The 113,473-nt window shown below is 72.4% G+C and carries 106 protein-coding genes and 1 pseudogene (2 of these 107 cut by a window edge); 43 read left to right on the top strand and 64 right to left on the bottom strand.

Features of this window, described 5'->3' with window-relative positions:
• The 4 genes and pseudogenes from EMA17_RS14570 to EMA17_RS14585 all read right to left on the bottom strand — a co-directional run.
• On the bottom strand, positions 1–306 hold the 5' end (the start) of the coding sequence (locus tag EMA17_RS14570; protein ID WP_246126658.1) for an AIM24 family protein. It extends 450 nt beyond the left edge of the window; only the first 306 of its 756 coding nucleotides appear in the window; the start codon lies at positions 304–306; its stop codon lies off the left edge, out of view.
• Positions 307–328: 22 nt separating this feature from the next.
• A complete protein-coding gene (locus EMA17_RS14575; RefSeq protein WP_126637407.1) occupies positions 329–1,015 on the bottom strand; it encodes an AIM24 family protein in 687 nt (228 codons plus the stop codon).
• A gap of 7 nt (positions 1,016–1,022) precedes the next feature.
• Positions 1,023–2,879, bottom strand: a complete 1,857-nt coding sequence (locus EMA17_RS14580; protein WP_126637408.1) for a TerD family protein — start codon at positions 2,877–2,879, stop codon at positions 1,023–1,025.
• A gap of 431 nt (positions 2,880–3,310) precedes the next feature.
• Positions 3,311–3,823: pseudogene (locus EMA17_RS14585) on the bottom strand (M48 metallopeptidase family protein); the annotation flags it as partial.
• Positions 3,824–4,146: 323 nt separating this feature from the next.
• On the opposite strand from EMA17_RS14585, the gene EMA17_RS14590 reads away from it, so the two are divergent.
• Positions 4,147–5,253, top strand: a complete 1,107-nt coding sequence (locus EMA17_RS14590; RefSeq protein WP_126637409.1) for a hypothetical protein — start codon at positions 4,147–4,149, stop codon at positions 5,251–5,253.
• A complete protein-coding gene (locus EMA17_RS14595; RefSeq protein ID WP_126637410.1) occupies positions 5,250–6,695 on the top strand; it encodes an ABC1 kinase family protein in 1,446 nt (481 codons plus the stop codon). The genes EMA17_RS14590 and EMA17_RS14595 overlap by 4 nt, the downstream gene beginning before the upstream one ends.
• A 93-nt stretch (positions 6,696–6,788) precedes the next feature.
• Here EMA17_RS14595 and EMA17_RS14600 read toward each other — a convergent pair whose 3' ends face one another.
• The 4 genes from EMA17_RS14600 to EMA17_RS14615 form a co-directional block, all read right to left on the bottom strand.
• Positions 6,789–7,010, bottom strand: a complete 222-nt coding sequence (locus EMA17_RS14600; RefSeq protein ID WP_126637411.1) for a putative WhiB-interacting protein — start codon at positions 7,008–7,010, stop codon at positions 6,789–6,791.
• Between the two features lie 59 nt (positions 7,011–7,069).
• Positions 7,070–7,345, bottom strand: coding sequence for a WhiB family transcriptional regulator (locus EMA17_RS14605; RefSeq protein ID WP_101897040.1), 276 nt, complete (start codon positions 7,343–7,345; stop codon positions 7,070–7,072).
• A 202-nt stretch (positions 7,346–7,547) separates the two neighbouring features.
• A complete protein-coding gene (locus EMA17_RS14610) occupies positions 7,548–7,970 on the bottom strand; it encodes a hypothetical protein (RefSeq protein WP_126637412.1) in 423 nt (140 codons plus the stop codon).
• A 175-nt stretch (positions 7,971–8,145) separates the two neighbouring features.
• The gene (locus EMA17_RS14615; RefSeq protein WP_126637413.1) at positions 8,146–10,362 is read right to left on the bottom strand and encodes an ATP-dependent DNA helicase UvrD2; all 2,217 of its coding nucleotides are present in this window, start codon (positions 10,360–10,362) and stop codon (positions 8,146–8,148) included.
• 161 nt (positions 10,363–10,523) lie between these two features.
• On the opposite strand from EMA17_RS14615, the gene EMA17_RS14620 reads away from it, so the two are divergent.
• Complete coding sequence (locus EMA17_RS14620; protein ID WP_078979247.1) at positions 10,524–10,793, top strand: mycoredoxin; 270 nt, start codon at positions 10,524–10,526, stop codon at positions 10,791–10,793.
• A gap of 82 nt (positions 10,794–10,875) precedes the next feature.
• On the opposite strand, the gene nudC is transcribed toward EMA17_RS14620, so the two are convergent.
• Both nudC and EMA17_RS14630 read right to left on the bottom strand, forming a co-directional pair.
• Positions 10,876–11,796 carry an NAD(+) diphosphatase gene (nudC, locus tag EMA17_RS14625; protein ID WP_126637414.1) on the bottom strand — a complete coding sequence of 307 codons (921 nt, stop codon included), beginning with the start codon at positions 11,794–11,796 and terminating at the stop codon, positions 10,876–10,878.
• Positions 11,793–13,211, bottom strand: coding sequence for a dipeptidase (locus tag EMA17_RS14630; protein ID WP_170222166.1), 1,419 nt, complete (start codon positions 13,209–13,211; stop codon positions 11,793–11,795). The genes nudC and EMA17_RS14630 overlap by 4 nt, the downstream gene beginning before the upstream one ends.
• 96 nt (positions 13,212–13,307) lie before the next feature.
• Between EMA17_RS14630 and EMA17_RS14635 the strand changes: the two genes are divergently transcribed.
• Positions 13,308–14,156 (top strand): endonuclease/exonuclease/phosphatase family protein, encoded by an 849-nt coding sequence (locus EMA17_RS14635; protein WP_126637416.1) that lies wholly within the window; start codon positions 13,308–13,310, stop codon positions 14,154–14,156.
• Positions 14,157–14,164: 8 nt separating this feature from the next.
• Here the strand turns inward: EMA17_RS14635 and EMA17_RS14640 are convergent, their stop codons facing one another.
• The 5 genes from EMA17_RS14640 to EMA17_RS14660 all read right to left on the bottom strand — a co-directional run bounded on the left by EMA17_RS14640 (position 14,165) and on the right by EMA17_RS14660 (position 23,701).
• Entirely contained in the window at positions 14,165–15,325 is a 1,161-nt protein-coding gene (locus EMA17_RS14640; protein ID WP_160161406.1) for a PP2C family protein-serine/threonine phosphatase, read from the bottom strand.
• 116 nt (positions 15,326–15,441) lie between these two features.
• Entirely contained in the window at positions 15,442–18,936 is a 3,495-nt protein-coding gene (locus tag EMA17_RS14645; RefSeq protein WP_126637418.1) for an ATP-dependent helicase, read from the bottom strand.
• Positions 18,937–19,009: 73 nt separating this feature from the next.
• Positions 19,010–19,723: a hypothetical protein gene (locus EMA17_RS14650; protein ID WP_126637419.1), complete on the bottom strand. Its 714-nt coding sequence runs from the start codon at positions 19,721–19,723 to the stop codon at positions 19,010–19,012.
• Positions 19,724–19,842: 119 nt separating this feature from the next.
• Positions 19,843–23,088: an ATP-dependent helicase gene (locus EMA17_RS14655; protein ID WP_126637420.1), complete on the bottom strand. Its 3,246-nt coding sequence runs from the start codon at positions 23,086–23,088 to the stop codon at positions 19,843–19,845.
• A gap of 268 nt (positions 23,089–23,356) precedes the next feature.
• Positions 23,357–23,701 carry an MGMT family protein gene (locus tag EMA17_RS14660; RefSeq protein ID WP_126637421.1) on the bottom strand — a complete coding sequence of 115 codons (345 nt, stop codon included), beginning with the start codon at positions 23,699–23,701 and terminating at the stop codon, positions 23,357–23,359.
• A gap of 232 nt (positions 23,702–23,933) precedes the next feature.
• Between EMA17_RS14660 and EMA17_RS14665 the strand changes: the two genes are divergently transcribed.
• Complete coding sequence (locus tag EMA17_RS14665) at positions 23,934–26,258, top strand: lysylphosphatidylglycerol synthase transmembrane domain-containing protein (protein WP_246126659.1); 2,325 nt, start codon at positions 23,934–23,936, stop codon at positions 26,256–26,258.
• Between the two features lie 218 nt (positions 26,259–26,476).
• Here the strand turns inward: EMA17_RS14665 and moeZ are convergent, their stop codons facing one another.
• The 3 genes from moeZ to EMA17_RS14680 form a co-directional block, all read right to left on the bottom strand.
• The gene (gene moeZ, locus EMA17_RS14670) at positions 26,477–27,658 is read right to left on the bottom strand and encodes an adenylyltransferase/sulfurtransferase MoeZ (RefSeq protein ID WP_126637422.1); all 1,182 of its coding nucleotides are present in this window, start codon (positions 27,656–27,658) and stop codon (positions 26,477–26,479) included.
• Positions 27,659–27,815: 157 nt separating this feature from the next.
• Complete coding sequence (locus EMA17_RS54045) at positions 27,816–29,690, bottom strand: DUF3152 domain-containing protein (protein ID WP_246126660.1); 1,875 nt, start codon at positions 29,688–29,690, stop codon at positions 27,816–27,818.
• A gap of 10 nt (positions 29,691–29,700) precedes the next feature.
• Complete coding sequence (locus EMA17_RS14680) at positions 29,701–30,558, bottom strand: alpha/beta fold hydrolase (RefSeq protein ID WP_126637603.1); 858 nt, start codon at positions 30,556–30,558, stop codon at positions 29,701–29,703.
• Positions 30,559–30,899: 341 nt separating this feature from the next.
• Between EMA17_RS14680 and EMA17_RS14685 the strand changes: the two genes are divergently transcribed.
• From EMA17_RS14685 to EMA17_RS14695, 3 genes are all read left to right on the top strand, one after another.
• On the top strand, positions 30,900–31,145 hold the full coding sequence (locus EMA17_RS14685) for a hypothetical protein (protein WP_126637423.1): 246 nt from the start codon (positions 30,900–30,902) through the stop codon (positions 31,143–31,145).
• Between the two features lie 218 nt (positions 31,146–31,363).
• The gene (locus tag EMA17_RS14690; RefSeq protein ID WP_126637424.1) at positions 31,364–32,002 is read left to right on the top strand and encodes a TetR/AcrR family transcriptional regulator; all 639 of its coding nucleotides are present in this window, start codon (positions 31,364–31,366) and stop codon (positions 32,000–32,002) included.
• Between the two features lie 175 nt (positions 32,003–32,177).
• Positions 32,178–32,408: a DUF3107 domain-containing protein gene (locus EMA17_RS14695; RefSeq protein WP_126637425.1), complete on the top strand. Its 231-nt coding sequence runs from the start codon at positions 32,178–32,180 to the stop codon at positions 32,406–32,408.
• Positions 32,409–32,504: 96 nt separating this feature from the next.
• Here EMA17_RS14695 and EMA17_RS14700 read toward each other — a convergent pair whose 3' ends face one another.
• Entirely contained in the window at positions 32,505–33,185 is a 681-nt protein-coding gene (locus EMA17_RS14700) for a ferritin-like fold-containing protein (RefSeq protein ID WP_246126662.1), read from the bottom strand.
• A gap of 429 nt (positions 33,186–33,614) precedes the next feature.
• On the opposite strand from EMA17_RS14700, the gene EMA17_RS14710 reads away from it, so the two are divergent.
• The 3 genes from EMA17_RS14710 (at position 33,615) to EMA17_RS14720 (ending at position 37,487) form a co-directional block, all read left to right on the top strand.
• Positions 33,615–35,228, top strand: coding sequence for a DEAD/DEAH box helicase (locus tag EMA17_RS14710; protein WP_126637428.1), 1,614 nt, complete (start codon positions 33,615–33,617; stop codon positions 35,226–35,228).
• A 125-nt stretch (positions 35,229–35,353) separates the two neighbouring features.
• Positions 35,354–36,247: an alpha/beta fold hydrolase gene (locus EMA17_RS14715; protein ID WP_126637429.1), complete on the top strand. Its 894-nt coding sequence runs from the start codon at positions 35,354–35,356 to the stop codon at positions 36,245–36,247.
• 172 nt (positions 36,248–36,419) lie between these two features.
• The gene (locus tag EMA17_RS14720) at positions 36,420–37,487 is read left to right on the top strand and encodes a class I SAM-dependent methyltransferase (RefSeq protein WP_126637430.1); all 1,068 of its coding nucleotides are present in this window, start codon (positions 36,420–36,422) and stop codon (positions 37,485–37,487) included.
• Between the two features lie 45 nt (positions 37,488–37,532).
• On the opposite strand, the gene EMA17_RS14725 is transcribed toward EMA17_RS14720, so the two are convergent.
• From EMA17_RS14725 to EMA17_RS14735, 3 genes are all read right to left on the bottom strand, one after another.
• On the bottom strand, positions 37,533–37,961 hold the full coding sequence (locus EMA17_RS14725) for a universal stress protein (RefSeq protein ID WP_126637431.1): 429 nt from the start codon (positions 37,959–37,961) through the stop codon (positions 37,533–37,535).
• A 23-nt stretch (positions 37,962–37,984) separates the two neighbouring features.
• Complete coding sequence (locus EMA17_RS14730; RefSeq protein ID WP_246126663.1) at positions 37,985–39,178, bottom strand: MFS transporter; 1,194 nt, start codon at positions 39,176–39,178, stop codon at positions 37,985–37,987.
• Positions 39,179–39,368: 190 nt separating this feature from the next.
• Positions 39,369–40,439: an NYN domain-containing protein gene (locus EMA17_RS14735; protein ID WP_246126664.1), complete on the bottom strand. Its 1,071-nt coding sequence runs from the start codon at positions 40,437–40,439 to the stop codon at positions 39,369–39,371.
• A gap of 340 nt (positions 40,440–40,779) precedes the next feature.
• Between EMA17_RS14735 and EMA17_RS51735 the strand changes: the two genes are divergently transcribed.
• Positions 40,780–40,950 (top strand): DUF8834 family protein, encoded by a 171-nt coding sequence (locus tag EMA17_RS51735; protein ID WP_160161407.1) that lies wholly within the window; start codon positions 40,780–40,782, stop codon positions 40,948–40,950.
• Positions 40,951–41,029: 79 nt separating this feature from the next.
• On the opposite strand, the gene EMA17_RS14740 is transcribed toward EMA17_RS51735, so the two are convergent.
• The 5 genes from EMA17_RS14740 to EMA17_RS14760 form a co-directional block, all read right to left on the bottom strand.
• Positions 41,030–41,662, bottom strand: a complete 633-nt coding sequence (locus EMA17_RS14740; protein ID WP_126637434.1) for an MBL fold metallo-hydrolase — start codon at positions 41,660–41,662, stop codon at positions 41,030–41,032.
• Entirely contained in the window at positions 41,659–42,744 is a 1,086-nt protein-coding gene (locus tag EMA17_RS14745) for an S-(hydroxymethyl)mycothiol dehydrogenase (RefSeq protein WP_126637435.1), read from the bottom strand. The genes EMA17_RS14740 and EMA17_RS14745 overlap by 4 nt, the downstream gene beginning before the upstream one ends.
• A gap of 43 nt (positions 42,745–42,787) precedes the next feature.
• Entirely contained in the window at positions 42,788–43,402 is a 615-nt protein-coding gene (locus tag EMA17_RS14750; RefSeq protein ID WP_126637436.1) for a MarC family protein, read from the bottom strand.
• Positions 43,399–44,247, bottom strand: coding sequence for a PHP domain-containing protein (locus tag EMA17_RS14755; protein ID WP_126637437.1), 849 nt, complete (start codon positions 44,245–44,247; stop codon positions 43,399–43,401). Before EMA17_RS14755 ends, EMA17_RS14750 begins: the two co-directional genes overlap by 4 nt.
• Before the next feature lie 88 nt (positions 44,248–44,335).
• Positions 44,336–44,971, bottom strand: a complete 636-nt coding sequence (locus tag EMA17_RS14760; RefSeq protein WP_126637438.1) for a DUF6758 family protein — start codon at positions 44,969–44,971, stop codon at positions 44,336–44,338.
• A 188-nt stretch (positions 44,972–45,159) separates the two neighbouring features.
• Here EMA17_RS14760 and EMA17_RS14765 point away from each other — a divergent pair, with 188 nt between their 5' ends.
• Together EMA17_RS14765 and EMA17_RS14770 are read left to right on the top strand one after the other, a co-directional pair.
• On the top strand, positions 45,160–45,561 hold the full coding sequence (locus tag EMA17_RS14765) for an NUDIX hydrolase (RefSeq protein WP_126637439.1): 402 nt from the start codon (positions 45,160–45,162) through the stop codon (positions 45,559–45,561).
• The gene (locus EMA17_RS14770) at positions 45,558–46,469 is read left to right on the top strand and encodes a ribokinase (protein WP_126637440.1); all 912 of its coding nucleotides are present in this window, start codon (positions 45,558–45,560) and stop codon (positions 46,467–46,469) included. The genes EMA17_RS14765 and EMA17_RS14770 overlap by 4 nt, the downstream gene beginning before the upstream one ends.
• A 109-nt stretch (positions 46,470–46,578) precedes the next feature.
• Here the strand turns inward: EMA17_RS14770 and EMA17_RS14775 are convergent, their stop codons facing one another.
• Together EMA17_RS14775 and EMA17_RS14780 are read right to left on the bottom strand one after the other, a co-directional pair.
• Complete coding sequence (locus EMA17_RS14775) at positions 46,579–47,085, bottom strand: MaoC family dehydratase (protein WP_126637441.1); 507 nt, start codon at positions 47,083–47,085, stop codon at positions 46,579–46,581.
• Between the two features lie 211 nt (positions 47,086–47,296).
• Positions 47,297–47,905 (bottom strand): suppressor of fused domain protein, encoded by a 609-nt coding sequence (locus tag EMA17_RS14780; protein WP_126637442.1) that lies wholly within the window; start codon positions 47,903–47,905, stop codon positions 47,297–47,299.
• 489 nt (positions 47,906–48,394) lie between these two features.
• Between EMA17_RS14780 and corA the strand changes: the two genes are divergently transcribed.
• The gene (gene corA, locus EMA17_RS14785) at positions 48,395–49,471 is read left to right on the top strand and encodes a magnesium/cobalt transporter CorA (protein ID WP_126637443.1); all 1,077 of its coding nucleotides are present in this window, start codon (positions 48,395–48,397) and stop codon (positions 49,469–49,471) included.
• A 32-nt stretch (positions 49,472–49,503) separates the two neighbouring features.
• Here corA and EMA17_RS14790 read toward each other — a convergent pair whose 3' ends face one another.
• The 7 genes from EMA17_RS14790 to hutU all read right to left on the bottom strand — a co-directional run bounded on the left by EMA17_RS14790 (position 49,504) and on the right by hutU (position 58,098).
• The gene (locus EMA17_RS14790) at positions 49,504–50,001 is read right to left on the bottom strand and encodes a YflT domain-containing protein (RefSeq protein WP_126637444.1); all 498 of its coding nucleotides are present in this window, start codon (positions 49,999–50,001) and stop codon (positions 49,504–49,506) included.
• A 183-nt stretch (positions 50,002–50,184) separates the two neighbouring features.
• A complete protein-coding gene (locus EMA17_RS14795; RefSeq protein ID WP_126637445.1) occupies positions 50,185–51,066 on the bottom strand; it encodes an alpha/beta fold hydrolase in 882 nt (293 codons plus the stop codon).
• Between the two features lie 201 nt (positions 51,067–51,267).
• Positions 51,268–52,464: an acyl-CoA dehydrogenase family protein gene (locus EMA17_RS14800; protein ID WP_126637446.1), complete on the bottom strand. Its 1,197-nt coding sequence runs from the start codon at positions 52,462–52,464 to the stop codon at positions 51,268–51,270.
• 174 nt (positions 52,465–52,638) lie between these two features.
• Positions 52,639–53,805, bottom strand: a complete 1,167-nt coding sequence (hutI, locus tag EMA17_RS14805) for an imidazolonepropionase (protein ID WP_126637447.1) — start codon at positions 53,803–53,805, stop codon at positions 52,639–52,641.
• An 80-nt stretch (positions 53,806–53,885) separates the two neighbouring features.
• Positions 53,886–55,223, bottom strand: a complete 1,338-nt coding sequence (locus EMA17_RS14810; RefSeq protein WP_126637448.1) for a formimidoylglutamate deiminase — start codon at positions 55,221–55,223, stop codon at positions 53,886–53,888.
• Positions 55,220–56,407: an allantoate amidohydrolase gene (locus tag EMA17_RS14815; protein ID WP_126637604.1), complete on the bottom strand. Its 1,188-nt coding sequence runs from the start codon at positions 56,405–56,407 to the stop codon at positions 55,220–55,222. The genes EMA17_RS14810 and EMA17_RS14815 overlap by 4 nt, the downstream gene beginning before the upstream one ends.
• A gap of 17 nt (positions 56,408–56,424) precedes the next feature.
• Positions 56,425–58,098: a urocanate hydratase gene (hutU, locus tag EMA17_RS14820; RefSeq protein WP_126637449.1), complete on the bottom strand. Its 1,674-nt coding sequence runs from the start codon at positions 58,096–58,098 to the stop codon at positions 56,425–56,427.
• Between the two features lie 232 nt (positions 58,099–58,330).
• Here hutU and EMA17_RS14825 point away from each other — a divergent pair, with 232 nt between their 5' ends.
• Positions 58,331–58,651, top strand: a complete 321-nt coding sequence (locus tag EMA17_RS14825) for a hypothetical protein (RefSeq protein ID WP_126637450.1) — start codon at positions 58,331–58,333, stop codon at positions 58,649–58,651.
• A gap of 90 nt (positions 58,652–58,741) precedes the next feature.
• On the opposite strand, the gene EMA17_RS14830 is transcribed toward EMA17_RS14825, so the two are convergent.
• Both EMA17_RS14830 and hutH read right to left on the bottom strand, forming a co-directional pair.
• The gene (locus tag EMA17_RS14830) at positions 58,742–59,602 is read right to left on the bottom strand and encodes a MurR/RpiR family transcriptional regulator (protein ID WP_126637451.1); all 861 of its coding nucleotides are present in this window, start codon (positions 59,600–59,602) and stop codon (positions 58,742–58,744) included.
• Between the two features lie 146 nt (positions 59,603–59,748).
• Entirely contained in the window at positions 59,749–61,284 is a 1,536-nt protein-coding gene (hutH, locus tag EMA17_RS14835) for a histidine ammonia-lyase (RefSeq protein ID WP_371863004.1), read from the bottom strand.
• Between the two features lie 197 nt (positions 61,285–61,481).
• On the opposite strand from hutH, the gene fdhD reads away from it, so the two are divergent.
• The gene (fdhD, locus tag EMA17_RS14840; RefSeq protein ID WP_126637452.1) at positions 61,482–62,330 is read left to right on the top strand and encodes a formate dehydrogenase accessory sulfurtransferase FdhD; all 849 of its coding nucleotides are present in this window, start codon (positions 61,482–61,484) and stop codon (positions 62,328–62,330) included.
• Between the two features lie 20 nt (positions 62,331–62,350).
• Here the strand turns inward: fdhD and EMA17_RS55755 are convergent, their stop codons facing one another.
• On the bottom strand, positions 62,351–64,066 hold the full coding sequence (locus EMA17_RS55755; protein WP_126637453.1) for a sensor domain-containing diguanylate cyclase: 1,716 nt from the start codon (positions 64,064–64,066) through the stop codon (positions 62,351–62,353).
• Positions 64,067–64,514: 448 nt separating this feature from the next.
• On the opposite strand from EMA17_RS55755, the gene EMA17_RS14850 reads away from it, so the two are divergent.
• Positions 64,515–64,910, top strand: coding sequence for an SRPBCC family protein (locus EMA17_RS14850; protein WP_126637454.1), 396 nt, complete (start codon positions 64,515–64,517; stop codon positions 64,908–64,910).
• A gap of 49 nt (positions 64,911–64,959) precedes the next feature.
• Here the strand turns inward: EMA17_RS14850 and EMA17_RS14855 are convergent, their stop codons facing one another.
• The gene (locus EMA17_RS14855; RefSeq protein ID WP_126637455.1) at positions 64,960–66,030 is read right to left on the bottom strand and encodes an adenylate/guanylate cyclase domain-containing protein; all 1,071 of its coding nucleotides are present in this window, start codon (positions 66,028–66,030) and stop codon (positions 64,960–64,962) included.
• 58 nt (positions 66,031–66,088) lie between these two features.
• Complete coding sequence (locus EMA17_RS14860) at positions 66,089–66,619, bottom strand: PH domain-containing protein (protein ID WP_126637456.1); 531 nt, start codon at positions 66,617–66,619, stop codon at positions 66,089–66,091.
• 120 nt (positions 66,620–66,739) lie between these two features.
• Between EMA17_RS14860 and EMA17_RS14865 the strand changes: the two genes are divergently transcribed.
• Entirely contained in the window at positions 66,740–67,480 is a 741-nt protein-coding gene (locus EMA17_RS14865) for a class I SAM-dependent DNA methyltransferase (protein ID WP_170222167.1), read from the top strand.
• 96 nt (positions 67,481–67,576) lie between these two features.
• Here EMA17_RS14865 and EMA17_RS14870 read toward each other — a convergent pair whose 3' ends face one another.
• On the bottom strand, positions 67,577–68,392 hold the full coding sequence (locus EMA17_RS14870; RefSeq protein ID WP_126637458.1) for a biotin--[acetyl-CoA-carboxylase] ligase: 816 nt from the start codon (positions 68,390–68,392) through the stop codon (positions 67,577–67,579).
• A 103-nt stretch (positions 68,393–68,495) separates the two neighbouring features.
• Here EMA17_RS14870 and EMA17_RS14875 point away from each other — a divergent pair, with 103 nt between their 5' ends.
• The 4 genes from EMA17_RS14875 (at position 68,496) to EMA17_RS14885 (ending at position 71,227) form a co-directional block, all read left to right on the top strand.
• Positions 68,496–70,082, top strand: coding sequence for an acyl-CoA carboxylase subunit beta (locus EMA17_RS14875; RefSeq protein ID WP_126637459.1), 1,587 nt, complete (start codon positions 68,496–68,498; stop codon positions 70,080–70,082).
• Between the two features lie 24 nt (positions 70,083–70,106).
• Entirely contained in the window at positions 70,107–70,307 is a 201-nt protein-coding gene (locus EMA17_RS14880; protein WP_126637460.1) for an acyl-CoA carboxylase subunit epsilon, read from the top strand.
• A gap of 125 nt (positions 70,308–70,432) precedes the next feature.
• Positions 70,433–70,549, top strand: a complete 117-nt coding sequence (gene mmpB, locus EMA17_RS55945) for a morphogenic membrane protein MmpB (RefSeq protein WP_371862999.1) — start codon at positions 70,433–70,435, stop codon at positions 70,547–70,549.
• Between the two features lie 69 nt (positions 70,550–70,618).
• Entirely contained in the window at positions 70,619–71,227 is a 609-nt protein-coding gene (locus EMA17_RS14885) for a nucleoside triphosphate pyrophosphatase (RefSeq protein ID WP_126637461.1), read from the top strand.
• Between the two features lie 142 nt (positions 71,228–71,369).
• Here the strand turns inward: EMA17_RS14885 and EMA17_RS14890 are convergent, their stop codons facing one another.
• Positions 71,370–73,148 (bottom strand): hypothetical protein, encoded by a 1,779-nt coding sequence (locus EMA17_RS14890; protein WP_126637462.1) that lies wholly within the window; start codon positions 73,146–73,148, stop codon positions 71,370–71,372.
• 233 nt (positions 73,149–73,381) lie between these two features.
• Here EMA17_RS14890 and EMA17_RS14895 point away from each other — a divergent pair, with 233 nt between their 5' ends.
• Both EMA17_RS14895 and EMA17_RS14900 read left to right on the top strand, forming a co-directional pair.
• Positions 73,382–73,831, top strand: a complete 450-nt coding sequence (locus EMA17_RS14895; protein WP_126637463.1) for a hypothetical protein — start codon at positions 73,382–73,384, stop codon at positions 73,829–73,831.
• Positions 73,832–73,908: 77 nt separating this feature from the next.
• Positions 73,909–74,745 (top strand): helix-turn-helix domain-containing protein, encoded by an 837-nt coding sequence (locus EMA17_RS14900; protein ID WP_126637464.1) that lies wholly within the window; start codon positions 73,909–73,911, stop codon positions 74,743–74,745.
• A 40-nt stretch (positions 74,746–74,785) separates the two neighbouring features.
• Here the strand turns inward: EMA17_RS14900 and EMA17_RS14905 are convergent, their stop codons facing one another.
• Entirely contained in the window at positions 74,786–75,319 is a 534-nt protein-coding gene (locus EMA17_RS14905) for a GNAT family N-acetyltransferase (protein ID WP_160161408.1), read from the bottom strand.
• A gap of 214 nt (positions 75,320–75,533) precedes the next feature.
• Here EMA17_RS14905 and EMA17_RS51740 point away from each other — a divergent pair, with 214 nt between their 5' ends.
• Both EMA17_RS51740 and EMA17_RS14910 read left to right on the top strand, forming a co-directional pair.
• Positions 75,534–75,746, top strand: coding sequence for a hypothetical protein (locus EMA17_RS51740; RefSeq protein WP_160161409.1), 213 nt, complete (start codon positions 75,534–75,536; stop codon positions 75,744–75,746).
• Between the two features lie 214 nt (positions 75,747–75,960).
• Complete coding sequence (locus EMA17_RS14910) at positions 75,961–77,727, top strand: acetyl/propionyl/methylcrotonyl-CoA carboxylase subunit alpha (RefSeq protein WP_126637466.1); 1,767 nt, start codon at positions 75,961–75,963, stop codon at positions 77,725–77,727.
• Positions 77,728–78,013: 286 nt separating this feature from the next.
• Here EMA17_RS14910 and EMA17_RS14915 read toward each other — a convergent pair whose 3' ends face one another.
• Both EMA17_RS14915 and EMA17_RS14920 read right to left on the bottom strand, forming a co-directional pair.
• Entirely contained in the window at positions 78,014–78,832 is an 819-nt protein-coding gene (locus EMA17_RS14915) for a DeoR/GlpR family DNA-binding transcription regulator (protein WP_020552647.1), read from the bottom strand.
• Between the two features lie 544 nt (positions 78,833–79,376).
• Positions 79,377–80,795, bottom strand: a complete 1,419-nt coding sequence (locus tag EMA17_RS14920) for an NAD(P)H-quinone dehydrogenase (protein WP_126637467.1) — start codon at positions 80,793–80,795, stop codon at positions 79,377–79,379.
• 36 nt (positions 80,796–80,831) lie between these two features.
• On the opposite strand from EMA17_RS14920, the gene EMA17_RS14925 reads away from it, so the two are divergent.
• From EMA17_RS14925 to EMA17_RS14940, 4 genes are all read left to right on the top strand, one after another.
• Positions 80,832–81,272: a gamma-glutamylcyclotransferase family protein gene (locus tag EMA17_RS14925; protein ID WP_126637468.1), complete on the top strand. Its 441-nt coding sequence runs from the start codon at positions 80,832–80,834 to the stop codon at positions 81,270–81,272.
• A gap of 257 nt (positions 81,273–81,529) precedes the next feature.
• A complete protein-coding gene (locus tag EMA17_RS14930) occupies positions 81,530–82,339 on the top strand; it encodes a purine-nucleoside phosphorylase (protein WP_126637469.1) in 810 nt (269 codons plus the stop codon).
• 70 nt (positions 82,340–82,409) lie between these two features.
• Entirely contained in the window at positions 82,410–84,104 is a 1,695-nt protein-coding gene (locus EMA17_RS14935) for a phospho-sugar mutase (protein WP_126637470.1), read from the top strand.
• Positions 84,105–84,326: 222 nt separating this feature from the next.
• On the top strand, positions 84,327–84,662 hold the full coding sequence (locus EMA17_RS14940; protein ID WP_126637471.1) for a hypothetical protein: 336 nt from the start codon (positions 84,327–84,329) through the stop codon (positions 84,660–84,662).
• Between the two features lie 11 nt (positions 84,663–84,673).
• Here the strand turns inward: EMA17_RS14940 and EMA17_RS14945 are convergent, their stop codons facing one another.
• Complete coding sequence (locus EMA17_RS14945) at positions 84,674–85,387, bottom strand: nitroreductase family protein (RefSeq protein WP_126637472.1); 714 nt, start codon at positions 85,385–85,387, stop codon at positions 84,674–84,676.
• A gap of 68 nt (positions 85,388–85,455) precedes the next feature.
• On the opposite strand from EMA17_RS14945, the gene EMA17_RS14950 reads away from it, so the two are divergent.
• Complete coding sequence (locus EMA17_RS14950; RefSeq protein WP_078975599.1) at positions 85,456–85,854, top strand: winged helix-turn-helix transcriptional regulator; 399 nt, start codon at positions 85,456–85,458, stop codon at positions 85,852–85,854.
• A 33-nt stretch (positions 85,855–85,887) separates the two neighbouring features.
• Here EMA17_RS14950 and EMA17_RS14955 read toward each other — a convergent pair whose 3' ends face one another.
• Positions 85,888–87,171, bottom strand: a complete 1,284-nt coding sequence (locus EMA17_RS14955; RefSeq protein WP_126637473.1) for an MFS transporter — start codon at positions 87,169–87,171, stop codon at positions 85,888–85,890.
• Between the two features lie 63 nt (positions 87,172–87,234).
• On the opposite strand from EMA17_RS14955, the gene EMA17_RS14960 reads away from it, so the two are divergent.
• From EMA17_RS14960 to EMA17_RS14970, 3 genes are all read left to right on the top strand, one after another.
• Entirely contained in the window at positions 87,235–88,182 is a 948-nt protein-coding gene (locus EMA17_RS14960; RefSeq protein WP_126637474.1) for a LysR family transcriptional regulator, read from the top strand.
• A 160-nt stretch (positions 88,183–88,342) separates the two neighbouring features.
• On the top strand, positions 88,343–89,476 hold the full coding sequence (locus EMA17_RS14965) for an adenosine deaminase (RefSeq protein WP_126637475.1): 1,134 nt from the start codon (positions 88,343–88,345) through the stop codon (positions 89,474–89,476).
• Between the two features lie 186 nt (positions 89,477–89,662).
• Positions 89,663–90,076 (top strand): hypothetical protein, encoded by a 414-nt coding sequence (locus EMA17_RS14970; RefSeq protein WP_126637476.1) that lies wholly within the window; start codon positions 89,663–89,665, stop codon positions 90,074–90,076.
• A gap of 188 nt (positions 90,077–90,264) precedes the next feature.
• Here the strand turns inward: EMA17_RS14970 and EMA17_RS14975 are convergent, their stop codons facing one another.
• The 5 genes from EMA17_RS14975 to EMA17_RS14995 form a co-directional block, all read right to left on the bottom strand.
• Positions 90,265–91,257, bottom strand: coding sequence for a trypsin-like serine peptidase (locus EMA17_RS14975; protein ID WP_126637477.1), 993 nt, complete (start codon positions 91,255–91,257; stop codon positions 90,265–90,267).
• Between the two features lie 174 nt (positions 91,258–91,431).
• A complete protein-coding gene (locus tag EMA17_RS14980) occupies positions 91,432–91,626 on the bottom strand; it encodes a PspC domain-containing protein (RefSeq protein ID WP_126637478.1) in 195 nt (64 codons plus the stop codon).
• Positions 91,627–91,722: 96 nt separating this feature from the next.
• A complete protein-coding gene (locus tag EMA17_RS14985) occupies positions 91,723–92,403 on the bottom strand; it encodes a hypothetical protein (protein WP_126637479.1) in 681 nt (226 codons plus the stop codon).
• The gene (locus EMA17_RS14990) at positions 92,400–94,013 is read right to left on the bottom strand and encodes an ATP-binding protein (RefSeq protein WP_307721540.1); all 1,614 of its coding nucleotides are present in this window, start codon (positions 94,011–94,013) and stop codon (positions 92,400–92,402) included. Before EMA17_RS14990 ends, EMA17_RS14985 begins: the two co-directional genes overlap by 4 nt.
• Positions 94,014–94,069: 56 nt before the next feature.
• Positions 94,070–94,747, bottom strand: coding sequence for a response regulator (locus EMA17_RS14995; protein ID WP_174861367.1), 678 nt, complete (start codon positions 94,745–94,747; stop codon positions 94,070–94,072).
• Between the two features lie 166 nt (positions 94,748–94,913).
• On the opposite strand from EMA17_RS14995, the gene EMA17_RS15000 reads away from it, so the two are divergent.
• The 7 genes from EMA17_RS15000 to EMA17_RS15020 all read left to right on the top strand — a co-directional run bounded on the left by EMA17_RS15000 (position 94,914) and on the right by EMA17_RS15020 (position 99,269).
• Positions 94,914–95,537 carry a SigE family RNA polymerase sigma factor gene (locus tag EMA17_RS15000; RefSeq protein WP_126637481.1) on the top strand — a complete coding sequence of 208 codons (624 nt, stop codon included), beginning with the start codon at positions 94,914–94,916 and terminating at the stop codon, positions 95,535–95,537.
• 335 nt (positions 95,538–95,872) lie between these two features.
• Complete coding sequence (locus EMA17_RS15005; RefSeq protein WP_126637482.1) at positions 95,873–96,205, top strand: hypothetical protein; 333 nt, start codon at positions 95,873–95,875, stop codon at positions 96,203–96,205.
• A 106-nt stretch (positions 96,206–96,311) separates the two neighbouring features.
• Complete coding sequence (locus EMA17_RS15010; RefSeq protein ID WP_126637483.1) at positions 96,312–97,004, top strand: hypothetical protein; 693 nt, start codon at positions 96,312–96,314, stop codon at positions 97,002–97,004.
• A complete protein-coding gene (locus EMA17_RS15015; RefSeq protein ID WP_126637484.1) occupies positions 97,001–98,023 on the top strand; it encodes an endonuclease/exonuclease/phosphatase family protein in 1,023 nt (340 codons plus the stop codon). Before EMA17_RS15010 ends, EMA17_RS15015 begins: the two co-directional genes overlap by 4 nt.
• 154 nt (positions 98,024–98,177) lie before the next feature.
• On the top strand, positions 98,178–98,342 hold the full coding sequence (locus EMA17_RS51745) for a hypothetical protein (RefSeq protein WP_160161410.1): 165 nt from the start codon (positions 98,178–98,180) through the stop codon (positions 98,340–98,342).
• Positions 98,343–98,546: 204 nt separating this feature from the next.
• Complete coding sequence (locus tag EMA17_RS55345; RefSeq protein ID WP_281290495.1) at positions 98,547–98,672, top strand: hypothetical protein; 126 nt, start codon at positions 98,547–98,549, stop codon at positions 98,670–98,672.
• Positions 98,673–98,879: 207 nt separating this feature from the next.
• Positions 98,880–99,269: a hypothetical protein gene (locus EMA17_RS15020; protein WP_126637485.1), complete on the top strand. Its 390-nt coding sequence runs from the start codon at positions 98,880–98,882 to the stop codon at positions 99,267–99,269.
• A gap of 120 nt (positions 99,270–99,389) precedes the next feature.
• Here EMA17_RS15020 and EMA17_RS15025 read toward each other — a convergent pair whose 3' ends face one another.
• From EMA17_RS15025 to deoC, 3 genes are read right to left on the bottom strand one after another with little or no spacing between them, the layout of a single operon-like run.
• Positions 99,390–100,268, bottom strand: a complete 879-nt coding sequence (locus tag EMA17_RS15025; protein WP_126637486.1) for an aldehyde dehydrogenase family protein — start codon at positions 100,266–100,268, stop codon at positions 99,390–99,392.
• A complete protein-coding gene (locus tag EMA17_RS15030) occupies positions 100,261–101,724 on the bottom strand; it encodes an aldehyde dehydrogenase family protein (protein ID WP_126637487.1) in 1,464 nt (487 codons plus the stop codon). Before EMA17_RS15030 ends, EMA17_RS15025 begins: the two co-directional genes overlap by 8 nt.
• A 5-nt stretch (positions 101,725–101,729) precedes the next feature.
• Positions 101,730–102,704 carry a deoxyribose-phosphate aldolase gene (gene deoC, locus EMA17_RS15035; protein ID WP_126637488.1) on the bottom strand — a complete coding sequence of 325 codons (975 nt, stop codon included), beginning with the start codon at positions 102,702–102,704 and terminating at the stop codon, positions 101,730–101,732.
• Positions 102,705–102,830: 126 nt separating this feature from the next.
• Here deoC and EMA17_RS15040 point away from each other — a divergent pair, with 126 nt between their 5' ends.
• Positions 102,831–103,418 (top strand): PH domain-containing protein, encoded by a 588-nt coding sequence (locus tag EMA17_RS15040; RefSeq protein ID WP_246126665.1) that lies wholly within the window; start codon positions 102,831–102,833, stop codon positions 103,416–103,418.
• A gap of 185 nt (positions 103,419–103,603) precedes the next feature.
• Here EMA17_RS15040 and EMA17_RS15045 read toward each other — a convergent pair whose 3' ends face one another.
• From EMA17_RS15045 to meaB, 8 genes are all read right to left on the bottom strand, one after another.
• Complete coding sequence (locus tag EMA17_RS15045) at positions 103,604–104,890, bottom strand: thymidine phosphorylase (RefSeq protein WP_126637489.1); 1,287 nt, start codon at positions 104,888–104,890, stop codon at positions 103,604–103,606.
• A 57-nt stretch (positions 104,891–104,947) separates the two neighbouring features.
• Positions 104,948–105,337 carry a cytidine deaminase gene (locus EMA17_RS15050; protein ID WP_126637490.1) on the bottom strand — a complete coding sequence of 130 codons (390 nt, stop codon included), beginning with the start codon at positions 105,335–105,337 and terminating at the stop codon, positions 104,948–104,950.
• Between the two features lie 5 nt (positions 105,338–105,342).
• The gene (locus EMA17_RS15055) at positions 105,343–106,659 is read right to left on the bottom strand and encodes an ABC transporter permease (protein ID WP_126637491.1); all 1,317 of its coding nucleotides are present in this window, start codon (positions 106,657–106,659) and stop codon (positions 105,343–105,345) included.
• 29 nt (positions 106,660–106,688) lie between these two features.
• Positions 106,689–108,011 (bottom strand): ABC transporter permease, encoded by a 1,323-nt coding sequence (locus tag EMA17_RS15060; protein ID WP_126637492.1) that lies wholly within the window; start codon positions 108,009–108,011, stop codon positions 106,689–106,691.
• Positions 108,008–109,621: an ABC transporter ATP-binding protein gene (locus EMA17_RS15065; protein WP_126637493.1), complete on the bottom strand. Its 1,614-nt coding sequence runs from the start codon at positions 109,619–109,621 to the stop codon at positions 108,008–108,010. The genes EMA17_RS15060 and EMA17_RS15065 overlap by 4 nt, the downstream gene beginning before the upstream one ends.
• Positions 109,622–109,747: 126 nt before the next feature.
• Positions 109,748–110,857, bottom strand: a complete 1,110-nt coding sequence (locus tag EMA17_RS15070; protein ID WP_126637494.1) for a BMP family lipoprotein — start codon at positions 110,855–110,857, stop codon at positions 109,748–109,750.
• 410 nt (positions 110,858–111,267) lie between these two features.
• Positions 111,268–112,473, bottom strand: coding sequence for an amidohydrolase (locus tag EMA17_RS15075; RefSeq protein ID WP_246126666.1), 1,206 nt, complete (start codon positions 112,471–112,473; stop codon positions 111,268–111,270).
• Between the two features lie 184 nt (positions 112,474–112,657).
• A protein-coding gene (gene meaB / locus EMA17_RS15080; protein ID WP_126637496.1) for a methylmalonyl Co-A mutase-associated GTPase MeaB crosses the window boundary here: on the bottom strand, positions 112,658–113,473 show its 3' portion. 183 nt of this gene lie beyond the right edge of the window; 816 of the gene's 999 nt are visible here — the last part of the coding sequence; the start codon falls outside the window, past its right edge; it ends in the stop codon at positions 112,658–112,660.

Raw genomic sequence — 113,473 nt, forward strand, 5'->3', positions numbered from 1 at the left:
TCCCTCGAAGTCGAGGTCGAGCACGTGGATCGACTGGGACATGTTGGCCAGCCACATGGTGCCGGTGCCCTGCGCGCGCATCAGCTGGAGCTGTTCGCCGGTGGCCGCGGCGGCCTGCTGTTCGGCGCCGCTGCGCAGGTTTCCGTCGAAGTCGATCGCGCCCTGGTAGGCCACCATCGAGCCGACCCGGGCCAGGCAGTGGTCCGGGTGCCCGTTGCCGAGCTGGACCTTGAGCATGTGCTCGTTCTGCAAGCTGTACCGCTCGGGGTTGTGTACCGGCGCGTGGCCGAAAAGCGAGCTCTGCACGGTGTTCCTCCTTGGCTCGCGGTCAGCCGCGCACGTGGAAACGGTCGGTGGCGTCCTCGGCCGGTTGCACGACGACGAAGCCGTTGCCCTTGAAGGACACCTGCATCGCCTCGCCGGAACCGCGCCCGACGATGCCGCCGAGCCGCATCGAGCGTTTGGTGCCGACCTTGAGGCTGGTGCTCCAGGCGACCAGCGCGTCGGGGTCGACGTAGGTCTCGCGCTCGGCCGGGTTGAGCACCACCGGGGTGCCGCGCGTGGTGATCGCCACCCAGCCCTGACCGGACAACTCCATGTTGAACAGGCCGTTGCCGCTGAACTTCGCGGTGACCCCGCTCACCATCTTGATCCGGTGTTCCAGGTTCTCGTCGAACGCGAGGATGTTGCTCGCGTTGACCGACAGGCCCTCACCCGGGTTGAGCTGCATGATGGCCACGTCGGCGCCGTAGTCGGCGAAGTAGATGTCGCCCTGGCCGCTGCACCGCATCAACTGCATACGTTCGCCGGTGATACCGCCGGTCACCCGGCGCTGCATGCCCTGGCCGTGGCCCTCGAAGGTGATGTAGCCCTCGTAGGCGATCATCGAGCCCTGCTTGGCCAGCACGCCGGGTGCGCCGGGCTGGATGTTGGCCCGGCAGATCTTGTGGCCGTGCGCGCTCATCCGCGCCTGGGGCGCGGTCTGCCCGTACGCGGCGATCAGTTGCTGATCCATGTTCCCCTCACACCTCGTAGGGCTGGACGACGATGAAGTTGTTGGCCTGCGGCGGGCAGCGGAACTGCAGGTTGACCGTCTCGCCGCTGTGTCCGGGGAACGCGGTGCGGCGCAGCCGCATCTGGGTCGTGGTGGAGACCTGCATGTCGGTACCGGTCCAGGCCACGATGGCGTTGCTGTCCGCGAAGGTCGGCCCCTGGACCGGCAACACCAGCGGGATGCCCCTGGTCTTGATCACCACGGTGCCCTGGCCGGTGAAGGTCTGCGCGAACAGCGCGCCGCCGGGGATGCCCACACCCTCGACGCGGGCCGGCTCCAGGGTCAGCCCCTCGTCGAACGCGAGCACGTTGGCCACGTTGACGAACAGTTTGTTGCCCTGGAGTTCGACCAGGTGCAGGTGCGCGGCGTCCTCGGCGAGGAACACCTCGCCGCTGCCCTCGCAGCGCATCAGTTCGAGCGACTGGCCGGTCTGCCGGTTGTCGAACCGGTTGCGCAGGCTCTGCCCCTGGAACTTGAACTTCACGTCGCCCTGGTAGGCCACCATGACGCCCTGGCGGGCGATCACCTTGCCGCCGGAGACGTCGACGCGGACCATCTTGGGATTCTGCTGGCTCCAGCGACCGCCGGCGGGCACCTCGCGGTACTGGTCGATGCCGTACTGGAAGGCGGGCTCGGGCGTCGCGACGCCGACGCCCTGCTGCATGCCGGGACCGGGGGGCATGCCCTGGCCGGGCGGCGGTCCGCCCGGGCCGCCGGGGACCGGCATCTGGAGCGTGGGCTGCATCTGGCCGGGCTGACCCTGGCCGGGGTAGCCGCCGGGTCCGGGCGGGCCGGGCGGCGGGTAGCCCCCGGGGCCGGACGGGGGCGGGTAGCCACCGGGCTGACCCGTGCCGGGCGGCGCGGGCGGCGCCATGTGCCCCTGGTGCGGCGTCTGGTTCGGGTTCGGGTAGCCGCCGGGGCCGGGCGGGGGCGGGTAGCCTCCCGGCGCGCCGTGCGGCGGAGTGCCCGGGCCCTGCTGGTACTGCTGCGGGCCGGGCGGCGGGTAGCCGCCGGGGGCGCCGTGCGGCGGGGTGCCGCCGTACTGGGGCGGACTGTCGTACTGGGGCGGGCCGGGCGGCGGACCGCCGTGCGGCATCGCGCCGACCGGCTGGGGCGCGCCGGGCGGCGGCCCGAAGTTCGGCGTGGGCGCGGGCGGGGGCGGCGGCGGACCGCCACCGGGCGGGCCGAAGGACGGCGGCGACTGGTGCTGCTGCGGCGGCACGCCGGCGCCGGGCGGGGCGAATCCGGGTGCCCCGCCGGGCGGCACCTGCGCGGGCGCGGACGCCTGCTCCGGCTCGTCCTCGGCGACCTCGCCGCCGAAGTTCTCCAGGAGCGCGCGCAGTCCGCCGTCGAAGCCCTGGCCGACGGCGGAGAACCGCCAGACGTCCTTCTTGTAGATGTCGGCGATCATCACCGCGCGCTCGGTGCTGAACTCGCGCCCGGTGAACGAGTAGCGCGCGACCTCCTGGCCGCCCGCCACGATCCGCAGATAGCCGGACCCGACCTGGGACATCACCCCGTCGCCGTCGATCGTCGCGGTGAACGCGAGCTTGTTGACGTGCGGCGGGACCCGGTCGAGGGTCACCCGGAAGGACTCGGTGTCACCGGCCTGCGCGCCGAGGAGTTGGATCGACTCCTCGGGCGACTTGGGCTGGTTGAAGAAGACGAAGTACCGATCGTCGGACAGCCGCTCGCCCGCGTCCAACCCGAAGCACGCGATGTCGAACGTCAGCCCGGGGCCGTCCAACTGCACCCCGACATACAGATCGGTCCCCGCGGTCAGGTCGGACAGCTTCGACTTCTGTCCCTTCCTGAACTCGACCACTGTGTGGCTCCCTTCCCCGCTTTTCCGCCGCCGGCGGTGCGGGCGCCCACCACCTGGGTCCCCGCCGCGCTCGGCACGCTACAACATCGGCTGCGCCCCGGTCGGGGTACGGCTGCGCGCCGGGCGGGCCGCTCGTGCCCCCCGGCGGGCGTGTTTCCGCGGCCGCTCCGTCCGCGTACGCGCCTCACGCTATACGCCCGAATCCGGCGCCGCGACGACTGTGCCGAGCCGGATTCCGGTCAGCCGCGAGGCTTGCGGGCCGCCCGATCGCGCGTTGTCCCCGCCCGGGTACCGTCCGCAGCGGCGGTGCCCTTGCGGGCGCCGCGCGCACCGGCCGCGGCGGAGCGCCCCCGGGGCGGCGCCGGCGGCTCGGCCCCGGCGCGCGCCGGCTCCGCGTCGGCCGGATCGGTGTCGGCCTCGTCGCTCATCGCGAGCCCGCTCGCGGTCGCCACACCCTCCAGATATCCCCGCGCGCGTTCGGTGCGCGGATATGCGGCGAGCAGGGTCCAAAAACGCGGTCCGTGTCCGGGCACCAGCAAATGCGCCAACTCGTGCAGCAATACATAGTCGACGACATAGGTCGGCATGCCGCGCAGGCGGGTGGAGAGCCGGATGGTGCCGTCGACCGGCGTGCACGAACCCCAGCGGGTGTTCTGGTTGCCCACCCAGCGCACGCTCGCGGGCTCGGCCCGGCCGTCGAGATAGCGGGCGGACAACTCCCGGGCGCGGACGGCCAGGTCCTCGTCGCTGGGGCGTCGGCGGCGCTCCTGGGCGGCCAGGCGCTCCAGCATCACGCCGACCCAGCGTTTCTCCTCGGTCTGCGTCATTCGGCCGGGGAGCAGGACCACGGTTCGGTCCCCGTCCCGGTACGCCGATACGGTTCGTTTCCGCCGGGCGCTGCGACGCACCTCGACGGCACCCTGGTACGGGGCTCCGGACAGCATGTCGTGTCCGGCCCCGGGATCCGCGACCACAACCAGGACGTTAACCGACGGCACCGACAGGGCGCGCCCGCTTCGGGCCGGCGGGGGATATTCCACATCGCTTTTCACGGGCATAATCGCGGGCATAAGCACTATTCGCGCAATAACTCCCATTCCATTGTTCTGTGCCTGATATTTCCAAATAGCATATTCATACGCGGGCTGTGGACAACGAAATACCCGGCCCGGTCGCCGCCGGGCACGCTGGGGGCCGGTCGAGCCCGGTGCGTCGGGCCTCGATCGTCGCCGTCCGTCCACGCGTACCGTCCCCTCGGAGGCCGCCCATGCGTCCGCTGCTCAAGCCCGCCCTGCGCCGGCTGTGGCGCGATCGACAGACCCTGCAACTGGGTCTGGACCCGGCTCGGGCGGTGCTGCTCGGCGGGCTCGATCCGGTGACCACCCGCTTCGTGGAGCACCTGGACGGCACCCGGGACCTGGCGCGGACCTACGAACTCGCCGACCGCGTCGGACTCCCCCGCGCCCGGGCCGCGGCGGTGCTCGACCTGCTTGCCCGGGAGGACGTGCTGGAGGACGCGTCCGGGCGGCCCACCCCGGTGCCGGCGCTGCCGCACGAGCGGGCCCGGCTCGGCCCGGACCTGACCTCGCTGGCCCTGGTGCACGGCAGCGGCGGCGCGGGCCTGGCCGCGCTGGACCGGCGCTCGCGGGCGGTGGTGGCGGTGCACGGCGCCGGTCGGGTGGGCGCGGCGGTGGCCGGGCTGCTCGCCGCCGCCGGTGTCGGCCACGTGGTGCCGGCGGATCGCCGACCGGTGCGGGCGGGCGACGCGGGGCCGGTGGCCTACGGCTGGGACGCGGAGCGACCGCGGCGGGAGACCACCGTGCGGGCCGCGCTGCGCCGGTTGGCCCCGGGGGTGCGCTGCGCGCTGCCCGCCGGGCGGGGCACCCCCGACGTCGCGGTGCTGGTCCCGGAGGGCCGTCCGGATCCGGCCCCCGGCGCCCGGCTGATCCGACAGCGGGTGCCGCACCTGTACGCCGACATCCGCGAGACCACGGGGGTGGTCGGGCCGTTCGTCCTGGTCGGCCGCTCCGCCTGCGGCCGGTGTCTGGACCTGGCCCGCAGCGACCGGGATCCGGGCTGGCCGCGCCTGCTCGCCCAACTCGCGGCGGCGCCCGGTCCGGGCGAGCCGCCGTGCGACGTGGTGCTGGCCACCGAGGTCGCCGCCCGGGCCGCGCTCCAGGTGCTCACCTTCCTCGACGGCGGGCTGCCCACCACCGTGGACGGGACGGTGGAGATCGAGCTGCCCGACGGGCTGACCCGACGCCGGAGCTGGGCGCCGCACGCGCGGTGCGACTGCGGCGCCACCCGCCCGGCGCAAGAGGTGGGCCCCATCACACATGCCGCGCCGCCGAGTCGGACACAATGGGTCGCGTGAGCGATCTTCCGCGCAGGGCCGTCACCCGCACCGCCAAGCTCGCGTCCCTCCCGCTGGGGGTGGCCGGCCGGGCGACACTGGGCCTGGGCAGGCGCATCGGCGGCAGACCGGCCGAGATCGTCGCGGCGGAGCTGCAGGCGCGCACCGCGCAACAACTCTTCAAGGTGCTCGGGGAGTTGAAGGGCGGCGCGATGAAACTCGGGCAGGCCCTGTCGGTGTTCGAGGCGGCGCTGCCCGAGGAGGTGGCCGGGCCCTACCGCTCGGCCCTGACCAAACTTCAGGACGCGGCGCCGCCGATGCCCGCGCGCACCGTGCACAAGGCGCTCGCGGACAACCTCGGCGACGACTGGCGCACGTTGTTCGAGGAGTTCACCGAGAAGCCCGCGGCCGCCGCCTCGATCGGCCAGGTGCACCGGGCGGTCTGGCACGACGGCCGCACGGTCGCGGTCAAGATCCAATACCCCGGGGCCGGCGACGCGCTGATCTCCGATCTCAACCAGCTCGGCCACGTGGCCCGCTTCGCCGGCGCGCTGATCCCGGGCATCGACGTCAAACCGCTGATCGCCGAACTCAAGGCCCGGGTGGCCGAGGAGCTCGACTACCAGCTGGAGGCGGAGGCGCAGACCGCGCACGCCGTGGAGTTCGACGGCGACCCCGACATCTTCGTGCCGCACGTGGTGCACCAGACCGAACGGGTGCTGATCACCGAGTGGATGGACGGCACACCGCTGTCCAAGGTGATCGACAAGGGCACCCGGGAGGAGCGCGACCGGGCCGGGCACATGCTCAGCCGCTTCCTGTTCTCCGGTCCGGCCCGCACCGGCATGCTGCACGCCGACTCGCACCCGGGCAACTTCCGGCTGCTGGCCGACGGGCGTCTGGGTGTCCTGGACTTCGGCACGGTCAATCGGCTGCCCGAGGGGCTGCCCGAGCCGATCGGCCGGGCGTTCCGCCTCGCGCTCGACGGCGACGCGGACAGCGTCATGCAGGTGTTGCGCACCGAGGGCTTCGTCAAGCCGTCGATCAAGCTGGACGCCGGCGAGGTGCTCGACTACCTGCTGCCGTTCCTGGAACCGGCCGAGGTGGAGGAGTTCACCTTCACCCGGGCGTGGATGCGCGAACAGGGCGCGCGGATCGGCGACCCGCGCAATCCCGCCTCCGCGCTGGCCCGCCAGCTCAATCTGCCGCCGAGCTATCTGCTGATCCACCGGGTCACGCTGAGCACCATCGGCGTGCTGTGTCAGCTGGGCGCCACCGCCCCCTTCCGCGAGGAGCTGGCCACCTGGCTGCCCGGCTTCGAAGACGACTACGAGGCCGAGGAGTTCGACTTCTCCCTCGAGGCGATCGAGGAGTTCGAGGACGTCGAGGAGATCGACGACGACCCGGCCGACGCACCCGCCCCGAAGAACGCGACGGGCGACGCGGACGCCGCCGGCCGCTAGCCGGGGCGTGTCCCGGCGCCGATCCCGCGAACGCCGAAGGGCGGACACCCCGGCAAGGGGTGCCCGCCCTTCGGCGTTCGCGAACCGGCTCGGCTACATCACCGCGATGGCCAGCGCCCGGCGCGCCCGCATGGAGGCGACCTCGGCCCGACGGCGCATCCTGCGCGCCACCCGAACGTGGTACGCCCTGCGTTGGAGCTCCGCCTCGCGGAGCTCCTGATCCATCCGAGCCCTCGCCAGGGCTTCGTTGATCAGATGCAACTCCCGGCTCCTGTCAATGGGAAGAACTGCGTTCGTGTCGTGAATGTGCTTCATGGGTTCCTGCGCGTACGCGCGATCTCTGGTCCTGGTGCGTCGGGGTCCCGCCGGCGGGGTCACGCGGCGACCTCCGTCTTGCGCGGACGGCCACGGGGACGCTTGCGGGCGACGACGACGCCCTGCACGAAGAGCTCGCCGCCCCACACGCCCCAGGGCTCGCGGCGCTCGAGCGCGCCCTGCAGGCACATCTCGCGCACCGGGCACTCGCGGCACAGGGCCTTCGCGTACTCGACGTCCTCCGGGGACTCGGCGAAGAAGACCTCGGGGTCGTAGGAACGGCAGGGGATCGTGGACTCGAGCTGCTCGACGTCCTCGAAACCGGTGAGGGTCATCAGGTCTACCTCCGATGTCGCTGTGGCTGTACTGCCGGGTGCGGGGGGTTTGCCGTGGGGCACGTGGTGCTCCTGTGATTCGTGGGACTCGCGTCCCCGGTGGTCGCTACTCGGTCTTTGCTGACAGCCGACAAAAGACAAGGGCCGCGGATCCCGGTGTTCGGGATTCCGCGGCCCTGGAGGGTGCCGACCTGACGTCTCGTCAGGTCCTGTTCCTCCAGGACGGATACCCGTTGTTCCCGGCAAAGCCGGCCATGGTCATGCCATTGGCCCGCTGCGATTCCTGCTTCTGCGCCTGCTCGCAAGCCGCCGCGCTCGACGGTCGCTCGTCGCGACGCGCCTTCGCCGCCTGCTCGCCTTGCCACGGACCCTCGGCGCTGTCCGCCAGACCGACGAGTCCTGAGGCGCCCGCTGCTGCGGACACACCACTGCCGTTGCCGCGCAGTCGCGCGGAGGCGGTGATCAGGGCATCGGTCCCGGCATAGGACGTCACCACGGGGAGCCCGGCCAGGCCGGACGTGGACACGGAGAGATCGGCATGCGACAGCTTGGCGGAGCCCACCGACACCACGACCGGAGTGACGGCGAACGCCTGACGCTGGGCTTTCAAGTTCCTGGTAATCACGACGTTCACCTCCTTCCGAGAGGGTTTCGGGGCAACACCACAGGGGTGCTTCCAGGTTTCATGGACGAGCACGGTCGAACGTTCCGACCGTGCTCGTGAGCGTAGATGCGGTTCGGAGCAAGGCGCAAACGATTTATTGCATGGCCCTCGTCACTCGAGGGAAACCCCTCGCGTCTCACACCCCGTCGGCGGCATCCTCGACGGCCGACCCGAGGTCGTGCTCGACCTCCGGAATGTGCCCGTAATCGTCCGAATCGGGCTCGATCGCCAGGTCGTGGCCGGCGCACAGCGCGAGCACGTCGTCACCGAATCGTTCCAGCTTGGTCCGGCTCACCCCGGGAATCGCGGCGAGTTGGCGCTCGTTGAGCGGGCGGGTCTCGGCGATCGCGGTGAGCGTCGCGTCGGTGAAGACCACGAAGGCGGGCTGGCTGTGCTCGTCGGCCCGGCGCAGTCGCCACTCGCGCAGTTGCCCCAGCAGGAACTCGTCCACGTCCGACGGGCAGTCCAGGCAGCGCCCGATCTTGCGCTCGGCGGCGTCCTGGAGCGCTCGCGCGCACACCCGGCAGCGCACCGGACCGACCTTGCGCCGGGGCCGGGGCACGCCGCCCGGACTCGCCCCGGTACCGGGCGAGCGGTACGCGTCGGGCCGCGCCGAGCCGACGCCGCGCCCGCCGTCGGAGCCGCGCAGCCCGTCCAGGAACCGCGACGCCGTGCGCCCGCGCCCGCCCGGCGTGCGGGCCAGCGACCAGGACAGGGTCAACCGCTCGCGCGCCCGGGTCACCCCGACGTAGAGCAGCCGGCGCTCCTCCTCGATCTTGTCCGGGGTGTCGGCGTAGGAGATCGGCATCATGCCCTCGTTGAGGCCGACCAGGAACACCGCGTCCCACTCCAGCCCCTTGGCCGCGTGCAGCGACGCGAGGGTGACGCCCTCCACCGTCGGCGCGTGCTGGGCGTTGGCCCGCTCGGCCAGCTCGACGGTGAAGTCGCGCAACGTCGCCTCCGGCCGCTCGACCGCGAACTCCTCGGCCAGCCGCACCAGTGCGGCCACCGACTCCCACGTCTCCCGGGCCTGGCCGGATCCCGCGGGTGGCTCCGCGCTCCAGCCGGAGCCGCCGAGCACCGCGCGCACCTCGGCGGCCAACGGCCCGGCCTCCGCGTCGGTGCCGCCGGAGATCGCGTGCGCGCGCAGGAAGCCCATCGCCTGGCGGATCTCGGGCCGCTCGAAGAACCGCTCGGCGCCCTTGAGCAGGTAGGCCACGGACCGGTCGGCGAGCGCCTGCTCGTAGGACTCGGACTGCGCGTTGGTGCGGAACAACACGGCGATCTCGGCGGGCCGCACCCCGTCGTCGATCAGTGCGCGAACGCGCTTCGCGGTGCTCTCCGCCTCGGCCTGCTCGTCGGCGTGCTCGACGAAGGCGGGCTCCGGGCCGGTGCCGCGCTGCGAGATCAGCCGGAGCCGGTGCTTGGCCGCCTCGCCGCCGGCGCGGGCGAGCAGCCGGTTGGCCAGGCCCACCACCTGCGGGGTCGAGCGGTAGTCGCGGACCAGCTCGACCAGCTTCGCGTCGGGATGGCGGCGGCGGAAGCCGAGCAGGTAGGCGGGTGTGGCGCCGGTGAACGAGTAGATGGTCTGGCTCGCGTCGCCGACCACGCACAGGCTGCGGGCCCCGGTCGACCACAGGTCGAGCAGCCGCTGCTGGAGCGGGTTGACGTCCTGGTACTCGTCCACGGTGAAGTGCCGGTATTGCGCCTGCACCGCCTCGCGCACCTCGGGCCGCTCGTCGAGCAGTCCGATGGTGAGCAGCAGCACGTCCTCGAAGTCCATCCGGCCCTTGCCGGACTTGATCTTCTCGTAGGCCGCGTAGACGTGCGCGATCTCGGCCGCCGCGCGCGGCGGCTTGCGGCCCGCCGCGAGCACCGCGCCCGGGTAGTCGTCGGGCGCGGTCTGGGTGGCCTTGGCCCACTCGATCTCGCCGGTGATGTCGCGCAGTTCGGCCCGATCGGCGCGCAGGCGGCAGTGCGCGACCGCGTCGCGGACCAGCATGATCTTGGTCTCGACCAGCTGCGGCGGCGGCCCGGCGAACACTTTCGGCCAGAAGTAGGACAGCTGGCGCAGCGCCGCCGAGTGGAACGTACGCGCCTGTACGCCCGGGACGCCCAGGTCGCGCAGCCGGCCGCGCAGCTCTCCCGCGGCCCGCGCGGTGAAGGTGACCGCCAGGGTCTGTCCGGGCTGCATCGCGCCGGAGAGCACGCCGTAGGCGATCCGGTGGGTGATCGCCCGCGTCTTGCCGGTGCCCGCGCCCGCGAGCACGCACACCGCGCCGTCGACGGCCTCGGCCACCCGCCGCTGCTCGGGATCGAGCGCGTCGAGGACGTCGTCGGGGGAAGCGATCATCGGCACATCCTCTCAGGCATCGCGCCCCACCGAGGCCGGTTGTGCACAGCGCCCCCGATGTCCACAGGTCGGGGAACCCGGTGGAATCAAACCGAGGGGGCGCACGTTTGGCTTGGGGACAGCCGTTCCCGGACCGGGCGAACACAAAGGAGCGCATGACGATGTCGGCCCCCGTGACGATGTACAGCACGACCTGGTGCGGCTACTGCCGCCGGCTGAAGAGCCAGATGGAGCGCGAGGGCATCGCCTACACCGAGGTGAACATCGAGCAGGACCCCGCGGCCGCCGACTTCGTGATGAGCGTCAACGGCGGCAACCAGACCGTGCCGACGCTGGTCATCCTGCCCGCCGACGGCGGCGCGCCGCTGTGGACCGCGACCAACCCGAGCCTGGCCCAGGTCAAGGCCGCCGTGTCGGAACTGGCCGCCTGAGCGCACCCCCGAGAACGATCTTCGGCCCGGTCCGCGACGAAGCCTCGTCGCGGACCGGGCGATCAGCGTGTCCGGTCCGCGCTCACCAGTGGTTGCCCTCGTCCAGCGGCCCGCCGTACCACGTCTCGATCAGGTACCGGGCGATGGACAACGACCCGGGCATCAGCACCTCGCCCGTGTCGATCGCCTCCTTGAACTCGGCGCGGGTGAACCAGCGGGCCTCGGCGATCTCCTCGCCGTCCACGCGCACCCGGTCGTCCACCGCGTAGGCCAGGAAGCCCAGCATCAGACTGGAGGGGAACGGCCACGGCTGGCTCGCCACGTAGGTGGTGGCCGACGTCACCACGCCGACCTCCTCGTGCAGTTCGCGCGCCACCGCCTGCTCCAGCGACTCGCCGGGTTCGACGAAGCCCGCGAAGGTGGACCAGCGCCGCTCGGGCCACTGCGGTTGGCGACCGAGCAGGCAGCGGTCGTCCCGGTCGAGCACGAGCATGATCACCGCCGGGTCGGTGCGCGGATAGTGCTCGGTGCCGCAGGCCGGACAGCGCCGCACGTGCCCGGCCGCGGCCGACTCGGTCGGCTGCCCGCAGCGGGCGCAGAACCGGTGCGTGCGATGCCAGTGGTGCAGCCCGGTGGCGTGCACGAGCAGCCCCGCGTCCCGGTCGTCGAGCAGCGTGCCCAATTCGCGCAGGCCACCCTCGTGTCCGTCCGCGGCGGGGTCCGGCAGCTTCTCCACGTCGACCGCGAAGTACGCCACGCCGGCCACGTCGAGGCCGAGCAACCGGCGCTCGCCCACCGGCGCGCTCGCCGAGTCGACCAGGGCCAGGCGGGGTTCGCCCGCCTCGCCCGACCAGCGCGCCCGACCCTGCGCCAGGACCAGTACGCGCGTGTCGGGCCGCGCCCACGCCGCGTCCAGCCACGCCTGGTCCAGGCGGTGTTCGGACGCCCGGTCGAGCGCGGATCGGGCCAGTGCCTGCCCGGCGACGGGCTTGGGGCGGATCAACGGTCGTCCCTCCCCGCCGTGGCGTCGAGCCGGCTCGCGGCGAGCTCTTCCCAGAGGTAGGCGGCCGCCTCCGCGCCCTTGAGCAGCAGCGGCTTCTCCACCTTCTCGTCGATCGAGTGCCAGCCGTCGTCGGGCAACGAGACGCCCAGGAAGACCACCGGCGCGCGCAGCACGTCCTGCAGGTCCGCCTCCGGCCCGGAGCCGCCCTCGCGGGTGTACAGGATCTCCGTGTCGAACGCGCGGCCCATCGCCCGCACCACCGCCCGCAGCGCGGGATGGTCGAGCGGGGTCAGGCAGGGCCGGACACCGGTGCCGAAGTCCAGCTCGCAGCGGATCCCGGCGGGCACCCGCTCGCCCACCCACGCGCGCACCACACGCTCGATCTCGTCGGGGTCCTGCCGGTCCACCAGCCGGAACGACACCTTCGCGTGCGCCGAGGCGGGCACGATGGTCTTGCGACCGGGGCCGGTGTAGCCGCCCCAGATGCCGTTGACCTCCGCCGTCGGGCGCGCCCACACCCGCTCCAGGGTGGTGTAGCCGGCCTCGCCGCCCGTCGCGCCGGACTTGGCGTTGCCCAGCCACACGCTCTCGTCGAACGGCAGCTTGGCGAACGACTCCCGCTCGTGATCGGTGAGTTCGCCGACACCGGAGTGGAAACCGGGGATGGCGACGTGCCCGTCCTCGTCGTGCAGCGCGGCGATCAGCCGGGCCAGCGCGGTCGCCGGGTTGGGCACCGCGCCGCCGAAGGAGCCGGAGTGGATGTCCGCGCTCGGGCCGTGGAAGTCGATCTGCACCTCGGCGAGACCGCGCATCCCGGTGCAGGTGCTGGGGGTGTCCGCCCCCCACATCCCGGTGTCGGAGACCACCACGACGTCGCAGGCGAGCCGGTCGCGACGCTCGCGCAGCAGCGCCGCCAGGTGCGGCGAGCCGGACTCCTCCTCGCCCTCGACGATCAGCTTGAGGTTCACCGCGGGGGTGGTACGCCCGGTCGCCGCCAGGTGCGCCCGCACCCCGAGCAGGTGGAACAGGACCTGCCCCTTGTCGTCCGCGGCACCGCGCGCGTACAGCCGGTCGCCGACGTCGGTCGGCTCGAACGGCGGCGTGCTCCATCCGTCGGCGAGCGCCGCGGGCTGCACGTCGTGGTGCCCGTACACGAGCACCGTCGGCGCGTCCGGGTCGGCCGAGGGCCACTCGGCGAACACGGCCGGCAACCCGGGCGTCTCCCACACCTCGACGGTGGGGAAGCCGGCGTCGCGCAGCGCGCCGCCCAGCCACCACGCGCTGCGGGCGACGTCGGCCGCGGCCGCGGGGTCGCCGGAGATCGAGGGGATGGCCAGCCAGGCGCGCAGATCGGCGAGGAAGTCGTCGGCGTGGGCGCCTATGTATTCGACGACGCCGCGGTCGGTGATGCTCATGGATTCGACCATATGCCCGACCCGCGCGCGCACGGCACCGGGTCGACGCCGAGCGGAAACCCCGCGGCGGGGCGGCGGGCGGGTTACCGTCGGCCGATGACCACGTTGCGTGTCGCGACCTTCAATCTCCTGCACGGCATGGACCTCGCCGACGGCGAGTCGCACCCGGAGCGGCTGCGCGCCGCGCTGGCCGATCTGGATGCCGACATCGTGGCCCTGCAGGAGGTGGACCGACATCAGGAGCGCTCCGGCGGTGCCGATCAGGCGGCGATCGCGGCCGAGGCGCTCGGCATGTCCCAGTGGCGCTTCCTGGCCTCGGTGCACGGCGTCCCGGCGCCGGTGTCCGGATGGACGGAGGAGCCGCCGGTACCGGGCGAGCGCCGGGTCTACGCGGCGGACGAGCGGGGCGAGGGCGGGCCCGGATACGGCATCGCGCTGCTGTCCCGGCTACCGGTCTCGCGCTGGCGGGTCCGCCGCTTCCCGGCCGCACCGCTGAGCCTGCCGCTGCGGGTACAGGGCCGGCCCGGCCTGACCCGGGTGCCGGACGAGCCCCGGGGCGTGCTCGCGGCGGTGGTCGAGGGCCCGCACGGGCCGTTCACGGTGCTCGCGGCGCACCTGTCCTTCGTGCCCGGCTGGAACATCTCCCAGCTCGCCCGGATCCGCCGCTCCACCGCCGACCTGCCCGGTCCGCAACTGCTGCTGGGCGACTTCAACCTGCCCGGCCGGATCCCGCAGGCGGTGGTCGGCCGCCGCGGACGCGGCGCGGGCGCGGTGCGCTGGCGCTCGCTGGCCCGGGTGCCCACCTACCCCTCGTACCGCCCGCGGGTCCAGTTCGACCACGTGCTCGGACACGGCATCGGCCCCGAGGCGGTGCGCCGCACCGAGGCGGTGCGCCTCGGCGTCTCCGACCACTGTGCCCTGGTGGTCGAGTTGAAGGTGGGCTGAGCGCGGCGTCAGGCGCTCAGCCGGGCCCCGCGCAGCTCGTCGTGGCGGGCCACCATCGGGGTGTACTCCAGGAGCACCATCGCCGCGTCGTCCTGGAGCGGGCGGCCCACGTGGCGCTGCACGTCGGCCTCCAGCCGGTCGAGGGTGTCCTCCACCCCGGGCAGCGAGTCCGGCGCCCGATCGGGCAGCGGATAGAACTCGCCGGCCGGGTTGCGCGCCTCGATGATGCCGTCGGTGTACAGCAGCAGCCGATCCCGGGGCAGCAGCGGCACCCGCAACACCGGAAGGTCGAGCCGGCGCAGGTCCACGATGCCCAGCGGCGGGGTCGGGGTCGGCGGATCCAGCGCCTGCGCGTGCGCCGCGCGCAGCAGCAGCGGCGCGGGGTGGCCGCAGTTGAGGATGTCCACGCACGCGGGCTCCGGCGGGAAGCCGAGCAGGATCAGCGTGACGAACTCCTCGTCGTTCTCGCCGAGTCGCCGCTCCAGGCTGGCCGAGAGCCGGCGGGCCACGCCGGGCAGGTCCGGTTCCTCGTAGGCCGCCTCGCGGAACGCGCTGAGCACGGCGGCGGCGGTGCGCACCGCGCCGAGTCCCTTGCCCCGCACGTCGCCGATCGCCACCCGGATGCCGAACGGCGTGGGCACCACCTCGTACAGGTCGCCGCCGATCCGCGCCTCGGCCGCCGCCGCGCGGTAGCGCACGCCGACGGTGAGCGGACCCACCGTGCCGGGCACCTGGGGCAGCAGCACCTCCTGGGCCGCCTCGGCCACGCTGCGCACCTCCTCGATGGTGCGCTCCTGGCGCATGCGCACGTGCACGCCCAGCCACGCGGTGGTGGTCACCAGCGCGACCGAGACCAGCGTGACGTACGGTTCGCCGCCGCCCCGGCCCTGGCCGAGCGCGGCCAGCGCCACCGAGACCACGGCCGCGACGCCACCGGTGATCAGCGGGCCGCGCGGCGCCGTCTGGGTGAGCCCGGACAGCGCCGGCGCGACCGCGAGCAGCGGACCCACGTGCACGTTCTCCGGGGTCGCGGCGGCCAACACGACCACCGCGAGGATCACCAGGAAGGGCAGCAGGCGCAGGATCAGGTCGATCACCGGCAGCAGCGGACGATCACCCGCGACCCCGACGAGCCGCAGTGCCCGCCTCGTCTGTGCTTTTCCGCGCACCGGTGCCGTTTCCCGTCCCGTTCGAAGTTCGCCGTCGTGTCGATCCTCATAAACCATACGAGTGTCGGAATCCGGCCGCATCGGCCCATCCTCGTCGTTGCCGGGTTTCCTCCGGATCAACGAGCCGGATCGTCGCCCGGTTCATCGGCTTCCAGGAACAACTGTTCCAATTCGTCCCGGCCGGGCAGACCCTTGGGCCGGACGAGTTCCCCGGAGCGTACGTAGAGGAAGGCCGCCGATACCCGCTCCAGCGGCACGTCGGCGTATTCGGCCCAGGCCAGCCGGTAGACGGCGAGCTGGAGCGGGTCCGCGTCGTGGACCCGGTTGGTCTTCCAGTCGACCACCTCGAACCCGTCGTCCTCGCGGTAGACGGCGTCGATCCGGCCGCGCACGATCCGGCCGCCGAGGAACAGCTGGAAGGGCGCCTCGACCCGGTGCGGGGCACGCCGACCGTACGGCGTGCGCAGGAACGCCTCCTGGAGCGCGAGCAGATCGGCCTCGTCGGTGATCTCCTCGTCGGCCGCGCCCGGCAGGTCGTCGGGTTCGAGCAGCGGGCGCTCGCCGAACAGCGACTCGACCCAGGCGTGGAAGCGGGTGCCGCGCCGGGCCGCCGGGGCGGGCGGGCGCGGCATCGGCCGGGCCAGCTCGCGCGCGAGCCCGTCGGGGTCGTTGGACAGGCGCAACATCTGGGACGCGGTCAACGTCGCGGGCAGCGGCACCTCGCGCACCCCGGACCGGCCGCGGCGCAGTTCCTCGGCCAACCGGATCAGGTCCCGGTCCCACGACTCGATCAGGGCCAGCTCGTCCGGGGTCGGCCCGGCGTGGAGTCCCGGCGCCGGGCCCTCCACCGCGGGATGCCCGGCACGCACCTCGTCCACGTGCTCGGCGGCGTCGTCGTGGTCGGGCGAGGGCACCGAGGGCCCGGGGTCGGGCTCGGGTTCGGCTTCGGGCTCGGGCTCGGGGCCCGGTTCGACCGGCGGCGGGGGCTCCTCCTCCGGCGGCGGCGCGTCCTGCTCCGGGTCGACCGGGACATACGCCTCGTAGGCCTCGACGGGCACCTGCTCGTCGTACCCCCGGACCGGCCCGAATTCCGGCTCCACCGACGGATGCTCGGCCGCGTGGTCGACCCGGCGGGACGCCTCGCGCCGGGCCAGCTCGGCGAGTACGGCGTCGGCCGCCCGGCGGCGCTCGATCAGCGCGGTCGTGTCCAGCGGCAGCGGCCAGGCGTGCTCGACGACGTCGGCCAGGTGCGGGTTGGTCGACTCGGCGGGCTCGGGCGTCCACACCTCGACCGTGCCGTTGCCCGCCACGCAGTGGTCGCGCAGTCGGGTCAGGAAGTCGGACGGGCCGCGCGGCTTCTTCTGGGTGGGCCCCCACCAGTGCCCGGAGCCGATCAGGAGTTGCTTGGGCCGGGTGAAGGTGACGTAGCCCAGACGCAGTTCCTCGGTCTCCTGGTGCTCGCGCATCGCCGCGTCGAACGCCTTGAAGCCCTTGGGGGTCAGGTCGGGCAACACCGCGAGCGCGGCGGCGTCGCCGCGCAGCGGGTGCGGCAGGGCCCGGCCGTTGGTGATCCACTTGGTCTGCGTGCGCACGCTCGGGAAGACGCCGTCGATCAGTCCGGGGACGGCGACCACCTCCCACTCCAGGCCCTTGGACTTGTGCGCGGTCAGCACCTTCACCGAGTCGCCGGCCGTGGGCAGGCTGCCGTCCAGGCCCTTGTCGTGCTCGGCGGCGGTGCGCAGGAAGGCCAGGAACGCGGTGAGCGAGGGGTCGCCGTCCAGGTCGGCGAAACCCGCCGCGACGTCCAGGAACGTGTGCAGCGTCTCCCGGCGGCGTGCGGCCAGCGCACCCGGGGAGGCGGACAGCTCGACCTCCAGGCCGGTGCCCGCGAGCACCCGGTGCAGCAGGTCCATCAGCGGCTCGCCCAGGTGCCGGCGCAGATCGCGGATCTCGGTGGCCACCCGGGCGAACCGGCGCCGGGCCTCGGCGGAGAACGGGTACTGCTCGCCCGGGTCGGCGAGCGCGTCGGAGAGCGAGACCACCTCGGTCGGGTCGATCCCGGCCACCGCCTCCTCCAGGCGGGCGTCGGCGTCGTCGGCGCCCGCCCGCTCGACCCGGACCAGTTCGGCGGCCCGGCGGCCGAGCAGGGCCAGGTCGCGCGGCCCGATCCGCCAGCGCGGCCCGGCCAGCAGGCGCACCAGCGCGGAGTTGGCCGTCGGGTCGTCCAGCACCTCGCAGGTCGCCACCAGATCGGCCACCTCGGGCAGGTGCAGCAGCCCGGACAGCCCGACCACCTCGACCGGGATGTCGCGCCGCACCAGCGCGGCGTGGATGTCCGCGAAGTCGGCCGCGGTGCGGGCGAGCACCGCGACGTCCCCGGCGGTGATCGGGGCGCCGTTCTTGTCCGGGACGGTGCCGATCGCGGTGCCGATCCGGTCCGCGAGCCAGTCGATCTCCTCGGCGTGGGTGGGCAGCAGCGCGGCGACCGTCCAGCCCTCGTGCTCGGCGCCGGGCCCCGCGCGCAGCGCCTCCACGCCGCTCTCGGGGGTGCGCAGCGGCGCGGACAGGTCGTTGGCGAAGCTCAGTATCCGGCCGCCGCTGCGCCGGTTCTCGGAGAGCGAGTAGCGGGCGGCGGGGCTGCCGTCGCGGTGCGGGAAGTGCACCGGGAACTCGTGGATGTTGGCCACCGACGCGCCGCGCCAGCCGTAGATGGCCTGGCACGGGTCGCCGACCGCGGTGACCGGGTGGCCGAGCCCGAACAGGCCCTGGAGCAGCACGCGTTGGGCGACCGAGGTGTCCTGGTACTCGTCCAGGAGCACCACCCGGTAGGTGTCGCGCAGGATCTCGCCGACCTCGGGCCGCTCGCCGGCGATCCGGGCGGCATAGGCGATCTGGTCGCCGAAGTCGAGCAGGTCGCGGCCGCTCTTGGCGCGCGCGTACGCGTCGACCAGTCGGGCCAGGTCGAGCCGGTTGCGCGCCGCGTCGGCGGCCTTGCGGGCGGCGGCGGAGGGCTTGGCGGCGGCCTCCACCTCGGCCACGAAGGCCCGGTCCCACTCCCGGAGCGCCTCGATCGACACCAGGTGCTCGGCCAGCTCGCCGCCCAGGTGCAGCACGGCGGCGACCACGTCGGGCAGTCGGCCGGTGAGCGTGGGGAAGGGGCCGCGTGCGGTGCGCGCGGCCCGGGCGGCGAGCTGGAAGCGGGTCGCGTCGGCGAGCAGCCGGGCCGAGGGCTCCAGGCCGATCCGCAGACCGTGCTCCTGGAGGAGGCGGCCGGCGAACGCGTGATAGGTGGACACGGTCGGCTCGCCGGCGTCCTCGTCGGCCGGGATCTCGCCGCCGCGCAGTTGCCCGATCGCCTTGCGCACCCGCTGGGCCAGCTCGCCGGCGGCCTTGTTGGTGAAGGTGAGCCCGAGCACCTGGTCGGGCCGGACCTGTCCGGTGCCCACCAGCCACACCACGCGGGCGGTCATCACCGTGGTCTTGCCCGACCCGGCCCCGGCCACGATCACGCCCGGCGCGAGCGGCGCGAGCACCGCGTCCAGCTGCTCCGGGGTGAAGGGGATCCCGAGCAGCCGACAGAGGTCGTCCGGGTCGGTCAGTACGGCGTGCACCGAGGAAGACTAGCCCCGCACGGCGACAGGGACGGTCGCCGTGCGGGGCCGGTGCCCCGGTGGGGCGCGCCGATCAGGCGTCCTTGAACTGACCCTTCAGGTCTTCCTTGGTGAACGACTCGGCGGGAGCGGTGGGCTCGCACTTCTGCTTGCCCTTGGTGAACTTCGCCGTGGCGTTGTTCTTGCCCTCCGACTTGACCATGAACGGGTAGGGCTTGCCCTTCTCCTGCACGTAGAGGGTGGTGGTGTCGCCCTCCTCGTCCTTCTTGCTGAGCGGGATCACCTTAACGCCGTCGATCTTGACCGGCTCGCCCTTGGTCACCCCGTCGGTGGAGCCGTCGAAGAAGTCGGTCATCGACGAGACGCCGTCGTCCTCCTCGTCGACGGGGGACTTCAGGTACTTGCCGGCCATCTTCGCCACGACCTCGTCGAGCACGCCCTCGGGCACGAACTCGCCCATCATCATCTTCCAGAAGGGCGCCTCGGCCTTCATGTACTGGTCCTTGCCGATGAAGATCACCTCGACGCGGTTTCCGTCGATCGTCATCGTGCCCTGCATGTCCGCACCGCTGCGGATGCACAGGTCCATCTCCATCTTCGTTTCCTCGTCCTGCCCGCTGCCGACCATCTTGAAGTCGGGGACCGACTTCAGCAGTCGCTGCGCCTCGTCGGCCAACGCCTTGGCGTCGGTGCCCGCGTTCGACTTCTGCTCCGAACCGCCGCAGGCGGTCAGGCCGAGGGCGAGGGCGACGACGGGGACGATCGCGGCCATGCGTGAAGTGCGCACGAAACTCCTTGGTGCGGGGACCGGAACCCGGGAGCGGGGTTCCTGCGCACGAGTATGGCGATGGCAAAATCCGCACGTCCCACCACCCCCGCCCGGTATCGCCGGCACCGGCGATCCGGCTACTCGACCGTCATCCGACCTTCCGGACGGGCACTGCAACAGCGGCGGAAATCGCACCGGTCGCAGTGTGATCCCGCGGTCGGGGTGAACCGTTCGCCGATGATCCGACCGGCCACGTCGGCGAGCAGGCCGCCCACCCACGTGCCCCCGTCCGGGTCGGGCAGCGGCGGGTCCTGGCCGAGCACCACGGGCTGCCCGGTGTCGCCCTTGTCCGCCGAGCGCAACTGGATCAACTCGGCGCCGCCGGAGGCGGGTCGGCCGTCCGCGAAGCCGGGCAGGTCGTCGAGCGCCCCGTTGGCGACCGCCACCTGGTACACCGCGAGTTGCGGATGCCCCTCGACCTCGGTCCGGGTCGGCGGCCTGCGGCCGGTCTTGAAGTCCACCACGTACGCGAGCCCGTCCTCGCCGCGCTCGACCCGGTCCATCGAGCCCCGGACGACCACCCGGTACTCCCCCGCGGTCAGCTCGACCTCGAAGCCGTGCTCGGTGGCCGCGACGGTGCGGTGCCGCTCGTTGGTGTGCCAGGACAGGAACCGCTCCAGGGCGGTGCGGGCCTCGTCCTTCTGCTGCTCGGACTGCCACGGCGCGTCGAACGCCAACGCGTCCCACACCCGGTCGAGCCGGTCCATCAGCACCGGAAGTTCCGCCGGGGTGGCCCCCGTGCCCACCTCGTCGGCGAGCGCGTGCACCACGTTGCCGAAGCCCAGCGCCGCCGAGCGCGGCGAGTCGGCGTGTACCTCGCTGCCCAGGAACCAGCTCAGCGCACAGTCGCGCACCTTGGCCACCGAACTGCCGGACAGCCGCACCGCGTCCGCCGGGTCCCGGATCGGCACCCCGGGGTCGGTCGGCGCCACCAGGCCCCACCACCGGTCCGGGTGCGCGGCCGGCACCAGCGCGTGCCCCTCGTCGTCCCGCAGGTCCGCGAGCGCGGCCAACCGGCGCGCGGCGGCCCGGCGCAGCACGGCCGGCGCCAGCGGATCCACCGCCGCCGAGCGCAACTCGGCCACCAGCGCGGAGGTGGACAACGGCCGCCGGGGCCGCTCCTTGACCTCCACCGGCGGCACGCCCAGCTCCTCCAGGAACCGCGAGGGCTGGTCGCCGTCGTCGTAGCTGGAGTCGACCGCGGTCACCACGAGCCGCTCCTGCGCCCGGGTGACCGCGACGTAGAACAACCGCCGCTCCTCGGCGAGCAGCGCGCCCGGCGAGAGCGGCTCGGCCAGCCCGTCCGAGCCGATCCGGTCGGCTTCGAGCAGCGAGCCGCGCCGGCGCAGGTCCGGCCACAGGCCCTCCTGCACCCCGTGCACCACCACCAGGCGCCACTGCAGGCCCTTGGCCCGGTGCGCGGTCAGCAGCCGCACCGCCTCGCCGCGCAGCGCGCTGTCGTCGAGGCGGTCGCCGGCGATCTCCTGGGCCTTCAACTCGGCCAGGAAGTTGAGCGCGCCGCGGTGGCCGGCCCGCTCCTCGGCCTTGGCCGCCACCTCGAACAGGGCCACCACCGCGTCCAGATCGCGGTCCGCGTTGCGCCCGGCGGTACCGCCCCGCAACACCGCGCGCTCCAGCCGGCCCGGCCACGGGGTGCCCTGCCACAGCTCCCACAGCGCGTCCTCGGTGGTCCCACCGCCCGCCAGCACCTCGCGCGCCTTGCGGATCAACAGGCCGAGTCGCAGGGCGCCGCCACCGACCCGCTGCTCTATCCCGACCAGCTGCTCGGGTGCGGCCAGCGCGTCCCGGATCAGCTCGGCCGACGGCCGGGTACCGGTCACCGCGGCGGTCGACGCGGCCCGCTCCTCGGCCCGCAACGCCCGCCCGAGCAGGCGCAGATCGCCCGCGTCGAGCCCGCCCAGCGGCGACTGCAACAACCCGCGCGCGGTCTCCGCGTCCAGCACGGCCGGGTCCGCCGCCACGTGCAACGCGGTCAGCAGCGGCGCCACCGCCTGCTCGGCCGCGATCGGCAACTCGTCGCCGGCGATCTCCAGCGGCACCCCGGCGGCCGACAACGCCCGGCGCAGGCCCGGTATCGAGCGGGCGCCGGAGCGCACGAGCACGGCCATCCGGCCCCACGGCACGCCGTCCTCCAGGTGCGCGCGGCGCAGGATGTCGGCGGTGTTGTCCAACTCGGCGCCGGGCGTGGGATACGTGTACACCTCGACCCGGCTCGGGTCCTCGGCCCCCGACACCGACGGGATCAACTCGCGGTGCGCGCGTACCCGATCGCCCGGCAGCCGGCTCAGCGCCATGCGCTGGGTCACCACGCGCGAGGCGGCGAGCAGGCCGGCCGGTGCCCGCCGTGAGGTGCGCAGCACCACGATGTCGGCGGGCTCGCCGTCGGCGCGCGGGAAGCGGTGCGGGAAGTCGAGGATGCCGTTCACGTCGGCGCCGCGGAACGCGTAGATGGACTGGTCCGGGTCGCCCACCGCGATCAGGTCCCGCCCGTCCCCGGCCAGCGCGGCCAGCAGGCGCACCTGCGCGGGGTCGGTGTCCTGGTATTCGTCGACGAACACCGCCTTGTAGCGCCCGCGCAGGATCGCGGCGGTCTCCGGCCGCTCGGCCAGCAGCACCGCCCGGTGCACGAGTTCGGCGTAGTCCACCACGCCCTGCGCGTCGATCACGTCCAGGTATTCGGCCAGGAAGTCGGCCGCGGCCCGCCAGTCGCGCCGCCCGGTGTCCTCGGCGAACCGGGCCAGCGCGTCGGGGTCGAGCCCGATCTCGCGGCTGCGCGCGATCACCGCGCGCACCTCGTCGGCGAAGCCGCGGGTGCCCACCGCCGCGCGCAGTTCGGTGGGCCAGGTCAGGCTGCCCTCCTCGACCCCGCCGGCGAGCAGTTCGCGCACGAACACGTCCTGCTCGGGGCCGGTGAGCAGGCGCAGCGGATAGCTGAACAACTCGGCCGGTTGGTGCTCGCGCACCAGGGCGTAGCAGAACGAGTGGAAGGTGGTCGCGGTCGGCACCGTCGCGGTGCGCGCCCCGCTCGCGCGCAGCCGGGCGGTCAACCGGTCGCGCAGCTCTCCCGCCGCCTTGCGGCCGAAGGTCAGGACCAGGATCTCCTCGGGCCGGATCCCGCGCGCGACCCGCTCGGCGACCGCCTCCACGAGCACGGTGGTCTTGCCGGTGCCGGGACCGGCGAGCACGAGCAGCGGGCCGCCCCGGTGCTCGATCACCGCCCGCTGGTAGGCGTCGGGGATCACGGGCGCGGGCGGGGCCACGGGAGTACGCCGCAGGCGGTACGCCGGGGTCGGGGTGGTCATCTGGCCGGGGGTGCCTTCGGGTCGCCGTCGAATCCTGCTGCTGCTCGGGCCGGGCCGGCCACGACGCGCGGGCCGTGCCGGGCGTCGCGCCGGGGCGGACGTCGCCGGGCGCGGCACCGGGTCGCGACCTCGGAGAGGGTGGCCGCGCCCCGGTCGGCAGGGCGCGGCCGTTGCCCATCAGATCACATCCGGCTCTCCCGCCCGGGAAACACACCCGCATCGCGGGTGCCCCGAGCACCGGCACGGCGCCCCGGTTCGTCACCGATCGTCAGGGAATCGGCGGAAGTTCCGGCTCCTGCGGCACGTCCTCGGGGTCCGGTGTCCACCGCGCCCGGGTCATGTCCACCCGCTCGCCGCCGGAGCGCAGCGGGGTGCCCTCGGCCCGGTAGTGCTTCGGCGCGCGCACCGCGTGACTCCGCGGCAGCGAGCCGTCCGCCCGCACCACCCGCCACCAGGGCACCCCGCCGCCGTACAGCGCCATCACCCGGCCGACCTGCCGGGGACCGCCGTCCTGAAGGGCCTCGGCGATGTCCCCGTACGCCATCACCCGCCCGGCGGGAATGCGCTCGACCAGGTCGAGCACCCGCTCGGCGAAGGGGTTAGGGTCACTCATCCGCACATGGTGACAGAGTCGTCGGACACCTCGTCCGGCAGCCGCCGATCCCCTTTCGGCCGCACTTCGGCGCGGCCGGGGGCGAACCGGGGCGCGGGTCGTGGCACCATCGACGCGGCGGTGACGGGTGATACGAGACCATGACGAGACATTCGCGAGGGGTGCCCCCGGGAACGGGCGCGCCCTCGTAGTCGAGCCCTCGCAACCCCTGCGGGTACACCGTTCGTCCGATTTGATCCGAGTCCTGCTCGGCGTACTCGCCCTCGGCGTGGTCTTCTTCCTGGCCAGTATCGCCCGGCAGACCACCTCCGGCCTGGAATCGGACATCGTGCGCGGCGCGCAGAACAGCACGCCGCACCTGCTGCTCAACCTGTCCGGCGGGGTGTTCGCCGTCGCGGTGCTCGTGGTGCCGGTGGCCTACGGCATCGAACGCCTGGTCAGCCGGGACGGGTTGCGGGTCGCCGACGGGGTGATCGCCGCCGCGGCCACCTACCTGGCCTCGCTCGGCCTGGACTGGTGGATCACCGGCCCGGGCCCCGAGGCGCTGCGCGACGCGCTCACCCGCCCGCTGCCGCTGCCGCAGACCGGCTGGACCGATCCGGTGCACGGCTATCTCGCGCCGATCGTCGCCTACGTCACCGCGGTCGGCCTGGTGCGCCGACCGCGCTGGCAACTCGTGGTGTGGACGCTGCTCCTGCTGAACGCGGCGACGGTGCTGGTCGGCGGCTACACCACCCCCGTCGCGCTGCTCACCAGCGTGCTGTTCGGGCGCACCATCGCCTACGCCACGCTGTACGCGGTCGGCCTGCCCAACACCCGCCCGCCGGCCGAGTCGGTGGTCGCCGCGCTGCGCCGGTTCGGCCTGGTCGCGCTGTCGTGCGTACGCACCGACGACGGCCCCGAGGAGACCCGCCGCTACGCGGTCCGGCTGGCCGACGACCGCCTACTCGACGTGACCGTGCTCGATCGGGACCAGCAGGCGTCCGGCGCGATCTACCGGTTCTACCGGCGGCTGGTGTTGCGCGGGGTCACCCAGCGCCGCACCGTGCTGTCCACCCGGCGGGCGCTCGAACAGGAGTCGCTGATGGCGTACGCGTGCGCCGACGCCGGCGTCCGCGCGCCACGCCTGGTGGCCACCACCGAGGTGGGCCCGGACGCCGCGCTGTTGGCCTACGCGCACGTGCCCGGCCGCACCCTGGACACGCTCGACGACGAGGAGATCACCGACGAACTCCTGGCCCGGGTGTGGCAATTGCTCGGCCTGCTGCAGGCGCACCGGCTCACCCATCGCCGACTGGTCGCGGAGAGCGTCCTGGTGGACGGCTCCGGCGAGCCGTGGCTGGTGGACCTGCGGGCCGGCGAGATCGCGTCGAGCGACCTGGCGCTGCGCATCGACACCGCGCAACTGCTCACCACGGTGGCGCTGCGGGTGGGCGAGGCGCGCGCCGTGCACACCGCCGCCGAGGTGCTGGGCGCGGACACCGTCGCCGCGTGCCTGCCGCTGCTGCAGAAGGTCGCGCTCAGCCGCAGCACCCGCTCGGTGCTGCGCAAGGACAAGAACCTGCTCTCCCGGATCCGCGAGCAGATCCTGGAACTGCGCCCCCAGGCCGAGGTCGAGCCGGTGCGTCTGGAGCGGGTTCGCGCGCGCACCCTGGTCACCGTGGTGGCGAGCGCGTTCGCGGGCTACTTCCTGCTCTCCCAGCTCAGCCACGTCGACCTGGGCGAGATCTTCAAGAGCGCCAACTGGGGCTGGGCGGCGATCGGCCTGCTGGCCGCCTCGCTCAGCTATGTGTGCGCCGCGCTGATGTTGCTGGGCTACGTACCGGAACGGTTGTCGCTGTATCGCACCACGATGGTGCAGCTCGCCGGCTCGTTCGTGAAGCTGGTCGCGCCGCCGGCGGTCAGCGGCGTCGCGCTGAACACCCGATATCTGCAGAAGGCCGGAATCCCGCCCACCCTGGCCGCGGCCAGCGTCGGTGTCTCCCAACTCGGCGGACTGGTCTTCCACGTCGGCCTGTTGGCCTTCTTCGGGTACATCGCCGGCACCGCCGAGACGCCGTCCTTCGCACCCTCGGGCGCGGTGATCGCGGGCCTGCTGATCCTGGCCCTGGTGACCCTGCTGGTGATGGCCGTACCGCCGCTGCGGCGCTGGATCGTCAAGCAGTTGCGCCAGTTGTTCTCCGGCATCGTGCCGAGGCTGCTCGACGTGCTGCAGACGCCGACCAAGCTGGCGGCGGGGCTCGGCGGCACGGTGTTGCTGACGCTGACCTTCATCCTGTGTCTGGACGCCAGCGTGCGGGCCTTCGGCGGCTCGGCCAACTTCGCCGCGATCGCGGTGGTCTTCCTGGCCGGCAACGCGATCGGCTCGGCCGCGCCCACCCCGGGCGGCATCGGCGCGGTGGAGGCGGCCCTGATCGCGGGCCTGACCAGCACCGCACGCCTGCCGTTCGAAACCGCGACGGCCGCGGTCCTGCTCTACCGGTTCCTGACCTTCTGGCTCCCGGTACTCCCCGGCTGGCTCGCCTTCACCCACCTACAACGCAAACAGGCGATCTGAACCCGCTCCGCGCGGGCTCGGACCGCCGTTTCCGCAACCAAAAGCGCCGGACGGGCTGCACTCCAGCCCGTCCGGCGCTTGAGGACAGCCCGCCGCAGGCGCCCGCGAACAGCAACCTCGACCATCGAACGCGACCGAACTTCAGCCCGTCCGGCGTTTGAGGACACCCCCCGGCCGGGAGGGCCGGGCAGACGCCACGGCCGTCCGGCCCCGAGGACCTAGTAGACCGGCTTCTCCGGCTCGATCTGGTTGACCCAACCGATCACACCGCCACCGAGGTGCACGGAGTCCTTGAAGCCCGCGGCGTGCAGCACCGCCAACACCTCGGCCGAACGCACACCCGTCTTGCAGTTGAGCACGATCCGCTTGTCCTGCGGCATGTCCTCCAGGGCCCGGCCCATCAGGAACTCGTTCTTCGGGATCAGCCGCGACCCCGGGATCTGCACGATCTCGTACTCGCCCGGCTCGCGCACGTCGATCAGGTCGATGTTCTCGCCGGCGTCGAGCCATTCCTTGAGCTGACGGGGCGTGATCGTGGAGCCGAGCGCGGCCTCCTGGGCCTCCTCGGAGACCACGCCGCAGAACGCCTCGTAGTCGATCAGCTCGGTGACGGTCGGGTTCTTGCCGCAGACCGCGCACTCGGGGTCCTTGCGGACCTTGACCGTGCGGTAGGTCATCTCCAGCGCGTCGTAGATCATCAGCCGGCCGACCAGCGGCTCGCCGATGCCCTGGAGCAGCTTGATCGCCTCGTTGACCTGGATCGACCCGATCGACGCGCACAACACGCCGAGCACGCCGCCCTCGGCGCAGGAGGGGACCATCCCGGGCGGCGGCGGCTCCGGGTACAGGCAGCGGTAGCACGGCCCGTGCTCGGACCAGAACACGCTCGCCTGACCGTCGAAGCGGTAGATCGAGCCCCACACGTACGGCTTGTTCAGCAGCACGCAGGCGTCGTTGACCAGGTAGCGGGTGGCGAAGTTGTCCGTGCCGTCGACGATCAGGTCGTACTGCCCGAAGATCTCCATCACGTTGTCGGCCTCGAGCCGCTCCTCGTGCAGGACGACCTCGGTGTACGGGTTGATCTCCTTGACCGAGTCACGCGCGGACTCGGCCTTCGAGCGGCCGATGTCGCTCTGCCCGTGGATGATCTGGCGCTGGAGGTTGGACTCGTCGACGGTGTCGAACTCGACGATCCCGAGCGTGCCGACACCCGCCGCGGCGAGGTACATCAACGCCGGCGACCCCAGGCCACCGGCGCCCACACAGAGCACCTTGGCGTTCTTCAGCCGCTTCTGCCCGGCCATCCCGACGTCGGGGATGATCAGGTGGCGCGAGTAACGACGGACCTCGTCGACGGTCAGCTCGGGGGCCGGCTCGACCAGAGGTGGTAGCTGCGACACGGAAACTCCGATGGTCGGACTGTCTAATCTCGGCTCTTTTCCTACCGCAACAGTGTCACGCTCGTCCCGATTCCCGGGCACCGGGTCCGGTCCGTGAGATGCGCGCGCGGCGGGGCCGCCGGACACCCGCGAGGGCGCCCGGCGGACCGGGATTCCACTACTTGGTGAGCTTCCCCGACGGGTACGGCCACGGGTTGGCCTCGCAGGTCTGACCCTTCATCGAGCCCTCGCTCGCGACCCGGGTCTTGGTCTGCTGCATCATCACCGGGGCCAGGCCGGCCCCGATGCCGCCCGCGCCGCACGACTTCTCGTGGTTGTGTCCGAGCCGGTGGCCGACCTCGTGGTTGATCAGCATCTGCCGGTAGCCGACGATGTCGTCGCCGTAGGCGGTCGAACCCTGGGCCCAGCGCCAGGCGTTGATCATCACCCACCGGGTGCCGAACGCGTCGCAGGAGACGTTGTCCTCGCTGGTGTCGCCGACCAGGGGGCTGCACGTCTTGTGCACCGTCTCCGGGCTGGCCAGCCGCACCACGAAGTCCGCCTTCGGCGAGCTGTCGGTGCGCTCGAAGGTCAGCCCGCCGCTCGCCCAACTGCGCTTGTCGTTCAGCGTCTTCTGCACCGTGGTGGCGAACAGTTCGCCGTCGAGTTGCAGACCCTGCTCGATCTCCACCGCGTAGGTGTACTTGCGACCCGCGCCGGGGGCGGCCTCCTTGCCGGGCACGGTGTCGAACTTGCCGCTCAGCCCCAGCTTCGGATCCAGCGGGAAGCGCAGGGTGAGCTGGTCGGTGGTGGTCGGCGACTGGGGCGTGGGCAGCGGCAGCGCGGAGGCGCTGCCGGGGGCCACCGGGTCCCGCTCCGAGCCCCGCGAGGCGGCCTGGTCGGTGGGCCGGTGGCCCGCGCCCGGCGCGGCCTGGTCGTCGCCGGACGCCTGGGTCGACGTGCCCTCGTCGGGCATCTGCAGCACGACCGCGCCGGCGAGCACCGCGCCGGTCACCACCACGCCGCCCGCCGCGACCAGCGTGCGCCGCCCCTTGCGCGGCGCGGGCCGGTTCGCCTTGCGGGTCTGCGCGCGGCCTCGCGGAGGGGCGTTGCCGGTGTCCGGCTCGAAGCCGTGCTCCGGCTCGGGTTCGAGGCGCCGGGGCTTCGGGTCGGCGAAGTCGTCGCCCGGCTCGGTCGCGAACGAAAGCTGTTCCAGGTCGAGTTCGGGTCCCGAGTCGATCCACGACTCGGCCTCCATCGCGTACTGCCCCACCCCGGGCAGGTCGATCCGCGCGGACTCCGCGGGCGGGTCGTGGAGCACGTCGACCGACGGATCCTCGACCGGCGCCACGATCGGGTACGCGCCCGACGAGTCGTAGCCGTAGCCGACGAAGCTCTGCGGCTCGAACGTGGTGGTGTCGTAGGTCGGCACGGCGGGCGCCTCGACCGCGGCGTGCGTCCCGCTCCGGTAGGCGTCCGCGGCGTACAGGTCGTTGGCGTAGCCCACACCCGCGTAGCCGCCGGTGGCGTAGCCGTCGCCGCCGAAGGACCCGGTGTCGAACGTGCCCGTGTCGAACGCGGGGGCGCCGAACGTGTCGGCGCCGTACGTGCCGGCGGCGAAGTTCTGCGCGGGGTGTCCGCCGGTCTGCGGCTGCGCGTCGTAGGGCTCCAGCGGGTCGTCCCAGTGCGCGGGCGCGCCGGGCATCGTCCCGACCGCCGCCCAGGTGCCGGAGTCGACGGCCGGCGCGGGGTGCTCCCAGCCGTGCTGCACGGCCTCGTAGCCGTAGGACCCGGTGTGCTGCCCGTCGGTGGGGTATCCGCCGTAGCCCTGGTCCACGGGGTACCCGTGGTAGCCGGTGTCCTGCTCGACGTACCCGGAGGCATACGACGTGTCGGTCGGGCCGGCGGCCCAACCGCCGGCGTATCCGCCCTCGTGGACCTGTCCGTAGTCGGCCTGCTGCGGCACCGCCGCGTAGCCGCCGGAGAGTCCGTCGTCCGGCAACTCCTCGCCGCCGTACTGCACGCTCGTCCGCACGCCCGAATGACGTCCCATGAGTCTGCGTTCACCCCACCACGTTCGACGGCGAGAGGGCCCCGTCGAGTAGTTCGCGGAAACCCCGGGCCACCACGCGGGGGTGTTCGAGCATGGCCACGTGCCCGGAATCGGGCACCACGAGCAGTCGGGCGTCGGGGAAGGTCTCGGTCGCCCGCTTGGCCATCCGCGGGTCGACCAGTCGGTCCCGACGACCGTAGACGAGCAGTGTGGACGCCCGCACCTCGGCCGCCTGGCGCCACAGCGCCCGGCTGCCGCGCTCCAGGTAGGCCCCGATCACCGACCGGGTCGAGTGCGAGAACGCGTCCATCATGTACGGCAGTTCGAGCCGGCGCCGATACTCGGCCGCGGCGTCGGCGAAGGCCTTCTCACCGACCGCGCCCGGGTTGCCGTACATCATCGCGATCGACATCCGGGTGCGCTCCTCGGGTGTCATGTTCCGGCTCATCCGCAGCAGCGCGCGGCCGACGCCCGGCACCCCGAGCAGCGCCGTGGGCACCACCGACGGGCGCACCCGCAGATCCGGCAGCGCGGGCGAGATCAGGGTCAGCGTGCGAACCAGGTCGGGCCGCCGGGCGGCGAGCCGGGTGGCCACCGCCCCGCCCATCGAATTGCCGAACAGATGGACCGGACCCTTGCGCAGCGACAGGATCGCGCCCTCGACCGCACGACAGTGCGCGGAGATCGAGTAGTCGCCGTTGCGCGGCGGCGCGGAGTATCCGAATCCCGGGAGGTCGATCAGCTCCACGGAAAGATCCGACCGCAGTTCGGCGGCGAGTTCCGTCCAGTTCAGCGACGAACCGCCCAACCCGTGGATCATCATCGCGGGCGGCAGGTCGGCGTCGACGAGCGCGTCGCGGCGCACCACGACCTCGCTACCGCTCCCGACCTCGACCGTTCGCGCAGGCCAGGGCGTCGGGTCGGCGTCGCTTGCGGGGCTCAGGGTCGTCACGGTGGGCAATATTACGAGATGATCACTGGGACGGAAGGGCGGATGCCCCGACCGTCTTCGCTCGACAGGGTGGTCTCGGCGCGTTTGCCCGGTTTCATGACGTCACTCTAAACGCTTCCCACATCACGTTTCGACATCGATCCCGAAAGTGCGGCAGCGTTTTCGAGGCGGATCATGGACATGCGGGGCCTTGCGCAGACTCACGCAGACATGCGGGAACACCGAATACCGGCGGACCGCACGGGCAGGGAGGTCGTATGTACGGAATCGACGATACCCCCGAGTTCCAGGACGTCACGCACAGTGACGCCATTGTGTCCGACGAAACGGCCGACGACCCCGAGATCCCGGTACCCGACGCGGTGGAGCAGCAGACCTCCGTGGCGGCGGACGACGGGGACGAGGATTCCGTGTGGGAGTCGGTGCCCGACGGCGTGAATCCCGCGGACGCCACCGAACAGCGCCGCGGGGTCGGGCGCGCGGAGGACGAGGACTACCGCTGACCACCCCGATCACCCCGCCGGGAGGGGCTCGCGCGGGCGGTCCGCGCACCTCACGCGCCCCCTTGCGAGGGGTGTCGAAGGCGCGGGATCCTGTTTCGTTGCGCCACGAAACTTACGCCCTGGGTTACCCGAAAGTAGGATGACGTGGTGGAAAGACCCGCCGGATCACCGAACCATCCGGTGTCCGCGACACGTTGAGCGACACCTTGAGGAGCCCCGTGACAGCCATCCAGGATGCGGACCCCCGTCCTCGCGGCACCCGGCTGCCCCGGCTCGCGCGCAGAACGCAACTCCTCGGCGCCGCCCAGGAAGTCTTCGTCAAGCAGGGCTACCACGCCGCCGCGATGGACGACATCGCCGAATGCGCCGGCGTCAGCAAGCCCGTGTTGTACCAACACTTCCCCGGCAAGCTGGAGCTGTATCTGGCGCTGCTCGACCAGCACTGCGAGGCGCTGTTCGCGGCGGTGCGGCGAGCGCTGGAGTCGACGCACGACAACAAGCTCCGAGTGGCCGCCACGGTCGACGCCTACTTCGCCTTCGTCGACGACGACGGCGGCGCGTTCCGGTTGGTCTTCGAGTCGGACCTGACCAACGAGAGCGCCGTGCGCGAGCGTGTGGAGCGGGTCAGCGAGATGTGCGCCGACGCGGTGAGCAAGATCATCGCCGAGGACACCGGCCTCGGTCAGGAGGAGTCGATGCTCCTGGCGATCGGGCTGACCGGCATGGCGCAGGTCACCGCGCGCTACTGGATCGCGCGCGGCGCGACCATCCCGCGCGACGCCGCGTCGCAGCTGGTGTCGTCGCTGTCCTGGCGCGGCATCTCCCGCTTCCCGCGCAAGGACGACCCGCCGCACTGAGCGGGCGGACCTGCGGATACGGGCGCCGGGCGATCTTGTTCCCGTGCGGCGTTCGCGTTGGGCGTACCCGTCATGGCGTTCGGTGACCCCGGCTCTCGACTAGCCTGCTGGGGAGGGTACGGCCCGCGAGTCTCGCGGCGCCGATCTCCAGAATTTCAAGGCCGGAGGGACAGCCGTGGAGATCAAGATCGGCGTACAGCACGCCGCGCGGGAACTGGTGCTGGAGAGCACGGACAACCCGGAGGACGTCGAGCGGGCCATCGCCGACGCGTTGTCGGGCGAGTCCGCACTGCTGTCCCTGACGGACGAGAAGGGCCGCCGCGTGATCGTGCCCGCCAAGCACCTGGCCTACGTCGAGATCGGCGAGTCCTCGGCCCGCAAGGTCGGCTTCGGCGCCGGCGCCTGAGCAAAGGGTGCCGCACGCGGCGCCGCGCGAGCCCGAGGGCGGGCGATCCGAGTTCGGATCGCCCGCCCTCGGGCTTCGTCGTGACCGGCGCCCGGGTCAGGAGGCCAGCCCGAGGGCGGCCATGCGCCGCTGGTGCGCCTCGGTGATCCGGTTGAACATCCGGCCGATCTCGGCCAGGTCGAAGCCGGGGCCGGCCCCGCCGCCGATCAGCATCGTGGACAACACGTCCCGCTCCGCGGCGACCCGCTGGGCCTGGCTGAGCGCCTCGCCCATCAGCCGCCGCCCCCACAGCGCGAGCCGGCCCGCCACCTTGGGGTCGCGCTCGATCGCCGAACGCACCGCGTCCACCACGAACGCCGAGTGCCCGGTGTCCCGCTGCACCTCGACGATCAGGTCCCGGCTGACCTCGTCCAGATGCGCGGCCACCTCACGATAGAAGTCGGCCGCGATCCCGTCCCCCACGTATGCCTTGACCAGGCCCTCCAGCCAGTCGGCGGGGGCGGTGTGCACGTGGAACTCGTCCAGCGGCGCGATGAAGGGGTCCATCGCCCGGGCCGGGTCCGCGCCGAGCGCGGCGATGCGATCACGCAGCAGGGTGAAGTGCTGGAACTCGGCGACCGCCATCGCGGCCAGTGCGGCCTTGTCCTCGACGGTGGGGGCCATCTTGGCGTCCTCGGCCAGCCGCTCGAAGGCGGTGATCTCGCCGTACGCGAGCACGCCGAGCAGTTCGATCACGGCCGCCCGCGTCTCCCCCGTCGGCTCCGTACCCTCGCTCATGCCCACCCCTTCGCTCGTGTTCCCCCGGGCCGTGCGGCCCGATGTTCACAAGTACGCAGCGTAGTGAGCGGACCGCGGTCACGTGGGCACCACGTCCGGGCGGAGTCGCCCATCTCCGGACAAGCAGTAATGAGCATCACCCCACCGGCCGCACGCCGCCGGGTACAGTGGTAGTGAACGCGGATGCCCGGTCGGAGGACGACTGGCTCCGACCGACCCGCTCGGGTGGCCGCCCGAAGGCGAGAGGTCCCGTGCCGCGCCCCGCTTTTTCGATGGGCGCCTCGGTCTCGACCCGCTTTCGGTACTGACGGCCCCCACCACACAGAAGAGGCTGGACCCCTGACAACTTTTCGCGAACTCGGAGTACTTTCGGAGACGGCCGAGGCGCTGGAAGCGCTCGGCATCGTCGAGGCTTTCCCCGTCCAGGAGATGACCCTTCCCGTCGCGCTCTCCGGCAGCGACGTGATCGGCCAGGCCAAGACCGGGACCGGCAAGACCCTCGGTTTCGGCATCCCGCTGCTGCAGCGCATCGTGGTGGCGGCCGACATCGAGGCGGGCCGCGCGCCCGCCGGCACGGTTGCCGGCCGCACCCCCCAGGCCCTGGTCGTGGTCCCCACGCGCGAGCTGTGCGTGCAGGTGACCAACGACCTCCAGGCCGCGGGCAAGCTGCGCAACGTGCGGGTGCTCGCCGTCTACGGCGGCCGGGCGTACGAGCCGCAGATCGACACCCTCAAGAAGGGCGTCGACGTGGTCGTCGGCACCCCCGGTCGACTGCTCGACCTGGTCGGACAGGGGCACGTGAACCTGTCCGAGGTCAAGATGCTGGTCCTGGACGAGGCCGACGAGATGCTCGACCTGGGCTTCCTGCCCGACGTCGAGAAGATCGTCGAGCGGTTGCCCGCCCGCCGTCAGACGATGTTGTTCTCGGCCACCATGCCGGGCCAGATCATCACCCTGGCGCGCCGCTACATGAGCCGCCCCACGCACATCCGCGCCTCGGAGCCGGACGACGCGGGCGCCACCGTCAAGTCGGTACAGCAGCACGTCTACCGCGCGCACGGCCTGGACAAGCCCGAGCTGATGGCCCGGGTCCTGCAGGCCAACGGGCGCGGCCTGGTCATGGTGTTCTGCCGGACCAAGCGCACCGCGGCCGACCTGGCCCAGGGCCTGGCCGAGCGGGGCTTCGCCTCCGCCGCCGTGCACGGCGACCTCGGCCAGGGCGCGCGCGAGCAGGCGCTGCGCGCGTTCCGCAACGGCAAGGTGGACGTGCTCGTGGCCACCGACGTCGCGGCGCGCGGGATCGACGTCGAGGGTGTCACCCACGTGGTGAACTACCAGTGCCCCGACGACGAGAAGACCTACCTGCACCGCATCGGTCGCACCGGCCGCGCGGGTGCCTCCGGCACCGCGGTGACGCTGGTCGACTGGGAGGACATCCCGCGCTGGAGCCTGATCAACAAGGCGCTGGACCTGGGCTTCGCCGACCCGGTGGAGACCTACTCCACCTCTCCGCACCTGTTCACCGACCTGGACATCCCCACCACCGTGGGCAGCGTGCTGCCGCGCGCCGACCGCACCCGTGCGGGGCTGGGCGCGGAGGACGTCGAGGACCTGGGCGAGACCGGCAAGAACAGCCGGGGCGCGTCGGGCCGCAAGGGCGGCGCGGGCGGGCGGAGCCGGAGCGGTCCGGCCGCGTCCGGGCCCTCCACCGCCGGGCCGGCCGCGGCCGACGCCGAGTCGAGCGAGCCCAGCCGCCGTCGGGCGCCCGGGTCGCGGCGGCGGCGTCGGGTCAACGGCGCCGAAGCCGGGGAGGCCGTGGCCACGGCCGTGGCGACCGGCGCGGTGCCGAGCGTGGCCGAGAAGTCGGTCGGCGCGCCGGTCGCCGCCTTCGTCGAGCCGACCGCGGTGATCGTCGCGGCCCCCGCCGACGGTGGGGCGGACGCGGACGGTGACGGCGAGCGGGCGCCTCGGCGTCGCCGCCGGCGCACCCGGCGTCGTCCCGAGGGCGCCGAGGCGGGCGCGGTCGCGACCGACGAGAGCTGAGTTCGACGAGCGATGGGCGGCTCCGGCCGCTCGCCCGCCGGCCTCCGGTGTGGAGTGTGGACGATCACGTCCGCGCTTCGCGGCGGGGGCCGTCGTCGTACCTGCGGGTAAGTAGGCTCGACGGCGTGAGTACGCCACGCTTTCTGACCTTGCCCGGGACCGTCCGCTCCCGTCGCCTGGCGACCGGGCGCGGACGATTCGCCGTCCTGGAGTCCACCCCGCCGGCCGCCGGACCGAGGCCGGGCACCGCCGTGCTCGTGCCCGGGTTCACCGGCAGCAAGGAGGACTTCATCGCGCTCGGCGAGCCGCTGGCCCGGCGCGGCTTCCACACGGTGGCCGTGGACCAGCGCGGACAGTACGAGACCGAGGGCCCGGACGACCCGGCGGCGTACACCCGCGACGCGCTGGTCGACGACGTGCTCGCGATCGCGGACGCGGTGGCCCCGGGCGAGCCGATCCACCTCGTGGGGCACTCCTACGGCGGCCTGGTGTGCCGGTCGGTGGCGCTGCGCGCGCCGGAGCGGCTGGCCTCGCTGACCCTGATGAGCACCGGTCCGGCGGCGATCTGCCCGCCCGAGATCGAGCGGCTGCTGCTGCTCGAGGACGTGCTGCCGGTGCTCACTCGCCAGGAGGTGTGGGAGGCGATGCAGGCGGTCGAACTGGAGGCCGGTCTGCTGCCACCCGCCGATCCGGCGATCGCCGCGTTCCTGCACGCCCGCTGGCTGGGCACCGTCCCGATGGGCCTGCTGGGCATGGCCGAACAACTGCGCTCCGAGCCCGATCTGGTCGCCGACCTCGCCGCGGTCGTCGCGGCCGGCCTGCCCGCGCTGGTGATCTCCGGCGTCGAGGACTACGCCTGGCCGGTCCCCTGGCAGGCCGAGATGGCCGAGCGCCTGGGTGTGGCGCACGTGGCGATCCCGGGCACCCACCACTCCCCGAACGTGGAGGCCCCGGGCGCCACCGCGGCGGCGCTGGCGGACTTCTGGACGGACGTGGCGGTCTACGCGGATCGGGCCTGACCCCTGGGCGACGTCCGTCGGCTCGCCCGCCGAGGACCCCGGCCGAAGACTCGATCGCCCGGTACCCGGCCCGATCGAATCGGGCGTAGCGTGGCAAAGGAGATCTTTCTCCCATACGGGCGTCGCCCGTGTCCGGGGCGGCTCCCGTCGAGCCGACCGATCGGGAGTTGCCATGACCGTCCTCGACGTCGATCCCGCGCGACAGGAAGCCTTCGCGGGACGCCTGATCACCATCCTCGACGACGGTTGTCTGGCCTTTTTGACCAGCGTCGGCCATCGCACCGGGCTGTTCGACACGATGGCCGCGATGCCGCCCGCGACGAGCGAGGAGATCGCCGGGGCCGCCGGGCTGACCGAGCGCTACGTACGCGAGTGGCTGGGCGGCATGGTCACCGGCGGGTTCGTCGAGTACACCCCGGAATCCGCCACGTATCGGCTGCCGCCGGAGCACGCGGCCTCGCTGACCCGGGCCGCCGGGCCGGAGAACTTCGCCGGCTTCACCCAGTACCTGGCGCTGATGGGTGAGGTCGAGGAGCGGGTGGTGACGGCGTTTCGGCAAGGTGGCGGGGTGCCGTACTCGGCCTACCCGCGCTTCCAGGCGCTCCAGGCCGAGGAGTCGGGCCGGGTCTGGGACGCGGCCCTGGTGGCGGGTGTGGTGCCGCTGGTGGACGGTCTCGGCGAGCGGCTGGCGGCGGGTATCGACGTGCTGGACGTGGGAACCGGCCAGGGGCACGCGGTCAACGTGCTGGCCGGGGCGTTCCCGCGCAGCCGGTTCCGCGGCGTGGACATCTCCGTCGAGGGCATCGCCGCGGCCCGCCGCGAGGCGGAGCGACTGGGGCTGTCCAACGCGGAGTTCGCGGTGGTCGACGCGGCCGATCCGCTCGGCTCGTACGACCTGATCACCGCGTTCGACGTGATCCACGACCTGGCCCGGCCGACCCGCGCGCTGGCCGCGATCGCCGACGCGCTGCGTGCGGACGGGGTGTTCCTGATGGGCGAGATCGCCGCGTCCAGCAGGCTGGAGGAAAACCTCGAACACCCGCTGGGACCGGCGTTGTACACCTTCTCCGTCTTCTACTGCATGACCGTCTCGCTGGCCGAGGGCGGCGAGGGCCTGGGCACGGTCTGGGGCGAGCAGGCGGCCCGGGCCAAGCTGGCCGAGGCGGGCTTCACGGACGTGCGGGCCCGGTCCCTGGAGGGCGACTTCCTGAACGTGTACTTCGTGGCCCGAAAGGGTTGAGCCCGGACGCCGACCTTCGGCATCCGGGCCCTGTGGGGTGTGCGATCAGGGAATCAGCAGCACCGGGCAGACCGAGCGGTGGGCGACCGTGTCGCTGACGCTGCCGAGGAAGAGACTGGCCACGCCGCCGTGTCGGCGGGCGCCCAGGATCAGCAGGTCGGCGCCGAAGGCGCGGGCCTGGTCGAGGACCGCGTTCGGCACGTCGCCGCGCACGGTTTCCTCGGTCCAGCCCTCGACGTTGGTGACGCCGGCCGCCCTGAGCGTGTCCACGGCGCCGGTGACCACCTTGACCGCGGCGTCGGCGGTCTCGTCCTCGACCACGCCGCCGACACCGCCGCCGTCCACCACGTCCAGGGTCTGCACGTGCAGGACGCGGACGGCCGCGCCGATCGCGCCGGCCAGTCGGGCGGTGTGCGCCAGGACGTCGTCGGCCTCGGGGGTGGAGTCGACGGCGACCAGAATGCGCTCGTACATGTCGTGCACTTCCTTCTATCGGTTCAGGCGGTGGCCGCGACGGGCCGGGGGGCGTTCGGCGATGCGGCGTCGGTGGGGGTGTCGGTGTCGCGGTGGTCGACGCCGGCGAGCATCCCGCGGGCGCCGAACAACACGGCGGCGGCGACCACGCAGGCCGCGCCGGCGACCAGGAACGGCACGTGCACGTCGAAGTGCTCCTCCAACTTCGGCGCCAGGAACGGCGCCGCCGCGGCGGCGAACCAGCGGACGAAGTTGTATCCCGCGCTCGCCACGGGTCGCGGCGAGTCCGAGACTTCGAGCGCCAATTCGGTGAACACCGTGTTGTTTATACCGATGAAGGCGCCTGAAACGATGACACCGGTCACAACGACCGACGTCGAGCCGTACGCGAGCACCGCCAGGTCCGCGGCGAACAGCAGCAGACTCGCGGCGGCCACGTTCGCCGAGCCGAACCGGGCCTGGAGTCGCGGGGCGACCAGGACCGAGCAGACGGCGAGCAGGACACCCCACGCGAAGAACACCGCGCCGCTGCGATAGGGGCTCATGTCCAGTACGAACGGGGTGAACGCGAGCACCGTGAAGAAGCCGTAGTTGTAGAAGAAGGCGCCGGCGGCGGTGGTCGCCAGACCCCGATGCCCGAGCGCCTTGAGCGGATCGAGCAGAGCGATCCTGCGGGCGGGCCGGGGTTGTTCCTTCAGCAGCCCGACGATCAGCGCGAAGCCGATCGCCATCAGCGCGGCGGTGCCGTAGAACGGGTAGCGCCAACTGGCGTCGCCCAGCACCGCGCCGAGCAGCGGGCCGCAGGCCATGCCGAGCCCCAGCGCCGATTCGTAGAGCAGGATCGCCGCGGCCGAACCACCGCTCGCCGCACCGACGATGACGGCGAGGGACGTGGACACGAACAGCGCGTTGCCCAGCCCCCAGCCGGCCCGGAAGCCGACCAGTTCGCCGACCGAGTCCGAGGTGCCGGCGAGGCCGGCGAAGATCACCACGAGGGCGAGGCCGAGCAGGAGGGTGCGTCGCCCGCCGATCCGGCTGGAGACGAATCCGGTCACCAGCATGGCCACCGCGGTGATCAGGAAGTAGCTGGTGAACAGCAGCGAGACCTGGCTCGGCGAGGCGTCGAGCCCCTTGGCGATCGAGGGCAGGATCGGATCGACCAGCCCGATCCCCATGAACGCCACGACGGCGGCGAACGCGGTGGCCCACACGGACATGGGCTGTTTGAGGATTCCGGGCTTCGCGGTGGTGTGGTCGGCCTGAGCTTCGCCCCGGGTCGGCGCGCCTTCGGGATGGGACCGCATCCGAGACCTCCGAACAATGTTTGTTAGCTCAGCTAATAAATGTAGCCTACACCTATCTGGTCGACAAGACGCACTTCGGAGAGACGGCGAAGGCGAGCCCGGTTCAGGACTCGGCGGGCTCCGTGCCGGAGAGGCCGAATTCGTGGTTGAGGCGGTCCCAGAAGCCGTTGCGCAGCGCGCGACGCAGGTCCTCGTGCGGGCGCAGCGAGTATTGGAGGACACTCTCGGCATCCACGAGCAGGCCGCGGTCGATGGCCTGGGGCAACATCGGACCGGGCATCAGGTCGGCCAGGTTCTCCCGGCCGCGCACCACCAGCCAGCGCTCGGCGATCTCCTGGCCGATCCGCCACGCCTGTTCGGCGGTCGGCGGGCCGCCGGGCTGCACGGTCAGCACGCCGGCGTGCGTCGGCGGCAACATCACCGGCGTCACGCAGGTCTCGCAGAATTCGCGGTGCAGCATTCGGGTGACGTCGGCCTCCCACACCAGCGGGTCGGCCTGGTTGGTGCCGTACGCGGGTTCGACACCCCACAGGTGCACCCGTACGCCGTAGGACTGGGCCGCCTCGACCGCCGAGACCAGGTCCTCGTCGCCGCTGATCACCACCGCGTCGTCGATCGCGTGGTTGCGGGCCAGCGATTCGAGGTCGCTGCGGATCAGCGAGTCGACGCCCTTCTGCTGGTTGTGCGCGTTGAGGTTGCCCAGTCGTACCTTCACGTCGGGGAGTTCGGCGATCTGTCGCTGCTCCACGGTGTGCACCCGCTCGCGCGCGCCGTCGTACCAGTACACCCGCAGCAGGCGGCCCTCCGGGAACACCCGGCGGGCCTCGTCGATCAGACCGGTGATCAACTGCTCCGCGTCCACCCGGAAGGCCCGGCGTTCGGCGGAGCCGGCGACGAGCAGGCCCATCGCCGCGTACACGTAGCCGACGTCGACGAACAGCGCGTGGGTCCCGAAGTGCAGGGGCGGCGAAACGGATCGCACCAGGACGGCCGGTCGGGTGAACGGTTCGGTCAACTCCGCCAGCGCTCCGGGGACGTCCTCGAAGCCCGCGACCGGGTGGTCCTCCAGCGGACCGCCGTGCTCGGCGCCGAGGTCCTCGCCGGATTCGTGCACCACGGCGCCGAAGGCGGCCGTCGCGCCCGTCCGGACGTCGTCCTCTCCCGGATCGTGCAAAGTCTCTCGTCCTCCCGTGGCGGCCGGGTGACCGGCGCCCGGCCGCGTGTCGATGTGTTCAGACCGCATTGTCCTATGCCGGCCGCCGTCGCGTCCTCGCTTGCCTCACGCGCGATGTCGCGTCATGCGTCACGTGTAAGCCATCGGATGTCAGGAAAGGAACATTTCAGTCATGGGAATGCTATCGGTGTGACCGCTGTTGTTCAGTGCGGTGCCGGTTGTGACCCTTGTCGGGTCTTACCCGATCCTCGCGGATCCCGGCACCCATCCTTGTGAGCGGGGCTGTCGGCATGACCGTGTCGCCCCGCGCTACTTCGGACCGGAGGGAAGGGAGACGCACATGCGTTACCGAATCACCAACCTCAGCCGAGCCCAGGAATCGACCGGGTCCAACCCGGCCAACTGCGCCGTCGTCGACATCGACACCGTACAGGCGGCCCTGAAACGGGCCGAGGCCTACGGCGAGCGCCTGTACATCCGTCCCGTGAAGACGGCGGCGGACGCGGGCTGATTTTTCGACTGAGGCTGAACCGAGGGCGCTCCCCCGTACGGGGAGCGCCCTCGTCGTATCCGGACACGATCGGGCCGGCTCAGTGGCCCCGGGTCACCCACGCGTCGTAGTCCGCCGCCTCCGCGCCGATCGTCGTCTCGTCGCCGTGCCCGGTGAGCACGCGCGTGCCCTCGGGCAGGCCGAGCAGGCGGCCCTTGATCGACTCCAGGATCACCGGGAACGACGAGAACGAGCGGCCCGTGGCGCCGGGGCCGCCCTTGAACAGCGTGTCGCCGGAGAAGAGCGCGGCCAGGTCCGGGGCGTACAGGCAGACCGCGCCCGGCGCGTGGCCCGGGGTGTGCAGGACCCGCAGGTCCAGACCCGCGACGGTGATCACCTCGCCGTCGGCCAGGTCGACGTCCGGCGCGCGGTCGGGATACACCGCGTCCCACAACATCCGGTCGCTCGGGTGCAGATGGATCGGCGCACCGGTGCGTTCGGCCAACTCGGCGGCGGCGTTGATGTGATCGTTGTGGCCGTGGGTGAGCACGATGCCGGTCACCGTACGGTCGCCCACGCGCGCCGCGATGGCCGCCGCGTCGTGTGCGGCGTCGACCACCACCACCTCGCGGTCGTCGCCGACGATCCACACGTTGTTGTCCACGTCGAAGTCCTGGCCGTCGAGCGAGAAAACGCCCGAGGTGACCACGTGGTCGATGCCGCCGGCCGTCACAGGATCACCACCGAGCGCAGCACGTCGCCGTGGTGCATCTTCTCGAACGCGGCCTCGACGTCGGCCAGGGTGATCCGCTCGCTGACGAACGCGTCCAGGTCGAAACGACCCTGGCGGTACAGGTCGATCAGCATCGGGAAGTCGCGCGAGGGCAGGCAGTCGCCGTACCAGGACGACTTGAGCGCGCCGCCGCGGCCGAACACGTCGAGCAGGGGCAGTTCGAGCGTCATGTCCGGGGTGGGCACGCCCACCAGGACCACGGTGCCGGCCAGGTCGCGGGCGTAGAACGCCTGCTTGTAGGTCTCCGGGCGGCCGACCGCGTCGATCACCACGTCGGCGCCGAAGCCGCCGGTGAGTTCGCGGATCGCCTCGACCGGGTCGCCCGACGTCGAGTTCACCGTGTGCGTGGCGCCGGCCCGGCGGGCCCACTCCAGCTTGCGGTCGTCGAGGTCGACGGCGATGACCCGCGCCGCGCCGGCGAGCCGGGCACCGGCGACGGCCGCGTCGCCGACACCGCCGCAGCCGATCACCGCGACCGTGTCGCCGCGGCCGACGTTGCCGGTGTTCACCGCCGCGCCCAGGCCCGCCATCACGCCGCAGCCGAGCAGGCCGGCCGCGGCGGGGTCCGCCTCGGGGTCGACCTTGGTGCACTGTCCGGCGGCGACCAGGGTCAGTTCGGCGAACGCGCCGATCCCGAGCGCGGGGCTCAGCTCGGTGCCGTCCTCCAGGGTCATCTTCCGCGTGGCGTTGTGCGTGGCGAAGCAGTACTGCGGACGGCCGCGCCGACACGCCCGGCAATCACCGCACACCGCACGCCAGTTCAGGATCACGAAGTCGCCGACGGCCACCTCGGTGACGCCCTCGCCGACCGACTCGACGATGCCGGCGGCCTCGTGGCCGAGCAGGTACGGGTAGTCGTCACCGATGCCGCCCTCGCGATAGTGCAGGTCCGTGTGGCAGACGCCGCACGCCTGCACCTTCACCCGCGCCTCGCCCGGACCCGGGTCCGGCACCACGATGGTCTCGATCGAGACCGGTGCGCCCTTGGCGCGTGCGACGACGCCGCGTACCGACTTGCTCATGTTCCTCCGCCTCTCCCCAACCACGGCTGTTGCCTTTCGCACCCTATGGCTTCGCCTCGATGAAACCCCGGACCCCGTCCGCGCACAGCTGTACCGCGATCGCCGAGAGCAGCAGGCCCGAGAGCCGGGTCACCAGGACCACGCCGCTCTCCTTGATGATCTTGATGATGCCGAGCGAGAAGCGCATGGTCAGCCACAACACCACGTGGATCGCCACGATCGCGGTCCACACACCGAGGTACTGCCCGGCGTCGTGCGCCTTCTGCACGCCGACGATCGCGGCCACGATCGCGCCGGGGCCGGCCAGGAGGGGTGTGCCGAGGGGCACCAGCGCGACATTGACGTCCTTGTTCTCGGTCGGCTCCTCGGCCTTGCCGGTGAGCAACGACAGTGCCACCAAAAGCAGCAGCAGACCTCCGGACACCTTCAGCGCCGGGATCGACACGTGCAGATAGTCGAGGAGCTTCTGCCCGAACAGACCGAAGACGGAGATCACGCAGAACGCGACGGTGGCCGCCTGCCAGGCCATGCGCTTGCGCACGGCCTGCGGTCGGCCACCGGTGAAGCTCAGATACAGCGGGATGATGCCCGGCGGGTCCATGATCACGAAGAGGGTGACGAAGGACGAGCCGAAGAGAGTGACGTCGAACCAGTTCATGGGGTGAGGGGTCTTGCTCCTGTCGCCAGTTCCGCGATCGCCCCGTACGACTCTGGATCTGTGGTGTTTTCTCCGAGATTGATCGTTTTGCGGGTGCCATGGTAGTCACTCGAACCGGTGGTGATCAGCCGCAGCTCCCCGGCGAGACCGCGCAGGTGTGCCCGCATCGTGTCGTCGTGGTCCATGTGGTCCACCTCGATCCCGGCCAGACCCGCCTCGGCCAGCTCGGCGATCGTGGCGTCGGAGACGGTTCGCCCGCGCGTGACCGCGCCCGGGTGGGCGAACACCGCGACCCCGCCCGCGCCGGTGATCAGTCGCACCGCGTCGGCGGCTCGGATCTCGTACTTGCCCACGAACGCCCGCCCGCCGTCCTTGAGCCACTCGGGCGTGAACGCGGCGGACACGTCCGCGACCACGCCCGCCTCGACCAGGGCGGTGGCCACGTGCGGCCGGCCCACCGCACCGCCGCCCGCGATCTCCCGTACCCGCTCCCAGGTGATCGGCGCGCCCAGTTCCCGGCAGCGCGCCACCATCGCCTCGGCCCGACGGACCCGGTCGGTGCGGACCAGCTCGCGCGCCCGGGCGAACTCGGGCTCGGCGGGGTCGAACAGGTAGCCCAGCATGTGCAGACTGATCCCGCCCTCGGCCACGCAGGAGATCTCCGCGCCGCGCACCAGCGTCAGCCGGTCGGGCAGCGCCTCGGCCGCGGCCGCCCAGCCCGCGGTGGTGTCGTGGTCGGTGAGCGCCACCACGTCCAGGCCGGCCGCCCGCGCCTTGCGGACCAGGTCGGCGGGTGCGTCGGTACCGTCGGAAGCGGTGCTGTGGGTGTGCAGGTCGATGCGCACGCGGACCTCGTCTGCGGGAGGGTCGATGGACGCTCCCGACCCTAGTCACCCGGATCCGCTCGCCCGTACGACCCCGGGCCCCCGCGGGTCAGCGGTCGAGCAGTTGCGGGGACAGCGCTCCGCACGGCAACAGCTGCAACTCGGCCCCGGCGTCGCGCAGATCGGTGAGGACGACGTCGTCGTAGACCAGATGCCCCGCCTTGCACGGCCACAGGATCGCCCACAACCACAACCCCATCGCCTCGCCCGCGTACACCGCGCGGTCGGCCGGCGAGTCGGTGACACACCACAGCGGGGTCGGCCGACCGGCCGCCATCAGCTTCGCGGGCGCGGACTTGACGAAGTCGCCACCGGGATCGTGACCGGGCAACCCGGCGTAGCGGGCGCCGAGTCCGACCCCCACCTCCTCGGCCACGAGCACCAGTTCGCCGCGCCCGCCCAGCGGCGCGGGACCGGTACAGGCGACCGCGACCGCCCGCGAGCCACCACGATCGTCACCCGCGTGGGCGACCCCGGTGTAGAGCCAGCCGACCGGCAGCGGCCAGGGCAACCAGACCGGCACGCGGGAGCGGCGCACCACCGCGTCCAACGCCTCGACACTGGGCGGCACGACGGGTTGCAGCGGAGGCACGGCGCCATGGATCTCGCATTCCCACGTCTCCGAGAACAGACCCGGAGCGCGGACCCGGCCGCCGCAGCGGGGGCAGCTCGGCTCGCCCTTCATAGGACAAGACGGTCCACTGCCCGAGGCTTCGCGTCAAGGACGATCACTCCTTCGGTGCGTCCGGGCCGCCGACCGGCGTACGACCGCCCGCGACGCGCCGGACGCGCGCGCCCGAGCGCCCCTCGACGCCGAGTCCGGCGGCGCGGCCCCCGTCGGGATCCGCCGAACGGGGACTAGGCTCGGGAGGCATGCGGCTCATTCCCTGCGTCGGTGCGATCGTCCTGGACTCGGAGGGACGGGTGCTCCTGGTGCGACGCGCGAAAATGCCGGGCGAGGGGCGGTGGTCGCTGCCCGGCGGGCGGGTCGAGGCAGGTGAGACCGACGCGGTCGCGCTGGCCCGGGAGATGGTCGAGGAGACCGGACTCGAGGTGACTGTGGGGCCGCTGGTCGGCTCGGTGTCGCGACCCGCGCCCGACGGCGGCACCTACGAGATCCGCGACTACGCCTGTACACCCCACGGCGGCACCCTGCGCGCGGGCGACGACGCCGACGCGGTGCGCTGGATCGCCGCCGGCGAACTGGGCCGACTCGACCTGGTCGACGGCCTCCTCGACGCCCTGCGCGAGTGGAACGTCCCGGGTGTGGCGTGAACGGCCCCGCACGCTTGCTGGTGGTCGGCTCGATCAACGCCGACCTGGTGGTCCGGGTACCGGCACACCCCCGCCCGGGCGAGACGGTCCTCGGCGGCGACCTGGCGGTGCACCCGGGCGGCAAGGGCGCCAATCAGGCGGTCGCGGCGGCGCGGCTGGGCGCCGACGTGGCGCTGGCCGGCCGGGTGGGCGACGACGACCACGGCCGCATGTTGCTCGCCACGCTGCGCCGGGAGGGCGTTCGCACCGAGGCGATGCGCACCTTCCCCGGCTCCTCGGGCGTCGCGCTGATCACGGTCGACGACGCGGGCGAGAACACCATCACCGTGGCCCCCGGAGCCAACGCCCGCTTCGCGCCGACCGATGTGACCGACCTGGCCCCGGCGATCGAGGCCGCCGCGGTGGTCTCCCTGCAACTGGAGATCCCGCTGGACACCGTCCGGGCGGTGATCGAACGTTGCGAGGCGGCGCACACCCGGGTGGTGCTGAACCCGTCGCCGGCCGTTTCGAGGGATGTGCTGACCTCCGGAACGCTGCTCCGGGCCTGCGATCCGCTCGTCCTCAACGAGCACGAGGCAACCACGATCGCGGGCGACGGCGACGCCCGCGAGGCGCTGAAGCTGTTGCGGGCGCTCGACCCGAGCCCACGTTCGATCGTGCTCACGCTGGGCTCTGCCGGTGCGCTGATCGCCGAGGCCGACGCGGAACCGGTGCACATCGCCGCGCCGCCGGTGACCGCGGTCGACACCACGGGCGCGGGCGACGCGTTCACCGGCGCGCTGGCCTGGCGGCTGGCCGCCGGCGACGCCCTGCCCGCCGCGACCCGGTACGCGGTCCGCGCCGGCGCGGCAGCGGTCCGGCGCGCGGGCGCCCAGTCGTCCTACCCGACGCCCGACGAACTGCCGTAGGGCGTCCGTCGGTCCGCCGGCTCCGCCCCCGCGTCCGTTCGCGTCGGGCGCGGGCGGTCGCACCGCTGCCGGGAGCGACCCGCCCGCGCTCGACGCATCGGGTTTCCGCTCAGCCCTCGATCGGTTCCGGGCGCCCGGGCTGCTCGCCGCCACGCTTTTCCCCGTAGCTCTCCTTGGGCACCATGACCTTGCGCTTGAACACACACACGAGCGTGCCGTCCTGCTTGTAGCCCTTGGTCTCCACGTAGACGACGCCCCGGTCGTCCTTGGACTTCGACTCCCACTTGTCCAGGACGAGGGTCTGGCCGTAGATGGTGTCCCCGTGGAACGTCGGTGCCACGTGTCGCAGCGACTCGATCTCCAGGTTGGCGATGGCCTTGCCCGAGACGTCCGGCACCGACATGCCGAGCAGCAGCGAGTAGATGTAGTTGCCCACCACCACGTTCCGGCCGAAATCGGTGGTCTTCTCGGCGTAGTTGGCATCCATGTGCAGCGGGTGGTGGTTCATGGTGAGCAGACAGAACAGGTGGTCGTCGTACTCGGTCACGGTCTTCCCGGGCCAGTGCTTGTAGATCGCACCGACCTCGAACTCCTCGTAGTAGCGGCCGAACTGCATCTCGGTCCCCTCTCGCCTGGTAACACATCGAACAGGACACATCACGTCGAACGCTCGTCGAACCCGATTCGGGTACCCGCCCCTGGGAGGTCGGGTGGCGACGGACGACGAGCACATCGACGGACGGGTTCGAGGATAGGGAGCCGACCCCACCACGCAGTAGGGGGCGCCCGGTGACGTGGGTCATGGACAGCCGCCGTGATCCCACCCCTCAGCCCAACGGCACCGCGCGGCGGTCGGGGTCGCGGAGATCCGTGGCGTGGCGGAGCCATTTCTCCTGGAGGGCCTCCGCGCCCTGTGCGCGTTTCCAGGCGGCCTCGGCCGGGGTCATCGGGAGAAGGGGGAAGAAGCGGACCGGGTCGGCGGGTGCCGGCAGCGGCAGGTCCACGACCAGACCGCCGGGTTCGGCGACCAGAACCGCGTGGAACGCGCCGCCCTCCCACAGCGGGCCGCCCAGATCGAGCGACGCGCCGGGGGCGATCACCAGGCCCTCCACCTGCGGGGTCGCGCCCAGCACGGCCAGCGGGCGCAGTACCGAGTCGTGGCCGCCGCGCACCGAGAGCACCAGTTCCGCCCGCGGGCCCGCCACCGGATCGGCGAGCGCCGCCGCCGGATCGGCCATCGGCGCCCGGGACATGCCCACCGTCGCGTACCGGAGCACACCCTCGGTGTCGGGCCCGAAGCGCAACACCTCGATGCGATCGGCCCCCACGAAGGTGACGCCGGCCCGCCCGGTCGGCTCGCCGAAGGCCGCCGTCAGATGCGCCTCGACCTGCGGAGTGGGGTCGATCGGCTCGGGTCCCGGCGTGAAGTCGAACATGCCCGCATGCTAATTCGCCGTCAAGAGCCGCACGAGCCAAGGCCGTCGCGGCCGTGGGCGGGGGCACTCTGGTGTACTCTGCATAGTCGGCCCGCAGGACGTACGACGTCCGCGCGCCATCGGATGACGGATGCGTCCTCGCCCGACCCGCCCGGTCGGCGTCCGAGGACTTCCCCCAGCGGGGACCGGCCGTGGGAGGTGATCGTGGTGCATACCAGCACACCGTGCAGTACCGGCGGCTCACCCGATCTTCCCCGATCCAGTCGCACGCCCCGCCCTTTCTGAGGGTTTCCGAGACTTTCCCCGGATTCCGACCGCCCGCTCGTGGCGGCCCGGTTCCCGTTCTCCGAATGTCCTCCGTGACGGGGCGTCAGGATCTTTTGCCGTTCTTTCGGTGATTCGTTCCGCTTGCACGTGTCGACGCTCCCCTCGGCCTGCCCGCCGCGGTGGTTCGGCGTCGGCGTGTGCCGGTCATCCCAGGAGCCCGTCATGTCGATGATCCGCGACCTCCGCGCCGCAGTCCGCCCGTACCGCCGCACCCCGCTGCCGTCGAGCACGCCCGTGGCGACCGGGAACTGTGTGGTGGACTGTGCCGTGTATCGCGACGGCCATCGCCTGGACGGCTACGCGAACCCCGACTCGGCGATCCACGAGGTGCGCGAGGGCGGCGGCTTCGTCTGGATCGGCCTGCACGAGCCCAGCGCACTCGAACTGTCCGGTATCGCCGAACGGTTCGGCCTGCACCCGCTCGCCGTGGAGGACGCCGTACACGCGCATCAGCGGCCCAAGCTGGAGCGCTACGACGACACCCTGTTCGCGGTCTTCAAGACGGTCACCTACGTCGAGCACGAACAGCTCTCCGCGACCAGCGAGATCGTCGAGACCGGCGAGATCATGGTCTTCCTCGGCAACGACTTCGTGGTCACCGTGCGGCACGGTCGGCACGGCGCGCTCGGCGATCTGCGCTGCCGCCTGGAGGACGGCGCCGAACTCCTCGCCGCGGGCCCATCGGCGGTGCTGCACGCGGTCGCCGACCGGGTGGTGGACACCTACCTCGACGTCGCCCAGCTCATCCAGGACGACATCGACCAGGTCGAGAACGACGTGTTCGGCGGCGGTGGCGCGGGCGACGCGGGCCGGATCTACCAGCTCAAGCGCGAACTGCTCGAACTCAAGCGCGCGGTCGCCCCGCTCGCCCGCCCGCTGCACGCGCTCGCCGAGCGGCCGATGCGCCAGGTACACCCCGACATCCGGGAGTACTTCCGCGACGTCGAGGACCACCTGTCCCGGGTCGGCGAACAGGTGGCGTCGTTCGACGAGTTGCTGACCTCGATCCTGCAGGCCAACCTCGCGCAGGTGACGGTCGCGCAGAACGAGGACATGCGCAAGATCTCGGCCTGGGTGGCGATCTTCGCCGTGCCCACGATGCTCGCCGGGGTGTACGGGATGAACTTCGAGCACATGCCCGAGCTGAAGTGGCGGTACGGCTACCCGATGACGTTGTCGGTGATCGTGGTCGTGTGCACGCTGATGCACCGGGGCTTCCGCCGCAACGGCTGGCTGTAGCGGCCCGGTCGGCGGCGTCGGGGCGCGGCGGCCTACAACTCCAGTCGGCCGACCAGGTTGCGCGCCCGCTCGGCCAGGTCGGGTCGCACCACCACGTCGTAGCGCGAGGCCACGATCTGGCTGGTGGAGACGAAGTCCCGACGGCCGCCCAGCGCCTTGTACCCCAACCAGCCGAACAAGGCGCCCGCGGCGATGCCCCAGACCAGCCCCATCAGCACCAGCCAGATCCACCCGTGGCTGCGAACCGCGAAGATGCCCAGGAACAGCCCGATCATCAGCCCGAACCACGCACCGCTCGCCGCACCGGACGCCGCCGCCTTGCCAGCGGTGAGCCGACCCAGCACGTTCTCGACCATGCGCAGGTCGGCACCGACGATCGCGGTGTTCTCCACCGGGAACTCGTGGTCCGACAGGTAGTCGACCGCCCGCTGGGCACCCGCGTAGTTCGTGTAGGACGCGATGACCTGGCCGGTGTTCGCCAGGTCGGGCCCGGGCGCACCCGCGCCGGGAGGAAGATTCCGACCGAACATGCTGCCGCCTCGCCTGAATGCCGGCCGAATCCCGGCCCGTATGGTCGTTCGACCGGGAGCCTGTACCCGACAAAATCCATGACAACACGTGGCGAATAGGCCGAATATCGGTCAACCCGTGCGGTTGCCGGTCCGGTCGCGTCGAGGACGGAGCGCGGTCGGGAGGGGCCCGGGCCGTGGCCCCTACCTCGCCAAGACCTCGCGCACCGCCTCCCCCACCGCGTCCGGGCGGTCCAGCATCACGAAGTGGGCGGAGTCGTCCAGCACCTCGCAGCGGCCCTGCGGCGACAGGTTCGCCAGGGTGCGCAGGGCCCGTACCCAGCGGGCCCGGGCGGCCAGGCTCTCGTAGCCCCCGGCGGCGGCCAGCACCCGCAGCGGGACGTCCGGCAGCGGTGCGACCCGGCGCAGGTCGGCGAGTTCGGCGGCCACGTCGAAGTACGTGGCGTTCTCGGTGAGCGCCGCCGCGAAGAACCGCCCCGAGCCGTACGACCCGCGCACCCAGCGCGCGTCCGCCACGTCCCGGTGCCGGCGCGACTGGGTGAACAGGATCGAGCGCCGCGCCGCGGGACCGATCGCCCGACTCACGCCGGTGGCCCGCATCGCCCCGCCCAGCGCCCTGGCCGCCCGGATCCGGGCCTGCCGGGCGGGTCGCGGTCGCGGCTTCTCCTCGTTGCTCGGATCGACCAGGACCAGGCCCGCCGTGCGCTCGGGGTACATCCGGGCGAAGCCCTCGACGTGGAAGGCGCCGAGCGAGTGAGCGAGCAGGACGTACGGGCCGGGCAGCGCGAGCGCGTCCGCCAGCGCGGCGATGCGATCGGCCTCGTGGGCCAGCGTGGGCGGGCGCGGGTCGGGCTGCGAGTAGCCCAGGCCCGGGCGGTCGAAGCGGACCACCGTGCAGTCGGCGGTGAGCGGCGGCACCACCGGATCCCAGTCGAACCACGCGCCGCCGAGCCCACTGGTGGCAATCACCACGGGACCGGCGCCTTCGCGGACCACGTGCAGCGCGGTCCCGTCGATCCGGACGAACTCCCCGGGCGGTACCGGTACCGGGCGTCTGGCGACCATGATGGGCTCCCCGTCACTCGAGGTTGCGCGTGCCGCCATCATCGGTCGCGGGGCGGGCCCCGTCCCGCAACGACGCGACCGCTACGCCGACCGAGCCGATACCGGACCCGGTTGGCCGCCGGCCACCCCGGCGCGACGACGCAACGTGCCGATCATTGGCTCCCGTCCCGAGATCCGGGGCGGGAGCCACGACCCGGGGCCTCAGCCCTTGAGCTTGTAGTCCTCCAGCAGCCGCCGGCCGATGATCATCTTCTGAATCTCGGCCGTGCCCTCGCCGATCAGCAGCATGGGCGCCTCGCGGTAGAGGCGTTCGATCTCGAATTCGCGCGAGAACCCGTACCCGCCGTGGATCCGGAACGCGTCCTCGACGACCTCCTTGCAGTATTCGGAGGCCAGGTACTTGGCCATCCCCGCCTCGAGGTCGTTGCGCTCGCCCGCGTCCTTCTTGCGCGCCGCGTTGACCATCATCGCGTGCGCGGCCTCGACCTTGGTGGCCATCTCGGCGAGCTTGAACTGGATCGCCTGGTGCCCGGTCAGCGGCTTGCCGAAGGTCTCCCGCTGCTGCGCGTAGCGAATGCCCAGCTCGAACGCGCGCTGCGCGACCCCGCAGCCGCGCGCGGCCACGTTCACCCGGCCCACCTCGACGCCGTCCATCATCTGGTAGAAGCCCTTGCCGGGCACCCCGCCCAGAATGCGATCGGCCGGCACCCGGCAGTTGTCGAGCACCATCTCGGTGGTGTCGACACCCTTGTAGCCCATCTTGTCGATCTTGCCGGGGATGGTCAGGCCCGGGCGCGTCTCGCCGAAGCCGGACTCCTTGTCGATCAGGAACGTGGTCATGTTCCGGTAGACCGAGTCCTCGCCCAGCTCGGTCTTGGTCAGCACCGCGACGAGATTGGCGCTGCCGCCGTTGGTGAGCCACATCTTCTGGCCGTTGAGTACGTAGAACTCGCCGTCCGGCACCGCCTTGGTGCGGATCGCCGACACGTCCGACCCACAGTGCGGCTCCGACATCGAGAAGGCGCCGCGGATCTCGCCCTCGGCCATCTTCGGCAGGTAGTACGCCTTCTGCTCGTCGGTGCCGTGCTGCTTGATCATGTACGCGACGATGAAGTGCGTGTTGATGATGCCGGACACGCTCATCCAGCCGCGCGCGATCTCCTCGACCACCAGCGCGTAGGTCAGCAGCGACTCGCCGAGGCCGCCGTACTCCTCCGGGATCATCAGGCCGAACAGGCCCATGGCCTTCATGCCCTCGACGATCTCCGCCGGGTACTCGTCCCGGTGCTCCAGCTCGGTCGCGACCGGGATGATCTCCTTGTCCACGAACGTGCGGACCGTGGAAAGGATCTCCCGCTGGACTTCGGTGAGTCCGTCGGTCTGTGCGAGGCGGCCCATGGGCGGCGCTCCTTCCGTCTGCGCATGTCCGGGCCCCACTCCCTCGGGGTCCCGGCCACGCTTCTGGCTTAGAGAGTTACCGGGGAGTATCCACGAGCGCGCCGGGTCGCGACAGAGGGGGTCCGTAACGCGGGCACCCCGATTTCGAACGATCCGTCGGCCACTCGACCTCGCTCAGACCGCCACGCCCGCCCGCCACACCGCGCGCACCAGCGGTACACCGGGCCGGTAGGCGAGGTGCACGTGCGAGGGCGCGTCCAGCTCGACCACGTCGGCGCGCGCCCCCGGCCGCAGCACGCCCACGTCCGAGCGACGCAGCGCGCGCGCACCGCCGGCGGTCGCCGCGTACAGCGCCTCGTCGGGCGTCATGCCCATGTCCCGCACCGCGAGCGCGATGCAGAACGGCATCGACGTGGTGAAGCTGGAGCCGGGGTTGCAGTCGGTGGACAGCGCCACCTCGACGCCGGCGGCGAGCAGCCGGCGGGCGTCCGGGTAGACCGCGCGGGTGGAGAATTCCGCGCCGGGGAGCAGCGTGGCCACCGTGTCGCCGGCCGCGAGCGCGTCCACGTCGGCATCGGCGAGGTGGGTGCAGTGGTCGGCCGAGGCCGCGCCGAGCTCGACGGCCAGTTGTACGCCGGGCCCGTGCCCGAGCTGGTTGGCGTGTACGCGCGGGATCAGGCCCTTGGCCTTGCCGGCGGTCAGGATCGCCCGGGCCTGGTCGCCGTCGAACGCGCCGCGCTCGCAGAAGACGTCCACCCAGCGGGCGTGCGGCGCGCAGGCGTCCAGCATCGGGCCGGTGACGAGGTCGACGTAGCCGGCCGGGTCGTCGGCGTATTCCGGCGCGACGATGTGCGCGCCGAGGTAGGTGGTCTCGGCGGTGAACGCCGACGCGATCCGCAACGCGCGTTCCTCGTCGGCGACGGTGAGGCCGTAGCCGGACTTGATCTCGATCGTGGTGGTGCCCTGCCGCGCCGCCTCGGCCACCAGCAGGCCGGCGTTCGCGGCCAACTGTCGCTCGCTCGCGGCCCGGGTCGCGGCCACCGTGGTACGAATCCCGCCGGCCCGGTACGCCTGGCCGGACATCCGCGCGTCGAACTCGGCGGTGCGGTCGCCGGCGAAGACCAGGTGCGAGTGCGAGTCGACGAAGCCGGGCTGGACCGCGCGGCCCTCGGCGTCGTGCCGGGTGTCCGCGTCCGGGGCGCTCGCGGCGGCCCCCACCCACACGATGCGGTCGCCGTCGAGCACGAGGGCCGCGTCCCGGAGCAGGCCGAGGGGGCCGGCGCCGAGTTCGGGGTCGTTGGTGACCAGCGAGCCGATGTTGGTGATCAGGGTGGTGGCCACGCGCGAGTGGTCCCTTCGGTCCGGGGTGGCGGCCGTTCGAGGCGAAGCGGCCGGGTGACGGGGGGTACTGGATCAGTGGATCAGCGGAACAGATCGTGGATCGCCGTGGTCAGCGCCCGCGGGACCGCCTCCACGAGCTGGTGCACACCGTCGCGGACGACGACCCGGCCGTCGACCAGCACGTGTGTGACGTCGCCCGCGGCGGCCGCGAACACGGCCGCCTCGCCGGCCAGTCGGGGCACGGTGCCGGCCAGCCGCACCGAGTCCAGACCGATGGTGGTGAGGTCGGCCAGGGCACCGACCTCGATCCGGCCCGCGTCCGGCCACCCGAGGGCCCGGTGGCCGACGGTGGTGGCGTACGCCAGCAGCGCGGCCGAGGTGAAGTGGCCGCGTCGCCCGGTGCGCAGGCGTTCGTCGAGTTCGACCGCGCGGGCCTCCTCGAACAGGTCGATCACCGCCTGGCTGTCGCTGCCCAGGGACAGCGGCACCCCGGCCCGGACCAGGTCGCCGGCCGGGCCGATGCCGTCGGCGAGGTCGCGCTCGGTGGTGGGGCAGAAGCAGACGCCCGCCCCGGACCGGGCCAGTGCGGCGATGTCGGCGTCGGTGAGGTGGGTGGCGTGTACCGCCGTCGCGTTCGGGCTCCAGAACCCGTGCGCGTCGAGCAGTCCGGTGGGGGTCAGGCCGTAGTGCGCGAGGCACGCGGCGTTCTCGGCGGGCTGCTCGGACAGGTGCACGTGGACCGGCACACCCTCGGTCCGCGCCGCCCAGCCGGCGTAGTCGTCCTTCGTGGCGAACGCCCGGACCGAGTGGATCGCCGCCCCGATCCGGGTGTTGGCGTCGCCGCGCAGCGCGCTCCAGCGCTCGTACCAGCCGTCGGAGCCGCCGTCGCCGAAGCGGCGCTGCACGCCCGCCAACGGCTGGTGGCCGTCGGCGGTGAGGCCGCCGTGCAGGTAGCAGGTGTCGAGGAGGGTGAGCCGGACACCGGCCTGTCGGGCCGCCTCGATCAGCGCATGGCCCATCGCGTTGGGGTCGTCGTACGGCGTGCCGTCCGGGCCGTGGTGCAGGTAGTGGAACTCGCCCACGGAGGTGATCCCGGCCAGCGCCATCTCGGCGTACACCGCCCGCGCGAGCGCGAGGTAGGTGTCCGGGTCGAGCCGGCCGGCCGCCTTGTACATCTGGTCGCGCCAGGTCCAGAAGGTTCCGGTGCCGGACTGGGTGCGCCCGCGCAGCGCCCGGTGGAAGGCGTGCGAGTGGGCGTTGGCCAGGCCCGGCAGGGTCAGCCCGGGCAACACCGAGGCGCCCGCCGGCACCGGGCGGTCGGGGGTGACCGAGGCGATGCGGCCGTCCACGATCGAGAGCACCACGTCGCGCTCGATCCCGGTGCGGGTCCACACCAGTTCACACCAGTACTCGCTCACACCGCGTCCTCGCTCGTCAGGTCCGTCACCACGTCGGCCAGCGCCGCCACGCCCGCGAGGCAGTCCACCATCTCCGCGCTCTCCGCCGGCGAGTGCGACACGCCGGTGGGGTTGCGGACGAACACCATCGCGGTGGGCACGTGCGCGGACAGGATGCCCGCGTCGTGGCCGGCGCCGGTGGGCAGGATCGGCGCGCCGCCGAGCCGCTTGGCGATGCGGTCGCGCAGCGGGGCGGCGAACTCGACGATCGGGGTGTACGACTCGCGGGCGACCTGGACGCAGACCGCGTCGCGCTCGCCGCGCTCGGTGGCGGTCCGGATGATCTCGCCGACCACCTCGTCCAGGGTCTGCTCGTCGGCGGCGCGCGCGTCGAGCCAGCCGTGCACCTCGGACGCGATCGCGTTGGCCGCGCCGGGGCGCGCGTCGACCTTGCCGAAGGTGGCCAGGGCGCCGGCGAGATGGGCCTTCTTGCGGGCGGCGAGCACGGTGTTGGCGTAGGTGAGCATCGGGTCGCGCCGGTCCTCCAGGCGGGTGGTGCCCGCGTGGTTGGCCTCGCCGCGGAAGTCGAAGCGCCAGCGCCCGTGCGGCCAGATCGCCGAGGCGACGCCCACCGCGCGGTCCCGGTGCACCAGGTCGCGGCCCTGCTCCACGTGCAGTTCGACGAACGCGGCGATGCGGCCGAGCCGTTCGGGGTCGGGCCCGATCGCGGCCGGGTCGAATCCGGCGCGCTCCATCGCGTCGCCCAGGAACACCCCGTCGGCGTCCTTCAGCGCCCGCGCCTGCTCCGGCGTCAACACCCCGGCGGACAACCGGGATCCGACGCAGGCCACGTTGAACCGGGCGCCCTCCTCGTCGCCGAAGTTGACGATGCCCAGCGGGCGGGTCGGCTCCTCGCCGCGCTCGCGCAGCAGGTCGAGCGCGGCGAAGGAGGAGACCACGCCCAGCGGTCCGTCGTAGGCGCCGCCGTCGGGCACCGAGTCGAGGTGGCTGCCGATCACGACCGCGTCGGGGCCGGTCGCGGTCCACGCCCACTGGTTGCCGTTGCGGTCCTCCTCGTACAGCAGTCCCCGGCTCTCGGCCTGCTCGCGAAACCACGCGCGGCACTCGGCGTCGGCCCCGGTCCACGCGTAGCGGCGATAGCCGCCGGAGGCGGCGCGACCCACCGGGAGCAGGTCGCGCCACATCGCCTCGAAGCCGGTGCTCACGCGTCGCCTTCCCGCATCGGCACCCGCACACCACGCTCGTCCGCGACCTCGCCGGCCAGGTCGTAGCCCGCGTCGACGTGGCGGATCACACCCATGCCGGGGTCGTTGGTGAGCACGCGGCGGATCTTCTCGCCGGCCAGCGGCGTGCCGTCGGCGACGGTGACCTGGCCCGCGTGGATCGAGCGGCCGATGCCGACCCCGCCGCCGTGGTGGATGGACACCCACGAGGCGCCGGAGGCCACGTTGACCATCGCGTTGAGCAGCGGCCAGTCGGCGATCGCGTCGGAGCCGTCGAGCATGCCCTCGGTCTCCCGGTACGGGCTGGCCACCGAGCCGCAGTCGAGGTGGTCGCGGCCGATCACGATCGGCGCGGCCAATTCGCCCGAGGCGACCATGTCGTTGAACCGCTCGCCGGCCCGGTCCCGCTCGCCGTAGCCCAGCCAGCAGATCCGCGCGGGCAGCCCCTGGAAGTGCACCTTCTCCTGGGCCAGCTTGATCCAGCGGGCCAGCGACTCGTTCTCCGGGAACAGGTCGAGCACGGCCTTGTCGGTCTTGGCGATGTCGCGCGCGTCGCCGGAGAGCGCGGCCCAGCGGAACGGGCCCTTGCCTTCGCAGAACAGCGGCCGGATGTACGCCGGGACGAAGCCCGGGAAGTCGAACGCCCGGGTGTAGCCCGCGAGTTGCGCCTCGCCGCGGATCGAGTTGCCGTAGTCGAAGACCTCGGCGCCCCTGTCCTGGAAGCCGACCATGGCCTCGACGTGCCTGGCCATCGACTCCCGGGCGCGGTCGGTGAACTCGGCGGGCTTGGTCCGCGCGTATTCGGCCATGTCCTCGAACGCGACGCCGACCGGCAGGTAGGCGAGCGGGTCGTGGGCCGAGGTCTGGTCGGTGACGATGTCGATCGGGGCGTCCATCGCGAGCAGCTGCGGGACCAGTTCGGCCGCGTTGCCGAGCAGGCCGATGGACAGCGGCCGGCGGGCGTCGCGCGCCTCGACGGCGAGCCGCAGCGCGGCGTCCAGCGTCTCGACCCGGGTGTCGCAGTAGCCGTGCTCGATGCGCCGGTCGATGCGTGAGGGGTCGCAGTCGATACAGATGACCACGCCGCCGTTCATGGTGACGGCCAGCGGTTGCGCGCCACCCATGCCGCCGAGCCCGGCGGTGAGGGTGATGGTGCCCTCCAGGCTGCCGCCGAAGCGCTTGGCGGCGACCGCGGCGAAGGTCTCGTAGGTGCCCTGGAGGATGCCCTGGGTGCCGATGTAGATCCACGAACCGGCGGTCATCTGGCCGTACATGGTCAGCCCGGCCGACTCCAGCCGGCGGAACTCCTCCCAGTTCGCCCAGTCGGGCACCAGGTTGGAGTTGGCGATCAGCACGCGCGGCGCCCACTCGTGGGTCTGCATCACGCCGACCGGACGGCCCGACTGCACGAGCAGCGTCTCGTCCTGTTTCAGCGTGGTCAGCGTGCGGGTGATCGCCTCGAAGGAGCGCCAGTCGCGGGCGGCCTTGCCGGTGCCGCCGTAGACGACCAGCTTGTCCGGGTGCTCGGCGACCTCGGGGTCGAGGTTGTTGAGCAGCATCCGCAGAGCGCCCTCCTGCTGCCACCCCCGGGTGGTGAGCGTGCTGCCGCGCGGTGCGCGCACCTCGCGCGGTCCTGCGGTGTGGTCCGACATGGCGGCGCCCCTTCTGCTTCGGCTCGCATCGGTCCGTGTGCGGAACCGTATGCGGATCTGTATGAAAACATTCAGTCGCTTTCGAAGTGAATCTATCTGTTCTGTGAGGTGGCGCCAAGAGAGTCGGCCGAGTGGACCGCACGAGGACCGCGGCGGCACGGGATTTGACCCATCCGGTGCCATTTCCGACGCCCGGTGATCGGCCGGGACCGGCCCCGGGTAGCCGGACCGCATGGATCTGCAGGAGGTGCTGTGGGCGATCACCGCCCTGGGTGCGTTCGTGGCGTTCGCGGGCCTGGTGATGCTGCTGACCGGGCGCGGGCGGGAGCCGGGCGTGGTGGCCTTGGTGGTGATGACGGGCGCGCTGCTGTGTACCGGCGGGTTCCTGCTCAGCGTTCCGCGCTACCGGGACACCGCCCTGATCGCGGGCGGCTCGGCGGCGGTGGGCGTCCTGGCCATGCTCGCGGCGATCACGCTGATGCCCGCGCACCGGGGGGCGGGCGACGGGCCGCGCGGGGTCACGTCGGAGCAGGACCCCGGGCGGCGCGGCTGAGCGTGGTGTGCCTGCGCGGCACGAGGCCCGCTCGGTACGAAGGCCCGCCCCCGTGACGGTGGTCGCCCGCAGGCCGCGGGCACCCGCCGCTCAGGTCGCGAACAGGCCGCGGTCGCCGGCCCGGCGTTCGAAGTCTTCGAGCCTGGCCTGGGTCCGGGCCGGTTCGATGTCGCACATGGCCTGCAGGAGGATCTGGCCCATCAGGATCGGGGCGCCGTACGAGTCGAAGACCAACTGCGAGCCGACGCCCGCGATCAGGACCGCGTCGGACAGGGCCGCCGCCGGGGCGAACGGGCTGTCGGTCACCGTCACGATGCGCAGGCCGAGGTCGCGCGCGACCCGCAGGCCCTCGCCCAACTCCCTCGGGTAGCGCGGCAGCGCGAAGCACAGCAGGCCCGTGGCGCCCGCCGCGCGGGCCTGGTCGAGCCGGTCCACGAGCAGCGAGCCGCCCTCGTCCAGGACCCGGACCTCGGGCAGCACCTTGGCGGCGAAGTAGCCGAAGCCGCGCGCCGGCGCCATCCCCGTGCGCAACCCGAGCACCACCAACGGACGTGAGGGCGCGAGCAGTTCGGCCGCGCGCGCGATCGGGCCCGGGTCGGCGAGCTGGTCGGCGAGCCGGGCCAGGTTGGCGATCTCGGCGTGCACGGCACCGACGTACTCGTTGCGGTCCACCTCCGTGGCCGACTCGGGCGTGGTCGGCAGGCCCAGTTCGCGCAGGTGCCGGCGCAGCGCCGGGTATCCGTCGAAGCCGAGCGCGACCGCGAACCGGGTCACCGAGGGCTGGCTGACCCCGGCGAGTTGGGCCACCTCGACGCTGGAGAGGAACACCGCCTCGCCCGCGTGCCGGACCAGGCAGTGCGCGATCCGGCGCTGGGTGGGGGTGAGCCGGTGGCGCTCGAAGAGGGCGAGCAGGCGGGCGGAAGGGCTCGCGTCGTCGTCGGCCACCGACATCTCTCCTCGCTGTTCGGACGTTGCCCGGGTGCCGTCGCGGCCCCGGGCCGGCGCGGGCCGAGGGCGGTCCGCGCCGATGCCGCGGCCGGGGACCCGTGTCGGTCCCGGCCGCGGTATCAGTTCATCCTGCCTGATCTGATGGGGAATCAGTTCAGCTCGCCGGTCACCGAGCGGGCGGCCTCGATCACACCGCCGGCGCGGACGAAGGCGTCGGCGGCCTCCAGATCCGGTGCCAGGAAGCGGTCCGGGCCCACTCCCTCGCCACCGCTCGCCCGCAGCGCGGCCACCACCGCGGCGGTCGCGGGCGCGGGCGCACCGGCCCCGGCGGCCACTCGCATGTCCAGCGCCCGGGCGGCGGTGGTCAGCTCGATCGCCAGAACGCGGTTCAGGTTGTCGATCGCGCGGCGCAGCTTGCGGGCCGCGCTCCAGCCCATCGAGACGTGGTCCTCCTGCATCGCCGAGCTGGGGATGGAGTCGGCGGAGGCGGGCACCGCCAGGCGCTTGCACTCGGAGACGAGCGCGGCCTGGGTGTACTGGGCGATCATCAGGCCGGAGTCGACGCCCGGGTCGTCGGCGAGGAACGCGGGCAGGCCGTGCGAGCGGGACGGGTCGAGCAGCCGGTCGGTGCGGCGCTCGGCGATCGAGCCGAGGTCGGCCACCGCGACGGCGAGGAAGTCGAGCACGTAGCCGACCGGGGCGCCGTGGAAGTTGCCGTTGGACTCGATCCGGCCGTCCTCCAGGATCACCGGGTTGTCCACGGCGGCGGCCAGCTCGCGATCGGCGACGAGCAGCGCGTGGGCCAGGGTGTCCCGGCCCGCGCCGGCCACCTGCGGCGCGCAGCGCACCGAGTAGGCGTCCTGGACGCGCGGCGCGGCGTCCTGGTGGTGCCCGGTCAGCGCCGAGCCCTGGAGCACCCGCGACATGTTGGCCGCGCTGGCCGCCTGGCCCGGGTGCGGGCGGATGGCGTGCAGCGCCGGGTCGAGCACGCGCGAGGTGCCGAGCAGCGCCTCCATCGTCATCGCGGCGGTGATGTCGGCGGTGGTGAACAGTCGGGCGAGATCGGCGCCGGCCATCAACAACATGCCGAGCATGCCGTCGGTGCCGTTGATCAGCGCCAGACCCTCCTTCTCCTTGAGCTCGATCGGCTCGATCCCGGCGGCGGCGAGCAGCTCGGCGGCGGGGCGCACCTCGCCGTCGGGACCGGCCGCCTCGCCCTCGCCGGTGAGCACGAGGGCACAGTGCGCGAGCGGCGCCAGGTCCCCGCTGCACCCGAGCGAGCCGAATTCGCGGACCACCGGCGTGATGCGGGCGTTCAGCAGCGCGGCCATGGTGCGCGCGACCACCGGGCGCACGCCCGTGCGACCCGAGCACAGCGTCTTCAACCGGAGCAGCATCAGCGCGCGGACCACCTCGTCCTCGACGCGCGGGCCCATCCCGGCGGCGTGCGAGCGGACCAGCGAGTGTTGCAGGCGCGTACGCAGTTCGGGGCTGATGTGCCGGACGGCGAGCGCGCCGAAGCCGGTGGACACCCCGTAGACGGGTTCGGTGCGCGCGGCGAGTCCTTCGACGACGGCCCGGGAGCCGGTCATCGCCTTGATCGCGCTTTCGGCGAGTTCGACGCGTGCGCCGGTGCGGGCGACCGCGAGGACGTCCCTCGGGGACATCCCGGCCTCGCCGATCAGGACGGTGGCGGGAGCTGCTTCGGGGGCGCTGTGCAGATCATTATTCACTCGAACATTATGTGCATGGATCGCGACAACACCAGGGCGGCTACCGTGCCGGAAGGAGTTCGCACGTTCGCGCGGGGCGTCCGGTCCGGATCGAAGCGCGCGGACATCGGGAAAACACCGTCGGGGACGGACCAGGGAAAGGCAGTGTCGTGGGTCGGGTCACCTCTCGCCACAGGGTCGTACGGCTGGGCGGCGACGCGCCCCCCGTACCGCGGATCGACACGCTCGTCGCCGAGGAGCCGCTCGACATCCGGCTCGGCGGGCGCACCGTCACGGTGACGATGCGCACCCCGGGCGACGACTTCGACCTGGTCGCCGGGTTCCTGGCGGCCGAGGGGGTGGTCGGCGCGGCCGAGGACCTGGCCGCGATGCGCTACTGCGCGGGCACCGACGACGAGGGCCGCAACACGTACAACGTGGTGGACGCGGCACTCGCGCCGCACGTGCCGGCCCCGGATCCGGGCCTGATGCGCGGGGTGTGGACGTCGAGCGCGTGCGGGATCTGCGGCAGCACCGGCATCGACGGGCTGCGCCGGATGTCGCGCTTCGACGTGCGCGCGGACGAGGTGCGGGTGGACGCGGAGGTGCTGTACGCGCTGCCCGATCGGCTGCGCGCGGCGCAGAAGGTGTTCGCCAGCACCGGCGGCCTGCACGCGGCGGGGCTGTTCACCGCCGCCGGCGAGATGGTGTGCGTGCGCGAGGACGTGGGCCGGCACAACGCGGTGGACAAGGTGGTGGGGTGGGCGCTGCGCGAGGGGCGGCTGCCGCTGGCGGGGCATGTGTTGATGGTCAGCGGGCGGGCCTCGTTCGAGCTGACCCAAAAGGCCGCGATGGCGGGGGTGCCGGTGATGGCCGCGGTGTCCGCGCCGTCGGGTCTGGCGGTGGACCTGGCCGCGGACGCGGGGGTGACCCTGGTCGGCTTCCTGCGCGGCCGCTCGGCGAACGTGTACAGCCTCCCGGATCGGATCACGGTGTCCGAGCCCGCCACGACCGCCTGAGCGCCGCGGACCGCCCCGGCCTAGTCCGGCAGCGACGCGCCCCCGGTCAGCGCCACCGCGACCAGCGCGCGCAGCACCGGGGCCAGGCCGGTCACGCTCAGGCTCAGGTCGTCGGCGTAGATCTCCACCAGCCAACCGCCCGCCGCGTTGCTCCCGCCCGCCGCGACCATCGCCTTGTAGCCGCCGACCAGGAGCAGGTCCTCCTCGGCCGGGTCGGTGCCCGGATCACCGAGTTCGGCGACGAAGCCGCCGCCCTGGACCGCGTCGGCGGTGGCCGGATAGTGCGCCAGGTCGTATTCGGCGGTCACCGCGTCGTGGCGCGGCCCGGACTCGCTCTGCACGCCGGTCAGCCGGTGGATCGAGTACCGCACGGTGCGCAGCACCCGGCCGCCGGGCGGCAGGTACGACACCCACCACGCCACCCCGTCCAGCATCCGGGCGAAGGTGTCCGCGACGATCTCCAGGCGGCCCAGCGTGTCCGCCCGGTGCACGCTCTTGGGTTCGCGCTCGTCCAGGACCGCGAGCACCGCGGCCAGCAGTCGGCCCGGCTCGGCGTTGTGCAGCGCGCCGCGGAACCGGCGGCGGTCGCGGTGCGGGCCGGGGCCCTCGGCCTCCGCCTCGTCCTGCGCCTCGCGGGCCAGGGACAGGGTCAGGTCGGGTTGTTGGCCGCGCCCGGCGACCACCGGGCGGGTCGAGCGCGAACCCTTGGCCCGGTACTGGGCCGCGTCGGCGAGTCGGAAGAGCCGGTCCGCGCTGGTCACCGGGCCCACCGGGTCGCCGGTGGAGGCGACGCCGCAGGCCACGCCCTCGCCGTCGTGCATGCGCAGCGCGCGGCGGCACAGTTCCTCGGCGACCGCGACCACGTCGTCGGGCGGGTAGCCCTCGACCAGTACACAGAACTCGTCGCCGCCGAGCCGGGCGGCGATCGCGCCCGGCAACATCGCGCCGCACGCGGAGAGTTGGTCGGCGAAGCGCTCCAGGAGGCGGTCGCCGACATCGTGCCCGCGTTCGTCGTTGAGCCGCTTGAGGCCGTTGACGTCGCAGACGATCAGGCTGACCACCACGCCGTCCCGGTAGTGCCGGGCCATCGCCTCGTCCAACCGGGCGTCGATCGCGCGGCGGTTGGCCAGACCGGTCAGCGGGTCGGTGAAGGCCAGCTTCTCGATCCGCTCGAAGTGTTCCGCCTGCGCCAGGCCGGCCGAGATCTGCGCGGCCAGGACACCCGCGAACTCGGCGTCCACCGGCTCGAAGCGCGGCTGATCGGCCCGCCGGGCCAGATACAGCTCGCCCCACACCCGCCCCTCGACCATGATCGGCGCGACCATGCAGTCGTGCCGTCCCCGGCGCAACATCGCCGCGACCCGCTCGGGGTCGCGCGTGTGCTCCGGATCGTCCACGCACCGCGACCACGTGGTCGGCCAGCCCTCCGACTCGATGATGTCGGGGAAGTCGGTGACCGGATACGTCTCCGCGGCGGGCAGCGGCTCCTCGCCCTCGGCCAGCTCGCCGTCGTTGACCAGCACCCGCAGTCGGCCGGTGTCCCGCTCCCAGACCGAGATGGAGGCGTGCGCGGCGCCCATCGCCAGGCGTGCCTGGGCCGCCGAGACGCGGACCACCTCGGAGAAGTGGTGGGTCGTGGCGAGCGTCTTGGCCAGGTGGATGATCGCGTGCAGTCGACGGGCGGCGTCGGGTCCCTCGACCAGGGCGGCGGGTTCCGGACACGTGTCGCCGGGCATACCGGGCAGGTGGTCGGCAGGGCCGCCCGAACCGTCGGTTCCGGGAGTGCTCGAATCGGGTCGCGAAGCTACGGTTCTCACCCCCAATCCGCCGGTACCGAGACCAGAGGATATGTCATATATTGCCCGATTAACGGCAACGTGCACCCGCGTCATGCCGTCACCTCGACGGGTCGCTGTTCGCGTGCGTTCCTGATTGGGCCCCGGACGGCTCCCGCGCGAGCCGCCGGGCTCGCGCCGGTCCGAGCGAAGCGCTTGTATACCCCGGCTTCGCGTCCTGCGCACATTACTCCTGTGGCCCGGCTCCGCAACGCCCCGTGTCCGGCCCGTGTCCGGGCTGTGGCAAACGATGGCGCGCGAGGGCGCGAGGTTGTGAAGAGAACGTGGAAGGCTCCCACGATCTCGGCCGAAAGGGTACGGTCGCGGGCACAGTCCGAAGGAGCCACGCGTGCCCACGCTTTCCGTCATCGCCGCGATCGACGTACCGGCCGCCCGGATCTGGGAGGCGGTAGGAGACTTCGAGGACCCGTCCGCGTGGCATCCGTGGCCGGTCGACGAGCACACCGGGGACGAGCGGCGGCTGCGTACACCCGACGGTACGACCGTGCGCGAACGGTTGGTCGAGCACGACGCGGCGGGGCACTCCTACCGCTATCGCGCGCTCGACGGCCTGCCGCTGTCGGGCCGACTCGCGCTCGAATCGATCGCCGGCGGCACGATGTGCCTGGTGGTCTGGTCGGTCCGGTTCGAGAGCGCACCCGCCGAACAGCTCCCGCTGCTGCGCGAGCTCGAACACGCGGTGCTGCGCCCCGGGCTGCGGTCGCTGCGCGAGGCGTTCGGCTGACCCGCCGAACCGCCGGCGCGCACGCCGGGCGGGTCGAGCGGGTCGGGAGTCACTGCGGTATCGGCGTGCCCGGGCGGCACACCGTCCAGGGTTCGACCAGTCCCAGACCGCGGACCGGACGCCGCCACATCGGATGCAGCTCGTAGCGGGTGTCCCCTTCGAGGGCGGCGGCCAGCTCCCGGTCGACCACCACCGCGTCCTTGGGACTGAGCGCGGTCAGCCGACTGGCCAGGTTCACCGTGGTCCCGAACACGTCGCCCATCCGGGACAACACGTGGCCGTACGCGATGCCCACCCGCAGCGCGGGCAGGATCTCCTCCTCGGCCATCGCCTCGACCAGCCGCAGCCCGAGTTCCACCGCCGAGTCCGGCGAGAAGGTCACGAACAACACCTCGTCGCCCAGCGTCTTGACCAGGCGCCCGCCCTGCTCGGCGATCACGTCGACGGCGGTGTCCTCGAAGGTCTGGACGAGGCGACCCAGCTCGGCCTCCTCCAGGTTGCGCGACAACCGGGTGAAGCCGACCAGGTCGGCGAAGCCGACGGCGAGCGACTGGCCCACCGTCTGCTGGTCGGTGAGCCCCTGCATGGCCCGCGAACTGGCCGCGGCCAGGTGCCGCCGCCAGGCGTAGATGACCAGCGGTTCGAGTTCGAGCATCACGTCGCCGGCGGTGGTGACCACCTGCTCGGAGCGGCTGCCGGTCAGCTCGTTGCCGATGTAGTCCACCCACGCCTCGGTCTGCCATTCGGCGAACCGGGCCATGGTCTGGCCCACCGAGCGCACGAACTGCGCCGCGACGGTGGCCGGCAGCAGCCCCGACTCGGTCAGCTCGCGCAGGTGCTTGAGCGCCGCGACGTCGGCGTCGGTGAACGCGCGGGCCGGGCCGAAGTCGGCGAAGCCCAGGCCGCGCCACAACCGGCGGGCCTCGTCGAGGGGCACTCCGACCAGGTCCGCGACCTGGCCGGAGGTGTAGCGCCGGGGCGCGCCCAGAACGACCTGTTCGACGTCGGCGATCGTGTTGTTGACCGCCTCGATGTCGGACAGGTCGGGCAGGGCGGGTTGATCGACCGCGTCGGCCCCGGCGCCCGCGCCGGGCTCCACGCGGGTCCGTTCCTCGGGCATGTGGCTCCACCGGGTGTGCGAAGGATGGTCTCGTCGGAGCCACACTACGTGTCGGGGGTCACAAAGGTTCGGGGTCGGGCGGTCCCACGTGCTTCTTCCGCCCGGCGGCGGCCCGCTCGACGAGGACCAGCAGCTCGCTCTGCAGGCGCACCACGTGCGGCAGACCGGGCAGTTCCAGGCGTTCCCGGTCGCCGACGGGCACCAGGGCGATGGTGCCCGCGCCGAGCATCCGGTCCACGAACGACTCGTGCTCGATCAGCACGTCGGCCACCCGCGCGAACGGCACCACCCGGATCTCCCGGGTCAGCGCGCCGGTACGCACGGTCAGTCGGTCGGCGGCCACCGAGTACATGGTGCCCAGCCAGGTCAGCCACGGCGCGACGCTCCAGCGGACCAGGACCGCCAGGCCGGTCAGGAGCACCGCGGGCTGGATCCAGGCGCGTGCGGCGCTCGGGGGCGTGAGCGCGGCGAGGAAGCCGGTGACGGCGACCGTGCCGAACAGGGCCAGGGCGGGACGGACGAGGTGCATCCAGTGCGGGCGCACGACGAAGAGGATGTCGTCGTCGACCTCGGCTGTGGTTGTGAACACCGGGCCTCCTGGGGGTCATCCCCGATTGTGCGGTCCCCCTCGGCCGGAGGGGTGGAGGCATGCCGTTCGCCGACGTAAATGCGTCGACAGCCCGCCCGGCGCTCGGCAGAGTGGCCGTCCGTGACGAGCAGTGAGCCGTGGACCCGGGCGACCGCCGAGCGCTACGACGCCGAGGAGACCGAGATGGCCTCGGCGGCCGTTCTCGAACCGACCCTCGCCTTCCTCGCCGAGGCGGCCGGAACCGGCCCCGCCCTGGAGTTCGCCATCGGAACCGGACGCGTGGGCGTCCCGCTGCGCGAACGCGGCGTCCCGGTGGTGGGCATCGAACTGTCCGAGCACATGGCGGCGGTCCTGCGGCGCAAGATCGACGAGGACACGCTCCCGGTGGTCGTCGGGGACATGGCCGACACCGTCGTCCCCGGCGAGTTCACCCTGGTCTACCTCGTCTACAACACCATCACGAACCTGCTCACCCAGGACGAGCAGGTCGAGTGTTTCCGCAACGCCGCGCGCCATCTGCGGCCCGGCGGCCGATTCGTCGTCGAACTGGGCCTGCCGCCGCTGCGCCTGCTGCCACCCGGCCAGGTCGCGGTGCCGTTCGACGTCTCCGAGCGACACCTCGGCTTCGACACCTTCGACCTGGTCGAGCAGATCCTCGTCTCGCACCACTTCACCCGCGACGGCGACGACGGCCGCTACCGCCGAGACAACTCCCGGCACCGGTACGCCTGGCCGGCGGAACTGGACCTGATGGCCCGAATCGCCGGCCTCACCCTGGAGCGTCGCGTCGCCGACTGGCACGGAGCACCCTTCACCCAGGACTCCACCAAACACGTCTCCGTCTGGCGCAAGCCGACCTGAGCACTCGGCCACGAGGCCGCACCGGGCCCGCCCCCGGCCGCGGATCCGCGGCCTCCCCCGCACCACGCGACGGGTGGGCCGGTGGGCGCGAACCCCTCAGCCCGCGGGCCGAACGTGCACCACGTCACCGGCACCCACCGCCACCGGGCCCTCCGGCCCGGTGACCAGCAGGCGGCCCTCGTCGTCGATCCCCGTCGCCGGCCCCTCCAGCGTCGGCTTCGCGGGCAGTTCCACCCGAACCCGACGCCCGATGGTGGCGCACGCGTCGGTGTACGCGGTCGCCAACCCACACGCCCGCGCGTCCCCGCCCGCCAGCCGCCAGCGGGTGTACCACTCCTCCACCTCGCGCAGCAGCGCCCGCAGGATCGGGTCCCGGTCGGTGCTGTCGGCGCCGGCGAGGAGCAGCGAGGTCGCGGTCGGCACCGGCAACTCCTCCTCGTGCAGCGAAACGTTCAGCCCGATGCCCAGGACCACGCTCGACCCGGCCCGCTCGGCCAGGATCCCGGCCAGCTTGCGCTCGCCCACCAGCAGGTCGTTCGGCCACTTCAACCGCACCTCGACCCCGGCCACCCGGGACACCGCCGACGCCGCGGCCACCCCGGCCAGCAGCGGCAGCCAGCCCCAGCGCGCGACCGGGACCTCGTTCGGCGCCAGCGTCATCGACACCGCCAGGCCCGAGCGCGGCGGCGCGGTCCACCGCCGGTCCAGCCGGCCCCGGCCCGCCACCTGCGATTCGGCGATCAGTACCAGCCCCTCGGCCTCGTCGGCCCGATTGGCCAGGTCGGCGTTGGTCGAGCCGGTCTCGGGCAGTACGTCCAGCTCGCGCCACAGGCCGCCCGGTACCAACAGCGCCCGACGCAGGGCCGCCTCGCTCAGCGGAGGGCGGTCGAGATCCTTGTAAGGAGAGTCCATTCGATCACCCTAGAAGGCACTGCGGGGCAGGGCGGTGATGGTCGCCGGCGTGGCGCGGCTACGCTACCGATCGCCGCCGTTCGACGTGACAGGAGTCAGCACGATGGACCCAGTACAGGGCGATCCCGACATCCACACCACCGCCGGAAAGCTGGCCGATCTCGAGCGCCGGATCGACGAGGCGGTGCACGCGGGAAGCGCCCGAGCGGTCGAGAAGCAGCACGCCAAGGGCAAGATGACCGCCCGCGAGCGGATCGAATACCTGCTCGACGAGGGCTCCTTCGTCGAACTCGACGAATTCGCGCGGCACCGCTCCACCAACTTCGGCCTGGAGGCCAACCGCCCCTACGGCGACGGCGTGGTGACCGGCTCCGGCACCGTCGACGGCCGCCAGGTGTGCGTGTTCTCCCAGGACGTCACCGTCTTCGGCGGCAGCCTCGGCGAGGTGTACGGCGAGAAGATCGTCAAGGTCCAGGACCTCGCGATCAAGACCGGCGTCCCGCTGGTGGGCATCAACGAGGGCGGCGGCGCGCGCATCCAGGAGGGTGTGGTCTCGCTCGGTCTGTACGGCGAGATCTTCCGGCGCAACGTGATCGCCTCCGGGGTGATCCCGCAGATCTCGCTGATCATGGGCGCCGCCGCGGGCGGCCACGTCTACTCCCCCGCGCTCACCGACTTCGTGGTGATGGTCGACCAGACCTCGCAGATGTTCATCACCGGCCCCGACGTGATCAAGACGGTCACCGGCGAGGACGTCACGATGGAGGACCTGGGCGGCGCGCGCACGCACAACAGCAAGTCGGGCAACGCGCACTACATGGGCGCCGACGAGAAGGACGCGCTCGACTACGTCAAGGGCCTGCTGTCCTACCTGCCGAGCAACAACCTGGAGCCGGCCCCGTCCTTCGACGAGGAGGCCGACCTCGAGACCACGGACTACGACCGTGACCTCGACACCCTGATCCCGGACTCGGCGAATCAGCCGTACGACATCCACACGGTGATCGAGCACGTCCTGGACGACGCGGACTTCCTGGAGGTCCAGCCGCTGTTCGCGCCCAACATCGTGGTCGGCTTCGGCCGGGTCGAGGGCCGCTCCGTGGGCATCGTGGCCAACCAGCCGATGCAGTTCGCCGGCACGCTCGACATCGACGCGTCGGAGAAGGCCGCCCGGTTCGTGCGCACCTGCGACGCGTTCAACGTCCCGGTGCTCACCTTCGTCGACGTCCCGGGCTTCCTGCCGGGCACCGACCAGGAGTGGAACGGCATCATCCGCCGCGGCGCGAAGCTGATCTACGCCTACGCCGAGGCCACCGTGCCGCTGGTCACGATCATCACCCGCAAGGCGTACGGCGGCGCGTACGACGTGATGGGCTCCAAGCACCTGGGCGCCGACGTCAACCTGGCCTGGCCGACCGCGCAGATCGCGGTGATGGGCGCGCAGGGCGCGGCCAACATCCTGCACCGGCGCACGATCGCCGCCTCGGACGACCCCGAGGCGACCCGCGCGCGGCTGATCCAGGAGTACGAGGACACGCTGTGCAACCCGTACGTGGCCGCCGAACGCGGCTACGTGGACGCGGTCATCCGCCCGTCGTCCACCCGGGCCCACGTGGTCAAGGCACTGCGGGCGCTGCGCGGCAAGCGCGAGACGCTGCCGCCGAAGAAGCACGGCAACATCCCGCTCTAGCCCGGCCAGGACCCGGAGGTCCCCATGATCAAGGTGGTGCGGGGTGAACCCACCCCGGAGGAGTTGGCGGTGATCGTCACCGTCGTGGCGGCCAAGGCGAGCGGCGGCGGCGCATCCGCGCCGGCGCCGGCGGCCCCGTCGCGGTGGAACGACCCGGCGCGCCTGGTGCGCCGACCGCTGCGGCCGGGCCCGGGTGCCTGGCAGGCGAGTGCCTGGCCGTCCTGACCGACCGAACGCCCGGATCGATCGCCGCCGCGGGCGCGCCGGCGGTCGACCGTCGGTAAATCGCACGACCCGACTTGAGTACTCGTACTCAGGATCGGACCGGGGCGGCGCCCCACGATGGACGAATGCGCGACCGTGACGAGTTCTCCGAGGAAACCCGGCGCGCCGTGGCCCAGCTGCGGCGCGCCGTGTGGATCCTGCCCGTGGTGCTGATCCTCGGCCTGGCCCTGCTCGCACTGTGATCGGGCGGCGGTGGGTACCGCTCGGAATCCGCCGCCGCCCGACACCTCGGCGCCCGGTACGTTGGCGCCATGACCGACCGCTCCCCCTCCCGCTCCCTCGTGCTCGCCTCGGCCTCCCCCGCGCGCCTGAAGCTGCTGCGCGACGCCGGGCTCGACCCCGAGGTCGTGGTCAGCGGCGTCGACGAGGACGCCCTCGCCGCCGGATCCCCGCGCGAACTCGCGCTGCTGCTCGCCGAGGCCAAGGCCGACGCGGTCGCCACCGGGCTTACCGGCGACGAACTGGTCGTCGGCTGCGACTCGGTGCTCGAACTCGACGGCGAGGCGCTGGGCAAGCCCGTCGACGCCGCCGAGGCGCTGGTGCGCTGGCGGTCCATGCGCGGACGCGCGGGTGTGCTGCTCACCGGACACTGCGTGATCGACCGCCGCACCGGCCTGCGGGTGTCCGAGGTGGCGGCCACCACGGTGCGCTTCGGCACCCCCTCCGACGCGGAGGTGGCCGCCTACATCGCGACCGGCGAACCGCTGCATGTCGCGGGCGCGTTCACCCTCGACGGCTACGCGTCGCCGTTCGTGGACGGGATCGACGGCGACCCGGGCAACGTGATCGGCCTCTCGCTGCCGCTGCTGCGCCGCCTCCTGGACGACGTGGGCGTACGGATCGTCGACCTCTGGACCTGACCCCCGAGGCACACGGGACGACCCGACCGCGGTCACCGCGTCGGGCACCACCCGCCGAGCCGGCCACCGCACGTGCCCGGCCGCCGGGCCGGCCCGTGCGCGACCGCCCGGCGCGACCCGTAGGCGCCCGGCCCCGGCTTCGTCAGGCGTCCGGCCCGTCGGCGCGGTTCAGGTCGCGGCGGACCGGGCCCGGGCCCAGGTTCGGCAGGCCCGGCGATCGCGGGTGGTGCGGGGTGTCGGCGCCGGGCTGCCGCGGGAGATTCGCGTCGGGACCCGGCTGCGGCGACGGCCCGGCCGGTCGGCCGTAGCCACCCGGCTGCTGCGGCACGTGCGGTGAGCCGTAGCCGCCCGGCTGTTGCGGCGGATAGGGCTGCGGGGCCGACTCGGCATACGCGTTCGGCGCCCACGGTCCGCCGCCGCCCACCGGCGCGCCCACCGGGCCGGGTCCGGGACCGGGTCCGCGCGGCGGAGGCGGCACGGGCGTGCCGCGCATCCCGGCGAACATCGCGAGCGGCAGCGCGATCGCCGCCAGCACCAGGAGCGGCAGCGGTACCCCGCCGGGCTTCTTCGTCAGCCACTCCACCCAGCCGTAGTCCGCCGACGCGGCCTGGAGATCCGGCCACACCGGCCCGCACGCGGCGCCGAGCCCGAACGCCGCGATCGCCGCCTCCGGCCGCAGACCGCCGATCACCACGCCGATCGCCGCCGCACCCGCGCAGCGCACCGCCAGCTGGTGTCCGGATCCGGCCGCCGGGCCGATGAACTCGGCGAGGACGAGGGCCAGTGCCGCGAGGCCGATCGCGTACGCCCCGAGCAACCGCGCCGCCGCCGCCCCCACGACACCGGCGACCACGAGGCCGAGCAGCCACGGCACGTATTCGCCGGGTCCGTCCAGGCCCAGGCCCGGGTTGGCCTGTGTGCGGTCCCAGGCGAACAGCGCGGCCGGGAAGGCGGCGAGGCCGACCGCCATCGCGAGCAGCGCGCCCGCCACCGAGCGCACGCCGTCCACGCGATGGGTCAGCACCGCCGCGACCAGGCAGCCGGCCAGCGCCACCACCGGCCACAGGCCGAGCACCCTGGGCTTGTCGTCACCCATCACCACGGTCGCCGCGGCCACCCCGACCCCGACCAGGCCGAGCAGGAACACCCCGCCCTGGGCCCCGGCCTCGGACTCCTGCCAGCCGCGCCCCGGCGGCACCAGGATCCGGCCGGTGGGCAGCAGGATCAGCAACCAGCCGAACGCGGCGAGCGGCAGCCAGGTCTGGAGGCCGGCCCCCGACTCCCACATCGGCTCCAGCACGTCGTGCCCGCCGAGCACGAACAGCAGCGGCACCGCCGCCGCGAGGGTCCCCGCGAACGCCGCGTTCAGCGGCGCCTGATGGCGCGGGACCGCGAGATGGATCCACAACACCACCCCGACCAGCACCTGGACCGCGAAGCCGAACCGCAGCAGATAGACGAAGCCCAGCCAGCGCGCCTGCGAACCGTCGTAGTGGGCTGCGATCGGGTCGAGCGCGGTGGTCAACGCGGCGCCGGCCAGGCCGATCGTCAACACGCCGCCGACCGCGCCCCGGCGGTGGGTGAACACACTGTCGGTGAGCCCGATACCGCCGATCACCAGCGGTACGGCCCACGGCAACAACACCGCGACCAGGTCCCACACCGACCACGACCCGCCGCCGGCGTCCATGGGCGTCGGCGCCGCCCCGTAGGCGGCCGGATCCGCCGCGGGCCCGGCGGGCGTCGCCGGATCCAGCCCGGCCCGGAGCAGCACCAGCGCGCCGGCGGTGGCGAGCACCACGAGCAGCGCGCCCGGCACCCACTCCAGCGACAGTCGACCCACCGGTTCCGGGCGCCGCGCGCGGCCCTCCGCGAATCCGGCGCCGGCCTCGTATGCCTTGCGTACCACCCCGCCGGCCATGGCCGTCTCCCCCTGGTCGTGTGGGTGCAGCTTAGGGAAGAAGCGGCCCCGCGCGCTCCCTGAGCGGCCACCCCGAACCCGCCTTTTCGAATCCTCCGGAAATCCCTCGGAGCACCCGTCCCACGACCCGCGCCGCGCCCGTCGACCCTCCGCCATTACCTCCGAGGGAATCGACCGCCCTCCCCCGCCCCCGGCACAGTCGTCGGTGTCGGCAAACGACCCTGGAGGACCCGATGAGCACCCAGTCCCTGAACCCCACGTTCGCGACCGGCGGGCCCGGCGACCGTGTCCGCGGCGACACCGGCCTGTTGCGGCTCGCGCTGCGGCTCGACGCGATCGCCACCGGCGCGGTCGGACTGGCCGCCCTGGCCGGCTGCGCCGCCGTCGACGGTGCCCTCGGCCTGCCCACCGCGTTCCTGGCCGGCCTCGGCGCCTTCCTGGTCCTGTACGCGGTGGGCGTGTGGCGGATCGGCGGCTCCGACACGCCGCGTCGCACCGCCGTACGCGCGGTGATCGGCCTCAACCTGGTGTGGTTCGCGGACAGCGTGGCGATGGCGATCGCCGGCCTGCTCGACCCGACCGACCTCGGCACCACGCTGATCGTGCTCCAGGCCGTCGCGGTCCTGGGCTTCGCCGACGTGCAGATCCTCGGCCTGCGCAAGGCCCGCACGTCCCTCCGGTGAGGGAGCCGCGCGGGGCCGGCGGACCGAACCGGACGCGTCGCGCCGAACTCGCGGCGCACCGCGTACGGTCGGGTCCCATGAGTTCGGGATCCACGACCGTCGCCGGCGATCGGTCCGCCGGCCCCGCCGCCCGGCGCACCGGCGGCGAACTGATCCGGCACTGGCGCCGGCACCGGCGCCTGAGCCAGCTGGAGTTGTCCGTGGAGGTCGCGGTGTCCACCCGCCACCTGAGCTTCATCGAGACCGGTCGCGCGGTGCCCAGCCGGGACATGGTGCTGCGGCTGGCCGAGCATCTGGACGTGCCGCTGCGCGAGCGCAACCGCATGCTGCTGGCCGCGGGGCACGCGCCGGAGTACCACGAGAGCCGCCTGGACGCGCCGGAGCTGGACCCGATGCCGGCCGTGTTGCGGCAGATCCTGGTCGGGCACGGCCCGTACCCGGCGGTGATCGTGGACCGGGCGTGGAACATCGTCGACGCGACGCCGAGTATCGCGATGTTCGTCGAGGGTGTCGCCCCCGAACTGCTCACCGAGCCGCTCAACGCCTATCGCGTCAGCCTGCACCCGCGGGGGCTGGCACCGCGGATCGTCAACCTGCCGCAGTGGCGCGCGCACCTGCTGCACCGACTGCGGCGCCAGGTCGCGATCACCGGCGATCCGCTGACCCGGGAGCTGTACGACGAGGTGAGCGGCTATCCCGGCGGCGTCGACGACGAGCCGGCGCCCGGCGCCGGTCCGGGCGCGCCGGCCATCGCGATGGGCATCCGCCACCGCGGGGAGGTGTTGTCCTTCGTCAGCACGGTGGCCACGTTCGGCACCGCGGTGGACATCACCGTCGCGGAGTTGTCGATCGAGTCGTTCTATCCGGCGGACCGGCGCACCGGCCGGCTCCTGCGCGAGTGGTTCGGCGACTGACGCCGCCCCGCCGGGCCCGGCCGGGTCCGCGCGGCGCGCCTCACGAACGGAGCCGGCAGCCCCAGACGTCGGCGGGCGAAGTCGCCGGATCCGGTCGCCACTCGCCGAGCATCGACCAGTCCCAGGAGCGGAACGCGGCCAGCGCGGCGTGGTTGTCCCGCGGCACCCGGACCGCGGCGAAGCCGGCGTCGGTGCCGGCGAGCAACCTCTCCCGCATCCGCCCGGCCAGGCCCTGCCGGCGGTGCTGCGGGAGGACCATCAGGTCGACGATCACGAACACCTTCCCGGCCGCGGCCGATTCCGCGACCTCCACGGGCAGTTCGCCGTGCAACCCGGTCCACCAGCCACTCGCCGCACGCGGCGGGAACCCGTAGGCGCAACCGGCCGCGTCGCCTCCGCCGTTCGCGACGACCATCTCGAAGCCCGGTTGTTGGATGTGGTCGGCGAAACGCCGCAGGAATTCGGGGCGGCCCGACGGATCCCCGCCGTAGGTCTTCACATATGTATCCGCGACGGTTTCCCGTTGCTGATCGGCCTGCCAACGGGTCAGCCGGCGCAAGAACACCTCTGCCACCACAACCTCCCGTCCAGGCATCGGATGCCTCGGACCTTCACATCGTGGCAGCCCGCCCCGCTCGGGGAAACACCGTGCGGCAAAACCCGCTCGTCCGGGTCGCTCGCACATCCTCGGCCCACCCCCGGACGGTGCGCCCCTTTTCCCCGGTTTCGCCCGCCCCGAGCCGGCCGGGCTCGTAGCCTGCGCACGACGGACGGCGAGGAGAGGGCGGATGAGCCGAGACGCAGGGGAACCGGGCAACGCGTGGGACATGTGTGCCGAGGGTCACGACGACCACGAATGGGTGTACCAGTACGGCCCCGACGGGCCGGCCGGCAATCCGTGGGCCAAGGCGTGCAAGCACTGCGGAAAAATGGCGGGGGCAAACGTACCCGAAAGCGGACTCCTCGGGCGATCCACGGGCGGTGACTGTCTGGGCGGCTGACCCGCCCGACCCCTAAACTGAAACACGTTCCAGGTACACCCGGGCACGGGCGCCGGCCTCGTCGGGAGTACGTTGACCCCACCGGCAACGTGGCCGGCAGCTCCATCGCAGGCCATGAAGCCGGCGGGTTGCCGTACCCATGAGGATGTGGGGCGGCGGATCGTGCCCGCCCCCGAATCCCTAGACTCTCCGCAGTTGAGGAGGGAGCCAGATCGTGCGCAAGGTACTCATCGCCAACCGTGGGGAAATCGCGGTCCGCGTCGCCCGAGCATGCCGGGATGCCGGTATCGCCAGTGTGGCCGTCTATGCCGAGCCGGACCGGGATGCTCTGCACGTGCGGGTGGCCGACGAGGCCCACGCGCTCGGCGGGAACACTCCGGCCGAGAGCTACCTGGACGTGGCCAAGGTGTTGGGGGCCGCCCGGGACTCCGGCGCGGACGCCATCCACCCCGGGTACGGATTCCTGTCGGAGAACGCGGAATTCGCCCAGGCCGTGCTGGACGCGGGCCTGACCTGGATCGGGCCGCCGCCGCAGGCGATCCGCGATCTCGGCGACAAGGTGGCCGCCCGGCACATCGCCCAGCGGGCCGGCGCGCCCCTGGTCGCCGGCACCCCGGACCCGGTCTCCGGCTCCGCCGAGGTCGTCGAGTTCGCGAAGGCCAACGGCCTGCCGATCGCCATCAAGGCCGCGTTCGGCGGTGGCGGGCGCGGGCTCAAGGTGGCCCGCACCCTCGAAGAGGTCCCGGAGCTGTACGACTCGGCGGTGCGCGAGGCGGTGGCCGCGTTCGGCCGCGGCGAGTGCTTCGTCGAGCGCTACCTGGACCAGCCGCGGCACGTCGAGACCCAGTGCCTGGCCGACACCCACGGCAACGTCGTGGTCGTGTCGACCCGCGACTGCTCGCTCCAGCGCCGGCACCAGAAGCTGGTCGAGGAGGCGCCCGCGCCGTTCCTGACCGACGAGCAGAACGCCGAGCTGTACCGCGCGTCCAAGGCGATCCTCAAGGAGGCCGGCTACGTCGGCGCCGGGACCTGCGAGTTCCTGGTCGGCAAGGACGGCACGATCTCCTTCCTGGAGGTCAACACCCGGCTCCAGGTCGAGCACCCGGTCACCGAGGAGGTGACCGGCATCGACCTGGTCCGCGAGATGTTCCGGATCGCCGACGGCGAGGAGCTGGGCTACGACGACCCGCCGCTGCGCGGGCACTCGTTCGAGTTCCGGATCAACGGCGAGGACCCGGGTCGCGGCTTCCTGCCCGCCCCCGGCGAGGTCACCACGTGGCTGCCGCCGTCCGGCCCGGGCGTACGGCTGGACTCGGGCGTCGAGCAGGGTTCGGTGATCGGCCCCGCGTGGGACTCGCTCCTGGCCAAGCTGATCGTCACCGGTCGCGACCGCGCGCAGGCGCTCCAGCGGGCCAAGCGCGCGTTGGACGAGTTCGTCGTCGACGGCATGGCGACCGCGCTCACCTTCCACCGCGAGGTGGTGGTGGACCCGGCGTTCGCGCCCGAGCTGGGCGGGTCGACCGAGCCGTTCACCGTACACACCCGGTGGATCGAGACCGGCTTCGAGAACACCATCGCCCCGTTCGGCGGCGGCGCGGACGCGGCCGAGGAGGCCGCCGAGCGCGAGACCGTGGTGGTCGAGGTCAACGGTCGACGGTTCGAGGTCACCCTCCCGGCGGGTCTGGGCGCGTCCGGCGCGGCCCCGGCGGCGGCGAAGAAGGCGCCCAAGCGCGGCGGCGCCAAGAAGGCCGGCGCCGCGGCGAGCGGCGACGCGCTGGCCAGCCCGATGCAGGGCACCATCGTCAAGGTCGCGGTGGAGGAGGGTCAGCAGGTCGCCGAGGGCGAGCTGATCGTGGTCCTGGAGGCCATGAAGATGGAACAGCCGCTCAACGCGCACCGCGCGGGCACGGTCAAGGGCCTGGTCGCGGAGGTCGGCGCGACGGTCACCTCCGGCGCGGTGCTCTGCGAGATCAAGGACTGACCCGGATCGAGGACCGAACCGGGTCGGGCCCGAGCCGCGTCGAGTCCGAGCCCGGGTCGAGCGGGACCGAACACCGAGCACCATCGAAAACCCGGCGGGATCCCATCGGTCCCGCGCGTCGCGATCGCCCCCGTGTCGAAACCCTCGGCGCGGGGGCGATCGCGTCCGTGGGGCGGACGGGCCGTCGGCCCGCGTGCTGCGCGCCGTGCCGCCGGCGCGGGCTCGGCCCGCGGTGTGCTGCCCGGGGGGCGCCGGGCGAGGCGGCACGTGGTCTTCGATCGGTCGCTCACTGGTCGGGCATCACCCCCGGGACACGCATGTCGCGCATCCGCTCCCCGTTGAACTCCGCGCGGGCGCCGGGAACGGCCCGTTGCGGAAGGGGGGCGATGTGCACCTGCGCGCCCAACTCGGCCAGCGCCTCGCTCTCCGGACCGGGGGCGTCCTCGTCGGTGACGAGGTGCGTGATCCGCTCCGGGGCCACCGTCTGGAACATGGTGTCCACACCGATCTTGGTGTGGTCGACCATGACGACGACCTCGTGCGCGGCCTGGATCAGGGCCCGGTCCACGCTCGCGGACAACATGTTGGGGGTGGACAGGCCACGCTCGGCGGTGAGCCCGTTGCCGGACACGAACGCGCGTCGCACGCGCAGACCCGCGAGGGCCTGTTCGGCACCGCTGCCGACCAGCGCGTAGGACGACCCGCGCAGCGTGCCGCCGGTCATCACGACCTCGACCCGATTGGCGTGGGCGAGTACCTGCGCGACCAGGAGGGAGTTGGTGACCACGGTCAGCCCGGGGATCCGGGCCAGCCTGCGGGCGAGCTCCTGCGTGGTGGTGCCGGCGCCCACGACGATCGCGTCCCCCTCGTCGACGAGGGAGACCGCGAGGTCGGCCATGGCCGCCTTCTCCGCCGCCGCGAGGTGGGTCTTCTGCGAATAGCTCGGCTCACGGGACAGCCCACCGGGCAGCACCGCTCCACCGTGCCGACGGTCGAGCAGCCCTTCGGCTTCCAGGGCCCGCACGTCCCGCCGAACCGTCACCTCGGACGTCTGGACCACCCGGGCGAGTTCCCGTAGGGACACCGCTCCGTTGGCCCGCACCATTTCAAGAATCAGTTGACGACGCTCTGCTGCGAACACGTGACGAAGGTAACGCGAACGACCGGCTCTTATCAGCCGGTTGCGACTCTTACCCGAACTTGTTCATCGAAGTGATAAGAGTGCTTCGGTTTCCGGGCGCAGCGAAGCCACAGCGTTCGGGAGGGCCAACCATAACGCTGTTCACCGGGCGTCGGATAGCGCTGATGTACAGAGATTTTGCTGCTCCATACAGGTTTTGACGGCGCGTCAGCCGGACTCGACGCATGGCGGACACACCGCGAAGCGGCGATCACACCCGGTCCGATTCGAGTATGCGCGGCGATCACGACGCACATCGGATGTTCGAGAAAAGCCACCCGTAAGTGGAGTACACGGGAGCGTGGAATCCGAATTCCGCGCGCCCCCCGTGCGCCGGAGGCCACGCCCCCGAGTTACCGATCTTGAACTCGGGGGCCACCCGAGGTGTACCGCGCCGATAGTGATCGGCCCGACCTCTCGGGACGGTTCGACAGATTTCGCGAGTTCTGCGGATTCGGCGCGGACCGGGTCAGGAGCGCTCGCGCCGGTGCAATTGCCGGGCGGCCTCGGCGATCGAACCCGAAAGCGACGGGTAGACGGTGAATGCGCTGGCGATCTGGTCGACGGTCAGGTGCAGGTCCACGGCGAGCGCGACGGTGTGGATCAACTCGCTCGCGCGCGGCGCCACGATCACGCCGCCGACCACGATCCCGGTACCGGGGCGGCAGAACAGCTTCACGAAACCGTCGTGGATGCCCTGCATCTTCGCGCGCGGGTTGCGCGACAGCGGCAGCTTCACCCCGCGCGCGTCCATCTCGCCCGCGTCGATCGCGGCCTGGGTGTAGCCGACCGTGGCGATCTCGGGGTCGGTGAACACGTTCGAGGACACGGCCTTGAGGTTCAGCGGCGCCACCGCGTCGCCGAGCATGTGGTACATCGCGATCCGACCCTGCATCGCGGCCACCGAGGCGAGCGCGAACACACCGGTGCAGTCGCCCGCCGAGTAGACCCCGTTGGCCGTGGTCCGCGAGACCCGGTCGACCCGCACGTGTCCGGTGTCCTTGAGGAAGACGCCGGCCTCCTCCAGGCCGATGCCCGCGGTGTTCGGGATCGCGCCGACCGCGACCAGGCAGTGGCTGCCCTCGATGATCTGCCCGTCGGTCAGGGTGACGATGACGCTGTCCCCGTCCCGCTTGACGCTCTCCGCGCGCGAGCGGGACATCACCCGCATGCCGCGCCGGCGGAACACGCCCTCCAGCACCTCGGCCGCGTCCGGGTCCTCGCCCGGGAGCACCCGGTCGCGGCTGGAGACGAGGGTCACCTTGGAGCCCAGCGCCTGGTACGCGCCGGCGAACTCGGCGCCGGTGACGCCGGAGCCCACCACGATCAGCTCGCGCGGCAGCTCCGACAGACCGTACATCTGCTTCCAGTTCAGGATCCGCTCGCCGTCCGGCTCGGCGCCCGGGATCTCGCGCGGGTGGGCGCCGGTGGCGATCAGGATCGCGTCCGCCTCCAGCGTGCGCTCGCCGCCGTCGGCCAGGTCGGCCACCACGCGGCGCGGCCCGTCGAGCCGGGCGGTGCCGCGCAGCACCCGCACGCCGGCACGCGTGACGCCCTGCGCGATGTCGTTCGACTGCGCCTTGGCCAGCTGCAACACGCGCCGGTTGACCACGCCCAGGTCCACGCCCACGATCGGGCGGTCCAGCGTGCCGGGGGTGCCGTCGTCGACGTAGATGCCGAGCTCGTGATGCGAGTCGGCGAAGTTCGTCATGACCTCGGCCGTGGCGATCAGGGTCTTGGACGGGACACAGTCCGTCAGTACCGCCGCACCACCCACGCCTTCCCGCTCTACCACCGTCACCTCGGCTCCGAGCTGTGCCGCGACCAAAGCCGCCTCGTATCCGCCGGGTCCTCCGCCTACGATCACAATCCGAGTCACGGGTGTCATTCTCTCCCATGACCGCGCGTCGCGTAGGCTGCGGCCATGCCCCTCTACGCCGCGTACGCAAGCAACCTCGACGCGCGGCAGATGGCCCGGCGTGCCCCGCACTCACCTCTGCGCCACACCGGTTGGCTGCCCGGCTGGCGGCTGACCTTCGGCGGCGAGCAGTTGGGGTGGGACGGATCGCTGGCCACGGTCGTCGAGGACGAGATGTCCCAGGTGTTCGTCGCGCTCTACGACCTGGCCGAGATGGACGAGCCCGACCTCGACCGCTGGGAGGGCATGCCGCTCGGCCTGTACCGCAAGGTCCGGGTCCGGGTGGAGTCGCTGTTCGGCGAACAGCTCGCCTGGCTGTACGTGCTCAACGACTACGAGGGCGGCCTGCCCTCGGCGCGCTACCTCGGCATGGTCGCCGAGTCCGCGGAGTCGGCCGGCGCCCCCGACGACTACGTCAAGGAACTTCGCAACCGCCCCTGCTCGTAGTCCGCGGCGCGACCCGTTCCGAACGTCGCCCGCCGCCTCCGGCCGGGGCGCGCCCCGGTGCCGAGCCGGACCGGGGCGCCGGGCGCGAGGCGGTTCGCCGGGCTCGCCGATCGGGTGTTCCGCGCGTCGCCTGAACGGACGTATCACCCCGTATCCGTACGAGTCTTCCCCCGCTGTCATTGCGGTCGTATCACAGTCTTCTACGCGCATAGACCCCGGCCGCGCCGTTCACAGGTGCAGCATTTACGCTCATCGATGTGAACGTACTGGATAGCCACGACCCGTATACGGCCGCCGCCGAGGCCGCCGAAAGCCTGCAGCGGATCACCGGTGCCGCGACGCACGACATCGCGCTCGTCATGGGCTCTGGCTGGGTGCCCGCCGCCGACATGCTCGGTGACCCGGAACACGAGTTCCCGGTCACCGCGCTGCCCGGCTTCCCGCCGCCCGCCGTCGAGGGCCACGCCGGCACGGTCCGCTCGCTGGTCATCGGCGACCGCCGCGCGCTGGTGTTCCTCGGCCGCACCCACCTCTACGAGGGCCGGGGCGTCGCCTCGGTCGCCCACGGCGTGCGCACCGCGGTCGCCGCCGGTTGCAAGGCCGTCGTGCTGACCAACGGCTGCGGCGGCCTGCGCCCGTCGTTCGTGCCCGGTCAGCCCGTACTGATCAGCGACCACATCAACCTCACCGCCGCGTCGCCCATCGTCGGCGCCAACTTCGTCGATCTGACCGACCTCTACTCGCCGCGGCTACGCGCGTTGTGTCGCGAGGTCGAGCCCGCCCTCGAAGAGGGCGTGTACGTACAGTTCCCCGGCCCGCACTACGAGACCCCGGCCGAGATCGGCATGGTCCGCGCGATCGGCGGGCACCTCGTCGGCATGTCCACCACGATCGAGGCGATCGCCGCGCGCGAGGCCGGCGCCGAGGTCCTGGGCATCTCCCTGGTCACCAACCTGGCCGCCGGCATGACCGGCGAACCGCTCAACCACGAAGAGGTCCTGGCCGCCGGACGCGCGTCCGCGGAGCGTATGGGCCGACTGCTCACCCAGGTCCTGCCACGCATCTGAGCGGGTGGGTCCGCCGGCCCGTGCGGACCCTTCCCGATCCCCTCCCGATCCCTTCCGCACCGAGGAGTCCGTGTTGAGCGACGTCATCGAGATCGCGCGCGCCTGGCTGGCCGAGGACCCGGACCCGGAGACCCGGGCCGAGCTCGAAGCGTTGCTCGATTCGGACGACCGGGAGGCTCTCGCCGACCGCTTCGCCGGCCTGCTCCAGTTCGGCACCGCCGGGCTGCGCGGCGAATTGGGCGCCGGGCCCAACCGGATGAACCGCGCCGTGGTCATCCGCGCCGCGGCCGGTCTGGCCGGTTACCTCAAGAGCGTGTACGTCACCGACACCGTCGCGCCCGCCGCGACCCGCAACGCGGTGGTGATCGGGTTCGACGCGCGGCACAAGTCCGACGTGTTCGCCCGGGACACCGCCGCCGTCATGGAGGCCGCCGGGCTGCACGCGCTGGTGTTGCCCCGACCGCTGCCCACGCCGGTACTCGCCTACGCGATCCGGCATCTGGGCTGCGTCGCCGGCGTGATGGTCACCGCGAGCCACAACCCGCCGCGCGACAACGGCTACAAGGTCTATCTCGGCGACGGGTCGCAGATCGTGCCGCCCGCCGACGCGGAGATCGCCGCGCACATCGCCGCGGTGCGCTCCCTGGCCGACGTACCCCTCGCCGAGGACGGGTGGGAGACGCTGAGCGAGGCGGTGATCGACTCCTACCTCGACCGCGCGGTGTCCGTGGTCGACCCGGCCGGGCCGCGCGACGTGCGGATCGTGCACACCGCGATGCACGGCGTGGGCACCACCGTGATGCTCGGCGCGTTCGACCGCGCGGGCTTCGCCGACGTCCGACCGGTGCCCGAACAGGCGGACCCGGACCCGGACTTCCCGACCGTGGCGTTCCCCAACCCGGAGGAGCCCGGGGCGATGGACCTGGCGTTTCGCACCGCGCTGGCCGAGGACGCCGATCTGGTGATCGCCAACGACCCGGACGCCGACCGGTGCGCGGTGGCGGTCCCGGACCCGGCCGCGGCGGGCGGCTGGCGGATGTTGCGCGGCGACGAGGTCGGCGCGCTGCTCGGCGCCGAGGTGGCCCGCCGGGGTACCGACGGTGTGCTGGCCACGACCATCGTGTCCTCCTCGCTGCTCGGCGCGATCGCCCGGGACAACGGCATCTTGTACACCGAGACGCTGACCGGCTTCAAGTGGCTGGCGCGGGTGCCGAACCTGGCGTTCGCGTACGAGGAGGCGCTGGGCTACTGCGTCGACCCGGCCGGGGTGTGCGACAAGGACGGCGTCACCGCCGCGCTGATGCTGGCCGAACTCGCGGCCGGCGCCAAGCGGGACGGCCGCACGCTGCCCGCGCTGCTCGACGAGATCGCGACCCGGTACGGCCTGTACGCGACCGACCAGTATTCGGTGCGGGTGGACCGCCTCGACCTGATCGCCGACGCGATGCGACGCCTGCGTACCGAGCCGCCGCACACGCTCGGCGGCCTCGCCGTGACCGGCGTCGACGACCTGCTCAACCCGCCGGCCGCCGACCTGCCGCCGACCGACGGCCTGCGCTACACGCTGGCCGGGGACGGCACGGACCTGTTCGCGGGTCGGGTGGTGGTTCGCCCGTCCGGGACCGAGCCCAAGCTCAAGGCGTATCTCGAGGTCGTGGTCGACCCGAAGCGGATCGCCGCGATCGGCGTGGCCGCCGCCCGCGCGGCGGCGGACGCGGCGACGGCGGCCCTGAAGCGGGACCTGGCCACGACGCTGGGCATCTGAGCACGAGCGATCGAAGCACCGGCCGAACGGGCCGGTGGTACGCGTGGGGCGGGGCGGCCGATCGGCCGCCCCGCCCCACGCGTGTCCACCTCGATCCGGACCCGCCCGGGGGTCGAGTGGTACTTGCGTACGGGTTCGGTCTGGCCCTCGGGACGGATGTGCCCGAGGGGTCCGCCGGCGGATGGTGGACAGGTCGGCAGAACCCGATCCCGAGAGGTCGTCATGAGCACCCCGTTCCGCTTTCCCACACCCGGCACGCACCGCCCGCGGCACGTCCTGCGGTGGGCGATGGCCGGGCGGTCGATCCCCGCGCTGACGAGCTTCGTGGGCGGCGTCCTGCTGCTGCCGGTGCTCGTCGCGGGCCTGGCCTACGCGTTCGGCTCGGATGTCGCGAGCACCCTCATGCACACCCTCACGCCCGACGCCGGTGTCGGCGGCGGCCCGGATCTCGGCGGCTCGTGGTCCGCTCCGATCGCGGGCGCGGCCCTGCTCGTGGTCGGTGGCCTGCTCACGCTGTACGGCACCGGCCTGCTGGTCCGGCGGCGCCGCGACCGCTGACCCGGTCACCGTCACCGGGCGCCGTAGCGGCCCCGAAACACGTTGCGCTCGATCGGGCGCCGCCCCGGATGGCGCCGCTCCTCGGTCGGGTAGCCGACCGCGACGACCAACGCGACGGCCAGGTCGTCGCGGTCGCCGACGCCGATCGCCCGCTTGACCGAATCCTCGTCCCAGCCGTTCATCGGCGAGGTGGCCAGCCCCAGTTCGGTCGCGGCGAGCAGCACGTAGGTGGCGGCGATCATCGCGTCCTTGACCGCGTACTCGCGCAACATCCCGCGCGCGGCCAGATCCCGCTGGAACCTCTCGGACTCGGCCGCGAACATCGCCACGAACTCGTCGTTCCACGCGCCGTTGCGGTGCGCCCGCTCGTAGACGTCGGCGCGGTCCTCGCGCCAGGCCTGCGGCTCGGCGACGAAGACGAGCAGGACCGGGGCCTCGTGCGCCTGCGGTTGGCCGCCGGTGGCCGCGATCAGACCCGCGCGCGCGTCGGCGTCGTCGGACACCACCACGATCGAGCGGTCCTGGAGATTCCAGCTCGTCGGCGCCTCGACGGCCAGTTCGAGCAGGGTGTCGAGCAGGTCGGCCGGGACCGGCTCGGGGCGGTAGTGCCGGATGGTGCGGCGGGCGCGGATGGCCTCGGCGACCGAGGTCGCGGGGGTCGGCACGGGAGTGTCCACGGCGTTGTCGTCGCCGTCGACCCGGTCGTCGATCGTGTGGGTGCTCATGGACACGATTTTGGGTGCGCCACTCTCCAACGGGAAGCAGGCACTAATTGGTGCGCTACTCTCCGGCCATGGTGACCATCGTCGAATCGGTCGGCCTCCCCGCCGACGTCTACAGCGCCAAGTGCGCCACACGTCAGGTCCTGGACCACATCGCCGGCAAGTGGACGGTGCTGATCGTGGACGTCCTGCGCGACGGACCCATGCGCTACACGGAGTTGAGCCGCCGGATCGAGGGGGTGTCGCAGAAGATGCTCACCCAGACCCTGCGCGGCCTGGAGACGGACGGTTTCGTCCTGCGCACGGTGACCCCGACCATCCCGCCCCGGGTGGACTACGCGTTGACCGACCTCGGCCGCAGCCTGGGCGAGCCGATCCGCGCGCTGCGCGAGTGGACCGAGACGCACATCAACGAGATCGAACGGGCCAGGATCGAGGTCGCCGAACGCAAGGCGGCCCAGGGTTACTGATCCACCGGGCCGGCGGGTCACCCGCGGGTCGGATCAGGCCGTCGAGCGGGCGTGGGCGCGGTGCACCCGTGCCGGGGCCGGGCTCGGGGTCTTCGCCGGTCGCCCGCTCAGCCCCGTCGCCACCACGCCCGCGGCGGCCATCAGCACCAGTACGAGCAGCACCGCGCCGGTCCAGCCCTGCCCGTGGAAGGCGACCCCGCCGACCGGCCCGCCCACGCTCGCGCCGAGGTAGTAGGCCGCCAGATAGAGCGCGGACGCCTGCGCGCGGCCCTCGCGGGCCCGCAGCCCGACCGCCGAACCGGCCGCCGAGTGGCCCGCGAAGAAGCCCGCCGTGAGCACGATGAGACCGACCACGACCAGCGCCAGGTTGTCCGGCAGGGTCAGCAGCGCCCCCGTCGCAGTGATCGCCGCCGCCGTCCACAACGTGACCCGGTGCCCGAGCCGACCGACCAGCCGACCCGACGCGGCCGAACTGAACGTGCCCGCCAGGTAGATCACGAAGATCGCGCCGACCACCGTCTGCGGCAGCGCGAACGGCTCGGCGAGGAGCCGGTACCCGAGGTAGTTGTAGACCGTGCCGAAGGCGGCCATGAAGATCATGCCGAGCAGGTACAACCGGCGCAGCACCGGATCCGCCAGGTGCGACCGCAACACGCCGGTGAGCCGAGCCGCGGACATCGTCGACGGGGTGAAGTTGCGCGACGCCGGGAGCAGCACCCGGAAGGCGATCGCCGAGCCGAGCGCCAACAGGCCCACCGCCACCAGCGCGACCCGCCAGCCGCCCAGATCCGAGGCCAGGCCGGTGACCAACCGGCCGCCCATGCCGCCGATGCTGTTGCCCGCGACGTACAACCCCATGGCCGAGCCGAGCGAGGGCCGGTCGACCTCCTCGGCGAGGTACGCCATCGCGGTCGCGGGCAGCCCCGCGAGCGCCACGCCCTGCACCGCGCGCAGCACGACCAGGGTGGCGAAGTCCGGGGCGAACGCGGCCAGTACGCCCAGCAGTGCGGCGGTGAACACCGAAACGGTCATCACCCGCGAGCGGCCCCACCGCTCGGAGACCATGCTCACCGGGATCACCGCGAGCGCGAGCGCACCGGTGGTCACCGAGACCGACAGGCTCGCCGTGGCCGGGTCCAGGTCGAAGCGGGCCGACAACTCCGGCAGCAGCGTCTGCGTCGCGTACAACATCGCGAAGGTGGAGAAGCCTGCGGCGAACAGCGCCAGGTTGACCCTGCGGTATCCGCGCGAACCGCGCGCGTACCCGGTGGGTTCGGGGGTTGGGGCGGGGTCCGAAGCGGTGTTCGAGGCAGGCATGTCCATGAAACTAGACCGCGTCGTTTCATGCGTCCAATGCATGTTTCGGCCATAATCCATGCCATGTCGTATGACAGCAGGTCGGCGGAGGTTTCCGAGGTCTCCGCGGCCATCGCGCCGCTCCTGACCCAGTTCGCGGCGGTCGCGCGGGAGGAGCACATCACCCGGGCGGCGGCCGGGTTGGGCATCCCGCAGCCCACCCTCAGCCGCACGATGGCCCGGCTGGAGGCCGACGTGGGCGTACCGCTGCTGGCCCGGACCGGGCGCGGCGTGGCGCTCACCCGGCAGGGGCACACCCTGCTCGGGTACGTGGAACAGGCACTGGCGCTGCTCGAACGCGGCCTCGACGAGGTGATCGAGGACGCGGGCGAGGCGCGCGGCAAGGTCGCCTTCGGGTTCCTGCACACGATGGGGCCCGAGGCGGTGCCCGGACTGCTGCGCGCGTTCCGGGTGGACCACCCCGGCATCCGCTTCCAACTGGTCCAGGCGTCGGCGTCGGTGATGCTGGAGCGGATGCGGGCGGGCGAACTCGACCTGTGCCTGACCGCGCCGCTGCCGGACGCGCCCGACCTGGCCGTGCGCGCGCTGGACGACCAGCGGCTCTACCTCGTGGTGCCGGCCGACCACCGGCTCGCCGGCCGACGGCGGGTGCGGTTGGCCGAGGCGGCCGAGGACGTATTCGTCTGCATGGAACCGGGCTACGGCCTGCGCCGGATCACCGACGCGCTGTTCGCCGAGGCGGGGTTCGTTCCCAAGGTCGCGTTCGAGGGCGAGGAGACCGACACCCTGCGCGGCCTGGTCGCGGCGGGACTCGGTGTCGCCCTGTTGCCCGCGCCCGACACCCCGCGCCCGGGCACGGTGGATCTGACCGTCACCGCGCCGCGCGCCTTCCGCACCATCGGGCTCGCCTGGATACCGAGCCGTCCGGAGACCGCGCCGGTACGGCTGTTCCGCGAATTCGTGCTCGGCCGCCGGGGTCGGCTGCTGCATCCGGATCCGGCCAACGACTGAGTCCCGCGCGGGAGTTCGCGTCCGGTGCGCGGCCTCTGCGCAGGCCGTCATGGGAAGTGGATCGGGTCGCGGGCGCCGATCGGGCATCGCTCGCGCGCAGATGGCCGAATCTTCACGCGGTCGACACATGATCTACGCGCGTAGGCAGTAAAGTCCTTTCATGTCCAGCAGTCACCCGAACACGCCCGCTGTCTCACCCACGGTCGAACAGATCCGGCGTGCCCCCAAAGTCCTGCTCCACGACCACCTAGACGGTGGGCTGCGTCCCGCCACGATCATCGAACTCGCGGCGGCCATCGGCTACGACCGCCTGCCCTCCACCGACCCCGACGCGCTCGGCACCTGGTTCCGCGAGGCGGCCGACTCCGGTTCGCTGGAGCGCTACCTGGAGACCTTCGACCACACCGTGGCGGTGATGCAGACCCGCGAGGGCCTGTTCCGGGTCGCCGCCGAGTGCGCCGAGGACCTGGCCGCCGACGGCGTGGTCTACGCCGAGATCCGCTACGCCCCCGAGCAGCACCTGGAGGCGGGCCTGACCCTGGACCAGGTCGTCGAGGCGGTCGACGAGGGTTTCCGCGAGGGCGAGCGCCGCGCGGCGGCGGCCGGCGACCGGATCAGGGTCGGCGCGCTGCTCACCGCGATGCGGCACGCGGCCCGCTCGCTGGAGATCGCCGAACTCGCCAACCGGCACCGTGACCTGGGCGTGGTCGGCTTCGACATCGCCGGGGCCGAGGCGGGCTTCCCGCCCACGCGCCACCTGGACGCGTTCGAATACCTCAAGCGCGAGAACAACCACTTCACCATCCATGCCGGCGAGGCGTTCGGCCTGCCGTCGATCTGGCAGGCGCTCCAGTGGTGCGGCGCGGACCGGCTCGGCCACGGCGTGCGGATCATCGACGACATCACGGTCAAGGACGACGGCGGCGTCGAGTTGGGCCGGCTCGCGGCGTACGTGCGCGACAAGCGCATCCCGCTGGAAATGTGCCCGACCTCGAACCTGCAGACCGGCGCCGCCTCCTCGTACGCGGAACACCCGATCGGCCTACTCCGCCGGTTGTATTTCCGGGTCACGGTCAACACCGACAACCGCCTCATGAGCGGCACCTCGACAACCCGGGAGTTCGAGCACCTGGTCGAGGCGTTCGGCTACGGCCTGGACGACCTGCAATGGTTCACGGTCAACGCGATGAAGAGCGCGTTCCTGCCCTTCGACGAACGCCTCGCCATGATCAACGAGGTGATCAAGCCGGGCTACGCCGCGCTCCGGTCGGAATGGCTGTTCGGCCGGAGCTGACCCGCCCGGGCGCGCCCGCCCGACCCGCCTCGCGGGCGCGCCCCGGACCCGCCGCCTCGGGACGAACGGCTCGGCCCGTCGCGAAGGGGGTGTTTTGCGCATTCCGCATCCGGTTCGCTACCTTGCGGTCTCACTTCGTTACGGGGTGTATCCAGCCCCGCCCGAATCGAGAAACCGAGGATGCACATGCGATCGGTAACGCGTAAGGCGGCCATCACGGCCGGGCTCGGTGCGGCAATCGCCGCGGGCGCGGCGGGTTCCGCGAGCGCCACGCCCGTGACCGACCTGGTCGACGAGCTGGCCCCCGCCGCCTCCACCGCGCAGGCGGCCATGCCGGACGCCGCCGCGCCGTTCCCGCTGACCCAGGTCACCGACAAGCTTCCCGTCGGCCAGGCGCTCACCCCGGGCCAGGGCCCCCTCGACGGCTTGGCGACCGGCGTGGCGCACGGCATGGCCCGCGACATGGAGCAGAACATGGGCGACATGGCGGCACAGAGCGGCCCGGCCAAGGGCGGCCTGGGTTCGCCGCTCAACGCCCTGCCCACCGACAAGCTGACCGGCGCGGGCGGCACGTCGCCGCTGTCGGGTCTGCCGCTGTAGGTCACCTCACCGGGTTCCGCCTTCGCCGCCGAGCCGGGTCGTCGCCGGGGAACCCGTTCGATCCCGCCGTCGTACGAGCCGTGTCCATCGCGTATCGATCCTGCGCGAGGACACGGCCTCGTCGTACGCCGGGATCGCCGGGATCGCCGAAAGCCCGGAGTGCGCCGACCGGCCCGGCCGCGCCGCCGCTACAGCGAGTCGTACATGTCCTTGGCCACATCGCCCAGATAGGGCCCGGTCATGGTGCGCGACCCGGGGGTGGTCACCCCGAGCGAGACGTTGCTGACCAGTCGCAACTGCCCGTCCACCTCGGTGAACCAGCCGCCGCCGGAGGACCCCCCGGTCATCGTGCAGCCCATCCACAACATGTCCGGCTGCGGCCAGCCGTCTTCGCGAAAGTCCGTGGTGGGCGACGCGCACGTGTACAGCGCGGTGCCGTCGTAGGGGGTGTCACCCGGATAGCCGAACGACTGCACGCGAAGATGCCGGGGGGCGTTCCAGTACACGTCCGCCCCGGGCCCCACCGCGTCCTCGAGCGTCCTGCCCCCGCGCGAGTCGACGACGAAGGCGCCGTAGTCGTACGGCGACGCGCTCGCGTCCTTGCCGTTCGGATCCGCGTTCTGCGCCCACTGGTTGCTCACCGTGGTGCGCCGCGCCGGCCACCGCCCGTACGGTTCGCGCTCGGCCAGGGTGCGGCCCGCGCCGTTGTACCCGGGGACGAAGGTGACCCGGTCGTAGAAGTCCCCGTTGCGCCCGCCGTGCAGGCAGTGCGCCGCCGTCCACACCATGTTGCCGCTCGGGTGGTGCACCACGGTGCCGCTGCACTCGGCGACGCCCTCGGGCATCCGGAAGAAGATCTTGCCGCGTATCGCCACCTCGGGGCGGGTGTACGGCGAGGACACCCGGCGCGCCTCGATGGTCGGCGGTTGCCGGTAGTCCGCGGTGGGGCGCTGCTGGTCCTGGTCGGGCAGTTGCGGTGCCGGCTGGCCCGGGGTGATCTCCGCGCCGCGCGGCTTGGCCTCGTCCTGCCGGTCCTGGTCCCAGAAGCCCCGCGTGTCCTCGACGTCGCTGTCGCTGTACTGCCTGGAGTTCATCGCCTGCGTGCGCCCGGCCTCGACCGCCAGGGTGCCGCTCAGCACCAGTCCCACCAGCGTGACCAGCACGCCGGCGAACACCGACACGGTAACGATGAGGTTCTTGTTGTGTGTAGTACCCGGTTGCATGTCCCCGCCCCCCGACCGAGCACCCGGCCCGGAGCCTCTCGGTCCCATCGGACCGCCCGATCGACCTGCCCGACCATCCGTTGATCGGATGATAGGCGCCGGGACGATCGGGGGGGCGGCGTCCCGGGGGGCTCAGTCCTCGGGCAGCAGGATCCACAGCGCGACGTAGAGCAGGAACTGCGGGCCCGGCAGCAGGCAGGAGAGCAGGAATACCACCCGCACGGTGGTGGGCGACCAGCCCCAGCGACGGGCGATGCCGGCGCAGACGCCGGCGATCCGGCGGCCGTGGCGCGGGCGACTGAGCCTGGGAGCGGTGACGGTGCTCATGACGGTCCTCCTCGATCCGACGGCGTCGGGAACGTCGCCGTCCTTCGAAGGTAGGCCGGTACCCGCCGGGGCACATCCGCCGCAGGACCGGGTCGGTCATCCGCCCTGGGAAGTAAGGGTCTTCCCGGAGGGGCGGGCGGCCTGCGGCCAGTCCTTCTCGAACGCCGACGGCGGGCCGCTGGGCCTGGTGCCGGTCGTCGGGGTCGCGGTGGTCTTGCGGCTGATGTCGAGATAGCTCTCGCACCGGTACTGCTCGGGCGCGGTGCGGCGGCCCGCGAGCAGCACCGTATTGCCCCCCGACGCGCTCTGCAGCGTGCAGACCACCTGGCCGAGGGCGATGGTGGCCAGCGCGGCCAGCGGCGCGTCCAGGCGGAACAGGGTCGGCGGATCGCCCTCGCGTCGATCCGCCGCGACCAGGCCGCCGGCCGGCAGCGCGGTGGTGTACCCGTCCAGCGCCTCGGCGTCGTTCGGACCCAGGTGCAGCTCCTCCAGGAGCTGGTTGAGCTGATCGGTGCGCGGCCGGTCCGGGACCGCCTCGCTCGGTCGCAGCTGGAGCCGGCCGGCCCTGGGCAGGGCCTGGAGCCGGTTGTCCTTCACCAGATACACGATGTGCCGCTCCGAGCCCGGCAGCTGGCTCTGTACGGACGGCGCGGTCCGGTTGGCCGGCTTGCCGGCGCCGACCGGCCCCTCGGTCGGTCGGATCCCGCAGGAGGTGAGCGCGGCGAGCACGCCGGTGGTCGCGAGGATCGCGATCGGAAGCCGCCGCCTGGGTCTCAACGCACGTCTCCTCGCTCGTCCCTGCCACCGGACGAGACGTCACCGAGATCCGCGTCGGCCCGGTCGGCCCGAGCGGTACGACCGCTGTGTTCGGCGTCCTCGGCTTCGAGGTCGGCATGCACCCCGTCGTCCTCGACACCCTCGTCCGGGTCGATTATCTCTTCGAGCTGCGGCGGCACCAGCGGCAGGCGCAGTGTGAACTTCGCCCCACCACCGGGCATGTTCGACGCGAACGCGGTCCCGCCGTGGATGCGCGCGTTCTCCATCACGATGGACAGACCCAGACCGCTGCCCTCGGAGCGGGCCCGCGAGCTGTCCGCCTTGTAGAAGCGGTCGAACACGTGTGGCAGTACGTCCTCGGGGATGCCGGGCCCGGTGTCGGAGACGTCGATCACCAGGTCCTCCTCGATCGGCGAGTCGATCAGGCCGGGCAGCGCCGGACGCGGCTCGCGGTGGATCTCCACGGTCACCGGGGACCCGCCGTGTCGCAGCGCGTTGCCGACCAGGTTGGAGACCATCACGTCCAGTCGGCGCGGGTCCACCCGGGCCAGGATGCCGCGCGGGGCCCGCAGGTCCACCGCGTCCATCCAGGCCCGCGCGTCCAGGCACGCGGTGACCAGGTCGGTGATGTCCACCTCGTCGGCCACCAGCGCGGCGGTGCCCGCGTCGAAGCGGGAGACCTCCATCAGGTCCTCGACCAGCGTGGCGAGGCGTTCGATCTCGGCGACCACCAGGCGCGCGGCCGGCGCGCCCTGCTCGCCGAGGCTGTCCGCCTCCTCCTCGAGCAGTTCGCTGACCGCGGTCATCGCCGCGAGCGGGGTGCGCAGTTCGTGCGACACGTCGGCGACGAAGCGGCGCGAGGAGGACTCCAGGGCGCGCAGCTCGGCGACGCTGCGCTCCAGCTTCTCCGCGGCGTCGTTGAAGGTCCGGGACAGGTCGGCGAGTTCGTCCGAGCCGCGCACGTCGAGCCGGGTGTCCAGGCGACCGGCGCCCAACTCGCGTGCGGCGAAGCCGAGTCGGCGCACCGGGCGCAGGATGTGCCGGGCGGCGAAGAGCGCGACCACCGCCGCCGCGCCGAGCGCGAGCAGGGTGCCGACGATCAGGTAGCGGGCCAGCGAGTTGAGGTCGGCCTGTTCGTCCTTGAGCGACTTGAACATGTAGCCGGTGGGACCGTTGGGCACCACCCGGGTGCCGCCGACCAGGTAGGGCTGCCCGTCGATGTCGATGCGCTGGAAGTACATGTGGAAGCCGCCGTTGTTGTCGGCGGTCTGCACGATGCGCTGGAGCTTGGCGGGCACGCGCTCCAGCGGGAAGCGGGAGGGGTTGGAGGCGACCGGGCGACCGTCGGCGCCGACCAGGACCACCGAGTAGCCGAAGCTGCTCTCCCGCATCTGGTCCACGGCGGGACCCAGATCGGCCTGGTCCGGGTTCTCCCGCAGTCCGGCCGAGACCCGGCCGAGGTTGTCCCGGAACTCGGTCAGCACCGAGTCCTGCGCGCGCTCCAGCACGGCGGTGCGGGTCAGCCAGTAGGCGATGCCCGAGGCGGCCACCGCCGCGATCAGCGCGACCAGCGCGAACGCGACGAGCACCCGAAATCGCAACGAACGCAGCTTCAGGGTCGGGGCGACCCGTCGGACGAACCTGCGGACGAGGGGCGGACGGGCCGTCACTGGGGCGGATCGAGGCGGTAACCGACGCCTCGGACAGTGCGGATGAGCGTCGGCGCGGACGGGGTCTGCTCCACCTTGGCGCGCAGCCGCTGCACGCACGCGTCGACCAGGCGCGAGTCACCGAGGTAGTCGTGCTCCCACACCAGGCGAAGCAGCTGCTGGCGCGACAGTGCCTGGCCCGGGCGCCGACTCAGCTCGACCAGCAGGCGCAGCTCGGTCGGGGTGAGCTGAAGCTCCTCGCCGGCCTTGGTCACCGTCATCGCGTTGCGATCGACCACCAGGTCGCCGAACACCGACGCGTCGGACACCTCGCGTTCGCCGCGGCGCAGCACCGCGCGGATCCGGGCGTCCAGCACCCGCGGCTGCACCGGCTTGACGACGTAGTCGTCGGCACCGGACTCCAGGCCGACCACCACGTCGATGTCGTCGTTGCGCGCGGTCAACAGGATGATCGGCAGCGAGTCGGTGCGGCGGATCCGCCGGCACACCTCGAACCCGTCGATGCCCGGGAGCATCACGTCGAGCACGATCAGGTCGGGACGCTGCTCGCGCCACCGCTCCAGACCGGCCTCACCGGTGGCCGCGGTGACCACGCGATGGCCCTGGCGCCCCAGGGCGAGTTCGAGTCCGGTGCGTACGGACTCGTCATCCTCGATAAGCAGCAGGTAGGGCACGCAGGCCATTGTGTCTGACGTCACGGCTGGGAAGAACACGGGGAGCCCCCTTCCGGTTCGCCGCCCGAGGTCGCTGTTGCATACCTGTGACAGCTCGCCGACCTGACGATGAAGCCCGCCCAGCAGGCTGTACATCGTGAACGAGCGCCGAGCCGGGGGAGAAGTCATGCAGACCAGGACGCAGTCGCAGGTCATCCGCAAGGACAACCGTCGTACCGTCGTCGCCCTCGCCCCGCTGCCCGGGAACGCGCGTAGCGCCGCGTGCACGGAGAGTGTCGACGACGAATTCACGGCGTACGTCAGGGAGCGCCGGTCGGCGCTGTTCGCCACCGCGTACCACCTCACCGGTGACCGCAACGAGGCCGAGGACCTGTTGCAGAGCGCGCTGATGAGCACGTACCAGGCGTGGGGTCGGATCCAGGACAAGGCCGCGCTCGGCGGCTACCTGCGGCGGACGATGACCAACCTGCACATATCCGCCTGGCGGCGGCGCCGGATCAACGAGTACCCCTCGGAGGAGTTGCCCGAGCGTCCGGACGGTTCGGACTCGATGGGCGACACCGAGCTGCGCGCGGTGTTGTGGCGGGCGCTGGCCAAGCTGCCCGAGCCGCAGCGCACGATGTTGGTGCTGCGCTACTACGAGGGTCGGACCGACCCCGAGGTGGCCGAGGTGCTGGGATGCAGCGTCGGCACGGTCAAGTCGAGCATCTGGCGCGCGTTGCGCCGGCTGCGCGAGGACGACGCGCTGAGCTTCGGCGCGGACGAGGCCTTCGCCGAACTGGTCGCCTGAGCGCGTCTCGTGGCGCCCGACCGGGTGCGGTCGTTCGCCCACCCGCGGTCCGCCGGTCCCGCGTCGTTCTTCCCCTGTGCAGTTGTTCCGCGTCCGTGCGGTTGTCCGTGTCGTCGTCCACTCCGGCCGACGACCGCGTCGATCCCGTTCGCTCCCCCGGTCGTGTCGGTCTCATCGGCAGGGACGGCGGATGGGGCCGTGACGGTTCCGTCGAATTTCCGTCGGATTCGATGCGGATTCGGGACATCGGTGCGCGGGGTGCCGAATTGCGTTCGTCGTAGTCGACTGGCTACGTTGCGTGGTCAAGCCCCCAGTCGACCGGGAAGGGCCACCCCATGTCCTCCGTTCTCCGCACCGTGATCGCCGCGACCTCCCTCGGCACCGCCGCCGCGTTCGCCCTCGCCGGGAGCGCCACGGCCTCGCCCCTCGCGCCCCGGACGCTGTCCCGACCCGACGTGGCCGCGACCGGCACCGGTGCCGCCGCCGCGACCGAGGCGGTGCTCGGCGTCGTACAGCGCACGCAACTCAATCCGATGAACGGCGGTGGGCTGAACCCGCTGTCCAACAGCGTCGGCACCGACGTCGGCGACATGCCGGTCGGCTCCGACATGGTCACCGGTGACCTCGCCCGGGGCATGACCGTGCAGCAGGCCCTCGACAAGCTCTGAGTCGTCCGAGTCGGGTACCGAGCGCCGCGCTCGGGGCCGCTTTCCCGCCGCGGCGCCGAGGCCCGTCTACCCTGAGCCGCGAACGTGGCCACGGGGAGGCATTCGGATGCGGCAGGAAACGGATCGTCTGCGGGAGCCGGCGGCATGGGCGCTGGTCGGTTTTCTGGCACTGCGGTTGGCGGTGGACGCTCTGCGCGTCCTGTTCGGCGTCGGATCGGGCGTGGACGGCTTCCGGGCGCGCGCCTACGGCGGGCAGTCGACGCTGCTCGACGCCCTCGCTCCGGTGCTGCTCGCCGCCGCGGTGCTCCTGGTGACCCATGCCGGACGGCCCACGCCGCGCGCCCGGGCGATCACCCGGACGGCGCTCGGGGTGCTCGCCGTACAGGGGATCGTGGGGCTCACCGCGGCCCTGGGCGCGCTCGCCTACGACGGCGGCGGCTTCGCCCACATCCCGGCCGGGGCACGGGTGGAACAGAGCGCGCTGAACGTGGGCGTGCTGGTGTTGTTCGCGCTGTGCGCCTACTTCCTGATCGTGGTGCTCGGCGCGCCGAGCCCGCCGACGGTCACCCGCGGTCGCTCGCTGCCGCCGCAGGAGTGGCCCTCGTACGGACGTGACACGACCGCCGCGGGGCAGCCTGCCGCGACCCACCCCGCGCCGACCGGGCAGTATCCGGCGACCGGGACGCACACCGCCGCGACGGCCGCCGGCGACGCCGGTTCGACCGGCGAGGCGGGTGTGGTGCCGCCGCGACCGACGGCCCCGCCGCCCGCGCGGGCTCCCGGGCGGACCGAAGCATGACGGCCGAGGTCGAGTCGGAGCCGGCCGAGGGCGTTCCGGCGCCGCCTCGACTGTGGCGGCTGCGTCGCCGGTCGCGCGCCCTCGGGCGCGGTGTGGTCGGGCTGCTCTTCGCCGGCGCCGTGCTGGTGACCGGTGCCCGGCTGCTCGTCTTCGACGCGATGTGGCCGATCGCGATCATGACGGTGTTCGCCCCCTACGCGGCGGCGGCCTCGGTGGTCGTGCTGCTCGGGGCGGCCGTGTTGCGGATGCGGATCACCCTGCTCGTCGCGCTGGGCCTGGTGGTCGTCCACACCCTGTGGATGTTGCCGCGCCTGACCCCGGCCGGTGCGCCCGCTCCGGGCGGCACCCGGGTGCGGGTGATGACCGCCAACGCCTACTTCGGCACCGCCGACGCGGCGCGGATCACCGCGCTGGTGGTGCGCGAGCGGGTGGACGTACTGGCCGTGCAGGAGTTGACCCCCGAGTTGGCGGCGGGCCTGGACCGGGCCGGGTTGTCCCGGGAACTGCCGTACAGCGCCGGTCACGGCGAACCGGGCGCGAGCGGGCTGGCGATCTACGCGCGCCGGCCGCTGACCGACGCGCGACTGTTGCCGGAGCGCACCACGATGCCGATGCCCGGCGCCACCGTGGAGATCGACGGGCGCCGGATCCGGCTCCAGGGTGTGCACACCATCCCGCCGATGCGCGGGCAGGCCGGGAAGTGGGCGCACGACATGGACGCGCTGCGCCGCGAGGCGGAGCACCGCACACTGCCGACGGTCTTCCTGGGCGACTTCAACGCGACGCTCGACAACGCCTCGTTCCGCGCGCTGACCGACACCGGGCTGCGGGACGCGCACAAGGAGCGCGGGCGGGGCTTGGCCCGCACCTGGCCGATGGCCCACTTCCACGGGCTGCCGCCGCTGTTCGGGATCGACCACGTGCTCGTGACGGGCGGCATCGACGTGGTGTCGGTGTCCGAGCACCGGGTGACACGCACCGATCACGCCGCGGTGATCGCCGAGTTGGCGCTGCGCTGAGCGGCGCCGAGCGTTCGTCAAGATCCCGTCAGGAACGCCCCCACCCGCGTCGATGCCGCGTCAAGAGGGCCGGGCGGGCGGCTTCGGGGGCCTAGCGTCGGGTGTCGGGGGCACCGTGCTCGACGTGCCCCACGCACCTTCGAGGATTGATCACATGTCCGCTCTGCTCGCCCTCTTCGCCGTCGTCGTGATCGCCCGCGTCCTGGCCACGTGGAAGTTGTCCCGGTTGTTCGCCCGGCGTCCGGCCGGCTCGGCCGACCCGGCGACGGACAGCGGCACCGGCGGCGGCACCCGCGCCGACAGCGTGCTCGCCGCCTGAGGCCCGATCACCGATCCGCACTCGCACGGGGGAAGCGCGCACGGACGGACCCCGGGAGGACACGATCGCCCCGAACCTGCCGGTCGACCGGCTCACCTCGGGTACCGAGTCGATGGACGAGGCGCTGAACGCGCTGGAGGACGCCGGTCCCCGGAGCCTGGGCACCAAGGGGCCCGACGACGCCTGTGACGACTTCCACGACGAGTGGCGGCACGGGCTCGGATCATCCGCGAGGACACCGGCAAGGGCGTCGACGCGCTCCGGCGGAACGTCGTGAACCACGACGACATGGAGGGGCGGATCGCGGCCGGGTCGAGGGTGCCCGCGTGAGCGGCCGGGGGTCCGTGGGGCGGTCCGTGGAATCGGCCGCCGCCCTCCGCCGAGTTCCCGGGGTCGGCTGCGACCCGGCCCCGGGCAGGCCGGCGACGGGCGAGCCGCTGGTGGCGAATCCGACCGGGGCCGCGAACGAGATGGTCACCGCCGGGGACGACCGACCGGGCAGCTTCTCCATCACCCGGGGTTCCGTTCGCCGACCGGGTGTTGCGCCCGATCGGGCCGCCGACGGCGGATCGCGGCATCGGGGTCGCGTCGTCGGCGCCGGGCCGGATACCGGTGGAGGCGGCCGACTCCACGCCGCGCGTCCCGGGCGAACCGCTCGGCGCCGCCGAGGACTTCGGGGTCACCACCCGCTCCGTCCGGGCCTTCTTCCCGGTTCCGGGGCAGCCGCGCACGGCGGTCTCCGCCCTGTCCGCCGAGGACCCGGACGCGTGGCCGTACCACGTGGATGTGATGGCGGCGATCCGCACGTCGGTGACCTTCACCCCGCCGGGGGTGGCCGCCCGGGTCGCGGACGCGTTGGCCGGCGGGCCGGCGGCAGAATCGGCGCCGGCCCGGTCGGGCAGTCGGATCGCGGACCTGTGCGGCTGAGCCCGACACCGAAACGACCGGCGGGCCCGTCCCCCACGTGGGGGACGGGCCCGCCGCCGCGCACACCTCCGGGGCACGGGCCGCGGTCGGCGCGGAATCCGTCCGCTCGCGGTGCTCCCGTCAGTGTCCGGTCGGGTGCCAGACCGTGCGGGTCTCGGTGAACGCCAGCATGCGCGCGGTGCCCGGGTCCGCCGTCCAGTCCGGCTCCTTGGGCCCGGGGCGCAACACGCGCTTGAGGTTGTCCGCCGCCGCGATCTCCAGGTCGCGCGCCGACGCCACGCCCGCGTCCGGCGCGACGCCGGTCAGGTCGATCGCGTTGACGTCCTGGTGCGACGCGAGCGTCGGGGCGATCTCCGCCGGGTGCCCGGTGAGGATGTTGACCACCCCGCCCGGCAGGTCGGAGACGGCCAGGACCTCGGCGAAGGACAGCGCGGGCAGCGCCGAGGCGCCGGCCGCGAGCACGACGGCGGTGTTGCCGGTGGCGATCACCGGTGCGACCGCGCCCGTCAGGCCCAGCAGCGAGGAGCGCTGGGAGGCGATCACCGCGACCACGCCGGTGGGCTCGGGCGTCGACCAGTTGGCGAACGGCCCGGCGACCGGGTTGGCGCCGCCGGCGACCTGGGCGAGCTTGTCGGTCCACCCGGCGTACCAGACCCAGCGGTCCACGGCCGCGTCCACGGCCGCGAGCGCCCTCGTGCGGTTGACCCCCTCGGCGGCGGCGACCTCGGTCGCGAACTGCTCGCGCCGACCCTCCAGCATCTCGGCGATCCGGTAGAGGATCTGGCCCCGGTTGTACGCGGTGGCGCCCGACCAGCCCGGGAACGCCTTGCGCGCGGCGACCACCGCGTCGCGGGCGTCCTTGCGGCTGCCGCGCGGGGCGTTGGCCAGGGTCCGGCCCTTGCTGTCGGTCACCGCGTACACCCGCCCGCTCTCGGACCGGGGGAACTTGCCCCCGACGTACAGCTTGTAGGTCTTGAGTACCTCAAGGCGCTCAGACATCGAGGTAGGCCTCCAGCCCGTGGCGGCCACCCTCGCGGCCGAAGCCCGACTCCTTGAACCCGCCGAACGGCGAGGCCGGGTCGAACTTGTTGAACGTGTTGGTCCACACGACGCCCGCCCGCAGCCGCTGCGCGGTCCACAGGGCCTTGGCGCCCTTCTCCGTCCACACCCCGGCGGACAGGCCGTACGCGGTGTTGTTGGCCTTCTCCACGGCCTCGGCGGGAGTGCGGAAGGTCTGTACGGTCAGCACCGGGCCGAAGATCTCGTCCCGGGCGATCCGGTGCGCCTGGGTGACGCCGGTGAACACCGTCGGCGGGAACCAGAAGCCCTTGCCCGGCAGCTCGCCGGCCAGGGACCAGCGCTCGGCGCCCTCGGCCTCGCCCGCCGCGACCAACTCCTGGATCCGGGAGAGCTGCGCGGCCGAGTTGATCGCGCCGACGTCGGTGTTCTTGTCCAGCGGGTCGCCCACGCGCAGCGTCTTGATCCGCCGGGTCAGGCTCGCGAGCAGTTCGTCGGCCACCGACTCCTGCACGAGCAGTCGGGAGCCGGCGCAGCAGACCTGGCCGCCGTTGAAGAAGATGCCCTCGACGATGCCGTCGACGGCGGAGTCGATCGCCGCGTCGTCGTAGACGATGTTCGCGGCCTTGCCGCCCAGTTCGAGGGTGACCCGCTTGCGGGTGCCCGCGATGGTGCGGGCGATCTCCTTGCCCACGGCGGTCGAGCCGGTGAACGCGACCTTGTCCACGTCGGGGTGGGCGATCAGCGCGCGCCCGGTCTCCCCGGCGCCGGTGACGATGTTCACCACACCGTTCGGCAGCCCGGCCTCGACGCAGATCTCGGCGAAGCGCAGCGCGGTCAGCGGGGTGGTCTCGGCCGGCTTGAGCACCACGGTGTTGCCGCACGCGAGGGCCGGCGCCACCTTCCAGGCCAGCATCAGCAGCGGGAAGTTCCACGGGATGACCTGACCGGCCACGCCGATCGGCTTCGGGTCCGCGCCACTGTGCTCGTTGGTGCGGCTCCGCCACAACCCCGCGTGGGCCAGCTTGTCGGCCCAGCCCGCGTAGTGGAAGAAGTGCGCCGCGACCAGCGGGATGTCCACGTCGCGCGACTCGCGGATCGGCTTGCCGTTGTCGATCGACTCCAGCACGGCCAGCTCGCGCGCGTGCTCCTGGATCAGCCGGGCGATCCGGAACAGGTACTTGGCGCGCTGCGCGCCGGGCAGCGCCGACCAGGACTTGAACGCCTTGCGCGCGGCCTTGACCGCGCGGTCCACGTCCGCCTCGCCGCCGACCGCGATCTCGGCCAGCACCTCCTCGGTGGCCGGGTTCACCGTCTTCAGCCGGCCGCCGTCCGCCGCCTCGGCGAAGGTGCCGTCGATGAACAGCCCGTACGCCGGGGCGATGTCGACGATCGCGCGCGACTCGGGCGCGGGCGCGTACTCGAATGGGTTGCCCATGGCTGTCAGTCCACCGTCACGTAGTCGGGGCCGGAGTAGCGGCCCGTGGCCAGCTTCTGGCGCTGCATCAGGAGGTCGTTGAGCAGGCTGGAGGCGCCGAGCCGGAACCAGTCGGGGTCCAGCCAGTCGGAGCCGACCGTCTCGTTGACCAGGACGAGATACTTCATCGCGTCCTTGGTGGTGCGGATCCCGCCGGCGGGCTTGACGCCGACCTGGCGGCCGGTCGCCTCGCGGAAGTCGCGGACCGCCTGGAGCATCACCAGCGTCACCGGCAGAGTCGCGTTGACCGCGACCTTGCCCGTGGACGTCTTGATGAAATCGGCCCCCGCGAGCATCGCCAGCCACGACGCACGACGAACGTTGTCGTACGTCGACAGTTCACCGGTCTCCAGAATCACCTTGAGGTGGGCACTGCCGCCGCCCGCGGCCTCGCCGCGCGCGCAGGCGGCCTTGACCGCGACGATCTCGTCGAAGACGTCGCGGTAGCGGCCGGCCAGGAACGCGCCCCGGTCGATGACCATGTCGATCTCGTCCGCGCCGGCGGCGACCGCGTAGGCCACGTCGGCGAGCTTGACGTCGAGCGAGGCGCGCCCGGACGGGAACGCGGTGGCGACCGCGGCGACGTGTACGCCGAAGTCGCCGAGCGCCGCCTTGGCCTCGGCGACCAGGTCGCCGTAGACGCAGATCGCGGCGGGTCGGGGGGTGTCGGGGGCGCCCGGGTCCGGATGCAGCGCCTTGGCGCACAGGGACCGGACCTTGCCCGGGGTGTCGGCACCTTCCAATGTGGTCAGGTCGATCATCCGGATGGCGAGGTCGATCGCGGCGACCTTCGCGTCCGTCTTGATCGAGCGCGTGGCGAGCATCGCTGCCCGCGCTTCGGTTCCGACCCTGTCGACGCCGGGAAGCCCGTGCAGGAAGCGTCGAAGGGCCGCTTCGGACGAGGTGACCTCGGCCGGGTCGGCGAGAATTGCAGACGGCATACTCACAAGACGAGCATATCTACTCGCGTAGCGTCCGGGCCGGCGGTCCGGTCGAGGCAAAGTGCCGCGGCGATCCATACCCGGGCATCGACACCCGCGCGCCGTCGTGCGGCACAATCACCGGTCATGAGCAGCGACGAGGACATCACCACGTACCGCTCCCGACCGGCGATGGCCGTCGGGGTGCTTCTGATCGCCGTCGGGCTGTGGATGGTGATCGACACGTTGATCCGCGGCGACGGGGACACCAAGTGGCTCGCGATCGCCGTCGTGGTCTTCTTCGCGATCCTGGTGGTCGCGCTCACGCTGCGCTCGGCGGTGCTGGTCGGGCCGGAGCGGTTGGTGATCCGCAACCCGTTCCGGACCATCGTGGTGCCGTGGGGCGCGGTGGAGCGGGTGCGCGCCGAATACTCGATCGAGGTGCGCGCGGACGACAGGTCGTTCCACATCTGGGCGATCCCGGTCTCGCTGCGCGAACGCAAGCGCGCGCTGCGGCAGCAGGGCCGCGCCGCCGCCGAGGACCCGTACGGCCGCGGCGCCGCGCACGACCTGCCCCAGCTCTCGCAGGCCGACCAGGTGGTGGACGACCTGCGCGGGATGAGCGAGCAGTTCGCCAAGGCGTCCACCGGCCCGGTGCGGGTGCACTGGTCGCCGGAGATCCTCGGCGGCCTGGCCGTCTCCGGCGTCGCCTCGGTGATCCTGGGTCTGCTCTAGGTACGCGAACGCCCCGACACGCGAGCGGTGCGCTCCGGTCGGGGCGTGGGCGAGGTCGAGGGATGCCCGCCCACGGCGGTACCGGGGGCGACCCCGCGGATCGAGCCGACGAGACACACCGAAACGCCCGGCCGGGATGTCCCGGTCGGGCGTTTCGGTGTACTCCCGGCCGTGGCCGGTCGGCGTCAGGCCGTCGGGCCGATCCGGTCGATCAGGATCGGGGTCGGCTCGAACGCCGTGCCCCTCGGGGCGATCGTGACCGCGTCGGACAGGATCTCGGTCGCGTAGTCGAAGCGCTCCGGAGTGTCGGTGTGCAGGGTCAGCAGGGGCTGACCGGCGACCACCGTGTCGCCCGGCTTGGCGTGCAGTTCGACGCCCGCGCCCGCCTGGACCCGCTCCTCCTTGCGGGCCCGGCCCGCGCCCAGGCGCCAGGCCGAGACGCCGACCGCGTAGGCGTCGAGCCGGGTCAGCACGCCGGAGGAGGACGCGGTGACCACCCGCGTCTCGCGCGCCACCGGCAGCTTGGCGTCCGGATCGCCGCCCTGGGCCCGGATCATCCGCCGCCACACGTCCATCGCCGAGCCGTCGCGCAGCGCGTCGGCCGGGTCGATCCGGGTCTGCCCGGCCGCCGCCAGCATCTCCCGGGCCAGCGCCACGGTCAGCTCGACCACGTCCGCCGGACCGCCGCCGGCCAGCACCTCGACCGACTCGCGGACTTCGAGGGCGTTGCCCGCGGTCAGGCCGAGCGGGGTGGACATGTCGGTCAGCAGCGCGACCGTCCCGACCCCGTGGTCCACGCCCAGCCGGACCATGGTGCGGGCCAGTTCGCGCGCGCTGTCCAGGTCCTTCATGAACGCGCCCGAGCCGACCTTGACGTCGAGCACCAGCGCGCCGGTGCCCTCGGCGATCTTCTTGCTCATGATCGAGCTGGCGATCAGCGGGATCGCCTCGACCGTGCCGGTCACGTCGCGCAGCGCGTACAGCTTCTTGTCCGCCGGCGCCAGTCCGTCGCCCGCCGCGCAGATCACCGCGCCGACGTCCTCCAGCACCCGCAACATCGCGTCGTTGGACAGCGCCGCCCGCCACCCGGGGACGGCCTCCAGCTTGTCCAGCGTGCCGCCGGTGTGGCCGAGGCCACGACCGGACAGCTGCGGCACGGCCACACCGCACGCGGCGACCAGCGGGGCCAGCGGCAGGGTGATCTTGTCGCCCACCCCGCCGGTGGAGTGCTTGTCGGCCGTCGGCCGGGACAGCGTCGAGAAGTCCATCCGCTCGCCCGAGGCGATCATCGCGTCGGTCCAGCGGTTGATCTCGGTCGCGTTCATCCCGTTGAGCAGGATCGCCATCGCGAGCGCCGACATCTGCTCGTCCGCGACCTCGCCGCGGGTGTACGCATCGACCACCCAGTCGATCTGAGCCGCCGTCAGTTCACCGCGGTCCCGCTTCGTACGGATGACCGAAATCGCGTCCATGCCGTCCATTCCCTCTCGGCCGCCCAGGCGGCCCGTTCGACTCACGAACACACGGCGCTACGCGAGGTCCTCGGGCCCGAAGGCATCCGGCAGGATCTCCCGCAGCGGCCGTATCCCGTGCTTGGTTTCCAGCAACATCCCGGGGCCGCCGTGCTCCCACAGCAGCTGCCGGCAGCGCCCACAGGGCATCAGTACCGCGCCCTCGCCGTCCACGCAGCAGAACGCCACGAGCCGGCCGCCCCCGCTCGCGTGCAGCGCGGACACCAGGCCGCACTCCGCGCACAACGTCAGGCCGTACGACGCGTTCTCCACGTTGCACCCGGACACGATCCGGCCGTCGTCCACCAGCGCCGAGGCGCCGACCGGATACTTCGAGTACGGCGCGTAGGCACCGCGCATCGCCGCCGTCGCCGCGTCCCGCAGCGCCGGCCAATCGATCTCCGACACGCCCGTCAGCCCTTCGTGTAGGGCTTGTTCGCCGCCGCCGGAGCGCGCACCTTGCCGACCAGGCCGGCCACCGCGAAGATCGTCACCACGTACGGCATCATCTGCAGGAACTGGCTCGGGATCGACGTGTTCAGCGGCTGCAACGAGGTCGCGAGCGCGCTGGTGAAGCCGAACAGCAGCGCCGCGGCCACCGCGCCCAGCGGACGCCAGCGGCCGAAGATGACCGCCGCGAGCGCGATGTAGCCCGCGCCGGAGGTCATGTCCTTCGAGAAGGTGCCCACCGTGCCGATGGTCAGGAACGCGCCGCCGACACCGGCGATCGCGCCCGCCATGATCACGTTGCGGTAGCGGGTCGCGTTGACCTTGATGCCGACCGTGTCCGCCGCCGTCGGGTGCTCGCCCACCGCGCGGGCGCGCAGCCCCCAGCGGGTGTGGAACAGGCCCAGGTGCACGATCACGATCAGCGCGTACATCAGGTACACGATCACGTTCACGTCGAACAGGACCGGGCCGATCACCGGGATGTCGGCGAAGCCCGGGATCCGGATGTTGTCGAACACGCCCGGGTTGTTGTACTGCTCGGGGTCCTTTTGCAGCAGCTGTGTGTAGAGGAAGCCGGTGATGCCGGTGACCAGCAGGTTGATCACCACACCGAGGACGACCTGCTCGACCAGGTAGCGCACCGCGAAGACCGCGAGCAGTGCGCCGATCAGCGCGCCCGCGACCGCGCCGGCGGCCAGCCCGGCCCACAACGACCCGGTCACCGAGCCGGTCAGCGCGGCGGCGAACGCGCCGAACAGGAACTGACCGTCGATGGCGATGTTGACCACGCCGGAGCGCTCGCCGATCACGCCCGCGAGCGCGCCGAGCACCAGGGGCACCGCGGCCAGCAGGGTGTTCTGCAGCGCGCCCGCGAAGGACATCTGCTTGCCCGCGACCGCCCACACCAGGAACGCGATCACGAACGCGATCAGGAACAGCGCGATGCTCAGCCGGGTGGCCAGGCGCGAGCGGTCGAAGGCGATCCGCAGCCCGCCCGCGATCATGCACACCACGGACATCGCGATCGCCACCCCGCGCGCGGGCAGCGACAGGTCGCCCACGTGGGTGGTGTCGCGGTTGGGCACGGTCATCCCGAAGACCGCGTCCTCACCGCCCGAGGTGCCGAAGCCGAACGCCCACAGCGCGTACAGCCCGACCAGGATGAAACCGATGCCCGTGATCAGGGCCTTCTTTCGGGCCGCGGCCCGCACCGCGTCGGCGGCCTCGCCGGTGGGGTTCACCGGAGCCTCCACGTGGGGGGCGATCACGGTGTCCGCCACCTGCGTGCCTCCTTCGGGATTCCGCTCGGTCATGCCTGGACCCCCACGGTCTCCTTGGCGGCCAGCGGCCCGCCCTCGGCGCCCTCGCGGGCACCGCGCAGCCGGAAGATCGAGCGCACCAGCGGCGGCGCCGCGACGAACAGCACGATCACGGCCTGGATGACGATGACGATGTCGACGGACACGTTGGCGGACGCCTGCATGACCGAACCGCCCGCGCGCAGCGCGCCGAACAGCAGCGCGGCCAGCACCGTGCCCAGCGGCTTGGTGCGACCGAGCAGGGCCACGGTGATCGCGTCGAAGCCGATGCCGGCGTCGATGCTCGGGGTCAGCGTGTGTGCCGGGTTGGTCGAGCTCATCACCTGCGAGACACCGGCGAGACCGGCCATCGCACCGGCGATCACCATCGCCAGGATCTGCGCCCGGGCCACGCTCATCCCCGCCGTACGGGCCGCGTCCGGGTTGGAGCCCACCGCGCGCAGCTCGAAGCCGAGTGTGGAGCGGTTGAGCAGCCACCAGTAGATCCCGGCCGCCAGCAGGGCCAGGATGATGCCGAAGTGGATCCGCAGGTTGTCGCCGAACAGGTTCGGCAACACCGCGTTGTCGTTCGCGTCCTTGCCGATCGGCTGCGATTGCCCGCCGCGCCGGAAGGTGTCGGTGGTCAGCAGCCAGCCGAGCAGCAGCACCGCGATGTGGTTGAGCATGATCGTGACGATCACCTCGTGCGCGCCGTAGCGGGCCTTGAGGAAACCGGCGATGCCCGCGTACAGACCGCCGCCGATGACGCCGGCGAGGATCACGAACACCAGGTGGATCACCGGCGGCAGGTCGACGACGAACCCTATCCACGACGCGAACACCGCGCCGGCGATGATCTGCCCCTGCGCACCGATGTTGAACAGCCCGGTGCGGAACGCGATCGAGACCGCGAGACCGCCGAAGATCAGCGGTGTGGCCTGGGTGATCGTCTCGGAGATCGGCCGGAAGTTGTCCTCGAGCGAGCCGTCGGCGAACAGGTCCGGGTTCATGATCGAACCCTTGAACATCGCGCTGTAGGCGTCGGAGACCAGGCTCCACGAGGCGGAGAGCGCATCGCCCGGAGCGGCGGTGAAGTACTTGTACTGGTCGAGCACGTCCTGGTCCGCGAGGATCATCAGGACGCCGCCGACCACCAGGGCGAGCAGGATGGCCAGGAAGGTCACCACGGCCGAGTTGCCGGTGATGATCCCGTCGAGCATCGCTCGGCCCAGGGACGGCTTGGGCGGCGCGCTCGCGCTCGCCCCGGCCGGCCGGGTCGCCGCCGGCTTCGCCTCGCTCGGCTCGCCGGGCGTGCTCTTGTTGTCCTCGGTCACGCTGGGTCCTCCTCCCCCGGGGTTGCGTCGCTCTCGTTCGTCTTCGCCTCGACCGGCCCGGCCGGGGCCGTGTCCGCACGGGTCGCCCCGGCGCCGTCGGCGTGCTCCGCGCCGGGCAGCACGCCGGCCATCAGCAGACCCAGGTCGCCGCGCGAGGTGGTCGGCGGGACGATGTCCACGATCCGGCCCCGGTACATCACCGCGATCCGGTCGGCCAGCGCGACCACCTCGTCCAACTCGGTGGACACGATGATCACCGGGGTGCCCACGTCGCGCTCGGCCACGATCCGCTTGTGGATGAACTCCATCGCCCCCACGTCCACCCCTCGGGTGGGCTGCGAGGCGATGAACAGCCGCAGCGGGCGCGAGAGTTCGCGCGCGACCACGACCTTTTGCTGGTTGCCGCCCGACAAGGTGCCGGCCGGCGACTCGATGGTCTGGGTGCGGATGTCGAACTCCTCGACCCGCTCGCGCGCGTTGTCGCGCACCGCGCTCGGCACGATCGACCCGCGCTTGCCGAACGGCGCCTGGGTGACCATGTCCAGGACCAGGTTCTCGGCCACCGTGAAGTCGCTCACGATGCCGTCGTGCTGCCGGTCCTCGGGGACGAAGCCGACCCCGGAGCCGAGGATCTGCCGCGGGCTCATGCCCGCCAGGTCCTTGCCGTCCAGGCTGATCGACCCGGCCGCAGGGGCGCGCAGCCCCAGGATCGCCTGGGTCAACTCGCTCTGGCCGTTGCCGTCCACGCCCGCGATGCCCAGGATCTCGCCCTCGCGCAGCCGCAGGTCGACCCGGTCCACCACGGCCTGCCCGTTGCCGTCGAGCACGGTCAGGTCGTTGATCTCCAGGCGCACCGCGCCCGGCTCGGCCTCGGTCTTGTCGACCACCAGCTTGACCGGCCGGCCGACCATCAGCGACGCGAGTTCCTTCTCCGAGGAGGCCGGGTCGGCGGTGCCGACGACCTTGCCGCGACGGATCACGGTGATCCGGTCGGCGACGGCCTTGACCTCCTTGAGCTTGTGCGTGATGAACACGATGGAGTGGCCGGACTCGCGCAGCGCGCGCATCACCCGGAACAACTCCTCGGTCTCCTGGGGGGTGAGCACCGCGGTGGGCTCGTCCAGGATCAGCACCTTGGCGTCGCGCACCAGGGCCTTGAGGATCTCCACCCGCTGTTGCAGACCGACGGGAAGATCCTCGACCAGCATGTCCGGGTCGACCTTGAGGCCGTACTCGTCGACGAGGTCGAGCACCTTCTTGCGGGCCCGACGGCGGTCCAGCCAGCCCATCGGCTTGGTTTCCTCGTGGCCGAGCATGACGTTCTCGGCGACGGTGAAGACCGGGACCAGCATGAAGTGTTGGTGGACCATGCCGATGCCCGCGTCGATCGCGTCACCGGCGGTGCGGAACTTGCGGGGGGTCCCGTCGACGACGATCTCGCCCTCGGTGGGCTCGTAGAGCCCGTAGAGCACGTTCATCAGGGTCGACTTGCCGGCACCGTTCTCACCGAGAAGGCAGTGGATCTCCCCCGGCTCGACGGTCAGGTCGATGTGGTCGTTGGCGACCAGCGACCCGAACCGTTTCGTGATTCCGCGCAGTTCGAGCTTCAACGCGGAGACCTCCTCGGCTACGCCCCCCGCGAGGGGCCGCTACGGGTTCGACCCGGGTCCCCTCGGGGCCCGGGCGGTACGGACACGGGCGCCGCGGAAATGCTTCCGCGGCGCCCGATCGCTGAGTCAGCTCTTCGGCTGGTTCTTCGAGGTGATCTTGATCTTGCCGCTGACGATGTCGCCCTTGACCGCGGTCAGCTCGGACTTCAGGTCGGCGGGGACCTTCGATTCGAAGTCGTGGAACGGGGCGAGGCCGACGCCGTCGTTGGCGAGGGTGCCGATGGTGGCCTTGGTGGTGAACTGGTTGTTCGCCGCGGCCTTGACCGCGTTGAACACCTGGTCCTTGATGTCCTTGGTCACCGTGGACAGGAACACCGACTTGTACTGCGAGGCGCTCTCGTAGCCGTCCTGGTCGACCCAGATGACGCTCGCCTTGCCACCGCTCTTCTGCACGGCGGAGGCCGCGCCGAGACCGGTCTGGCCGGCGACCGGCATGATCACGTCGGCGCCCTGGGCGATGAAGTCGTTGGCGATGCGCTCACCGTCGGCCGGCGAGTCGAACTTGCCCGCGAGCGAGCCGTCGCCCTTGACGTCGTCCCAACCGATGACCTGGACGTTCTTGCCCTTGGTCTGGTTGTAGTACTTGACGCCCTGGACGTAGCCGTCCATGAACACGGTGACCGGCGGGATCGGCAGCGCGCCGAAGGTGGCGACCTTGCCGGACTTCGAGTAGCCCGCGGCGAGGTAGCCGCCGAGGAAGCCGGCCTCGGCCGTGTTGAACTCCAGACCCTGGACGTTCGGCTCGATGCTCGCCGAGTCGACGATCGCGAACTTCTGGTCCTTGTGCGTGGACGCGGCGGCCTTCGTCGCGTCGGCCATCAGGCCGCCGACCGCGACGATCAGCCCGCACTTGTCGTTCACGAGACTGTTGAGGTTCGGCACGTAGTCGTTCTCGGTCTTCGAGGTGATGTACTTCACGTCGACGCCGAGCTGCTGCTTGGCCTGCTGAAGACCCGCCCACGACGAGGCGTTGAACGAACGGTCGTCGATGCCGCCGGTGTCCGTCACCATGCATGCCTTGAAGTCGATCTTCGTCGCCTGCGTACCACCGGGGGTGGCGCTGGTGCCCGAGTCCGACTTCTTGTCGTCCTTGGGCTTGCTACCGCACGCGGCGGTGGCGGTGAGGGCGAGAGTGACGCCGACCGCAGCCGCGGTCACCTTGGATACCCGGCGCACGGGTGTCTCCTTCCGATGAGCGCCCCTTCGGGCGCTGCTCCCAGATGCAGACTCTGACGCGCTTGGATCCCTGGTAAACGCGCGTAGACCTGCTAGCCGTCGGAGAGCATACCTAGTAAAAGAATATGAGCGACAAAAACCGTGAATCGCCACCGCAACACGCCCCGTTAGCCCGGCCGAGTTGGCGAGGCCGAGACGGGTCGGCGCGGAACCGGGCAGTCCGCGACATGACAAGACGTGACAGGACGGAAAAGACCCGGTGCCGCACGACGTCGAACGGCACCGGGTCGGAACATTACAGACTCACGAACGCGACAGGAACGGGGACCGGAGTCGCGATGGTTAACAGTTCCGCATACGTCCGTTCCCGACCCGGCCGGCCGCGCGGACGGCGCCGGGTCGGGTCGGGGTCAGCGGAAGGGGCGCAGCGCGAGGCCGGCGAAGAGCTCGACGCCGATCCCGATCGCCCGCTCGTCGACGTCGAACTGCCCCTGGTGCAAGTCGTATACGGGATCTCCGACCGGTCGCACGCCGAGCCGGGTCAGCTCGCCGGGAACCCGTTCGAGGAACCACGAGAAGTCCTCGCCGCCGAGGCTCTGCTCGGTGCCCTCGACCGCGCTCGCGCCCAGCACGCCGGTGGCGATGGTGCGCATCGCGGCGACCGCGTCGGGATCGTTGACCACCGGCGGCACGCCGCGGTGGTGCTCCAGCTCCCACTTCGCGCCGTAGGTCGAGGCGATCACGTCCACCAGTTCGTGCATCAGGTCCGGCGCCTGCCGCCACGCCTCCAGGTCCAGGCAGCGCAGGGTGCCCTCCAGCTCGCCGTACTGCGGGATCACGTTCGGCGCGGAGCCGGACTCGATCCGGCCCCACACCAGGCTCGCGCCCGAGCGCGGGTCGATCCGGCGCGAGAACGCCGAGGGCAGCTCCGCGGCGAGCTTGGCCAGCGCGGTGACCAGGTCGGTGGTGCGGTGCGGGCGGGCGGTGTGACCACCGGCACCCGTGAGCGTGATCACCACCCGGTCGCAGGCCGAGGTGATCGCCCCGGAACGCAGCCCGACCCGGCCGACCTCCACCTTGGGGTCGCAGTGGATCGCGTGGATCTCCGAGACGCCGGCCAGGCCGCCGGCCTTGATCACGTCGAGCGCGCCGCCCGGCAGCTTCTCCTCGGCCGGCTGGAAGATCAGGCGGACCGGGCGCGGCAGCAGTCCCTCGCGGGCGAACTCGGCCAGCACCAGAGCGGTGCCGAGCACGATCGAGGTGTGCACGTCGTGTCCGCAGGCGTGCGCGCGACCGGGCACGGTCGAGCGGTACGGCACTTCCTTGACGTCGTCGACCGGCAGCGCGTCGATGTCGCCGCGGAACGCGATCAGACCCTCGTCGGTCCGATCGCCGGGCGAGGCACGGTCGGGTCTGATGTCGCACACCAGGCCCGTCCCGGGCAGCAGTCGCGGGCGCAGGCCCGCGCGCACCAGCCGTTCCCGGATGAGCCCGGTGGTACGGAACTCCTCCCGACCCAGCTCTGGGTGCATGTGCAGATCGCGCCGAAACGCGACCAGCTCGTCGGCGAAAGCCGCGGCCTTGCCGGCGGCCTGGGCGTGGAGGGAGTCGCTCACCCACGCAAGGGTACGTTGCATCGGTCTTCCCGACGTGGTAGGGAGCGAATTACCCCCGTTCGGGTGAGAAAAAAGCCTCCCGCCGGCGCATGCGCTACGGCCGGTAGGGGTATGCATTACCGCTCGTTCCCGCATTGGCCGGCTTCGGCCCACTCGGACCGGTATCAACCAAGCGCCCGATTGCTCAGGACTCCCCTTGCCGCCCATGGAACGCGTCCAGGATGCGAGACGCGGCAAGGGTCGCGGTGAGATTGCCGGCCCGGACGTCGCGTTCGAGGTCGGGCACGATAGCCCGTACCGAAGGGTGCTCGCGCAACTCGGCGAGGAGCGCGTCGTGCACCGTCGCCCAGGTCCAGTCGACCTGCTGGCGGCGGCGCAGTTCGGCCGACTCGCCGGTGGCTTCCAGGGTCCGCCGGTGCTTGAGGACGGTTTCCCAGACCTCGTCCAGCCCCTCCCCGGACAACCCGGAACAGGTCAGCACCGGCGTCGTCCACGACTCCCCGGCCCGACGCATCAGCCGCAGCGCGCCCGCGAGTTCGCGGGCGGCCCGGCGCGCGGCGAGGGCGTACTCGCCGTCCGCCTTGTTCACCGCGACCACGTCGGCCAGCTCCAGGACGCCCTTCTTGATGCCCTGGAGCTGGTCGCCGGTGCGGGCCAGGGTCAGGAACAGGAAGCAGTCGACCATGTTCGCCACGGTCGTCTCGGACTGGCCCACGCCGACCGTCTCGACCAGGACCACGTCGTAGCCGGCCGCCTCCATCAGCACGATCGACTCGCGGGTGGCCCGGGCCACCCCGCCGAGCGTGCCGGCGGTCGGCGAGGGCCGGACGAACGCGCGGTCGTCCACCGCGAGCCGGCCCATCCGGGTCTTGTCGCCCAGGATGCTGCCGCCGTGCCGGGAGGAGGACGGGTCGACGGCGAGCACCGCGACCCGATGGCCCGCGCCGGTCAGCCGGGTGCCCAGCGTCTCGATGAAGGTGGACTTGCCCACGCCCGGCAC

The organism is Embleya hyalina, from assembly GCF_003967355.1.
Lineage (GTDB): Bacteria > Actinomycetota > Actinomycetes > Streptomycetales > Streptomycetaceae > Embleya > Embleya hyalina.

Excerpts from the sequence above, each read along its gene's own strand:
- EMA17_RS14825 (WP_126637450.1), top strand. The coding sequence starts at position 58,331 with ATGGATCTGCAGGAGGTGCTGTGGGCGATCACCGCCCTGGGTGCGTTC.
- hutU (WP_126637449.1), bottom strand. The coding sequence starts at position 58,098 with ATGTCGGACCACACCGCAGGACCGCGCGAGGTGCGCGCACCGCGCGGC.
- EMA17_RS14655 (WP_126637420.1), bottom strand. The coding sequence starts at position 23,088 with ATGACCACCCCGACCCCGGCGTACCGCCTGCGGCGTACTCCCGTGGCC.
- EMA17_RS14760 (WP_126637438.1), bottom strand. The coding sequence starts at position 44,971 with ATGAAGGGCGAGCCGAGCTGCCCCCGCTGCGGCGGCCGGGTCCGCGCT.
- EMA17_RS14685 (WP_126637423.1), top strand. The coding sequence starts at position 30,900 with ATGTACGGAATCGACGATACCCCCGAGTTCCAGGACGTCACGCACAGT.
- EMA17_RS14730 (WP_246126663.1), bottom strand. The coding sequence starts at position 39,178 with ATGTCCGTGTGGGCCACCGCGTTCGCCGCCGTCGTGGCGTTCATGGGG.
- EMA17_RS14920 (WP_126637467.1), bottom strand. The coding sequence starts at position 80,795 with ATGACACCCGTGACTCGGATTGTGATCGTAGGCGGAGGACCCGGCGGA.
- EMA17_RS14900 (WP_126637464.1), top strand. The coding sequence starts at position 73,909 with ATGAGTTCGGGATCCACGACCGTCGCCGGCGATCGGTCCGCCGGCCCC.
- EMA17_RS14950 (WP_078975599.1), top strand. The coding sequence starts at position 85,456 with ATGGTGACCATCGTCGAATCGGTCGGCCTCCCCGCCGACGTCTACAGC.
- EMA17_RS14780 (WP_126637442.1), bottom strand. The coding sequence starts at position 47,905 with ATGTTCGACTTCACGCCGGGACCCGAGCCGATCGACCCCACTCCGCAG.
- EMA17_RS14630 (WP_170222166.1), bottom strand. The coding sequence starts at position 13,211 with ATGAGCATCACCGACCGCGGCGTCGTCGAATACATAGGCGCCCACGCC.
- EMA17_RS14955 (WP_126637473.1), bottom strand. The coding sequence starts at position 87,171 with ATGCCTGCCTCGAACACCGCTTCGGACCCCGCCCCAACCCCCGAACCC.
- EMA17_RS14725 (WP_126637431.1), bottom strand. The coding sequence starts at position 37,961 with ATGTACGAGCGCATTCTGGTCGCCGTCGACTCCACCCCCGAGGCCGAC.
- corA (WP_126637443.1), top strand. The coding sequence starts at position 48,395 with ATGTCGATGATCCGCGACCTCCGCGCCGCAGTCCGCCCGTACCGCCGC.
- EMA17_RS51735 (WP_160161407.1), top strand. The coding sequence starts at position 40,780 with ATGCGTTACCGAATCACCAACCTCAGCCGAGCCCAGGAATCGACCGGG.
- deoC (WP_126637488.1), bottom strand. The coding sequence starts at position 102,704 with ATGCCGTCTGCAATTCTCGCCGACCCGGCCGAGGTCACCTCGTCCGAA.
- EMA17_RS15040 (WP_246126665.1), top strand. The coding sequence starts at position 102,831 with ATGAGCAGCGACGAGGACATCACCACGTACCGCTCCCGACCGGCGATG.
- EMA17_RS15000 (WP_126637481.1), top strand. The coding sequence starts at position 94,914 with ATGCAGACCAGGACGCAGTCGCAGGTCATCCGCAAGGACAACCGTCGT.
- EMA17_RS14875 (WP_126637459.1), top strand. The coding sequence starts at position 68,496 with ATGGACCCAGTACAGGGCGATCCCGACATCCACACCACCGCCGGAAAG.
- EMA17_RS14620 (WP_078979247.1), top strand. The coding sequence starts at position 10,524 with ATGTCGGCCCCCGTGACGATGTACAGCACGACCTGGTGCGGCTACTGC.
- EMA17_RS14795 (WP_126637445.1), bottom strand. The coding sequence starts at position 51,066 with ATGGTCGCCAGACGCCCGGTACCGGTACCGCCCGGGGAGTTCGTCCGG.
- EMA17_RS14765 (WP_126637439.1), top strand. The coding sequence starts at position 45,160 with ATGCGGCTCATTCCCTGCGTCGGTGCGATCGTCCTGGACTCGGAGGGA.
- EMA17_RS15015 (WP_126637484.1), top strand. The coding sequence starts at position 97,001 with ATGACGGCCGAGGTCGAGTCGGAGCCGGCCGAGGGCGTTCCGGCGCCG.
- EMA17_RS14815 (WP_126637604.1), bottom strand. The coding sequence starts at position 56,407 with ATGTGGCGCGACCTGCTCCCGGTGGGTCGCGCCGCCTCCGGCGGCTAT.
- EMA17_RS14720 (WP_126637430.1), top strand. The coding sequence starts at position 36,420 with ATGACCGTCCTCGACGTCGATCCCGCGCGACAGGAAGCCTTCGCGGGA.
- EMA17_RS15045 (WP_126637489.1), bottom strand. The coding sequence starts at position 104,890 with ATGGACGCGATTTCGGTCATCCGTACGAAGCGGGACCGCGGTGAACTG.
- mmpB (WP_371862999.1), top strand. The coding sequence starts at position 70,433 with ATGCGCGACCGTGACGAGTTCTCCGAGGAAACCCGGCGCGCCGTGGCC.
- EMA17_RS14970 (WP_126637476.1), top strand. The coding sequence starts at position 89,663 with ATGCGATCGGTAACGCGTAAGGCGGCCATCACGGCCGGGCTCGGTGCG.
- EMA17_RS14635 (WP_126637416.1), top strand. The coding sequence starts at position 13,308 with ATGACCACGTTGCGTGTCGCGACCTTCAATCTCCTGCACGGCATGGAC.
- EMA17_RS14660 (WP_126637421.1), bottom strand. The coding sequence starts at position 23,701 with ATGAGTGACCCTAACCCCTTCGCCGAGCGGGTGCTCGACCTGGTCGAG.
- EMA17_RS54045 (WP_246126660.1), bottom strand. The coding sequence starts at position 29,690 with ATGGGACGTCATTCGGGCGTGCGGACGAGCGTGCAGTACGGCGGCGAG.
- EMA17_RS14615 (WP_126637413.1), bottom strand. The coding sequence starts at position 10,362 with ATGATCGCTTCCCCCGACGACGTCCTCGACGCGCTCGATCCCGAGCAG.
- EMA17_RS14710 (WP_126637428.1), top strand. The coding sequence starts at position 33,615 with ATGACCCTTCCCGTCGCGCTCTCCGGCAGCGACGTGATCGGCCAGGCC.
- EMA17_RS14575 (WP_126637407.1), bottom strand. The coding sequence starts at position 1,015 with ATGGATCAGCAACTGATCGCCGCGTACGGGCAGACCGCGCCCCAGGCG.
- EMA17_RS14965 (WP_126637475.1), top strand. The coding sequence starts at position 88,343 with ATGTCCAGCAGTCACCCGAACACGCCCGCTGTCTCACCCACGGTCGAA.
- EMA17_RS14700 (WP_246126662.1), bottom strand. The coding sequence starts at position 33,185 with ATGAGCGAGGGTACGGAGCCGACGGGGGAGACGCGGGCGGCCGTGATC.
- EMA17_RS15030 (WP_126637487.1), bottom strand. The coding sequence starts at position 101,724 with ATGGGCAACCCATTCGAGTACGCGCCCGCGCCCGAGTCGCGCGCGATC.
- EMA17_RS14890 (WP_126637462.1), bottom strand. The coding sequence starts at position 73,148 with ATGGCCGGCGGGGTGGTACGCAAGGCATACGAGGCCGGCGCCGGATTC.
- EMA17_RS14925 (WP_126637468.1), top strand. The coding sequence starts at position 80,832 with ATGCCCCTCTACGCCGCGTACGCAAGCAACCTCGACGCGCGGCAGATG.
- EMA17_RS14880 (WP_126637460.1), top strand. The coding sequence starts at position 70,107 with ATGATCAAGGTGGTGCGGGGTGAACCCACCCCGGAGGAGTTGGCGGTG.
- EMA17_RS14775 (WP_126637441.1), bottom strand. The coding sequence starts at position 47,085 with ATGCAGTTCGGCCGCTACTACGAGGAGTTCGAGGTCGGTGCGATCTAC.
- EMA17_RS14855 (WP_126637455.1), bottom strand. The coding sequence starts at position 66,030 with ATGCCCGAGGAACGGACCCGCGTGGAGCCCGGCGCGGGCGCCGGGGCC.
- EMA17_RS14945 (WP_126637472.1), bottom strand. The coding sequence starts at position 85,387 with ATGAGCACCCACACGATCGACGACCGGGTCGACGGCGACGACAACGCC.
- EMA17_RS14790 (WP_126637444.1), bottom strand. The coding sequence starts at position 50,001 with ATGTTCGGTCGGAATCTTCCTCCCGGCGCGGGTGCGCCCGGGCCCGAC.
- EMA17_RS14960 (WP_126637474.1), top strand. The coding sequence starts at position 87,235 with ATGTCGTATGACAGCAGGTCGGCGGAGGTTTCCGAGGTCTCCGCGGCC.
- EMA17_RS15025 (WP_126637486.1), bottom strand. The coding sequence starts at position 100,268 with ATGTCTGAGCGCCTTGAGGTACTCAAGACCTACAAGCTGTACGTCGGG.
- EMA17_RS14940 (WP_126637471.1), top strand. The coding sequence starts at position 84,327 with ATGAGCACCCCGTTCCGCTTTCCCACACCCGGCACGCACCGCCCGCGG.
- EMA17_RS55755 (WP_126637453.1), bottom strand. The coding sequence starts at position 64,066 with ATGCCCGGCGACACGTGTCCGGAACCCGCCGCCCTGGTCGAGGGACCC.
- EMA17_RS14895 (WP_126637463.1), top strand. The coding sequence starts at position 73,382 with ATGAGCACCCAGTCCCTGAACCCCACGTTCGCGACCGGCGGGCCCGGC.
- EMA17_RS51740 (WP_160161409.1), top strand. The coding sequence starts at position 75,534 with ATGAGCCGAGACGCAGGGGAACCGGGCAACGCGTGGGACATGTGTGCC.
- EMA17_RS14915 (WP_020552647.1), bottom strand. The coding sequence starts at position 78,832 with ATGGTGCGGGCCAACGGAGCGGTGTCCCTACGGGAACTCGCCCGGGTG.
- EMA17_RS14870 (WP_126637458.1), bottom strand. The coding sequence starts at position 68,392 with ATGGACTCTCCTTACAAGGATCTCGACCGCCCTCCGCTGAGCGAGGCG.
- EMA17_RS14750 (WP_126637436.1), bottom strand. The coding sequence starts at position 43,402 with ATGAACTGGTTCGACGTCACTCTCTTCGGCTCGTCCTTCGTCACCCTC.
- EMA17_RS14605 (WP_101897040.1), bottom strand. The coding sequence starts at position 7,345 with ATGACCCTCACCGGTTTCGAGGACGTCGAGCAGCTCGAGTCCACGATC.
- EMA17_RS14830 (WP_126637451.1), bottom strand. The coding sequence starts at position 59,602 with ATGTCGGTGGCCGACGACGACGCGAGCCCTTCCGCCCGCCTGCTCGCC.
- EMA17_RS14745 (WP_126637435.1), bottom strand. The coding sequence starts at position 42,744 with ATGAGCAAGTCGGTACGCGGCGTCGTCGCACGCGCCAAGGGCGCACCG.
- EMA17_RS15010 (WP_126637483.1), top strand. The coding sequence starts at position 96,312 with ATGCGGCAGGAAACGGATCGTCTGCGGGAGCCGGCGGCATGGGCGCTG.
- EMA17_RS51745 (WP_160161410.1), top strand. The coding sequence starts at position 98,178 with ATGTCCGCTCTGCTCGCCCTCTTCGCCGTCGTCGTGATCGCCCGCGTC.
- EMA17_RS14800 (WP_126637446.1), bottom strand. The coding sequence starts at position 52,464 with ATGGGCCGCCTCGCACAGACCGACGGACTCACCGAAGTCCAGCGGGAG.
- EMA17_RS14980 (WP_126637478.1), bottom strand. The coding sequence starts at position 91,626 with ATGAGCACCGTCACCGCTCCCAGGCTCAGTCGCCCGCGCCACGGCCGC.
- EMA17_RS15005 (WP_126637482.1), top strand. The coding sequence starts at position 95,873 with ATGTCCTCCGTTCTCCGCACCGTGATCGCCGCGACCTCCCTCGGCACC.
- EMA17_RS14590 (WP_126637409.1), top strand. The coding sequence starts at position 4,147 with ATGCGTCCGCTGCTCAAGCCCGCCCTGCGCCGGCTGTGGCGCGATCGA.
- EMA17_RS14600 (WP_126637411.1), bottom strand. The coding sequence starts at position 7,010 with ATGAAGCACATTCACGACACGAACGCAGTTCTTCCCATTGACAGGAGC.
- EMA17_RS14885 (WP_126637461.1), top strand. The coding sequence starts at position 70,619 with ATGACCGACCGCTCCCCCTCCCGCTCCCTCGTGCTCGCCTCGGCCTCC.